The organism is Arthrobacter sp. LFS091, from assembly GCF_047977885.1.
Taxonomy (GTDB): Bacteria; Actinomycetota; Actinomycetes; order Actinomycetales; family Micrococcaceae; genus Arthrobacter.
Map to the genome: position 1 here is coordinate 1 of NZ_JBFPFP010000004.1, position 113,971 is coordinate 113,971.

Consider the following 113,971-nt stretch of genomic DNA (forward strand, 5'->3'; position numbering starts at 1 on the left):
CCGGCCGAACATGAAGGAGCGTCAACACCAAACAGGCGGAACGTGAGAGAGCGTCGGTCTGAAACAGGCGGAACATGAGAGAGCGTCCACCCGAAACGAAGGCCACGGGGCCTAAACACAAAAAAGGCCGGCAACCATAACGGTTGCCGGCCCTTTTCGAGCTGGATTGCTGACTGGATTTAGGCCAAAACCTCAATCGTGGCCAGGTTCTTTTTCCCACGCCGCAGCAGCAGGTACCGGCCGTGAAGCAGTTGGTCCTGGCCGATGACGGCGTCGGGATCCGAAACCTTGGCGTTGTTCACGTAGGCACCGCCTTCGCCCACGGTCCGACGGGCTGCGGACTTGCTGTCCGAGAGACCCGAGGCAACCAAGAGGTCGATGATCCCCAAACCGTCAGCGCCGATGGTTGCCGAGGGAAGCTCCGCAGTGGCGGCTTCCAGGGTGCGTTCGTCCAGAACCGTGAGGTCGCCGTTGCCAAAAAGCGCAGCCGAAGCGGCTATCACTTTCTCGGTCGCGTCTACACCGTGCACCAGCGAGGTGACTTCGTAGGCGAGCTTCTTCTGGCCTTCCCGGGCAAAGGGACGTTCCGCCACGGACTCCCCCAGCGCCTCAATCTCTGCCCGCGAAAGGAACGTGAACACCTTGAGCCGGTCCACGACGTCGGCATCCGCAGTGTTCAGCCAGAACTGGTAGAACGTGTACGGGCTGCACATTTCGGGATCGAGCCAGATGGCATTGCCCTCGCTCTTGCCGAACTTGGTGCCGTCCGAATTGGTGATGAGCGGCGTGCCCAGGGCATGCACGCTCTTGCCCTCCACCTTGCGGATGAGTTCCGTGCCGCTGGTGAGATTGCCCCACTGGTCCGAGCCGCCGGTCTGCAGGGCACAGCCGTAGTCGCGGAACAGCTGGAGGTAGTCCATGCCCTGCAGGATCTGGTAGCTGAATTCGGTGTAGCTGATGCCCTCGTCCGAGTTCAGTCGTGAGGCGACAGCGTCCTTGCGGAGCATGGTGCCCACACGGAAGTGCTTTCCAATTTCACGCAGGAAATCGATGGCGCTCAGCGGGGCGGTCCAATCAAGGTTATTGACCATCCGGGCCGGGTTTTCGCCCTCGAAGCTCAGGAAGCGGCGGACCTGGCCCTGAAGGTAGCCGACCCACTCTGCAACGGTGTCCTTGGTGTTCAAGGTGCGTTCCGCCGTCGGGCGGGGGTCACCGATCAGGCCGGTGGATCCGCCCACCAGGCCGAGCGGCTTGTGTCCGGCCAACTGAAGGCGACGCATCACCAGCAACTGCACGAGGTTGCCAAGGTGCAGTGACGGTGCGGTGGGGTCGAAGCCACAGTAATACGTGATCGGGTCCCCGGCGAGCAGCTTTTCCAGTTCCGTTTCATCAGTGGAAACGTGGACAAGGCCGCGCCATTGGAGCTCCTGCCAGACGTTGGCAAAGGCGGGATCGTTGTGCTGGGACTCGAGGTTGTTTACGTGTGACACGAGATCTAAGTTAGCAGGATTGCAGCCCGTGAATTTCCTAGCGCTCGATGCCGGCCGGTACCGGAGCAGCGGCGATGAGGCGCAGGCGCTGCGTGGCACGGGTCATGGCCACGTAGAGGTCCCCCACCTTGCCGTGTTCATGGTTCAGCATTGCAGCCGGTTCCAGGACTACAACACCGTCGAATTCCAGGCCCTTTGCTTCCTTGGGGCTGATCACGACGATGTCCTGCTCGTAGCTTCCGGCACCCGTGCCGATACGGCGTCCGTAGACTTCCCGCAAGGCAGCGGTGGCCTGGGGAAGCAGGGGCCCGTCGGCTATGACTGCCAGCAGACCGCCGTCGAGCGCTTCCACTTCCTCCGGCAGGACCTCAACCAGGCGCGGGACGATTCCGTCGGCCTCGACGTGATCGACAATGGGCGACCATTTGCCTTCGCGAACGGCTTTGGGGGCCGAGACCACAAGACCCGCCCGATTAGCCATCCGGACGGCAGCCTCGGCGATTTGCGACGGAGTGCGGTAGTTGACCGTGAGTTCTTCAAGCCTCCAGCGGTCACCGAACGACGGCGCCAGGGCACTTTGCCACGAATTGGCACCGGCCGCTGCGCTCGTCTGGGCGATGTCGCCCACGATGGTGAATGACTTGAGCGGGCAGCGCCGCACCAGGAGCCGCCACTGCATAGGTGAAAGCTCCTGGGCTTCGTCAACCACAATGTGGCCGAAGGCCCATGAACGGTCGCTGGTGGCACGCTCGGCTGCCGTGAGGCGGCCCTCGCGCTCCTGGTTCTGCTCGGCAAGCTCCTCTGCGGTCACCAGGACGTCCACGCCCATGGCTTCCATGTTGGCAAGGGTCTGCTTGGCGTTGGCAAGGTCGCGGGCACGATCTGCTTCCTGCTGGGCCAATCCCCTGCCGGCGGCTGGGTCCAATTCACCCAACAACTCGGCCGCTTCGTCCAGCAAAGGAACATCCGCTTCGGTCCACGGGGCGTCAACGGGCCGCTGCAGGAGTGCGCGCTGCTCCGGCGAAAGGTTCGGCGTGCAGGCCTCAAGGATGGCGGGCTTGCTGAACAGTTCGGAAATGAGTTTCTCCGGGGTCATCGGCATCCAGCAAAGATTCAAGGCGATACGGACGTCGCGTGCGGAGCGGACGTCTTCGGCAAGGTAGGCGCGGTCAGCGTTGTTGCCGATGTTCGATTCTTCGACGAGGTCCGTCAACTGCTCGGTGAGCTCGCGAAGGAGGATCTTGACGAATGTGAGCCTGGCTTCGTTGTGCGGCTTGCCCGTTGCCCGCGCCTTTTCCCGGGCGCGCCGTACCTGGCGGACCGTTAGGGTGAGTTTCCGCGAATCAACTTCCAGGATGCGGTCTTCGGCGGGGGTCCGCTGCCGGTTGGCAACAGCGTTGGCAACAACTTTGGCCATGTCCAGCTTGCCCTTGAGGGCAGCAACGTCCGCGTCTTCCTCGGGAACGGCGTTGATGCCCGGCATCAGGCGACCCAGGCTGGCCATGACCACGCCGGTTTCACCCAGCGAGGGCAGCACGCGTTCGATGTAGTGCATGAACGACGACGACGGCCCGACCAGGAGGACACCGGCGCTCTTGAGGCGATCCCGATGCGTATACAGCAGGTAGGCAGCACGGTGCAGGGCGACGGCAGTCTTGCCAGTACCCGGTCCGCCCTGAACCACAAGCGCTCCGGAAATGGAGGAACGGATGATCCTGTCCTGCTCCGACTGGATGGTACCTACGATGTCGGACATGCGGCCCGTGCGCTTGGAATTCAGCGCCGCCAGGAGGGCACCCTCACCTTGGAGGGACTCGTCGTCGGCCAGCAGACCAGCGTCCAGGACGTCGTCTTCGATCGCCTTGACGTCCCGGCCCTGCAGGATCAGGTGCCGACGACGGCGCACACCTTGGCGGTCGAAGGCGGTCGCCTGGTAGAAGTGGCCTGCCTCGGGAGCACGCCAGTCAACCATGAGCCGTTGAAGGTCGGCCGTGGACAGGCCGATGCGACCGATGTACTGGGCTTCTCCGGAGTCCAGATCCAGCCGGCCGAACACCAGGCGGTCGTCGACGGCGTCGAGCTGGGCCAGGCGGTCTTCGTACAGTGCCGCGAAGGCGTCACGTTCGGAAACGTTCTGCATGGTTCCCACTGCGCCGGTCTTGCGCACTTGCGCCAGCTGCTCGCGCTTTTCTGCGCGCAGCTCATCGAGCCGGGCGTATAGCCCAGCCACATATTCCTGCTCGTGGACCAAATCAGCGTCGTGCATCGAACCGTAACCCCTATCGCAAAAGACAGACCTGCCATTCTACAGCGATTTCGGTAAACGTGCGGGGTTGAAGTCACCTGGCGGATGACGTCAGGTAGCAGGCGTGCGGTTACGAGCCTTAGCTGCCTTGTAACGCGAGACCGTGGGATCATCCTCGATCCAGAAACGCCACGGATAGTCAGTGCTTCCTCCCGGCCCGGCAACCCCCACCCGCGGCCCGCTGGCCACCGCGGCCGTAGGGGTCCTGGGCAACCAGAGGCTGAACGGTTCCGCGAGCGCGTCACGTCCAGTGTCCGCCGTCGTAAGTCCCAACGCCGAAGCGAGCCTGGCAGGTCCGCTGGCCAGGTCTTTGTGAGCCTTGGACGCCGGCCTCCGGAGGGCTGCCAGCCCTTCTCCTTCCACAATTTCGCCTGCCCGCAGGAGCAGCGCGGAAGCAGCGCCGTCGGGACCGCAGACGATGTTGGCACAGTAATGCATGCCGTAGGTGAAGTAGACGTACAGAAACCCCGCAGGGCCGAACATGGGTGCGTTCCGTGGCGTGGGGCCGCCAAAGGTGTGCGATCCGGGATCCGGGTGTTCCGAATCCCGTGGGCCCATGTACGCCTCCACCTCCGTAAGCCTGACCGAAACAGGACCGGCTTCGGAGTGGTGCGTCAGGACGGCGCCGAGGATCAGCGGAGCGATGGCACGCGGATCTCCCGCGAGGAATTCGCGGACCTCGGCTGGCTCGAGAATGTAGTTCTCCACGGACTGGCTCATGCCCAGACCCTAGCAAAGTCGCCGCAACGGCCATGTCCGATTTCCGCTAGCAGTGGTCCAGTTCCGCTGGCAGGATGGAGCCATGGACTTCTGGCAGCGCTACAGGGCAATTGACGCCCGCGACATCCGGTTCGACGGTCAATTCTTTACTGCCGTCAGCTCCACCGGCATCTATTGCCGACCGTCGTGCCCCGCCCGGACGCCGAAGGCCGAAAACGTCACGTTCTATGAGACCTCGGCTGCAGCGCACGAGGCCGGCTACCGCGCGTGCAAACGCTGCCTCCCTGAAGCCGTCCCCGGAACACCTGCGTGGAACATCCGCTCGGACATCGCCGGCCGGGCAATGCGGTTGATCAACGACGGCGTCATCACGCGCGAGGGCGTGGACGGCCTTGCCCACCGTCTGGGCTACTCGGCACGGCAACTCAACCGCATCCTCAGCCAGGAACTGGGCGCCGGTCCACTCGCCCTGGCCCGGGCAAGCAGGGCCCAGACAGCCAGGACGCTGCTGGTTTCCACTGACATGCTGCTCGCGGATGTGGCCTTTGCGTCCGGCTTCAACAGCGTGCGGCAATTCAACGACACGATCGGCGAAGTATTCGCGATGACCCCGACGGCGTTGCGCGCCACCGGCGCAAAGTCCGTGCACCGCTGGCGTGCTGGGACGTCGCCGGGCGGAGCTCCCGCGGCACTGACGCTGAACCTGCCCTACAGGGAACCGTTCGATCCCGGGATTTTCGACTTTCTGGCCGTTCGTGCCATTCCAGGCATTGAATATGCCAGCACCTCCGGGGACGGAACCAGGACCTATGGACGTACCCTGCGCCTCCCTCGGAGTACCGCGTCGTTCTCGGTTTCCTACAAGCCGTCCTCACCCGTCAAGCCGTTGCAGCTCAACGCCAGCGCTGTAGACCTCCATGACCTCCCCACCCTGCTGAGCCGTGTCCGGAGGCTGTTCGACCTGGACTCTGATCCGCGGGCGATCGATGATGCCCTCGCAGCGGACCCGCGACTCGCGGCCAGCGTCACAACGATTCCCGGTATCCGGATGCCTGGAGCTGTCGACCCGGAGGAACTCCTGGTGAGGGCAATGATCGGTCAACAGATCACTGTGGCTGCCGCCCGCACCGCGCTGACCCAGCTCTCCGCGGCCGGCTCAACCATCGAAGGGGCCGGTCCGGGACTGGAGAGGCTGTTTCCGACGACGGCGGAACTCGCCGACAAGGGTCGGGTACTGCTTCGCGGGCCCCAGCGCCGGATCGACTCGATCATGGCCGCCAGTGAAGCCATGGCTACGGGGAAACTCGATTTTGGGTACGGCGACGACTTTGAAAGCCTTGAACGCAAATTGCTCCCGCTCCCCGGCGTGGGGCCATGGACGGTTGGGTATGTTGCCATGCGTGTGCTGGGCGCCCCTGACGTCTTCCTTGCCAACGACGCCGCGGTGCGGAACGGATTGAAAGTCCTGCCGACTCGCTCGGGGCTCAGCACCGATTTCAGCGAAGTCAGCCCGTGGCGCTCCTACGCGACCATGCATCTGTGGCGGGCCGCGGCCAAGCGCCCTGTTTCAGCCGCCGGGAAGTGAGAGAGCGTCAGCGGTTAGCGGGCGGGATGTGAGAGAGCGCCCGGCCCAAACGTCCGGGACGTGAGCGAGCGCCCGGCCCAAGCATCCGGGATGTGAGAGAGCGCCCGGCCCAAGCATCCGGGACGTGAGCGAGCGCCCGGGTTAGCGCGTGGCTGGCTGGGCCGCGGGCCAGGGCAGGAGCTCGGGCAGCTCTACACCGTCAGCGGCTGCGGTAGCGCGCAGACTTCCGAGGCTGGGTTCGCGGCCGGCGAGCCACGCGGCGATGTCCGTCAGCATTCCGGTGATGGCGATGGAAGTACTGCCACCGCCGATGCTGATTTGGGGAAGGCCCGTGGGTTGGAGTACCAGTTTGTACTCTCCCGGAACACGGGCCGCCAGGAACCCGATGAGGTGTTCGCAGAACGGCCGGCTCCACGTCTCTGGTCCGAAGCCCACGCCCAGGTCCGACGCATGGATGGTCAGTTCGCGCCACAGTGCCTGGCCGCCGTCGAACACTGTCCCGTCACGGTAGGTGATGGGAGCTTGCCAATCGTCGGGTTCCAAGGCATCGAACGACGCAACCGCGGACTCCACGGCCTTGGTGACTGACTCCGTGTGCTGGGCCAGGCTGTGTCCCGCCGCAAGTTCGATTGCCTTGTTACGGCCATCCATGCCGCCGTCGTACAGTTCGATCTTCTCGCCGCGCCGTGCGTAGTCGAGTTGGCGGGCCATCGCGTTGGCGATTCCGGTGATGTGCGCCAGCACGTGGCCGCGGGTCCAACCGGGGAGTTGGGATGGGCCAGCGACGGAGGCGTCGTCCAGTTTGGCGAGGAGGCGGGTGACGGTGCCGGCGGCTTTGTGAAGCTCTGCGGGCAACGCCCCAGGGGTGATCTGAGTCATAGCGCCATGCTAACGCACGCTTAAACACCTGTGGGACAGCACAGGATGTGCCATCCCACAGGAGTGTTCAGTGTCTAGCCTGCGTAAGAACGGGCTGCCTCCAGTTCCGCTTCCAGGGCCGCCAATTGGCGTTCGACGGCGGCTGGTGCCGTGCCGCCCTGGGAGTTGCGGCTGTTGAGCGAGCCTTCGGTGCTGAGCACGCTGCGAACCTCGGGAGTAAGGTGCTCTGAGATCGCCGCGTATTCCTCGTCCGTCAGGTCCCACAGCTCCACGCCACGGCTTTCGGCCTGCTTGACAGCAGCACCGGAGAGCTCGTGGGCTTCACGGAAGGGCACGCCCTGGCGGACCAGCCACTCTGCGATGTCCGTGGCCAGCGCAAAGCCCTGGGGAGCCAAGGATTCCATCCGCTCAGTGTTGAACTTCAGGGTCGCGATCATGCCGGACACGGCCGGGAGCAGCAGCTCCAGGGTGTCGGCAGCGTCGAACACAGGCTCCTTGTCCTCCTGAAGGTCACGGTTGTATGCAAGAGGCAAGCCCTTGAGCGTCGCCAGCAACCCGGTCAGGTTGCCGATGAGGCGGCCGGCCTTGCCACGTGCGAGCTCGGCAACGTCCGGGTTCTTCTTCTGCGGCATGATCGATGACCCGGTGGAGTACGAGTCGTGCAGCGTGACGAAGGAGAACTCCTTGGTGGCCCAGAAGATGACTTCCTCGGAGATCCGGGACAGGTCCACGCCGATCATGGAGCAGACCCAGGCGAACTCGGCGAAGACGTCGCGGGAAGCGGTGCCGTCGATCGAGTTGTGCACGGCCGAGAAGAACCCCAGGTCCGCGGCAACAGCCTCAGGGTCCAGGCCCAGCGACGAACCGGCCAACGCACCCGAACCGTACGGCGAAACACCGGCCCGCTTGTCCCAGTCCTGGAGGCGCTGCACATCGCGCAGCAAAGCCCAGGCGTGGGCCAGCAAGTGATGGCTCAGAAGGACCGGCTGGGCGTGCTGCAGGTGTGTGCGGCCAGGCATGGCGACACCGTGGTGGGCCTTCGCCTGCTCAACCAGTGCGTCAACCGTGGCCAGCACTCCCTGGGCAATAATGCGCGCGTGGTCCCGAAGGAACATGCGGCCAAGGGTAGCCACCTGGTCGTTCCTCGAACGGCCGGCGCGAAGCTTGCCGCCCAACTGGGTGCCGGCACGCTCGATCAGCCCACGCTCCAGTGAACCGTGCACGTCCTCGTCGCTCTCAGCGGGAAGGTAGGCGCCACTGGCGACGTCCTCGTCCAGCTGGGTGAGGGCAGCGAGCATGCCTTCAAGCTCAGCGTCATCCAGCAGTCCGGCCTTGGCGAGCACGCGTGCGTGCGCCTTGGAACCGGCGATATCGTAGCGGGCCAGCCGCCAGTCAAAGTGCGTGGACTTGCTCAGTGCGGCCAGCGCATCCGCAGGGCCGCCGGCGAACCGCCCACCCCACAGTGCGCCTTCGTTTGTTGCCGACGTCATTACTCGCCCGCAACCCGCAGGTCGCGGCCGGAAGCAACCTTGGAGGACATGCCCCACAGCTCGATGAAGCCGCGTGCCATGGACTGGTCGAAGGTGTCGCCGGTGTCGTAGGTGGCGAGGTCGAAGTCGTACAGCGACGTCTCGGAGCGGCGACCGTTAACGATTGCCTGGCCACCGTGCAGGACCATGCGGATGTCACCGGAAACGTACTTCTGGGTGTCCTCGATAAAGGCATCCAGGGAGCGCTTCAGCGGGGAGAACCACTGGCCGTCGTAGACCAGCTCTGCCCAGCGCTGGCCAACGGTGGCCTTGAAACGGGCCTGCTCGCGTTCGATGGTGATGTCTTCAAGGTGCTTGTGGGCGGTGATCAGCGCCATGGCACCCGGGGCTTCATAGATCTCGCGGGACTTGATGCCCACCAGGCGGTCCTCGACGACGTCGATGCGGCCAACGCCCTGGGCGCCTGCACGGCGGTTCAGTTCCTGGATGGCCTGCAGCGGGGTGACCTTCACGCCGTCGATCGCTACCGGCACTCCGGCCTGGAAGGAGATGATGACCTCATCCGGTGCCGGCGGGAATTCCGGGGTGGCGGTGTAGTCGTAAATGTCCTTGGTGGGTGCGTTCCAGATGTCCTCGAGGTAGCCGGTTTCGACGGCGCGTCCCCAGACGTTCTGGTCGATCGAGTACGGGTTCTTCTTGGTGGTCTCGATCGGCAGTCCCTTTTCCTCGGCGAAGGCGATGGCCTTGTCGCGGGTCAGGGCGAGGTCGCGAACCGGTGCGATGCACTTCAGGTCCGGGCCAAGGGTCTGGATGCCCACTTCGAAGCGGACCTGGTCGTTGCCCTTGCCGGTGCAGCCGTGGGCAACGGTGGTGGCGCCGAACTCGCGGGCAGCCTTCACGAGGTGCTTGACGATGACCGGACGCGAGATCGCCGAAACCAGCGGGTAGTGACCCTGGTAGAGGGCGTTCGCCTTCAGCGTGGGCATGGCGTACTCGTTGGCGAACTCGTCGCGGGCATCAGCGACGTAAGCCTCGACGGCGCCGCAACCGAGGGCGCGCTGGCGGATGGTCTCCAGGGACTCGCCGCCCTGTCCAACGTCGACGGCCACAGCGATGACCTCGGCGCCGGTGGCTTCACCGATCCAGCCAATGGCTACGGACGTATCAAGGCCACCGGAGTAGGCCAGAACAATGCGCTCAGTCACGAGAGTGCTCCTTTGTTGTTGCTTGGTTCATTCGAATCAATGCTGTGTGAATTAGATGCTGCTGAATCAATACTGTGTAAAGCAGTTAGTTGCCCGGGCCGGCTTCTTCGGCCATCCGCAGGAACCTGGCCGCCAGTTCCGCCCCGCCGTCGGGGTCCCGTGCGACCAGCAGCAAAGTGTCATCGCCTGCGATCGTACCCAATACGGACGGCATCACGGAGTGGTCGACGGCGAGTGCCAGGAAGTTCGCCGCGCCCGGAGGCGTGCGCAGGACGACGATGTTGCCGGACGCTTCCGCCGTCACCAGCAGTTCCCCGCAGAGCCTGGAGAGCCGTGCGTCCAGGATTTCCTGGGTGACCCCGCTCTTGGCATTGCGGTCGCCGCCTTCGCCCGGCACGGCGTAGACCAATGCGCCATCCTTTCCACGCACCCGCACGGCACCTAGTTCCACAAGGTCGCGGGACAGGGTGGCCTGGGTGACCTGGACGCCGTCGTCCGCCAACAGAGCTGCAAGCTCTGCCTGGGAACGCACGGACTCACCCGTCAGGATCGCGGTGATTCGCGCCTGGCGGGCAGTCTTGGTGGCTGGGCTTGCGCCCGGCACGGACGGATTGGTGGACACTAGAACGTGCTCTGCCCGGTGCCTTCAACCGGCGAAAGACCATCGACGAAGGCAAGCCCCGAGCGGTGCATCAGCCACGCCATGAGTGCCTTCTGGGCGTGCAGGCGGTTCTCGGCCTCGTCCCACACGATCGACTGCGGGCCATCGATGACGCCGGCTGAAATCTCGTAGCCGCGGTAAGCAGGAAGGCAGTGAAGAACGACGGCGTCCGGAGCGGCTTGCGCCATTGCAGCTTCATCCACGGAGTAGTCGCGGAACAGCTGCAACCGGGCTTCCTTTTCGGCTTCCTGGCCCATGGAAACCCACGTGTCCGTCGCCACGACGTCGGCGCCGTTGAGTGCTTTGGCGGCGTCACTGGTGATCAGGACGGAACCACCGGTCTCCGCGGCGCGCTCCTCGGCTGCTGCCACGATTTCCGGAGCCGGCAGGTAGCCTTCGGGGCCGGAGATGCGGACGTGCATACCGGCGGTCACTCCGGCCAGCAGGTAGGAGTTGGCCATGTTGTTGGCCGCGTCCCCCAGATAGGCCATGCTCAGTCCGGCCAGTTCGCCCTTGTGCTCCTTGACGGCCAGGAGGTCGGCCAGGAGCTGGCATGGGTGGTAGTCGTCGCAGAGTGCGTTGATGACGGGCACGCTGGAGTTCTCCGCCATTGCCACCAGGCCGGAATGGGCGCCGGTGCGCCACACGATGGTTGAGACCATGCGCTCCAGGACCTTCGCGGTGTCTTCCACGGATTCCTTGTGGCCAATCTGCGCTTCACCCGGGTTGATGATCAGGGCGTTGCCGCCCATGTCCGCAATGCCGGTGGCAAAGGAAACACGCGTGCGGGTGGAGGTCTTGTCAAAGATCACGGCAACGGTCTTGCGGCCGTTGCCCTCCGCGGCGAAGGGCTGCACGCTGTACGGCGCTGCCTTCATCCTGACGGCGAGGTCCAGGACCTCGGCCTGCTCGGCAGGGCTCAGGTCCGTGTCCTTGAGGAAGTGGCGGGTGGTTAACGTGCTCACTGTGCGTCCTTAGCGGTTTGGGCGGTAGCCGTGGCGATCAAGGCGGGCAAAGCTGACAGGAATCGGTCGGCCTGCCCGGTGGTCAGGATCAGGGGAGGTGCGAGGCGGATGGTCCGCGGTCCCGGACTGTTGATGATGAAGCCGGCATCCAAAGCTGCCGTCACCATAGCGGGTGCGATGTCGGCGTTCACATCGAAGCCGATCAGCAGGCCCTCGCCGCGGACATCGGTGACCGCTTCCACCGCCGCCAAGCCCTGACGCAGGTACTCCCCCACAGCCTGGACGTTTTCCAGGACACCCTGGCTTTCGATCGCGTGCAGCGTGGCAAGCGCGGCGGCCGTGGCCACCGGGTTCCCACCGAAAGTGGTGCCGTGCTGTCCGGCGGTGAGCAGGGCCGACGTCGCACTTCCGAATGTGATCAAGGCACCCACCGGGAAGCCGCCACCGAGGCCCTTGGCGAGCGTGACGGCGTCGGGCACGATGCCTGCATCCTCGCTGGCCAGCCACTTGCCGGTGCGGCCGATGCCGGTCTGGACCTCATCCAGGATGAGCAACGCCCCTGCGGCCGTGGTGGCCTCGCGGGCCGCCTGCAGGTAGTCGGGGCTGAGGGGCCGGACGCCCGCTTCGCCCTGAATGGGTTCCAGGAAAACGGCTGCGGTGGAATCGTCGACGGCGGCACGCAACGCCTCGATGTCATCGAACGGAATGTGGACCACGCCACCGGGCAGTGGTTCGAACGGGGCGCGGTACGCTTCCTTGGCCGTGAGCGCCAAAGCGCCCATGGTGCGTCCGTGGAAAGCACCTTCGAGTGCGATGATCTTGGTGCGCTTGCCGTCGGAGTTGTTCCGGCGGGCGAGCTTGAACGCGGCCTCGTTGGCCTCCGTGCCGGAGTTCGCGAAGAACACCTTGGAACCCGCGGGAGCGTTGGAGATCGCCAGGAGCTTCTCGGCGAGCGCGATCTGCGTGGGGCTCGTAAAGAAGTTGGACACATGGCCAAGAGTGGCGAGCTGGCTTGAAATGACCGACGTGACGAACGGGTGGGCGTGGCCCAGCGCGTTGACGGCGATCCCGCCGAGGAGGTCAAGGTATTCCTTGCCATCGGCGTCCCACACCAGGCAACCGGCGCCGCGGACCAGGACACGCTGCGGAGTGCCGAAGACGCCCATGAGCGAGGACGAGTAACGGGCAAGCCAGTCAGCTCCCGAGCTCTGGGTAACGAGGGTGGTTGCGGCAGCCTCCGCAGCGATGGGGGCCCCGCCCGTCCCCAGCCGCCCCCCGCCCTCGCCAGCTCGGACGGGGACCCCGGCGGCAGTGGGCCCATCGCGGTGCCCGACCACACCCGGCCCCCCATCGCTGCTGCGGCTTTCGGCGGAATGGCTCAGTTCGGTACTCATGCGTTCACTTCCTCGTCGGGTACTACCTGGGTGCCGATACCCGCGGTCGTAAAGGTTTCCAGCAGCATGGAGTGGGCCAGGCGGCCGTCCACGATGTGGGCGCGCTGCACGCCTTCGTCGATTGCTTTGAGGCAGGCGGCCATTTTAGGGATCATTCCGGACTCCAGGCGAGGCAGCATTTCACGGAGCTCGGTGGCGGTCAGCGAGGAGATCAGCGAGGACTTGTCCGGCCAGTTGGCGTAGAGGCCCTCGACGTCGGTCAGAATGACGAGCTTGGTGGCGCCCAGGGCAGAAGCAACGGCTGCGGCGGCGGTGTCCGCGTTGACGTTGAGCACCTGGCCGGTGGTAGAGCCGGTACCGTCTCCCGTGTCCAGGATTTCGGGAGCGACGGTCGAAATCACGGGGATGCGACCGGCGTCGAGAATGTCCTTAATACCTGCGGGATCAACGCCGACAACCTCGCCCACCAGGCCGAGGTCCACTTCCTCACCGTCAACAACAGTGCCGGTGCGCACGGCGCGCAACAGGCCGCCGTCCTCGCCGGACATGCCCACGGCGTACGGTCCGTGGGAGTTGATGAGGCCGACGAGTTCGCGGCCTACCTGGCCGGTGAGGACCATGCGGACTACGTCCATGGCCTCGGGCGTGGTGACCCGGAGGCCTCCCTTGAACTCGGATTCAATGCCAAGCCGGCTGAGCATGGAGTTGATTTGGGGGCCGCCGCCGTGAACCACCACGGGGTGGATGCCCACGTGGTGGAGGAACACGATGTCCTCAGCGAAGGCACGGCGCAGCTCGTCATTGACCATGGCGTTTCCGCCATACTTGATCACCATGGTGGTCCCGGCGAAGCGTTGGATCCACGGCAACGCCTCGATCAGTGTCCCGGCCTTGTCCTGGGCGTCGCTCATTGACGTGGTCTCCCGAGTGTGCGCAGTCATCGTTTTCCGCTCAGCTTGAGTAGGCGCTGTTCTCATGCACGTAATCGTGCGTGAGGTCATTGGTCCAGATTGTCGCCTCGGCGTCGCCGGCCTGCAGGTCGATTTCGACCAGCACTTCGCGCGGCTCAAGGTCCACCAGGTTGCGGTCCTCGCCGATGCTGCCGTTGCGGCAGATCTGGACGCCGTTCATGGCGACGTTGAGTTGATCAGCTTCGAACACGGCGTCCGTTGTTCCCACAGCGGAGAGGACACGGCCCCAGTTGGGGTCCTTGCCAAAGATGGCGGCCTTGAAAAGGTTGGACCGGGCAACGGACCGGCTGACGGTTTCGGCGTCCCGTTCGCTGGCAGCGTTGAAGGTGCGGATGGCGATGTCGTGGCTGGCGCCCTCGGCGTCGCCGATGAGCTTGCGGGCCAGTTCGGCGCAGACCCGAGTCACGGCTTCGCTCAACTGCTCGGTGGAAGGCAGGGCTTCGGAGGCCCCGGATGCCAGCAGCACCACAGTGTCGTTCGTGGACATACAGCCGTCCGAGTCGGCACGGTCAAAGGTGACGCGCGTTGCGTCGCGGAGGACGACGTCGAGCTCGTCAGCAGGCACCTCGGCGTCCGTAGTCAGGACCACCAGCATGGTGGCCAAGCCTGGTGCCAACATGCCGGCACCCTTGGCAATGCCACCCACGGTGAACTGCTTGCCTTCAGCATCGGTTCCCGTGAAAACCGCTTCCTTGGAAACGCTGTCCGTGGTCATGATGGCCGTGGCCGCAGCGGGACCGCCGTCCTCGCTGAGCTCTTTGGCGGCCGCTTCGACGCCCGGGAGGATTTTGTCCATGGGCAGTTGCTCGCCGATCAGGCCAGTAGAGCAAACCACGACGTCGGAAGCTGAGACTCCCAGCACGTCAGCCACTTTCTCCGCGGTTGCGTGGGTGTTCTGGAAACCCTGCGGTCCGGTGCAGGCGTTGGCACCCCCGGAGTTCAGAACGACGGCGTCCACACGGCCGTCGCTGACCACCTGGCGGGACCAGTGCACGGGAGCGGCCGCTACGCGGTTGGAGGTGAACACAGCAGCGGCTGCCTTCGACGGTCCGTCGTTGACGACCAGGGCGAGGTCCGGGTTGCCTGATGCCTTGATGCCGGCTGTGACGCCAGCGGCGCGGAATCCCTTGGGGGCGGTAATTGTCACGGTGCTACTCCCTGCAGGTTCAGGCCGGCGGTTTCATCCAGGCCGAGGGCAATGTTCATGGACTGCACGGCGCCGCCGGCGGTCCCCTTGGTGAGATTGTCGATAGCGCAGGTCACGATCACGCGGCCTGTGTGCTGGTCAAACGCCAGTTGCATGACGGCATGGTTGGAAGCCTGCACCGATTTGGTGGTGGGCCACTGGCCCTCTGGCAGCAGGTGGACGAACGGCTCGTCGTCGTAGGCATCTGCCCATGCCTGCCGGAGTTCGGCGTACGTCACGCCGTGCCCGGCCTTTGCGGTCGCCGTCGTGAGGATGCCCCTGCTCATCGGGGCGAGGGTGGGCGTGAAGGACACCGTGACCGGCTCGCCCGCGGCATTGGACAGGCCTTGTTCGATTTCCGGCGTGTGGCGATGACCGCCACCCACGCCATACGGGCTCATGGAACCCATGACTTCACTGCCAATGAGGTTGACTTTGGCTGCCTTGCCGGCGCCCGAGGTGCCTGACGCGGCGACAATGACGACGTCGTCCGTCAGGAGGAGATTTTTGGCAAACCCGGGCGTCAAGGCGAGCAGGGCCGACGTCGGGTAGCAGCCCGGGACTGCGATGCGGGTGGCGCCCTTGAGCGCCTCACGCTGCCCCGGCAGTTCCGGCAGGCCGTAAGGCCAAGTGCCCGCGTGGTCCGAGCCGTAGAACTTTTCCCACGCCGCGGCGTCCTGGAGGCGGTGGTCCGCGCCGGCGTCGATCACTACGGTGCCTTCAGGCAGCTGGGCGGCGATCTCTGCGGAAGCGCCATGGGGAAGGGCCAGGAACACCACATCGTGGCCGGACAGGTTTTCCACCGTGGTGTCTTCAAGGATCCGGCTGGCCAAACCATGGAGATGCGGCTGCAACTCCCCTAGTCTGGAACCGGCGTTGCTGTGCGCCGTGATCGCACCGATGGTGACGTTCGGATGGCCCGCGAGCAAGCGCAGCACTTCTCCCCCGGCGTAGCCGCTGGCACCGGAGACGGCAACAGAAATAGTCATGACTCCACTATACAGCAAGAATATTCATACTGTCCGATATTTATGCATGCCTAATGTGAGCTGTCACATTTGTTAGGACATTGCGCGTATGCTTAGTGGAGGGTGATCCAGACCGTGCAGTCCGAACGTCGGCTGCAGCGTTGCCCGTTAGTGATACGGGGCATATAAATGGCACCCACGTCCACCGCTGAGCGCCCCAAAGCACGCGCAATTCAGCCAAATCCCGTCGTTCAGAGCTACTCAGAGCTCCTCAAGAGCGTCAAGTCCGCAGGACTCCTTGAGCGCCGCAGCGGCTTCTATATCTGGGTTTTCGTAGCCCTGATACTGCTCATGGCCGGCACGTGGCTCGGCTTCGCCCTCATTGGCGAATCCTGGTACCAGCTCCTCATTGCCGCGGCCGTCGGGATTCTCTGCACGCAGTTGAGCTTCCTGGCCCACGAAGCCGGACACAAGCAGATCTTTGCCTCCCGCCGCGCCAACGATTGGTCGGCGCGTCTCCTGGCCACCGGCGTTGCGGGCATCAGCTACTCATGGTGGGAACAGAAACACGGCGCCCACCACAATCACCCCAACGTCATTTCCAAGGACCCCGACATCCGGAACAACGCATTGGTGTTCTACGAGGACGCCGCGGCCGAGCGCAAGGGCCGCCTGGCATTCCTCACGCGCCGGCAAGGCTGGTTCTTCTTCCCGCTGTTGACCTTGCTTGGCCTGAGCCTGCAGTTCGATTCCATCCGCTTTGTCTTCGGCAAGCAGAAGGTCCGGCACCGCTGGGTGGAAACCCCCATCCTCGTGGCACGCCTGACGGCGTTGCCGGTGCTGGCTTTCACCTTCCTGCCCATCGGAATGGCGTTCGCTTTCCTCGGCGTCCAGATCATGGTTTACGGCTTCTACATGGGCGCATCCTTCGCCCCCAACCATAAGGGCATGCCCGTGCTTCCCAAGGACAGCCGCGTGGACTTCCTTAACCGCCAGATCCTGACCTCCCGCAACATCTCCGGCGGTCGCTTCATGGACTTCCTCTTGGGCGGACTCAACCGGCAGGTAGAGCACCACTTGTTCCCGGACATGGCACGTCCGCACCTTCACAAGGCCGCCGGCATCGTGAAGGAATTCTGCGCCAAGCACTCGATCCCCTACACCGAAACCACGCTCATGCAGTCGTACGGGATCGTGGTCAGCTACCTCAACGAGGTGGGCCTCGCAGCAGGCCGCGGCTTCGACTGTCCCGTGGCTTCGACGCACGGACGCCGCTAGCCGTTCGACATGGGAGGCCCCAACCTCCCTAGGATGGATTCTGAAACCGGGCACCGGAAGGACCGCCCCGGAGTGAGGAGCCACCATGACGCACGCCATTGTCGCAAAGCAGCCCGGAGGACCTGAAGTCCTCGAATACGCCTCCGTGGAAGCACCAGCCCCCGGTCCCGGCCAGTTGCTGATCAAGGTCGCAGCTGCCGGGGTGAACTTCATCGAAACCTATCAGCGCAACGGAACCTACAAGGTTGACTACCCCTTCACCCCCGGCGCAGAAGCCGCCGGCACGGTGGAGGCGGTGGGTGAGGGCGTGGAGGACATTGCCGTTGGCGACCGTATTGCCACGGCTGAAGGGTCCCGCACCTACGCCGACTACACTCTCGTGGATGCAGCGAAAGCGCTTCCGGTTCCGGACGGCGTCGACGACCACACTGCAGCTGCCCTTCCGCTGCAAGGGATCACAGCGCATTACCTGATGAACTCCTCCTTCCGGGTGGAGCCGGGACACACCGTCCTGCTGCACGCCGGGGCCGGAGGCGTTGGCCTCCTGCTGACCCAGCTGTTGAAGGCCCGCGGGGCACGCGTGCTTACCACCGTCTCCTCCGACGAAAAGGCCGAGCTGTCCAGGCTGGCCGGAGCTGACGAGGTCCTCCGCTACGACAGTTTCGCCCACAAGGTCCGTGAACTGACCGACGGCGAAGGCGTCAACGTGGTGTACGACGGCGTCGGTAAAGACACCTTTGACGAATCCCTCAAAAGCCTGCGCATCCGGGGAGCCATGGTGCTCTTTGGTGCCGCTTCCGGGCCGGTGCCGCCATTCGATCCCCAGCGCCTGAACGCCGGAGGCTCCTTGACCTTGACCAGGCCAACCATGGCCCACTTCGTGCAGAATACACACGAGCGCCGGTGGCGCTCGGCCGAAATTTTCGACGCCGCCGCCAACGGAACGCTCTCGGTCAGGGTCGGCGCAACCTACCCCTTGGCCGAAGCTGCCCAGGCCCACCGTGACCTGGAAGGCCGCCGGACCACCGGCAAAGTCCTGCTTCTGCCGTAACTCCAAAGCCCGGCTCCCGAACAACTGGCGACCTACAGGCAAACAGTGGTGCAAGAAAATGTGACGAACAGGAAACGTCAGACACCTTTTGTTCACCTTTCTGCGCAAAGCTAGGCCTGTGAGCACAGAACATCCCGTGGGGGCCGGGCCGGCACCCGCCCTGACCACCTACCGCCCCCAGTTTCCGGGCGGCACCGCTGCGCCAGCCGAGCGCACGCTGGTGGACATCCTGGAAGAGACCACAGCGTCCTTCCCCGAGGCTTCGGCTTTGGATGACGGGCAAAAATCACTCAGCTACACCGAACTCCTCAGGGCGGTCAGGGCCTTCGCCGCACGATTGAACGCTGCGGGCCTGGGTCGTGGTGACAAGATCGGCATCCGCATCCCTTCCGGCACCAACGAGTTGTATATCGCCATCCTGGGAATCCTCATGGCCGGCGCCGCGTACGTTCCGGTTGATGCCGACGATCCCGAGGAACGGGCACGCCTGGTGTTCGGGGAAGCCAAGGTTGCCGCGGTGGTTGGGGCGGGACTTGATATCCGAGCCGCCGGTGCCGCACGCGAGCCTGTATCGGAACCTTCAAAACCGGGGCTGGATGACGACTCCTGGATCATCTTCACCTCGGGATCCACTGGTACGCCCAAGGGTGTTGCAGTTAAACATCGATCTTCCGCCGCCTTCGTTGACGCTGAAGCACGGATTTTCCTCCAAGCCGATCCCATCGGTCCCCAGGACAGAGTGCTGGCGGGCCTGTCGGTAGCCTTCGATGCTTCCTGCGAAGAGATGTGGCTCGCCTGGCGCCACGGTGCCTGCCTCGTCCCGGCTCCGCGGGCGTTGGTGCGGACCGGCATGGACCTGGGTCCCTGGCTGATCAACCACGGCATCACCGTGGTTTCCACGGTGCCCACCCTTGCTGCGTTGTGGCCGGCAGAGTCCCTCGAAAACGTCCGCCTCCTCATCTTCGGCGGCGAGGCATGCCCGCCGGAGCTGGCCGAACGGCTCGCCGTCGATGGCCGCGAAGTATGGAACACTTACGGACCCACCGAGGCCACCGTCGTCGCCTGCGCCGCACCGTTGGGCCGACCCGGCCCGGTTCGGATCGGGCTGCCGTTGGACGGCTGGGACCTCGCCGTCGTCGATTCTGATGGTGTCCCGGTCGCGGAAGGCGGGATCGGTGAACTGATCATCGGCGGCGTCGGGCTGGCACGCTATCTCGATCCCGCCAAGGATGCCGAGAAGTATGCACCCATGGCCACGCTGGCTTGGGACCGTGCCTACCGTTCCGGGGACCTCGTCCGCTTCGAACCGGAGGGCCTGATCTTCATAGGTCGCGCCGACGAACAGGTCAAGCTGGGTGGACGGCGCATCGAACTGGGCGAGGTGGACGCGGCGCTGCAGGCACTCCCGGGAGTTGCCGGCGCTGCCGCCGCAGTTCAGACCACTGCTGCCGGCAACCAAATCCTGGTGGGCTATCTCGCCCCCGTTGACGGCCACGAGCTAAATCTGGAGCAGGCCCGCCGCCTGCTGGGCGAAAGCCTTCCGGCAGCATTGATCCCCCTGCTCACCGTGGTGGATTCGCTGCCCACCAAGACCAGCGGAAAGGTGGACCGGCATGCCCTCCCCTGGCCGCTGGCGGGAACCAGCGCTGCTGAGGCCAACAACGCGCCCCTGAACCTACCCGACGACGCCCGTTGGGTGGTGGACCAGTGGGAGTCGGTGCTGGGCAGTCCCGTGAGCTCCCTCGACGCGGATTTCTTCGCCTACGGCGGCGGGTCCTTGGCCGCAGCCCAGCTCGTCTCTGCCCTCCGGGTCCGGTACCCCACCATCACTGTCGCTGACATCTACGCGACCCCGCGTGTCGGAGCCCTGATCGATGCCGCCCGGCAATCACTGCCCGACGGCGGTACGGCAGGTCCGCCTGTCGAGCGCACCGTGCGTCCCACAGCCTTGAAGTCGCAGATCTTCCAGGTCCTCATGGGCGTGCCCCTTCACATCCTGGTGGGAATGCGTTGGCTCACCTACCTGATGGCCGCGAACAGGTTACTGGCAGACTTTGCCGGATTCGCCGCAGCTCCTGTGGTGTCCTGGTGGTGGATCGCGGCATCCTGGCTGGTCTTCGTCAGCCCGCTGGGCCGTATGACCATTTCGGTAATAGCGGCACGCGTGCTGCTCGGCAAGATCGAGCCTGGCACCTACCCCAGGTCCGGCAAAACCCACCTTCGGTTGTGGCTCGCCGAACAAATACAAGACCTCTCCGGGGCCATCGGCCTCGCCAGCGCCCCATTTGTCCCCTACTACGCGCGCGCCCTGGGTGCCAGGATCGGCCGGGATGTGCACCTGCATTCCCTGCCCCCTGTCACAGGTTTGCTGTCATTGGGCAGCGGCGCCAACATCGAGCCGGAAGTCGATCTTTCCGGATGGTGGGTGGATGGCGACTCGGTGCACATCGGCCAGATACACGTGGGAGCCGGCGCCGTCGTCGGTGCACGAAGCACCCTCATGCCCGGCGCCACCATTGGTGCGGGCGCACACGTCGACGCCGGATCCGCAGTGCTGGGCAAAGTGAAGGCCGGGCACTTCGTGGCTGGATCCCCGGCCGAACGACGCGGCAAGGCAAAGCACGACTGGCCTGAGTCGTCGGGCCATCCTTCCGCTGTGGACCGGCTATGGTTCACAGCCTTTGCCAGCGCTTCGGCGCTTCTGGCCCTGATCCCGTACATCTCCGCCTTCGCTGCTGCGATGGTCTTTATGGCGTTCATCCAAGGCCACGATTCGTTGGAGACCGCACTCCCCCAGATAGCCCTGGCACTCCCACTGGCGGCGTTGGCGTGGTTCTTCGGGAACCTGGTCCTCATCCTCGTTGTTGCCCGGCTCCTTGGCCTCGGACTCAAAGAGGGGTATTACCGTGTCCGCAGCCGAATCGGCTGGCAGGTGTGGGCCACGGAACGTCTGCTGGACATGGCACGTGACCTCCTCTTCCCCGTCTATGCCAGCCTGTTCACGCCTGTTTGGCTGCGCTTGCTCGGAGCCAAGGTGGGCAAGAACGTGGAAGCCTCCACGGTGCTGCTGGTGCCCAGGATGACGACCATCGGCGACGGCGCGTTCCTGGCTGACGACACCATGGTGGCGTCCTACGAACTGGGCGGTGGTTGGATGAAAATCGCTCCGGCCAAGATCGGAAAGCGGTCATTCCTCGGTAACTCCGGCATGACGGCCGCCGGGCGGAATGTACCAAAGAATTCCCTCGTGGCCGTCCTGTCGGCCACCCCTGCCAAGGCGAAGTCGGGCACGTCGTGGCTGGGCAGTCCCCCGGTCAGGTTGCGCCGCACCGCCGTCGACGCCGACCAGACACGGACATTCCAGCCGCCCCTTAAGCTCAAAATCGCGCGTGCACTGTGGGAATTGTGCCGTTTGGTTCCTGTCATCCTGACTGTTGCCATCGCCGTCGGCGTCATGCTGGTCCTCGATTGGCTGGCCCGTGGATGGGGCTACTGGATCGCGGCGATCCTCGGCGGCGTCGTGATGTTGGCAGCCGGAGGCGTCGCAGCACTCAGCGCCATCGTCGCCAAGTGGGTCCTGGTGGGAACCATTCGCGCCGGCGAGCACCCCCTGTGGAGTTCGTTTATTTGGCGCAACGAGGTTGTGGATACGTTTATCGAAATGGTCAGTGCGCCGTGGTTCGCCAGGTCCGCTGCGGGCACGCCCGCCCTGGTGTGGTGGCTGCGCGGGCTCGGCGCCACGATCGGCCGCGGTACCTGGTGTGAAAGCTACTGGCTCCCCGAAGCCGACCTCGTGACACTTGGCGAGAACTCCACCGTCAACCGCGGCTGCGTGGTCCAGACACATCTGTTCCACGACCGCGTCATGAGCCTGGACACCGTGACGCTCGGGAACGGAGCCACCATGGGCCCCCACGGCGTCATCCTCCCTGCGGCCAGCATCGGCGACGGTGGAACCGTAGGTCCGGCGTCGTTGGTCATGCGTGGCGAAACTGTCCCAGCCGGGACGTACTGGATGGGCAACCCGGTGAGCCCATGGGTGGGTCCGTCTGCACAAGCGCCCCGTCTCAAGTAGATTGGGCAGATCATGACCGCACCCATCACCACCCCCATGACCGAAGCCGACCCCTACACCCTGGACCACGGCAGCACCAGCTACCGTGTGGACCGGTATGAGTTGGACCTCGACGTCAGGCTGGGCAGCAACAAGCTGATCGGCAAGGCGGTCCTGCGGTGCACGGCATTGGAACAGACAGCGCAGATAGTCCTGGACCTGGTGGGATTGCGGGCCACCAAGGTCCAGCTGGACGGCAAGAAACTCCAGAAATTCAGCCACAGGGCCCAGCACCTGGTCCTGGCCGCCCCGTCCGCGCTCAGGCCCGGCCAACAGTTCTCACTGGAGATCCGCTACGACGGCAATCCGCAACCGCGCCGTGGATTGTGGGGAGATGTTGGCTGGGAGGAATTGAACGACGGCGTACTGGTGGCCGGCCAGCCGAACGGCGCAGCATCCTGGTTCCCCTGCAACGACCACCCCCGCTACAAGTCGAGCTTCCTCATCTCGGTGACCACCGATGACAACTACCGTCCGGTATGCAATGGGCGGCTCGTATCGCACTCCCGGAAGTCCAGCAGGGAAACCTGGGTCTACGAGCAGTCCGAGCCGATGGCGACGTACCTGGCTACCGTGCAGATCGGCCGCTACACCAAGGTTCCCTTGCAGGCCGACGATACCCACCACCGGGTGCCCCAGTTCGTTGCCGTTACCCCCGAAATGGCAGCCGACGCCCTGCGGGGTCTGGAACGCCAGCCGGACATGATGCGGACTTTCGAGGATTGCTTCGGACCGTACCCATTCGCCGATTACACGTCCGTGGTCACCGAAGACGAGCTGGAAATCCCCTTGGAAGCCCAAACGGTCTCCATTTTCGGTCGCAACCATATGCGCGACGCCTGGGAATCCCAGCGGCTGATCGCCCACGAACTTTCCCACCAGTGGTTCGGGAACTCCCTCACCGTCGACAGCTGGAAAGACATCTGGCTGCACGAAGGCTTCGCTTGTTACGCCGAGTGGTTGTGGTCCGAGGAATCCGGGACCATGACTGTTGCAGCGCGGGCTACAGGGGCATGGAAGAGGCTCGACGCCGGGCCGCAGGACCTGCTGGTTGGCGACCCCGGCCCGGAGCTGATGTTCGATGACCGGGTCTACAAACGTGGGGCTTTGGCGGTTCACGCCATGCGAATGGCGGCCGGCGACGAGGCGTTCTTCGGTTTCCTCCATCATTGGACAGCCAAGAACCGGCATGGCTCAGTGTCCACGGAAGCCTTCATCGTAGCCGCGAACGCATTCATTCCGGGATTGGATGCCGCGGCCGTTCTCCGTCCGTGGCTGTACGAGGCAGCACTTCCCGCGCTGCCGCCACCGCGTTAGCCGATCGCCAAGGCGGCCACCAGTCCGTCCGGCAGCGCCCGGTCGCCGACAATGTCCAGGTCCTGCACACCGCGGCGCTCCAGCACATCCAACTCTGCCGGGTTGCGCCGCAGGCCTTCCCCAGTCATCTTCAGCCAAGCCTCTTTGCGCGCCCACAGCCGCGCGCGCTGACTATCTCGCTCCTGATCCGGGATGGTGGACAGGAAGCTTTTCTCGGTTGCGGTCAGCGCGACGTCGTCGAAGCCTTCGAAGGTTGCTTTGCCTGTCGATTCAAGATCCACTCCCAGCCGTAGTTCTTCGGGAGCATGGGCGACGCCGGCCAGCAGCACCCAGCCCGACGCCCGGGACGCGCTGAGCGCGATAGGTGCGGGGCCGCCGTCGAGCAGGAACCCGGGACGGCCGTGGTCCTGGCCTTGGCCGCACTGCGGGCAGTGATAGTTCGCCACGAGCTGCTGGGGTTCCACGTTGAGGAGCGTTGCAGCGAACAGCTGCAGCGAAATCCGGGCCGCAACGAATTCGTCCCGGTCCTTGGCGCTGGCAAACCTGGAGGCCCGACGCTTTGCCGGTTGTCCCGGGTCCGGTGCGTGCTCATCACAGGCCAGCTGGTCCTCGAGCCGGTGCACCTCGAAGACAAGGTTGTCGATCATACTTTTTCCCCGTCCATGATTGATTCCAGAAACAAGGGAAGCAACGGGTTGGTGCTCCCGCGAAGCCAGGCAATGCCAATGTCCCAGCTCGCGGACTCCAGATCGATCTTTACCAACTGCACGCCGTCGGGGATGATGGCCGAGGCGCTGGCGGGGATCACAGCAGGGCCCGCTCCGGCGGCTACGAGGGCCACGACCGTCAGAAGATCGGACGTTTCGTACACCGTGGTGGGGCTGCACCCCAAATCCATAAACAACTCGCTCGTTTGAGCGGCCAATCCCGGCCCGCGGGCGGGGACAAGGCGGACCAGGCCCTGGTCCTGGAGCCAAGCCCGCAGACCCTTTCGATCGGTCCCCGGAGCAGGCTCACCGGCAGGGATGGCGAGCGCCAGCTGATCCCGCCGGATCACCCGGGCGGCAATGTCCTGCGGCGCAGGCATGCGCACAAACCCCACGCTGAGCGTGCCGTCACGGAATGCGTCGAACTGCCTGGAGGAGGACATATCTTCGAGCTTGATGTCGATTCCGGGGTGCCGCGCACGGAAAGCCGCGACAGTCTGGGGCGCTACATCGATTGTCGACATCCCGAATCCGACATTGAGCACACCTTCAGCCCCCGCTGCCACCCGCTCCATGCGGCGGGCCAAGGCATCCGCCCGGCGCACCAGGTCGACCGCGTCGACGAGCAACGCCTCGCCGCCAGGCGTCAACGCTGCACCGTGGCGCCCCCGGGTGAACAGCGTGGTCCCTGCCTGCCGTTCCAGGACCTGGATCTGCTTGGTCAGGGCGGGCTGGGTTGTGGACAGCGCCTTGGCAGCGGCCCCGAAGTTTTGGTTCACGGCAACCGCGATAAACGACCGCAAAAGGCGTAGTTCCATTTCATAACACTATCGACAGGACCAGTCCCGCTCACATACTGCGATGCGGCACGCAGACACCCAACAAATCCATTCCAAAACAGAATGGATAAGGCCGAAGTTTTCATTAGACAGAATGGGTCATCGCAAGAAGCATGGGAGAGACAAACCCAAGGAGAACCCATGCCCGATAATTCACGGCCAACACTTCGCGCCTCGGCCGTTCAGTTCGAAGCAATCCCGGACCGTCCGGACCTCAACCTCGAGACCATTCGCCGGCTCGCCACCGCTGCAGCCATGGACGGATCGCAACTGGTCGTGTTCCCGGAAATGTGCTTGCTCGGCTACTGGCACCTCCGACGACACACGCCCCAACGCTTGCATCAACTTGCCGAGACGGAGGGCGGCCCCAGCATCCTCGCCGTCCAGAACCTCGCCCAAGAGCTGGGCGTAGGCATCGGCGTCGGATATCTCGAGGCAGACAGCGACGGAAGACTCTACAACTCATACGCGGTATGCCTCCCCGACGGAGCACGGCACACCCACCGGAAGATCCATGCCTTTGAACACGAGGCGATCGACAGCGGATCCCGGTTCACGGTCTTTGACACCCCCTGGGGCGTCAAAGCCGGAATCCTGATCTGCTGGGACAACAACCTGGTCGAAAACGTCCGGGCGACAGCACTACTGGGCGCGACAGTGCTCTTGGCCCCTCATCAAACCGGTGGCACCAACTCCCGGAGTCCCAGGGGAATGAAGCCCATTCCCAGCACCTTGTGGGAAAACCGTGCAGCAGATCCTGCAGCCATTGAAGCGGCCTTCCGTGGACCCCACGGGCGCGGGTGGCTCATGCGCTGGCTGCCTTCCCGCGCCCACGACAACGGCCTTTTCATCATCTTCAGCAACGGTGTCGGCCCGGATGATGACGAGATCCGCACGGGTAACGCCATGATCATCGACCCCTATGGGGCGATCATCGCAGAAACCTGGAGTGCAGGCGAAGCAATCGTTACGTCCGAGCTGGACCTCGGCCTGGTGCCTCTCTCAACCGGCCGGCGGTGGATACGGGGCCGCCGGCCGGAACTCTACGCCTCCCTCAGCCAGCCACAGGGCAATGAGCTCGACGCCCGAGCCGCGCGCTTCTCGCCCCACCCGGTCGAGCTCCCGTAGCTTCTCACTTCACCGAGGTCAGGTAATTCGCCAGGGTGGGCGTGATGCGGGTACCGGAGTTGGTGCTGCCACCGTTGGTGTGGATGGCGACAATGGTGTTGGAGTTGTTGTATACGGGTGCTCCACTCTGGCCGCCGAAGGTGTCCATCTTGTAGTAGACCTTTTCGGTTGCGGAACTGTCGATGGTGCCCGTCATGGACCACATGGTTCCAAATGCCTTGTCGCCCGGGTAGCCGCGCACTGTTGCGGTGGTTCCGTTCAGGCTGGCCGTCGTACCGGTGTAATTGAGCCACCCGGTGGTGTTGCCAATGGTGCAGTCGAGTTTAATGACGCCCCAGTCGGCGTTGGTGTTGGCTGAGTCGATCCAACGCTGGTCCGTGAGGAGTTGGGTAGCACCGCAGGTACCGTAAGGATCCGTCGATCCATTCCGGCCAGGGGCCACTTTGACGCCCCAGGAGTAATCCGCCGTGGAACCCGTGCCGCCCGTGTGGACACAGTGCCCGGCCGTCAGCACGGTGTCGTCGGAGATGAGGGAACCGGAACAGATGTAACCGCCATTGAATTCAATCTGCACGATGGAGCGGTTGGGTGCAGCCGTGGTGTTGGTGATACGGACCCGGCCATCAGCGCCGATGACTGAATCCGTGGAGGCGCCCCCATTCTTGGTGGGTGCGGCGATGGAATAACGGTCGGCCAACGGGGACGCGGCGGAGCCGGACGTCTGGGATTTATCCACGGTGTGGGACACGGGCTGGACCTCGGCGGACGCTGGTTGCGGCGTCGGCCCTGACGCCATGGCAGCTCCTCCAAGCGAGGACGTCAAAGCCATTACCGCAGCCCCGACAAGCACAGCAACGTTCTGCTTTTTCATGGGTACCTTTCAAGGGACGGCCCTTGGAGAGCCGTGCGAGGGATGTGATACACATGTTTCACATGTGCATGACAAAACTGTCATACATGTGTGAATAGTCTGTCAAGATGCTGGGAGTGGAATCTCGATAAAACGAAAATCCCCGGAACCGAGAAGGTTCCGGGGATTTAGCGTGCAAATGCGGGATCAGCGCTGGACAGCACCGAAGCGTTCAGCGGCGACTGCGACAGCCGAGGCCCGCGCTTCTGACGCTTCGTCGGCAGTCAGTGTGCGGTCGTTGGCACGGAAACGCAATCCGAAGGCCAGCGACTTCTTCCCCTCTTCGATGCCCGGACCCACGTAAACGTCGAACAAGGCGACATCCTCGAGGAGTTCACCTGCGCCTTCGCGCAGGGCAGCCAAAACCTGGTCTGCTGGTACATCCTGCGGAACCACCAGCGCAACGTCCTGCGTCGCAACAGGGAACCCGGAGATGTGCTTGGCAACAATCACGTCCGCAGCGGCTTCAAACAATGCCTCGACGTTGACTTCGATAGCCACAGATCGCGCAGGCATGTCGTGTGCTGCCAGGAGCTTCGGGTGGAGCTCTCCCGCGTAACCGACAACATCGCCGTTCCGCAGGGAAAGCTCAGCGGCACGCCCCGGGTGGAACGCCTGGTGGCTACCCTGGCTGACAACCAGTTCAACACCAAGAACGTCGGAAATGAGGCGGGCAACGTCCAAGGCGTCCGCCCAATCCCAGGCGCGGGGCTGGTGCGTCGCGGCAGCCGGCGAGTCGTGGCCGGTCAGGACGGCGGCGACGTGCAGCGGCTGGTGCGGGACGCCGTCGTACAACGCATCAAGCACCTCATCTGAAGGTTTGACGCCCAACGGCGGGATGGACTCCGTGCCAAGCTTGTCCCCCGGGAGGAAGACCGAACCTGCCTCGTACAGTGCCAGGTCGCGGAAACCGCGTGAGTGGTTGCGGCGTGCTACCTCAATGAGGCCGGGCAGGATGGATGTACGGAGGTAGCCGTTCTCCTCGCTGATCGGGTTTGCCAGCTTCAGCGCCGGACGTTCCGCGCCTTCCTCCGCAACACCGAAGGTGTCGTTGGCGGCTTTGGAAACGAACGGGTATGACAGCACCTCGGTGAGCCCTGCATCAGCCAAGGCCTGGACAACACGACGCTTCTGCTGCTGGCTGCGGGTCAAGCCACGGCCCGGAGGCGCTACCGGGAGGGTGGAGGGGATGTTGTCGTAGCCGACCAGCCGTGCGATTTCCTCAGAGAGGTCCTCCTTGGTTTCGAGGTCATTGCGCCAACTCGGAGCAGTCACCCGATAGCCGGCGGCAATCTTCTCCACCACGCCGCCCAGATCCTCAAGTGAAGTTGTGATCTGCTCGTCGGTGAAGTCGATACCGATCCGGGCAGCAGCGAACTCAGCAGGCAGCTCGATGGTGACAGGGTCAGGAGCGGTTCCGACGTCGGTCCCTGCCTCGTCTGCCGTACCGCCAGCCAGCTCTACCAAAAGGTCCACGACGCGCTGGGCGGCAATGTTGGCCACGTGCCAGTCCACCCCGCGCTCGAAGCGCTTGGACGCTTCGGACGGCAGCTTGTGGCGGCGACGCGACCGGGCAATTGATACCTCGTCGAAGTGTGCGGCTTCAACCAGGATGTTAGTGGTCGAGTCCGACACCTCAGTGTGGGCGCCACCCATCACGCCGGCAATGCCAATGGCGCCGGAGTCATCAGTGATCAGCAGGTCCTCGACGTCGAGCGTGCGCTCCTTGTCATCGAGGGTGGTGATCTTCTCCCCCGCAACAGCCCTGCGGACCACGATGTCGCCTGAGAGCTTATCGAGGTCGTAGCAGTGGTTGGGCTGGCCGAGTTCCAACATCACGTAGTTGGAAATATCCACCGGCAAGGAGATGCTGCGGACCCCGGCAAGGCGCAGGCGGGAAGACATCCACGGCGGGGTGGGACGCGAGGGGTCCACACCACGGACTGTCCTGGCCACGAAGCGATCGCAGCCCGGCTTGCCGTAGATCGGAGCGTCATCGTTGAGCTTGACGCCATAGCCGCCCTGAAGTGTCTCCGGAGCAGTGACCTTGGATGCGGGATCCACGAACGAGGTTCCCGTGGCGTGCGCGTACTCGCGGGCAACACCACGGATGGAGAACGCATAACCGCGGTCCGGGGTGACGTTGATTTCCGCTGCCTGGTCATAAAGGCCCAGCAGCTCCATGGCGTCCGTACCGATTTCGGGATCCAAGCCAATGCTGGACAGCACCAGGATGCCATCGTGGTCATCGCCAATGCCCAGTTCACGGACGGAAGCGATCATGCCGGCAGAGAGGTGGCCGTAGGTCTTGCGCGCGGAAATCTGGAAGTTCCCGGGCAGGACAGCACCGGGCAGGGTGACAACCACTTTGTCGCCCTCAACAAAGTTGTGCGCACCGCAGATGATGCCCTGCACGCCGGAAGGATCAATGCCCTTGCCGGTGAGGGTCTGCTCCTGTCCTTCGGGAACGACGCGGACCTGGCACCAGTTGATGGTCTTGCCGTTGGATTGCGGCTCCTTGACCAGGCTCAGGACCTGGCCTACGACGATCGGGCCGCTGAGTTCGTCCGTGGGACGGTGGACTGCTTCTTCTTCAAAGCCGACCTTGACCAGGTCAGCCATGACGTCTTCGGCCGTTGCATCGGCCGGGACCTGCGCGAATTCACGCAGCCAGGAAAGTGGGATACGCACTGTTAGATCTCCATCCCGAAGTGCTCGCTGAAACGTACGTCGCCTTCGATCATGTCGCGCATATCGCCGACCTCGTTGCGGAACATGAGCGTGCGCTCAATGCCCATACCGAAGGCAAAACCTGAATAGATGTCCGGATCGATGCCGGCCGCCCGGAGGACGTTGGGATTGACCATGCCGCAGCCACCCCATTCGATCCAACGTGGGCCGCCCTTTGCTCCGGGGTGCCAGATGTCCAACTCCGCGGACGGTTCCGTGAACGGGAAATAGTTGGGGCGCAGGCGGATGGACGCTTCGTCGCCGAACATCTGCCAGGCGAAGTGCTCCAACGTGCCGCGAAGGTCCGCCATGCTGAGGTCCTTGTCGATCGCAAGGCCCTCGAACTGGTGGAAGACAGGAGTGTGGGTAGCATCGAGTTCATCGGTGCGGAATACCTTGCCGGGGCACAGCACGTAGATGGGCACTTCGCGTTCCAGCATGGAGCGGACCTGCACCGGCGAGGTGTGGGTACGCATGAGCAGGTGCGCCTCGGGGGGTTCCACGAAGAACGTGTCCTGCATTTCGCGGGCGGGGTGGTCCGGTTTGAAGTTCAGGGCATCGAAGTTGAACCATTCCGACTCGACCTCGGGGCCTTCGGCGATTTCCCAACCCATGCCCACGAAGATGTCCGACACGCGATCCTGAAGCGTGGACAACGGGTGGCGTGCACCGGCACGGCGACGTCGCGGAGCGGCGGTGACATCCACAGTTTCCTCGACGAGGATCCGGGCATCGTTCTCTGCCTCCAGCACCTCGGTCCGGGCTGCGAGCGCCTGGTTGACCCGGCCGCGGGAGGACCCCATGAGCTTGCCTGCAGCAGCTTTGTGTTCCTTGGCCAAGCCGCCAATTTCACGGTTGGCTAGGCTCAGGGGCGACTTCTCGCCGGTGTGGGCGAGGCGGACAGCCTTGAGTTCTTCGAGGGAGGAAGCTGCCGCGATGGCTGCGAGCGCGTCCTCGACGGCGGCGGTGATGGCGGCTTCATCCAGCGGATTCGGGCTGGCAGCGCCTGGCAAAGTGTCAGTCATCTACTGTTCTTAGCTACGAGTAGGGAGCGGCCGGCAATGCTGGCCTGGAAAACGAAAAGGGCAGTGCTCGCCGCGGACGGCTGGCACTAACGTCCAGTCTAGTTGAACGTCATGGACCTGATTTAACGCCTGTCTCCCGTCCGGCCTCCGCAGGACCCACAGGTCTAGCATGGCTTCATGACTCCCGCGCAGCGCCTGAGGCAGATCGCAAATGTCATCAACCTGTCCACGCCGTTGGGACTTGGGGTGGCGGTGGCGTCGCGCTCCCGCCTGTCGCACGGTCCCCGCGGCCTGGTGATCGCTGCCGGGTACCGCTGGAAATTGCCCCATGCGGGAGCGTTCACCGTGGGGAATGTGATTCTTTACCGGGCACCCCATGGCCTGGCAGGCAGCAACGCCACCCTCCTGGGGCACGAGGAGCGGCACAGCACCCAGTATGCGTATTGCCTTGGCCTGCCCTTTTTCGCCTTCTACGGGATTGCCGCCGGGTGGTCACTGCTGCGCAGCGGAGACCCGGCGTCGATGAACTTCTTTGAGCGCCAGGCCGGCCTCGCCGCCGGCGGCTACGTTGACAACCACAAGCGTCGGCAGGGCGGACCAGCCGACCAACGAATCGAGGCTTGAGAATGAAGCGAACCATCACCGTCACCGGCACCGGCAGCGCCAAGGCCGCCCCCGACCTGGTCACGCTGACTCTCGGCGTGGAGACCCGCCGGGAGACTGCGGGAAAGGCATATGACGACGCCGGAAAGGCGGCTTCCGCTGTCGCTTCGGCTTTGCATGAAGCCGGCGTGGCCGGCGTTGACGTGCGAACGAGTGGCTTGAACCTCCGTGCCGACGTCGCATGGGTGGAAGGGCAGGGCCAAAAGGTGACCGCCTACGTCGCATCCACCACATTGCAGGTGGGCATCCGCACCCAGGCAGATGCCCCGGCTGCCATCGCTGCCGCAGTTGCCGCGGGTGGGGACGACATCAGAATCAACGGTATCGAGCAAGGCTTCGCGGATAGTGCTCCCATCAACGCAGAGGCACAGGAGGCGGCGTGGCAGGACGCCTTGGCCAGGGCGGAGCAGTACGCCGGTCTGGCAGGCGCGCGGCTTGGAGCCGTTCGATCCATTTCCCAACAACCAGTTCCAGGCTCCCCCATTCCCCTGGGCGGGCTGGTCAGGGCCTCCTTTTCCGCGGAAGCGCTCCCGGTGGAGGCCGGCGAATCGTCAGTCTCCGCTTCTGTCACGGTGGAGTGGGAACTCCTTTAATGGATTGCTCCTGCGGGCAGCTGTATGTCCGTTGTGGTTCCAAGCGCCGTGCGGACAACCGAGGTAACGCCTTCGGCCATCACTTCAAGGGGCATGGACGGAGTGGCAGAGGCAGGTGGCAATTGCTCCGGAAGGTAGGGGACGTGGATGAAGCCCCCGCGGACCCCGGGCCTGGTCGCCAGAGCGTGCATGAGCGCATAGAAGACGTGGTTGCAGACGTACGTGCCGGCTGATTGTGAGACTTCGCCCTTGATGCCGGCGATCTGGAGGTTCCGGAGTGCTGCTTTGATCGGCAGGCTGGAGAAGTAGGCAGCTGGTCCGCCCTTGACAACTTCCTGGTCTATGGGCCGTTGGCCGGCGTTGTCCGGAATCCTGGCGTCATCGCAATTGATGGCGACACGTTCCAGCGATACGCGCTCACGTCCGCCCGCCAGGCCCACGCAAACCACCACGTCAGGAACCAGGCGATCCATGGCGGCGTTCAGGGCGTCCGCCGACCCGCCAAAAACGCAAGGCAGTTCGAGTGCTTCCACCTCGTGGCCCTCGTTCCGGAGGATGTCCCTGGCGCGTTGCACGGCGAGCCATGACGGATTGACCGCGTCCTCGCCGAAGGGTTCGAAGCCAGTCAGGAGAATCATGGGGCAACCCTAGCAACCCCGCCATCCGCGTCTATGGCCTGCGCGCGGAAGCCTTGACATTTATTCGAACATACCTTCGAATAGAGACCATGAGATGGGACGCACAAGCACTTTCACCGGCACGTGGGTTGGCGTCCGATAACAGCGGCAACATGCCTTCCGGGCCTGCCCCGGCCATGGAGGCCCTGCTGCCGCTTGCCGGGCTTGTGCGTTCCGTCTCGACACCCGAATTCTCCGGAGTCACCTTCCATGAGGTCACCGCAAAGTCAGTGCTCAACAAGGTGCCTTCCGGTTCGGCCATGCCCTTTGAGTGGACGGTGAATCCCTATCGCGGCTGCAGCCACGCCTGCGTCTACTGCTTTGCCCGCAAGAGCCACACCTACCTGGAATTCGACGCCGGCCGGGACTTCGATTCGCAGGTGGTGGTTAAGATCAACGCTGCGGAGGTCCTGCGCAAGGAGTTGGCCAAGCCCTCCTGGCAGCGACACCAGGTTGCCCTCGGCACCAACACGGACCCCTACCAGAGGGCCGAAGGCCGGTATGCGCTCATGCCGGGAATCATCCGGGCACTGGCGGACTCCGGAACACCCTTCTCCATCCTGACCAAAGGCACATTGCTGGCCCGGGACATCCCCCTGCTCAAGCATGCGGCAACCCAGGTTCCCGTGGACCTCGGCATCTCGCTTGCCATGACCAACGAAGACCTCGCAGAGCTCATTGAGCCCGGGACACCCTCCCCCCGTGCGCGGTTGAAGCTCATAGCCCGACTCCGTGATGCCGGCCTGGGATGCGGGGTCATGGCAATGCCCATTCTGCCGTGGCTCACGGATTCCGATGCAGCCCTCGATGCCTTGTTCACCGAACTGGCCAATGCGGGTGCCACGGGAGTCAGCGCGGGGGCCCTGTACCTCAAACCCGGGACCAGGGAATGGTATATGAACTGGCTCGCCGCCCAGCATCCGGAATTAGTGGGCAAATACCGGCGACTGTACGGCCAGGGTTCCTATGCATCGAAGGAATACCGGAGCTGGTTGGCGGGCAGGATCAGTTTCTTCAAGGCCAAGCACGGCTTCACTGGAAGCTCCGGTTTCAGCCACCGCAATGCCCGCCCCACCGATGGTTCAGGAGCCCCTTCGGAGGCCAAAGCTGCCGCACCCTTGCCGGGACAAGAGCCGCTGTTCTGAGGCGCCCTGCGGGGCTGTGCACAGGTCGCCGGGGAGCTTACTCGTCGGCAGCCACCCGATCAAGCAGCGCCTGGACAATCGGCAGGTCCGCCGGAATCCATGCAAGTCCGAGAACGTCGTCAAGGCCGTCCAACGACATCCAGCGCAGTTCGTCGTGATCTTCCAGTGGGCGGGGCTCCCCTGCGGTCAGCTCCGCGAACCATACCCGCATGGATGCACGCTCGTTTAGGGTCCACCCGGCGCTCTTTCCGGATTCAAGCTCCTGGCCCAAACGAACCTCAACCCCCAGCTCTTCGGCGAGTTCCCGGTGCAGTGCGGCCTCTGCCGTTTCGCCCGTTTCCACCTTGCCACCGGGGAACTCCCACATCCCTGCGAACTGGGGAGGGGCTGTGCGGCGTGCAGCGAGAAGACGGGTGGGTGCTTCCAGGGAGTCCACGACAGCGGCGCCAACAACGTTAATGAGTCCAGTCACCGGAACAGTCTATGGCCGTTGCGTCCATGGGCATCGTCACATGCTGACGACACCTCGCCCGAGCGCGACTAAACTTGTTATCGGATTTTCTCCGCGTTTCCCGGCCGATCAGGCACCCCTCAAGAAGCAGGCTTATGACTACCACCGTGTCCCCGTCCGCCACAGCGAAAGCTACCAAGCGCCACCTTGGCATGGCCATCCTGGCCCTGGCAATGGGCGGGTTTGCCATCGGTACCACCGAGTTCGCCATGATGGGCCTCCTGAAGGAAATCGAGGAAGGGCTGCATATCAGCACCCCTGAGGCAGGCAGCCTCATCTCCGCCTACGCTCTGGGCGTCGTCATCGGCGCGCCGATCTTTGCAGCCTTCGGCGCGAAACTTCCCAAGAAGCACCTTGCCTTGGGCCTCATGCTTTTCCTGTCCGTGGCAAACCTGACCTCCTTTATCGCCCCGGACTACGGTTTCATGCTGCTCTCCCGTTTCGCCTCCGGGCTCCCCCACGGCGCGTTCTTCGGAGTGGCAGCTGTTATCGCGGCGGGCCTGGTAGCTCCCACGAAGCGCGGCTGGGCGATTTCCATGGTGATGGCCGGCCTGACGGTGTCCAACGTCATCGGCGTGCCGTTAGCCACCTGGGTGGGTCAAACTTTCGGTTGGCGGCTGCTGTTCATCATTGTCGGCGCCATCGGACTTCTCACCGTTGTCATGGTGTGGAAGTTCGTCCCGTTCGAAGCCGCCCACCCGGACGCCAGCATCCGGCGTGAGCTGGGAGCCCTCAAACGCCTTCAGGTGTGGCTGGCGCTGTTGATCGGCATCATCGGCTTCGGCGGCTTCTTTGCCGTCTACACCTACATCGCCCACACGATGACGTCCGTGGCCGGTATACCCGAGAGCCTTATCCCCGCCGTCGTGGCCCTTTATGGCCTCGGCATGGTGGCCGGCAACATCATTGGCGGACGAATCGCGGACAAGTCCGTCATGGGGACCATCTACTGGGTCATGCCCGGAATCGCCGTGGCCCTGGTGGTTTACGCTATCGCGGCGCACTGGGCATGGGCAGCCTTCATCATGGCCTTCGTCGTTGGCGGCGTGGGATCCATGCTCACCCCCGCCCTGCAGACACGCCTCCTGGATGCCGCTCCGGGCGCAGCTTCCCTTGCCTCCTCCTTGAACCACTCGGCCCTGAACATTGCCAACGCCCTGGGCGCTTTCCTCGGGGGCACAGTCATCGCGTGGGGTTGGGGTTATGTCGCTCCGGCACTCGTGGGTGCGGTCCTGGCCATCCTGGGCCTCGGCGTTGCTGTTGTGAGCGGCCTGCTGGAACGCAGGAAGCCGCTGGCAAGCTGACAGCCGCTGGCCAGCGGGTACAGCGCGCAGCCAGCCAACGAATGACCCCTAAACGACGAATGGCTCCGCCGGTGCGGAGCCATTCGTCGTTTAAGCTCTAGGCCTGCTGCGCCTGAACCCGCTCGATGTCCGGTTCGAGGTAGATGACCCGAGCGATCGGAACGGCCGCGCGGATCCGCTGCTCGGCGTCGTCGATGCCCTTGGCGATCTCCTGGCCAGTCTGGGAGGCACCCATGGAAATCTTGGCGGCCACCAGCAACTCCTCCGGCCCCAGGTGCATGGTCTTGAGGTGGATGATGCGGGTTCCGCCAGCCTCCAGGGCTTCGGTGATCCGCTGCACGTCCTCCTTGGTTGCAGACTCGCCCAAAAGAAGGGACTTGGTCTCCATGGCCAGCACGATGGCGATGGCTACCAGCAGCAAACCAATCATGGCTGTGCCGAAGGCGTCCCAGATACCGTCACCGGTAACCAGGGTCATGCTGACGCCAAAGAGGGCGAACACCAAGCCGAGCAGGGCACCGAAGTCCTCCAGGAGGATCACAGGCAGTTCAGGCTGTTTGGCGTTTCGGACGAACTTCACCCAGGTCTGCTTGCCGCGGATGTGGTTCGACTCGATGATGGCGGTCCGGAAGGAGAACCCCTCGGCGATGATGGCACCTACGAGGACGGCCAGCGGAACCCACCAGAAGTCGCCTTCGATGCCGTGCGGGTGCTGGAACTTCTCAAAAGCCTCGTAGAGGGCAAACAGGCCACCGACACTGAAGAGAACGATCGAGACGATGAAGGCGTAGATGTATCGCTCACGTCCGTAGCCGAACGGGTGTTCCGGGCTCGCAGCACGTTTGGCACGCTTGCCGCCCACCAGGAGCAGGAGCTGGTTGCCGGAGTCGGCAACGGAGTGTATTGCCTCCGCGAGCATTGACGATGACGCCGTCAGGAAGAACGCAATGAACTTCAATACAGCGATAGTCAGATTGGCGGCGAGAGCCGCCACGATCGCTTTGGTACCGCCACCTGCAGCCACGAAAGCTTCACCTCTTCGGGTTCGGGAAATGTTTGGAAAGGGTCAAGAAGAATCGTCATTGCCTGCCCCTGCAAGCATTACCGTACCCGGCGACGGGCTAATTATGCATTCCCCACCCTGACGCCCTGCTGGGAGCGTGCGCTGGCGTAAAGGCAGACGGTGGCCGCCGTACCAAGATTGAGGCTCTCCGCGGCCCCATAGACGGGCACAGCGACGCGATGATCAGCAAGGGCCAGTTCCGCGTCGGACAAGCCCTGGGCTTCGTTCCCGAACAACCACGCCGTCGGCCCCTCAAGGGCATACTCGGACGCTACGGTATCGTTGCCGAGCCTCCGCGCCGCGTTTTCGTCCTGGAGTTTATCCAGGTTGACGGTCCCATAGCCGTCCGCGGCCAGGACACCGATGCCCAACTCGCGGCACCGTGCGACCAGCTCCTCAACGTCCACCCCCAGAACCACGGGCAGATGGAACAACGAACCTGCGGTGGAACGCACTGCTTTGGGATTGTAGATGTCCACACTGGATTCGGTCAGGACCACGGCGTCCGCGCCGGCAGCATCAGCGGCACGCAGGACCGTACCGGCATTTCCGGGGTCACGTACCTGGCACATCACGGCAATGAGGCGGGGACCGGCGTCGAGAACTGACTCCAGGCTGACGTCGAGAAAACTGCAGACGGCCACAATCCCCTGCGGCTTGACGGTGTCCGCCATCGCTGCCAGGACTTCATCACTGGCGAGCCGGAGCTGGGTGCCCTGTGCGAGGTCGGCAAGTTCGGGAAGCCGCTCCAGGCACGCTTCACTGGCGAAAACTTCATGAACGACGGCGGCGCCACCTGCCGCTGTCCGGTCACGGTGCAGGCTTAGCGCCTCCCGTACGGCCTGCGGCCCCTCAGCCAGGAAGCGCCCGCGCTTTAAACGCGCCGGGCGCCCGGCAAGCTTGGCGACATCCCTCACCCGATCAGCTCGGGGGTTGGTCATCGAAAAGTCTTGCGGGCGCCCGGTTTCGTTCATATAAGAACTTTAGTGGCTGTTGCGACTAGTTCTTGATCTGCTGGCGGGCTTCGCCGCCGGCCGGCTCAAAGCCAGCAGCCTTTGCAGCCTCAACCGTGGAGAACCAGTATTCGGCAGCAGTGGTGTTGTACCAGGTGGAACCCGGCACGTGGTACTTCTTGGACTCGGCGTTGCCCTTGATGGCGTAGCCTTCCGGAGCTTCGTCGCCATCAGCAGCAACTGCGCCGTCGATGGCCGGCTTCTCGGAGACAACAGCCTTGACAGCCGTGGCCGTAGCGGCAGCCGGAGCAACCTTTGCAGCCTTGGGGGCAGCTTCGGCCTTTGCAGCCGGAGCAGACGTGTCAGCCGGCAGGGCAGCCTTGGCAACGTTCACCAGTGCAGCGAAAGCGTTGGCGTCGGAAACGGCCAGTTCGGCCAGCATGCGGCGGTCAACCTCAACCTCAGCGGCCTTCAGGCCCTGGATCAGACGGTTGTAGGTGAGGCCGTTGGCGCGGGATGCAGCGTTGATGCGCTGGATCCAGAGGCGACGGAAGTCACCCTTCTTCTTGCGGCGGTCACCGTAGCTGTACACAAACGAGTGCAGCAGCTGCTCTTTTGCCTTACGGTACAAGCGCGAACGCTGACCGCGGTAACCCTTGGCGCGTTCGAGGACAACCCGGCGCTTCTTGTGGGCGTTTACCGCCCGCTTCACACGTGCCACGTGCGTACTCCTTCAGAAATCTTTATCCCAAGCTGCTACTGCCGGAAGTCCGGCGGGCCTGAGAAGGCTTTTGGTGTAGTCGGTTCCTGCCGGTTGGCGGGACCCAGAGAACTTGGAACTTAGACGCCGAGCATCTTCTTGATGACCTTGGCATCGCCCTTGAAGACGATCTTGTCGCCGGCAAGGCGACGGGTCAACGTGGAGGACTTGTGCTCCAGGTAGTGGCGGCGGTTGGCCTGCTGACGCTTCAGCTTGCCGGTACCGGTCAGCTTGAAGCGCTTCTTAGCACCGCTGTGGGTCTTCATCTTCGGCATGGGAACCGATCTCCTTACGTATCCACGGACGAGTCCGCGATTCTTTCGCGCAGCCGGCCTACAGGGGCCAGCGTGCTGGTTGCTTGCCGATGGAGGACAGGCCTCCGCGGCGTTGAACTAGTTGGTCTTGCGTGCAGCAGGCTTCGGCGTGGCCTTGGGGGCCGCTGGCCGAGCTGCCGGCTTGGGAGCTGCCGGCTTGGCGACAGGCTTCGGAGCCGCAGGAACTGCCGGCTTCGGAGCTGCTGCGGGTACAGCCGGCTTCGGAGCTGCCGGAGCAGGTGCCGATTCCGTCTTGGCCGGTGCGGCCTTGGCTGCCGGGGCCTTCTCGGCCACAGCTTCCTTGGCTGCCGGAGCCTTTTCGGCCACGGCTTCCTTGGCTGCCGGCGCGGGAGCTTCCTGGGCTACGGGAGCTTCCTCAACAACGGGAGCTTCTTCAACAACCGCGGGCTCGCTGGCTGCCGCGGCTTCTTCAGCTGCGGGAGCCTCGACCTCGGGAGCTTCAACAGTTTCCTGCGTGGGCTCTGCTTCGCTTACCTGGAAGCCCTCGGGCAGAAGGTCAGCCAGGCTCTGCGTGAGCGGCGCCTGCTCCCCCGTGGTGTCCACGCGGCCTGCAGCCTTGGCCTCGTTCTGGGCCTTGGCTTCTGCACGCTGCGTAGCCCGGCGGGCTTCAGCCTTGGCTTCTGCCTTGTTCTTCAGCGGTCCGATCACCATGACCATGTTGCGGCCATCGATGCGCGGGCTGGACTCAATGATGCCAACCTCGGCAACATCTTCCGCGAAGCGCTGCAGCAGGCGGATGCCCATTTCGGGACGCTGCTGCTCACGGCCACGGAACTGGATCATGGCCTTGACCTTGTCGCCAGCGCCGAGGAAGCGAAGTGCGTGTCCGCGCTTGGTCTCGTAGTCGTGCTTGTCGATCTTGAGTCGGAAGCGGATTTCCTTCAGAACCGTGTTGGTCTGGTTCTTGCGCGCTTCACGTGCCTTGACGGCGGCCTCGTACTTGTACTTGCCGAAGTCCATCAGCTTGCAAACAGGGGGCTTGGCCTGCGGCGCAACTTCAACGAGATCGAGATCGGATTCGGCAGCAAGACGCAGGGCGTCCTCAATGCGGACAATTCCTACCTGTTCGCCGGCAGGGCCGACCAACCGCACCTCGGGGACGCGGATACGCTCATTGATTCTTGGCTCGCTAATGTTAAAGCTCCTGTGGTTGTGGTGATGTCACCGGCAAATAGAGAAGGCCCCCAATTGCTGGCGCAATCGAAGGCCTCGAAGATCGGGGGCACTCCCCTAAGGGAAGTACACACTTCAGGGTTCACACCCTCAAAGTGTCCGACCAGGTACCCGGCAACCTCTTGTCCTTTTACGGAATCCTGTCCCCTGGGGGAAACGGCTGACGCGGGTGGGAGAGATCTCCGCTTGCTAACTGAAAGACAATTCTACAGAAACATCCCGCCAAGCGCACATTGCGGGCGGCGGGATCGTTTGACTGCAAATAACGACTTCCAGTCGGTCTGTGACAAGCTTACCAGTATGAGCACTGAAGACAGCAATTCCCGCAACTCCTTTGGCGAAGACGCCGCCCCGGCCGCTGACGCCGGCGTCTCCCAGCAGATCCGCGACATCGCGGAAGTACCTGCCGTGGAGGTCATCACCACCGGCGCCGTCCACCTGATGAGTGCGGCTGCCGTAAAAGTCGGCCTCGCCGACGACCCCAATGCCGAGGACCTCAAGGACCTGGATGAGGCCCGCAAACTGATCACGGCCCTCGCCGGACTGGTATCCGCCGCCGCCCCGGAAATCGGCTCCCAGCACGCAGGACCCTTGCGCGACGGCCTTCGCTCGCTGCAACTGGCCTTCCGAGAGGCTTCACTTATCCCCGATGCCCCGGGCAAGGGCCCGGGCGAGAAGTTCACCGGACCGGTGAACTAGCCCCAACAGCCTCAAGAACCGACGACGGCGACCCCACCACATCCGGTGGGGTCGCCGTCGTCGTTTGAATCCTTATACGCGGGCGGATCTCCGACGCATCGACATCAGGGCCAGGCCGGCAAGGCACAGGACGACTCCCGCAGCACCGATGGCCGCGAAACCGGCCGACGGGCCGACGTTATCGATGAAGATGCCTGCCAGCGGCGCGCCGAGGGCAACACCGGCGGTGAGCGCAGAACCGTACCAGCCCATGGCCTCGCCACGGCGTTCCTCATCCACGAGGTCGGCCACCTTCTCCGACGATGCCGACAACACAGGAGCGCAGAGCAGTCCCGGAAGAATCGACAGGAAGGCGAGGGTCCACGTGTCGTGGGCGAAACCCATCGGAATGGTCAACGCGGCCATGCCCAACAGCAACAGCATCGGCGAAATCTGCCGCTTCATGGACCCGTAGATGAGCCCACCAACAACGGACGCTGCGCACCAGAAGAAGAACACGATGCCGATTTGGTTCTGGTGGCCACCCCTTTCCAGCAGGCCCACGATGCTCACATCCGAACCGCTAAGGACCATGCCCGATCCGGCCGCCACCGCAAAGAGCGCTGCAACCGAAACCGTAAACCAGCTGAAGTTCCGCGCCACCTTGCTGCGGATCGCCGCCGTACGGGACGTGGCGGGCGCCATCTCCGAGGCGGCCTCCTGGACGTGGGCCGGAGCCGACGCCACCATGGCAGCCTCGGCGGCTGCCAGGTCTGCTGCAGCCCGGTCGGCAGTCTCTTTGGGCGTACAGGCGACATCGCTGCGTGTTGGCGGGTTGAACCACATGAGGAAAAGCCCCGCGACCGAAACCGAGATCCCCACGGCGGTCAGGCCCACCGCCGAAAATCCGGCCGTGGCCACGACGGCGCCAACGGCCGGGCCGATCATGAAGACCAGTTCCGTCGCGATGGAATCCAAGGCAAAGGCCGAACGGCGCTGCTCACCGTCCACCATGACACCCAACGACTGGCGGACCACGCTGAAAATGGGCAGAGTGAAGAGGCCACCAACAAAAACCAAAGGCAGCAGCCACTCATAGGACACGTGCGGAACGATCGTCCAGATGACCGTTTCGGAAACAACGGAAGGAATCAGAGCCCGCCGCAGACCCACGGTATCCACCCGGCGACCACGCCAGGGTGCGCCCACGGCAATGCCGATCGTCATGACAGCGGCAGCAGCACCCGCCGCGGCATATCCCTGCCCCAGGGTCAGGACAATGTGCAACGTCAGGAGCACGCCGGCCGCCGAATGCGGGATACGGGCAATCATGCCCACCACCAACAGGCGCCGGACTGGGCGGATGGACAGCATCTCTTTGTAGAGAGCGAAATTCACTGGCAAATCCTCTTGTTCCCCCGGGGCAGCCCGGAGGGACCGGTACTGCCGTTAGTGCCGCCCAGGCTCCTGTGCTGCACGCTGCAATTTCACTTCAATGGAGTCAACACTTTCGGCAAAGGTTTCCATCCGTGCCCACGCTTCATGCAAGCCACCAACAAGCGCCTGGACGTCCGCGGCACCGAGTCCGTCCTCGAGGTAGAGCACCACCTGGAGTTCCGGGCCAGGACCTCCGCCGGCGACCGTGCTGCCATCCGCCGTCAGCGTGGACACACCGCCGCCGGGCCGTGTCTCAAGTCGGCGCACGGCCGGAAATTCCAGGGCCGCTGAAGCGAGAGCAGACTCCAGTTGATCATCAAGGTATGACGGCGTCCAGTCCCGCTGCTGGGCCAAAGCCCACATAGCCGGCCGCCGCACAACGAACGTGTACTCGGAACCGGGATCCAGCACCAACAGTTGGGCATCTTCCGAAACTGCGGACAGGGCCGCCCGCGCCGCATAGACAGCCACCGGACGGGCTTCAGAATGCCACGCCTCCAAAGCCGCCGCAGACGTGAAGACGGGCATCGCTGTTCTACCATCACGGGCCTTGAGTGTGATCAATGCCATATCGGCCTGCTTGTCCGCATGCAGGCCGTCGACGCCGTCCGCTTCCTCGGCGAGTTGCGCGACAACCGGGACAAAGACCCTGGCAGTGGCAAGAGCTTCCACGACGCCGGCCTCAGTCCCGGTACCAGCGATGAGTGCAGCGATGGCCGAGGCGTAGCCGGGATCAGCCGTACCGTCGTCGTCCTCGAAGTTGTGGATCCTGGCGTCGTCCCCGCTGAGGCTCCGACCAGCCCACGGGCGTCCCGCCGAATCAGTTGCTCCCCCGGCACCCTTCAAAGCGGCGGCGATGTGTCCTGGGAGCTGACGCCCTCCGTGGCCTTGTTCTTCGTGCTGGTGTCCAGCCTCGTGCGGCATCAGCGTCGACCGGCGACGTCCAGGGCCTCAGGCAACGTAAAGGCACCGGCATACAGGGCTTTGCCCACGATTGCGCCTTCGACGCCCAGCGGCACGAGTTCCCGCAGGACCCGGAGATCTTCGAGGCTTGAGATGCCGCCCGAGGCCACCACAGGCTTGCCCGTCTTCTCGACCATCTGGCGCAGCAACTCCACATTGGGACCCTGCAGCGTTCCGTCCTTGGTGACATCGGTGACCACGTAACGGGCGCACCCGGCGTCCTCGAGGCGTGCAAGGACCTCCCAGAGGTCGCCGCCTTCCTTGGTCCAGCCACGACCAGCCAGGGTGGTGCCGCGGACATCAAGTCCGACGGCGATTTGGTCGCCGAAGCGCTCAATGGCCCGACGGGTCCAGTCCGGGTTCTCCAGCGCGGCGGTGCCGAGGTTTACCCGTGCCACGCCCAGTTCCAGCGCCCGCTCCAACGACTCGTCATCCCGCAGGCCGCCGGACAACTCCACTTTGACGTTGAGCTGCGAGACGACCTCACTGATGAGCGCGGCGTTGTTCCCCCGGCCGAAGGCTGCGTCCAGGTCCACCATGTGCACCCACTCGGCGCCTGCGTCCTGCCAGTTCAAGGCAGCTTCGAGCGGTGTTCCATAGCTGGTTTCCGAACCCGCTTCACCCTGCAGGAGGCGAACCGCCTGGCCATCGACGATATCGACGGCGGGAAGGAGTTCCAGAACGGACTGGGTGGAGGTGGTCATGAGTGTCCTTGAAATCGTGGGGGCGCGGATTAGTTACCGGGCAGCGTCAGGAGGTAGGCGGCCAGCAGGGACATCCCTGCCAGCACGTAGAAAGAAACTGAAACCCAAGTGGGCTTCTTTTGCTGATGGAAGGAAATTCCGCCCCCCACCAGCACGCCGGCGAGGCCCATGAGGACAACCGACCACATCTAGGCGGCACCGCTTTCAGGGGTTTCCGCTGTTGACGCAGGCCTGCGCAGGCCATCCACCCAGTTGCGGAGGAGCCGGGCTCCGGCGTCACCGGACTTTTCGGGGTGGAATTGGGTAGCGCAGAGGGGCCCGTTCTCCACGGCGGCGATGAAGCGCGCGCCGTGCTCGGACCACGTCACCATGGGAGGCGCCATGCGAGGCTGGACGACGTCGAAGTTCCATTCCTGGACGCCGTAGGAGTGCACGAAGTAGAAGCGCTCCTGCTCGACTCCGGCGAAGAGCTTGGAGCCCTCCGGGACATCCACGGTGTTCCACCCCATGTGCGGCACAACGGCTGCGGGGAGCAACTCCACCTTGCCGGGCCATTCGGCCATGCCTTCGGACTCCGTACCGTGTTCGACACCTGCCTCGAAGAGGACCTGCAGTCCAACGCAGATAGCGAGCACGGGCCTGCCACCGGCCACCCGGCGGCCGATCATGCGGATGGCGTCGACGGCCTTGAGTTCCTTCATGACAGTCTCGTAAGCACCGACGCCGGGAACAACCAGGCCGTCGGCGTTGAGAACGTCCTCGGGCTTGGCACTCAACAACACGTGGGCACCGGCACGTTCCAGCGCGCGGACCGCCGAACGGACGTTGCCGGAGCCGTAGTCCAGCACCGTTACGGTGGGCTTGCCTTCCGGTGAGGACGGCTTGATGACGGCCACGGTATCGGTAACCGCACCGTCCTTGAGGACCTGGCTGCTCATAGCGCTCCCTTTGTTGAGGGGATTCCCTCGACCCTCGGGTCTGATTCAACTGCGGCACGAAGGGCCCGTGCGAACGCCTTGAACTGGGCTTCCACGATGTGGTGCGGGTCGCGCCCCGCGAGCACCCGCATGTGCAGGCAGATACCCGCGTGCAGGGTAATGGCTTCAAAAACGTGACGGGTCAGCGAGCCCGTGAAGTGTCCGCCAATGAGGTGGTATTCCTGGCCCGCAGGCTCACCGCCATGCACCAGGTAGGGCCGTCCCGAAACATCAACCACCGCGTGAGCGAGGGCTTCGTCCAAGGGAACGGTTGCCTCACCGAAGCGACGGATCCCGGCCTTGTTTCCCAGGGCAGTCCTCAGGACCTCGCCGAAGGTAATGGCTACATCCTCCACGGTGTGGTGGGCGTCGATGTGGGTATCACCCGTGGCCTTGACAGTCATGTCGATCAGGGAGTGCTTGCACAATGCCGTCAACATGTGGTCATAGAAGGGAACCGAGGTACTGATGTCCGAGACACCGGAGCCGTCCAGGTTGATCTCCACCAAAACGGAGGATTCGCTGGTGGTGCGCTCCATGCGCGCGGTGCGGGCAGCGGACGGCGTGGCGCCGGTTTCGCTCATTGGGACGTCCTTCTACACAAAAGTCGGATGGGGTCTATTGACAAGTTTAGGCGGGCCGTGATGCTTGGCTGTCCAAAAGGCCTTCCAGGGCAACAAGGAAGGCCGTGGTTTCCGGTTCGGTACCGGCTGTGACCCGCAAGTGGCCCGGGATCCCGACGTCGCGGATCAGCACTCCTGCATCGAGCAACCCCTGCCATACGGCGTGCGGGTCCTCCAGACCGCCGAAGAAAACATAATTGGAGTCCGATGCGGCAGGCTTGAGCCCCATCCGCAGCAACTCGGTGACAATGCGGTCGCGCTGGACTTTGATGTCCTCGACATCGGCCATCAGCGCTTCCCTGTGGCTCAGCGCAGCGAGGGCGGTTGCCTGGGTAATCGCCGAGAGGTGGTACGGAAGCCGGACCAGCCTGATCGCGTCCGTAACCTCCGGGGCAGCGGCCATGTAACCCAGCCGGGCGCCGGCCAAGGCAAAAGCCTTGCTCATGGTGCGCGAGACGATCAGCCGTTCCCGTCCTGGCAGCAGAGTCAGGGCGCTGGGCGTGCTGTCGTGCGCAAACTCGTGGTAGGCCTCGTCAACGATTACGATCGCCTGGCTCGCTTCGCCGGCTTCGTAGACCGCCTCAACGACGTCCAGCCCGAGCCCCGTCCCGGTGGGGTTGTTGGGAGAACACAGGAAAACGATGTTGGCGCCGGTCTCCCGGACCTGGTCAGCGGCCGATTGCGCGTCCAGTCCGTAGTCGTCGGCCCGGACTCCCCGGACATATTCCGTGTCCGTGCCGCTGGCGAGAAGCGGGTACATGGAATACGTGGGAGGAAAACCCAACGCCTTGCGACCAGGACCACCAAATGCCTGGAGTATCTGCTGGAGGACCTCGTTCGATCCATTGGCCGCCCAGATGTTGTCACGGGAAAGACCATGACCCAAGTACTCGGCCAGCGATTCGCGGAGCTCTGTGAACTCGCGGTCGGGGTAGCGGTTCAAACCAGTGGCAGCAGCGGCGACGGCCTCCGTAATGGCGGCCTGCACATCGGCCGGGACGCCATGGGTGTTCTCGTTGACGTTCAGCAAAATGGGGACATCAAGCTGCGGTGCGCCGTAGGGGCTCAGTCCACGCAGGTTGGTCCGGAGGGGAAGTCGGTCAAGTCGCTCAAGCTGCTCACTCACCCAGTCAGTTTAAGGGGCCGCTGCGTCCGCCAACTAACTGTGACGCCGGGCCACTCCCGTTTCGCACAGGGTCCGGCACTTAGTTGGCGGGCACGAAGAGCTGCTGACCGGGCTGGATGCGGCCGCCACGAAGGTCATTGAGCTGGATGATTTCCGTGATGACATCCCGGGGATCCCGCTCAGGAGCTGCCGCGCCTGCAATACCCCACAGGGACTGGCCCGGCTGGACAGTGACTGTAACGGCGACTGGTGGTCGAAGCTGAGACTGCGAGTCGGAGGCCTTTGCGGGCGCGGTGATGAAACCGGCAAGGCTCAGCAGCGCAGCCACCAGCAACATAGCGGGGATGCCGAAGAACACAATCCGCCCCCGACGGGTCAGGCGCAGGCGAGAGGGAGCCTGGGTGGTGCGGAAATCAGCGAACGTAGTGATTGCGGACATGAGCTGAGCCCTTCTGAGCTATTGCCAATGAGCCGGATGCCCGGCGCCTGGCTGCCAATTCTTGGTGTTCTCCTGTGCCGGCCCTTGCTTGTTCGAACACTTTCTTCGAACATCGGGGCTCAGCGTCAGGTTTATAGAACACATATTCGAACCTTGCTATGACATTTTTAGCACTTATCAACGAACGGTGTCGAGACTCGCTAGAACAAATGTTTGATAAACGCCGGTGGCTGCCCTACGTTTGAGTGAAGAAACAGCACTGTTTCAGTGGAACAGGAGGGTCTGACATTTTTGCGGGCCCGACATCCCCGGACACACACCGGGGACGGAATGGAAAGGCATTGGCGAACATGGCAGCGAAAGCCACGGGCGGCGCGGTACCCCTGCGGAGCCAACAGCCTCAAAAGAGCCCCAAGAGCCTGACCGTCCGTCAGAAGAAGATCCTGGAGACCATCCAGAGGTCCGTGAATGACAACGGATACCCGCCCAGCATGCGTGAGATCGGTGACACTGTCGGCCTTGCCAGCCTCTCCAGCGTCACCCACCAGCTGTCCCAATTGGAAAAGCTCGGGTACCTCCGCCGCGATCCGAAGCGTCCCCGGGCCATGGAAGTCCTGATGCCCTTGACCCTGGACGGCGGTCCTATCCCCGGCGTCGAAGCACCCACGGCGCTTCGCAGCACGGGCGGACTCGCTGTGACGGAACTGGCCAGCGCCAGCGATACAGCGATGGTTCCGCTGGTGGGCCGCATCGCCGCCGGTGGTCCCATCCTGGCCGACCAGACCGTGGAGGACGTACTCCCCCTCCCGCGGCAACTCGTAGGGCATGGCGAGCTGTTCATGCTCAAGGTCGCCGGAGATTCCATGATTGACGCGGCCATCTGCGACGGGGACTGGGTAGTGGTGCGACGCCAGAACGACGCCATCAACGGAGACATCGTCGCCGCACTCCTGGACGACGAAGCAACCGTGAAAACCTTCCGGCAGCGCGACGGACATACGTGGCTGCTCCCCCAGAACACCCAGTACGAGCCCATCCTTGGCGACCAAGCCACCATCATGGGCAAAGTCGTCTCTGTGCTGCGCTCCCTCTAGCCCTCACTCGGGTCCTGAGGAGCCCCTAGGAGCCCTTTGCCGACCCCAGCCGCTCCAGGACACCTCGGACTACTTTGCGGTCGGTTGTGGCCCAGAATGGCGGCAGGGCAGCCCGAAGAAACCCGCCGTAGCGTTCTGTGGAGAGCCTGGAATCAAGTACGGCCACCACACCCTTGTCACCGGTTGATCGGATCAGGCGTCCAGCTCCCTGGGCCAACCGAATGGCCGCGTGGGTGGCCGACACGGCCATGAAGCCGTTTCCGCCGGACTGCGCGACCGCCCGTGAACGGGCGGTCATCAGGGGGTCGTCCGGACGTGGGAAGGGAATGCGGTCTATGACCACCAGTCGGCAGGAGCCGCCCGGAACGTCCACCCCCTGCCACAGGGACATGGTGCCGAACAGGCAAGTATCCGGCTCATCAGCGAACTGCTTGACCAGCGCAGCCATGGTGGACTCACCCTGGCAAAGGATGCCGACGTCAAGGCGGAGCCGCATGGCATCGGCCGCTTCCTCGGCTGCCCTCCGTGAGGAGAACAGGCAGAGCGCTCCCCCACCCGAGGCCCTGATGAGGTCTTCCAACTCGTCAAGGGCTTCCGGCGATGTACCCCGACCAGGCTTGGGCAGGTGCTTGGCCACATAGAGCACACCCTGCTTGGGGTAGTCGAATGGCGACCCCACATCGATGCCCGTCCAGCTCGGGGCGCCGTCACCGATAAGGCCCAAGCCACCGGCGGCCGGTTCAAAAGCCGCGCCTATGGCCAGCGTGGCGGAGGTGAGGACCACCGTGTGGCCGGCAAAAAGCCCTTCACGCAAACAGCCTGCGACGCTTAACGGCGCAATGTTAATGAGGGCGGGTGCTGTTTCATCAGGCTGGGAGTAGCCCTGCTGGGGGTCGAAGTTGCTGTTTCGCGAGAACCACACCACTTCCCTGTTCTCCTTGGCGGCGAGCAAACGTTCGCACAATTCCAGGATGAGCATGAGCCGTGATCGCGCCAGTTGCCGACCGCCGTCGACCGCGTTTGAAGAGTCCGTCTTCGAATCCGAGAGTGCCGCGCGTGTGGCGTCGCGCAACTGGTCAAGGCAGTCGAGCTGTTCATCGTTGAGTCCGTTGGGCAACAAGCCATTGGGCACGCCTGCGATGGCCATATCCAGCCGGTCGGCCGCAGCGTTGAGGGCATCCACAGTAATGGCCGTGTGCTTGCGCGCACTGGACGCTGCAGCATGGACCATGGCCACGGACAACTGACCGGACACGGCTCCGGTCACGCGATCCTGAAGTTCGTGGGCCTCATCGACCACCACGACGTCGTACTCGGGGAGCACGGCCAGGCCCTCAAACGCACTCACGGCCAACATCGCGTGATTCGTGACGACGACATCCGCTTCCGCTGCGCGGGACCTTGCGAGTTCACTGAAGCATTCCTCGGCCATGGGGCATTTTTGCGCCCCGAGGCACTCCATGGATGTGACCGAAACCTGCCGCCATGCACGGTCGGTGACCCCCGGCATGAGTTCGTCGCGATCGCCGGTGGACGTCTTCCCGGCCCACTCACGAAGCCGGACCACTTCCTTGCCGAGCTGCGATTGCGGCCCGCCCATGGACGCAGCAAAGTGCGGAACGCTGGTGTCCTCGCCCAGTGAGAACAGTTGTCCCTCGGAGGGCTCCTCGCTGGGGAAACCCCCCTCAAGTTTCTGCAGGCAGACGTAGTTTGCCCGCCCCTTCACCAACGCCACATTGACGGGGCGCTTAAGAGCGGGGTTGATGCTTTCCAGCAGCCGGGGAAGGTCCCGGCCTACGATCTGGGTCTGCAGTGCCAAGGTGGCGGTGGACACGAGAGTTGGTTTATTGCTGTCCATCGAATGCGCGATCAACGGAATCAGGTACGCCAACGACTTACCTGTTCCGGTCCCCGCCTGGACCAGCAGATGCTCCCCGGTCTCGATTGCCCGGGCAACGTGTTTGGCCATCTCGTGCTGGCCGGCACGGCTTTGTCCGCCCATGCCGGCAACAGCCCGGTCCAACAATTCGAGGGTGGCCTGTTCGCCCACCGACTCGACGGCGTCCGCCGCCACCTTCTCAACCATTGCTGACGAATGACTCCAGTTCGGCTGCCAGTCCTTCGCGGACCATGACAACCACGCGCGTCCCGGATTCCTCGTGGTCAAGGCTCAGGATTTCCGAGTCGGAGCTGTGCAGCTTGCTGATCATGTCTCCGCGGTCGTAGGGAATCAACAGCTCAAGGCGTACCCCCGGCCGCGGAATGGACCGGCTGATATCCTCCAGCAGTTCCGCGATGCCCTCGCCCGTGCGGGTTGAAACCACCGCATGGCGGGGCTCCTTTTGCTTCAGTCGCTCAACGACGAAGGGATCGGCGACATCGACCTTGTTCAGGACAATGATTTCCGGGACCTTACGGGCATCGACTTCCGTGAACACGGACCGCACTGCGGCGATCTGTCCCTCGGGATCCGGGTGCGAAGCGTCGACGACATGCAGGATCAAGTCCGCATCCGCAACTTCCTCCAGCGTGGACCTGAAGGCTTCGATCAGCTGGGTAGGCAGCGAACGGACAAACCCCACGGTATCGGCAAGCGTGTACCCGATGCCGTCCGGGGTCTGGGCCTTGCGGACTGTGGGATCCAAGGTGGCGAACAAAGCGTTCTCCACCAGGACACCCGCGTCCGTCAGGCGGTTGAGCAGCGAGGACTTGCCTGCGTTGGTGTACCCGGCAATAGCGACGGACGGAACGGCATTGCGACGGCGGTTGGCACGTTTGGTCTCGCGCGCCGGCTTCATCGCGGCGATTTCACGCCGCAGCTTGGCCATGCGCGTGCGGATTCGACGGCGGTCCAGTTCGATCTTGGTTTCACCAGGACCACGCGAACCCATACCGGCTCCGGCTCCACCCACCTGGCCACCTGCCTGGCGGGACATGGAGTCGCCCCAACCACGAAGACGCGGCAGGAGGTATTCAAGCTGGGCCAGCTCAACCTGGGCCTTGCCCTCGCGGCTCTTGGCGTGCTGGGCGAAGATGTCGAGGATCAGTGTGGTGCGGTCCACCACCTTGACCTTGACGATGTCTTCGAGTCCACGTCGCTGCGAAGGTGCCAGTTCGGTGTCGACCACCACGGTGTCGGCACCCGTGGCTGCCACGATGTCCTTCAGCTCCTGGGCCTTACCTGATCCCAGGAAAGTCCCGGGGTCCGGCTTGGTACGGCGCTGGACCAAGCCATCCAGAACCTCCGAGCCGGCGGTCTCGGCCAAAGCAGCCAGCTCGCGCAGCGAGTTCTCTGCGTCTGCGAGCGTTCCCTCAGTCCACAGGCCGGCAAGGACGACGCGCTCAAGGCGCAACTGCCGGTATTCGACCTCGGTGACGTCTTCGAGTTCCGTGGAAAGCCCGGCCGTGCGACGCAGGGCCCGGCGTTCAGCCAGATCTTCCTGGTCGCCGTCGTAAATGCTGTGTTCCTGGTCCAGCGTCGAGATCGCCTGCGCCTTGCCGAACACACTGCCGGCCTCGTTGTCATTGGATGCCTGCGCAGGTACATCCTTGGAAAGAATCCGGTCGATGACGGCCTGGATTTGTTCAGGACTCATGTCCTGGGCGTCGGAATCGGATCCGGAGTGCTTCTGGGTGGTCATGGTCTCCTTAGACTGTTCGGCTATTCCAGAATAGTGCTGTTTGCTTGCTGATGGGGCGCTATTCGCGCTGGGCTGACGGGCTTGGGCCAAAGGGGCCTCCTGTGTGCTGCGCGGCCGTGCCTCCAAGGCAGGGAAGGCCGCTGCGATTCAAACGAAATAGGGTCCGCGCGGAGGTCCGGGGCAACCAAGGAATTTGACATCCGTTCTTCCTGGCAGCCGTCGTCAACGGTTACGCCAAGGCACTGGATGGTGTGATCTTCTTCAGTGTCAGTCAGCTGCGCCGTGCATTGGCTGACTTTGCCAGGTGGGACCTGCCGGGCGGAAAGGCCGTGCGCTTGGCTCGGGGCCAAGCGCACCTGCATCGCGGGCGGTGCCGTGTTTCGGCAGACTACTCAAAGATCAAGAACATGACTTCCACTTTAGCAGCCGCTGTCAACCCATCAGCGGGATGCGGCAGTTTCCCATGTCGCCGTCGGCCCACTAATCTGGCAAATTATGGAGTCTGCACACTATTTCACTGCCCAGCCAGCTGGACCCTTCACCCGCAAACTACTCACGGTGGAGCTAGCCGGCGCTACCCGCCACCTGCAGACCTCCTCGGGTATCTTCAGCCCCGACGGCGTGGACAAGGGCACTGCGATCCTCTTCTCGGAAGTTCCGCCCCCGGCACCGCAGGGCAACCTTCTGGATGTCGGTTGCGGATGGGGCCCCATAGCCCTGACCCTCGGATTGAAGGCTCCCCATGCACGGGTTTACGCCGTGGACGTCAATGAGCGATGCGTGACCCTGACCAACGAGAATGCTGCGGCGCTTGGCCTGGACAACGTAACGGCCAGCCTTCCCGACCAAGTGGATCCCGACCTGGAGTTCGACACCATTTGGTCGAACCCGCCCATCCGGATCGGCAAGGCGGAACTTCACACGCTGCTCTTGACCTGGCTCCCGCGCCTGGCACCGGGGGGCAACGCCTGGTTGGTGGTCCAGAAAAACCTGGGGTCGGACTCGCTCCAACGCTGGCTGGCCGAAGAACTAGACAGCACCTTCACGGTGTCCCGTGAAAGCACGTCCAAGTCCTTCAGGATCATCAGGGTCAGGAAAGCGTCCCAGTAGCTACGATCACGGCGGGACCGCTGAGCTCAACGTGCTCACGGCCGCCGGCACCCGGGAAGAACTTCACACCCACGACGCCGCCCGGTACCTTAACGTGCCAGTCGTTCGGGGCCGTACTGCCGGCCCAGTGACGGATGGCCACGGCTGCGGCGCAAGCGCCCGTGCCGCATGACTGCGTCTCCCCCACGCCACGTTCGTGGACACGCATGGTGATGGTTCCCACACCGTCTTCAACCAGCGGTTCGGCGGGAACGACGAATTCGACATTGGTTCCGTTGGCAGGTTTGGGATCCACGACAGGAGGCTTGAACAGCTGCGTGGCCGTCAGCTCGCTGAGCTCCGCCAGTGCGACCACTGTGTGGGGGTTTCCCATACTGACTGAGAGGCCCGGCCGGGCAACTTCGAGGCCGTCCGCGCTGACCAGGGCATCCATGGCTTTGCTGGTGGCTTCTTTGGGGAAAATGAATTCCCAAGGCCCCATGTCCACGGCATAACCCGTGGCGGTGCGCACTACCTTCTTGACGCCGCCACGGGTGCCAATGGTCAAAGTCTCGCCCGGACCCAGTTCCACCAGCTTTTCGGCGATGAGGAAATGGACGAAGACCCGAACTCCGTTGCCGCACATCTCCGACAGGGAACCGTCACCGTTGCGGTAGTCCATGAACCACTCAGCGGCAGGGTCCTGTTCAAGCAGGGCGCGGCCTTCGGGAAGGAACCTCGAGGGCACCGCACGGATCAGGCCATCTCCCCCAACGCCGAGGTGCCGGTCGCATAGCTGGGCGACCTGCTCCGGGGTGATCTCGTGGGCGTCGCCTGGGTCCGCAATGAGGACGAAGTCATTACCCGTTCCGTGGCCCTTGGAAAACGCCAGCCCGGACAGATTGGCAGCGGTTACGGAAGCGCCGGCAGCAGCGGGCTGCTCAGCGGAAAGGGAAGCGGTTTCGTCCATGGCACTAGGCTACCTGCCACGGCTCGCCGGTCCGAAATTCGTCAGGCCGCAGCTGCTGCCTTGGCCACGAGCCCGGGGTCTTGCCAGTCCAACCACGTGATCCGCGGATCCGCCCGGAACCACGTCAACTGACGCCGGGCGAACTGGCGCGTAGCAACGATGGTCTCTTCAGCGGCAGCGGGGACGTCAGCCCCGCCGTCGAGCACTTTGAGGAATTGGGCGTATCCCAAGGCCCGGGAGGCTGTCTTGCCGTTCCTCAAACCGGCGGCATCGAGGCGCTCCACTTCATCCTGAAGCCCGGCTGCAACCATCCGATGCACCCTTTGGGCGAGTCTTTCCCGGAGGACCTCACGGTCCACCGACAGGCCAATTTGTACAGCGGGCTGGAAATACTCACGCTGAGGCATGAAGGAGCTGAACGGACGGCCCGTTATCCGGTGGACCTCAAGTGCCCGGATCACGCGGCGGGCATCCCCTAACCGCGCTGCAGACACGGGATCGACCGCTTCCAGCCTGGTCCTCAGCGGCGCCAACCCATGTGCTTCGCATTCCTGCTCGAGTTCCTGCCGAACCGATGGATCGGTCCCCGGGAACTCCAGTACGTCCAGCGCCGCCCGGACGTAGAGCCCGGAACCTCCCACGAGGATGGCACGCTTGCCACGGGAATGGATCTCCTGGATGGCGGCGCGACACTCCGCCTGGAAGTCCGCGACACTGGCCTCCTCGGTGACATCCATGGTGTCAAGAAGGTGATGGGGAACGCCTTTGCGTTCTTCCACGGTGATCTTGGCCGTTCCGATGTCCATACCGCGGTAGAACTGCAGGGCATCCGCGTTGATCACTTCACCGTCCAAAGCCAGGGCAAGATCGACCCCGAGATCCGATTTGCCGGATCCGGTCGGTCCAACCACGGCAATGACGGGAGGCTGCGGTTCAGGGTGGGAGAACGACACGTCGCGCTGCCCGCCCTAGGAGCGGCGTACGGGCAGCGATGGCATGCCCAGGGACACGCCACCCTTTGCGGAGAGTGAGCCGGGTGCAGGAACACCGCAGGAATCTGCCTGTGCCCGGTCCCATGCGTCGCCCGCACGGGATCTCCGCAGCACGTAGTCCTCCGTGGTGGCAGGATCCGCCACAAGGTGGAATGCCGCGGCTTCGGTGATGGTCACCGTGACAAAATCACCCGGACGAGGCGTTTCAGCCCCCGCTGGGACGGAGAAGTGAACCAACCGCTGGTCCTTGGATCGGCCAGACAGCCGATGCGTTTCCTCGGCCTTGCGACCGGACTGGGCGGTCACCAGAACTTCCACCTGCCGGCCACGTTGGTTTGCATTCTCCTCGGCGGCGATGCGGTCCTGCAGGGCGGTGAGGCGCTCGAACCGTTCCTGGACAACGGCCTTGGGGAGCTGGTCCGGCAAATCGGCAGCAGGTGTGCCGGGACGCTTGGAGTATTGGAAGGTGAAGGCCGAGGAAAAGCGTGACTTTTCCACGACATCAAGCGTTGCCTGGAAGTCTTCTTCAGTCTCACCGGGGAAGCCAACAATAATGTCGGTGGTGATCGCGGCGTTGGGGATGCGCTCCCGGACCTTGTCCAGGATTCCCAGGAACTTGCTGGAGCGGTAGGAACGGCGCATGTCCTTAAGGACCTTGTCCGAGCCCGACTGCAGCGGCATGTGCAGCTGGGGCATGACATTGTGCGTCTCGGCCATGGCGTCAATGACGTCGTCGGTGAACGCAGCCGGGTGCGGACTCGTGAAACGCACGCGCTCCAGTCCTTCGATGTCCCCGCAGGCCCTGAGCAATTTGGAGAACGCCTGCCGGTCCCCGAACTCCACCCCGTATGAGTTCACGTTCTGCCCAAGCAACGTCACCTCGACTGCGCCATCATCCACCAGGGCCTGGATCTCTGCCAGGATCTCCCCGGGACGGCGGTCCCTTTCCTTGCCCCTCAGCGAGGGAACGATGCAGAACGTACAGGTGTTGTTGCAGCCGACAGAAATGGACACCCAGCCGGAGTACACCGAGTCCCTCTTGGTGGGGAGCGTTGACGGGAACACATCCAGCGATTCGAGGATCTCAAGCTGTGCCTCGTTGTTGTGACGAGCACGGTTCAGGAGGGCCGGAAGGGCACCAACGTTGTGGGTGCCGAAAACGGCGTCCACCCATGGCGCCTTCTTCACGATGGTCTCGCGGTCTTTCTGGGCCAGGCAGCCACCAACGGCAATCTGCATTCCGGGGTGCGCTTCCTTGACCTGCCGCAGCTGGCCCAGGTTGCCGTAGAGCTTGTTATCCGCATTTTCCCGAACAGCGCAGGTGTTGAAAACCACGACGTCGGCGATGTCACCGTCAGCCGGTACGTAGCCCGCGTCCTCGAGGAGTCCGGCCATCCGCTCGGAATCGTGGACATTCATCTGGCAGCCAAAGGTCCGGACCTGGTAAGTCCGGGGCGCGGCCGAAGGATTGGCGGAAGCTGCTGGGGAAGGAATGGTCAAACTCACTACTCAAGGGTACCGGCTTCTGCCAGCACCTCACCGACGATCCTGAAGGCCAAGGAGGGCGCGTAGCCCTTGCGTGCGAGCATCGAGGCAAGACGACGTGTGTACTTGTCCCGCTCCGCGCGATCGGCCAAGTCAATGCCAGGCCGCAGCTTGCGTTGAACGAGCTCACGCGCTGCCAGTTCCTCGTCCTGATCGCTGAGCTGGGAGAGCGCCTCTTCTGCGTCTTCCAGCTCAATGCCTTTGTCTGAAAGTTCGCGGCGAAGTGCGCCCTTGGCGAGCTTCTTGCTTTGCGACCGGCTACGGACCCACATCCTGGCGAACTCGGCGTCGTCGATCAGCTGAACCTCTTCGAACCGGTCCAGGACAGCCTCGGCCACGTCTTCAGGGACATTCCGCTCGGCCAGTTTCCGGGACAGCTGCAGCCGGCTCCGCGGCGCCATCGTCAATTGCCTCAGGACGATGGCACGCGCCACGGACTCGGGATCTGGTTCAGGATCAGCCGCAACTGAAGAGTCCGGGTCCGGACCTTTCCTAGCCGTCAACGGCCTTCAGCTTCGGCGAGTCTTCCTCAGGCTTGACACCTACGCCGAGCTTTTCCTTGATCAGACGCTCCAGCTCCTGAGCCAGTTCAGGGTTATCGCGCAGGAATCGACGCGAGTTCTCCATGCCCTGGCCAAGCTGGTCACCGTCATAGGTGAACCATGAGCCGGACTTCTTGATGATGCCGTGCTCGACACCCATGTCGATGATCCCGCCCTCGCGGGAAATGCCCTGCCCGTAGATGATGTCGAACTCGGCGATCTTGAACGGCGGAGCCATCTTGTTCTTGACGATCTTTGCCTTGGTGCGGTTACCCACGGAATCCGCACCTTCCTTCAGGGTTTGGATGCGCCGGACATCGATGCGCACGGAAGCGTAGAACTTCAGCGCCTTACCACCGGTGGTGGTTTCCGGGGAGCCGAAGAAGACACCGATCTTTTCACGCAACTGGTTGATGAAAATGGCGGTGGTCTTGGTCTGGCTCAAGCGGCCGGTGATCTTACGCAGGGCCTGGCTCATGAGGCGAGCCTGGAGGCCAACGTGGGAGTCACCCATTTCGCCTTCAATTTCGGCGCGCGGAACCAAAGCTGCAACGGAGTCGATGACGATGATGTCCAGCGAGCCGGAGCCCACCAGCATGTCCATGATTTCCAGGGCCTGCTCGCCGGTGTCCGGCTGCGAGACCAGGAGCGCGTCGGTGTCCACGCCCAGCTTTGCTGCGTAGTCTGGGTCGAGCGCGTGCTCGGCATCGATGAAGGCCGCAATACCGCCGGCGCGCTGCGCGTTGGCTACCGCGTGGAGGGCAACGGTGGTCTTACCCGAGGATTCCGGGCCATAGATCTCCACGACACGCCCGCGCGGCAGTCCGCCAATGCCCAGGGCTACGTCCAAGGCAATAGACCCGGTAGGAATGACCTCGATGGGCGCACGGGTGTCGTCACCCAGGCGCATGATAGAGCCTTTGCCGAACTGCTTGTCGATCTGGGCAAGCGCTGCTTCGAGCGCCTTCTCACGATCCGGGGCTGCCGCCATGGTTCACACCTCTGATGCTTTCTCGCTGTGGAGTGGCCCGAAGGGCCGCTTTCCTGTCATGACCGACGCTATTACGGTGCCCGGACATTTTTACAAGCCGACCCCTGCTATGTGGATAAACGGGACCGCTGGATGCCGTGGAATGCGTCTTTCAGGATCAATTTTCCTCTTCCGTGAGCATATCCCCATCCGAACAGATATTCGAACAATGGGTCGGCGTGTCACGCCGCGGAGACCTCAACGTACTTAGCTGGAGGCCGGCTTGATGTCCTTGCCCAACCTGCGTTCGAGGGGGACATCCTGGACGTCGCACAGGGCCAACCACACTTCGCGGGGCTGGTACCCGGCCGCCAGGGCCTCCACCGCAGTGCGTCCACCGACGCCGGCAAGCACCAGGGAGCTGGCCAGAACCCGGGAGTAGCCGGCCCCGAATTCGTCGTCCATCAATCGCCAAAAGTCACTTGCCCTCACGGATAGAGTCTCTCATGCCGCCGGACTCTAGAATGGTTGCCATGAGCAATCCTCTCCAGAGCGCGCCCGACACGGTCCCTGCAGGCGACGCCGTGGACGACGCCCTCCAGCAGGTGGAACACCAGCTGAGCCTGCTCTGGCGCCGCGCCCGTTCAATCTCCCACCAATTGTCCCGACAGGTCCATCCGGACATGGAGCCGGCTGCCTACGGACTCCTTACCGTCATACGGAGGGAAGGTCCCATCCGGCTCACCGAGCTCGCTACGTGCATCGGGGTGGGCAAGCCCTCTGTCAGCCGCCAAATCGCCTTCCTGGAAAGCATTGGCCTCGTATACAAGGAAGCCGATCCGCAGGACGGCCGCGCCCAGTCCATCCGACTGACGGAGAAGGGCGAAGAGAAGATGCACCAGGTCCAGGACGCGCGCCGGCAGGTGTTCCGGGAACGGCTCGGTGAGTGGCCGCTGGAGGACGTCCAGACACTGGCGGACTACATGGGCCGACTCAACGCCATCTACGGCGATGGCGTATTGAGGGATGTCACTCTCAAGGAAAACACTCCGGACGACCCAGCCTAGGTTGCGCCGGGGCCAGCGCTCCCCCATCAAGGAACCAAGCGCCCACAAGCACCGAATACAGCAAGGAAGGGCCCCCAGCCGACGGCTGGGGACCCTTCCTTCATTCCTGTGTAACGGTTACCGGGCTCCGGAGAGCATTCCCTGCGGGAAGTCGTCCGTGAGGTCCAGGTCGCGACCGTAACGCTGTGAAAATTCCTGCGGAACGGTGTCCGGCACGGACACGCCTTCAGCGACGGCTACGCGGTCGCTGACTTCGCGGAGCATGTGGGACAACGGAACATCCAGGGCTGTGCAGATCGAGGACAGGAGCTCGGAAGAAGCCTCCTTCTGGCCGCGTTCAACTTCACTCAAGTAACCGAGTGAGACACGGGCGCTGTGCGAAACCTCGCGGAGGGTACGGCCCTGACGCTGGCGGACATCGCGCAGTACATCACCGATCTCGTGGCGTAGTACAACCATTTTGCGCTCCTTCTGTTCGCTCTGTGTCTGATCAGCCAAGCCCACATCCTTCCAGCGGACAACGCCGTTCACGGATACGGGCTGCTTTACCATCTGTATCGCCTTGCTCCCTCGTTCATCCGGTTCGCTGGCTGGCGGACCGGGTTGGTTTCTACATCCTAGGCGCCCCGGCTCTTCCGAAGCGACACAATGACACAACTATTGGCAATCTGTTTTTGTTCCCGGCTACTTTACGAACGGTAACCAACGTCACTTAGCGCGGCAAGGAGACGCACCATTGCGGCCTCGCAGGCCTGCTCCCGGATGGCCTGCCGATCACCGGAAAACCGGTACTCGAACGCGGAAACCGACGTTGGCGTTGCCACACCTATAAAGACTGTTCCCACTGCTTTGCCGTCATGGGGCTCCGGTCCGGCTACTCCGGTGGTGGAAATCCCGACGTCGGACCCGCAGGCGCGTCGCGCGCCGTCGGCCATTGCCTCGGCGACACCGCCGTCGACGGACCCAACGGCAGCAAGCAAGTGGGCCGGGACCCCCAGGACATCGGCTTTGACTGAATTCTGGTAGGCCACCACGCCGCCCTGGAGCATCCCGGATGCTCCAGGCGTGTTGGCGAGGGTGGCAGCTACCAAACCGGCCGTGAGCGACTCGGCCGTAGCCACCGTCAGGTGCCGTTCGATTGCCGCCGCAACTGCCGCCGTCGCGGTTTGGGCGCCGCCGGACCCTGAGGCGTGAGTACTCACGCGCGGCGTCCGGCTGCCCGAAGCCGCATGGCCTGGACAACGTATTCGACGCCGGTCCACAGCGTGATGGCCAGGGCCACCATCATGACCCAGAAAGCAACGTCTCCCAGCCACGGCGCGATCGCCTTCAGCGGCAGGACGTACAGGAAAATGGCTACGGTCTGGATGACTGTCTTGAGTTTGCCGCCCCGGGAGGCAGGCATCACTCCGTAGCGGATCACAACGAATCGCAGGGCGGTGATGCCCCACTCCCGGACAAGGATCAGGATGGTGACCCACCAGGGCAGCTCCCCCAGTATGGACAGCAGCACCAGCGCGGAACCGATGAGGAGCTTGTCGGCTATGGGGTCGGCAATCTTGCCGAAGTTGGTAATGAGGCCCCGTGCCCTGGCGATGTCGCCGTCGAGCTTGTCCGTGTAGATGGCGACTGCGAAAGCAACCACCGCGGCCCAGCGCCAAATCCCGTTGTTGCCGTTGTCGGCCACAAGGAACCAGACGAAGAACGGCACCAGGACAATGCGGAGCATCGTGAGGATGTTGGGCAGGTTCCAGATGTCGGAGCTGCTGGACGTCGCGTTATCACCCTCGGCTGTAGTCACCCCTCTAGGCTACCGTCTCCGGCACCGTCGCCCGGAGCGTTACCGTCCCGTGAGGGACCAGGCGTCTTCGCCGCCTTCTTCGTCATCGGGACCGTCAGCACCGTCGTAGTACTCAATGGCCTGCGTCCGGTTGTCCAGGTCCGCCTGGACAAGGTCCTCCGCATAACCGCCGACGGCGATGTTCGAGTTCGCGTTGTCGCTCAGCGCCGCAGTGTGGGCATCGGGCGCAGCCGGTGACTCCTGCCCCTTCATCGCTGCCAGGACGGCGGCGAGGTCGTCGGGTTTGACCAGGACATCGCGGGCCTTCGAACCCTCTGAAGGGCCCACGACGCCGCGGGACTCCAGGAGGTCCATGAGGCGACCGGCTTTGGCGAAGCCCACCCGAAGCTTGCGCTGCAGCATGGAGGTCGAACCGAACTGCGTAGTCACCACAAGCTCGGTGGCCTGCAGCAGCACGTCGAGGTCGTCTCCGATGTCGTCGTCAATCTGCTTCTTCGGGGCCTCTGCGGCAACGTCGTCACGGTAGACGGCCTGCAATTGGCCCTTGACGTGCTCCACTACCTTATGGATCTCGGATTCGGTCACCCAAGCACCCTGGACGCGCATCGCCTTGGAGGCACCCATCGGCAGGAACAGCGCGTCACCTTGGCCGATGAGCTTCTCCGCGCCCGGCTGGTCCAGGACCACGCGGGAGTCCGTCACGGAGGACGTTGCGAACGCCATTCGGGATGGGACGTTTGCCTTGATCAGGCCGGTGACGACGTCCACTGACGGGCGCTGGGTAGCCAGGACCAGGTGGATACCGGCGGCACGGGCCAGCTGGGTGATCCTGACAATCGAGTCTTCAACATCACGTGGGGCCACCATCATGAGGTCGGCAAGCTCATCGACGATCACCAACAGGTACGGGTACGGCTTGATGACCCGCTTGGAGTCGACCGGGGGCACTACTTTGCCGGCCCGCACAGCCTTGTTGAAATCGTCAATGTGCTTGTAGCCGTAATTGGCGAGGTCGTCGTAGCGTGCGTCCATCTCCCGGACCACCCACTGCAACGCTTCCGCAGCCTTCTTGGGATTGGTGATGATGGGCGTGATCAGGTGCGGGACGCCCTCATAGGCCGTGAGTTCCACGCGCTTGGGGTCAACCATGACCATGCGCACTTCATCCGGCGTGGCCCGCATGAGGATGGAGGTGATCATCGAGTTCACGAAGCTGGACTTACCGGCACCGGTGGCACCGGCGACGAGCAAGTGCGGCATCTTTGCCAGGTTGGCCACCACGTAGCCGCCCTCGACGTCCTTGCCGACGCCCATGACCATGGGGTGGTCCGTGCGCCGCGCGTTCTGGCTCCGCAGCACGTCGCCCAAGGAGACGGTTTCGCGGTCCGTGTTGGGAATTTCGATGCCGATGGCTGACTTGCCCGGAATCGGGCTCAGGATCCGCACGTCGCTGGACGCCACGGCATAGGAAATGTTCTTCGACAGGGCGGTGACCCGCTCCACTTTGGTTCCTGGAGACAGCTCGATTTCATAGCGCGTCACGGTCGGACCGCGGCTGAAGCCTGTCACCGACGCATCGACGTTGAACTGCGTGAGGGTGTCAGTCAGGGCAGCGACGACGGCGTCGTTGGCTTCCGTGCGCTCCTTCGGGATGGAACCCGGGGTCAAGTAGTCCGAAGCCGGAAGCGTGTAAGTAACATCGCCCGCCAAGGACAACTGCTCCGTGCGCTGGGGAATGGGTGTTTGCGGAAGCGGTGCGCCTGCCGGTTTCGCGGGTACCTGGGCGATTGCAGGTGCAGGCGCCGTCATCTCCGGGGTCAGGACGGGAATGGCTTCGGTGGGGTTATCGATACCCGGCGTTGCGCCCGCGAGTCCCTGGGCGGCCTTGATTTTCCCGACGGCGATCTCGGCCTGGGTCGGACGCCGCACGCCCGGCGGTACGCGAGGTTCGGACGGACCCGGAGTTTCGTCGTCGTCCACTATGGCGTGCTCAAAGGCCTCGTCCCCGACGTAACCTTCCAGGCCGGCGTCGGTTTCCTCGTCCCTGCCGAAGAGGCGCACCCGCTTCTTCTTCCGCGGCTTGGGTGCTTCATTCTCGTACAGATAGCTGCGGTCGTGGTCGTCCTTGCCGGAACCGTCCATCAGGTCGACGCCCATGAGGTGGTTGTAGGCCCCGCGGATCCGGGACGGGATGGCACCGAACGGCGTCGCCGTCACGATCAGCACCGAGACGAAGGCCAGCAGGCTGTAAAGGAGCACAGGGATAGCTGGATGGATGGCGGCGAAGGGAGCGGCGGCCAGGAAGCCGAGCATGCCGCCCGCCCTGCGCAGGCCGTCGAAGCCGTCCGCCACGGAAGGCAAGCCACCAATAACGTGGGCCAGCGCCGATCCTGCGACGGTCATGATCATGAAGCCGATGCCCACGCGGTTGTTGCCGCGGCCGTCCTGTGGCTTCCGGAACAGGCGGAAGGCGCAGATGAAGAGCATGAACGGCAGGACCAGGGACATCCAGCCGAACGTTCCGTTCACCACGCTGTAGACGATGTCGGGCAGCCAACCGGTGAGTCCCCACCAGGCGAAAGTGGCAATCGCTATGCCCAACACCAGGTTGAACAATGCGGCACCGTCGCGACGGTCCTCGGGATCGAGGTCGCTGACGTCGTGGCCGATACGCCGGACACCGGCACCCACCACGTGTCCAATGCCCTGCCACGCGCCTGCCAGCAGCCGCAACGGGAGCGGAGCCTGGGGCTCGACGGCGGCAGCTTGCTTGGTGCGCGCAGTGCTGCCCCGGCCGCTTTTGGCCGCCGTTGCACCGCTTTTGGGGGCAGCCGCGCCTCGGCCTGTGCCGCCGGATTTACTGCTGGAGCTGCCTCGTGGCGTGGAGGTAGTACGGGTCGCCATAAGTGCCACGCTACCCCAAGGGGGCCTGAAATCCGCGGATTTCAGGCCCCCTTGGGCATGCATGTTGCTGGCTCTCGAAGCTTAAGCTTCCAGGACCACCGGGATGATCATGGGCCGGCGGCGAAGCTTACGGTTGACCCAGGTGCCGATAATCCTCCGCACCACTTGCTGCAACTGGTGGTTGGTGTGATCGGCGTTGTTCAACACGGCATCTTCCAGCGCGGCATTGATCTTGGGAATGATCTCGTCAAAGACGGAATCATCCTCGGCCACGCCGCGGGCATGGATCTCCGGACCCGAAACTATCTTGCCCGTGGTGCGGTTGATCACCGTGATGATGGAAATGAACCCCTCATCGCCCAGGATGCGTCGGTCCTTCAAATCAGCGTCGGTGATTTCGCCGACGCTGGAGCCGTCAACGTAGACGAACCCGACCTCCACCTGGCCAACGACGTCCGCCTTGTGGTCCTTGAGGTCGATGACGGTTCCGTTATCGCTCAGGATGATGCCTTCTGAGGGCACTCCGGACTCCAAGGCGATGTTGCCGTTGGCGATCAAGTGGCGGGTCTCGCCGTGCACCGGCATGGCATTGAGCGGCTCGAGGATGTTGTAGCAGTACAGCAGTTCGCCGGCGGCGGCGTGCCCCGAGACGTGGACCTTTGCCGTGCCCTTGTGGATGACGTCGGCCCCGAGCTTGAGGAGGCCGTTGATGATGCGGAAGACGGCGTTCTCGTTTCCCGGGATGAGGCTCGATGCCAGAATAACGGTGTCACCCTTGCCGACGATCACGCGGTGATCACCGTTGGCCATGCGGGAAAGTGCCGCCATGGGCTCACCCTGTGAACCTGTGGACATCAGGACCACGCGGTCATCGGGCATGTTATCGATGTTCTTGATGTCCACCAGGATGTTGTCCGGCACATCAAGGTACCCAAGCTTCGCGGCGATGGCCATGTTGCGGACCATGGACCTGCCAACGAACGCCACCTTGCGGCCATGCTTGGCCGCAGCATCGAGGACCTGCTGCACGCGGTGGACATGCGAGGAGAAGGAAGCCACGATGATGCGCTTCTTGGCCTGGCCGAACAGACGGTCAAGGGTGGGGCCGATTTCCTTCTCGGCCGTCGTGAACCCAGGAACGTCCGCGTTGGTGGAATCGGCCATGAACAGATCCACGCCTTCTTCGCCCAGGCGCGCGAAGTGCCTGAGGTCAGTGATGCGGCCGTCCAGCGGTAACTGGTCCATTTTGAAGTCACCGGTGTGGAGGACGTTGCCGCCCGCGGTTCGGATGAAAACTGCAAGGGCATCCGGGATGGAGTGGTTGACGGCCACGAATTCACACTCGAAGGGACCGAACTGCTCCACCTGGCCCTCGGTGACGGTGAGGGTGTACGGCTTGATCCGGTGTTCCTGGAGCTTCGCTTCCACCAGGGCAAGCGTCAGCTGGGAACCGATCAGCGGGATGTCTGCTTTAAGGCGCAGCAGATAGGGAACGGCACCAATGTGGTCCTCGTGTCCGTGGGTCAGCACGACACCCACGACGTCCTGGAGCCGGTCCTCAATGTAAGAGAAATCGGGCAGGATCAAATCGACGCCGGGCTGGGTCTCCTCGGGGAAGAGCACGCCGCAGTCAACGACCAGCAGCTTGCCGTCGATTTCGAAGACGGCCATGTTGCGGCCGATCTCTCCCAGTCCACCGAGCGGAACAATCCGCAGCGTGCCCTTGGGCAATTTCGGCGGAGTAACCAGTCCGGGAAGGGCGGTTTGGGTCATATTTTGCTACTTTCCGGCGGAACCGTCCTGGACGTCGAAGTCCATTCCGGCTTCCGCCAAATCCCCGCGGATGATGTCGATCTCGGCCGCGTCCGGCTCCACGAGGGGCAAACGGACAACCGAGTTGGGCAGGACTCCCTGCCACTTGAGAATCTGCTTGGCGGCTACTGCGCCTTGGACCCGCGTCATGGTTCCACGAACCACGGGTTCCAGTTCAAAGTTGATGGCCCTTGCCGTGGCGAGGTCGTTGGCATTGACGGCGTCGATCAATTCGCGGAAGCGGCGCGTGGCCACATGCGTGGTGACACCCACCAGCCCAACGGCGCCGAGCGCCATCCACTGCAGGGTCAGTCCGTCGTCGCCCGAGTAGAAGACCAGGTCTGTTTCTGCCATGACGCGCGTCGCTGCAGCAAAATCGGCCTTGGCGTCCTTGACGGCCACGATGTTCTGGTGCTTCGCGAGGCCGATCATGGTCTCGGGGGCGATCGCGATGGAGGAGCGGCCCGGGATGTCATAGAGCATGACGGGCAGGTCCGTGGAGGAGGCAATCGTCTCGAAGTGGGCGCGGACGCCCGCCTGGCTGGGCTTGTTGTAGTAAGGGGTGACGATCAGCAGGCCGTCAACGCCTACCTCTGCTGCACGCTGTGAAAGGTGCACGGAGTGGGCGGTGTCGTTGGTGCCGGTCCCGGCAATGATGGCTGCCTTGCCACCGACGGCTTCTTTGACGGCACGGAACATGCCAAGGTTTTCATCGTCGGTGAGGGTGGAGGTCTCGCCAGTGGTGCCGGTGACGACGAGGCCGTCGCAACCGTCCTGGACGAGCTTCTCTGCCAGCGCCGCGGCTTGGTCGTAGTCAACCTTGCCGTCCTCGGTGAACGGGGTGACCATGGCGGTCAGCAGGGTACCAAGGGCGGGATTGTGGGCGCGCAAGTCAGACATAAGAAAAACGTTACCCTGTCAGCGGCTTGTTACAAGAATGGGTTCCGCGTGATGGTCCTCATGCGCCAGGGCCAGACCTGTAGCCATGCAAGCTGGAGCGGGCCGGGAGCCCAGGTGCAGTCCCAGGCGCAATTCCTCGCCGGATACGTACAGGGCTGACACTGCGTAGACGTCGGCCCCTGACTCTGCGGCAACCGCGGCGTGGGACGGTTGGGCGGCGTCGGCGCATACGGCAAGAGCCACCCGCCACCCGTCTACTTCCAGGATTTCGGGGCCGTTCCCGGCGACGAACAGCTCATGCTCCGCGCCATGCAGATGGGTCTTGAAGGCCGGTCGCAGGGAGTCATCCGGCCCGATGATGAGTGATGCCAACCGTGGAGTGCCGTCAGCTTCCCGCCAGCCTGCACCGATCACTGCCGTGGTCCCGGTATGGGCACAGGCGTCCCGAAGCGGCTGGAGCCTTGTATCGCCGTCAGTCAGCCAGGCCGAAGGCTCACCCGCATGCTCCGGGGCATCGAATGAGTCCAACTCATAGCCCGTCAAGGAGAGCTCTGGAAACAGCACCAGCCGTGCGCCGTCAGCGTGGGCCTTTTCGATAAGCTCCACGTGGGCGGCGACGTTCCGGGCGACAGCCGCTCCCCCACTGCCCGTTCCCAGCGCTTCGTACTGAACGACGGCGGCCAGCAGCGTTGCTGACGCTGGCGCAGGCCCGGCGGGTCGCGGCATGGTCGATGGGGACGGTGATTGGGGGTGCGCTTGGGTCACCGGGCCATCCTATTCCGGCGAACAGCCGCACCGGCAGCCTAGGCGGACCGGCAACGTCAGGCGGATCCGGGCGTCCGGGCCGGCTGCTCCGAACAATACTGCGCCACAGCCCGCTCCTTGAGTTGCTCCGCCCAGGCCACCAGCCTCTGGGAGGCCCGCACGTACTCGAAGAGTTCAATGGGCGTGAGCGAATCAAGATCCGTATCCGCCAGCCGGCGGGCGAGCTCAGCTCCCGGCATCTGCTCGGCCAGGACCGTCCCTTCGCTCCGCCACTGGGTGTCCTCCGGTGGTTCGCCGGTGACAAGCTGCCTGAACAGGAAGTCGACCACACCGGGGCTCATTGCCTTCATGGGTCCACACAGGCGGTCCTGCGGCTTTGGAACATCGTTCATGCCGTAATGCTATTCGAACATATATTCGAAGACAAGGGCCGCTCTTCGCCAGCTGCTCCGTGCCGGGTTGCCGCCCAGCAGCCTATGAGACGATCGCTGCATGACTTCGCACGGGACGGCGCCACGACAGGAGGCCCACGGGGCCAGCCCGGCGTCCGCCCGGCTCCAGGGGATCGATGCCGCCCGGGGTACGGCATTGCTGGGGATGATGTCCACCCATCTGATCCCGACGTACGGTCCTTCTCCCCAGTGGGACCCGACTTTCGTGGGATTGGTCTTTTCAGGTCGGTCCTCGGCCCTTTTCGCTGTGCTGGCCGGCGTCGGATTGGCCCTCAGCACGGGCAAGCAGCAGCCGCCCAGCGGCGCTGGGCTGTGGTCGGCGAGAGGCGGAGTGGCCATGCGCGCCTTGGTGATTGCCGTCGTCGGATTCGTCCTGGGTGGGCTTGATGTCAACATCGCGGTGATCCTGGTCCACTACGCTGTCTTGTTCCTCTGCGTCCTGCCGTTCCTGGGCCTGCGCCTGAAAGCCCTCTGCTTCCTGGCGTTGGGCTGGATCCTGGCCTCGCCGGTCCTGGCGTACCTGGTCCGCCCCCTGCTGCTGGACACGACCCCTCCCCTCCAGTTGGGCCACAACCCAAAGGTTGAGGACCTGGAGACACCGGGACGGCTTCTGGCCGATCTCTTCTTTACCGGCTACTACCCCGTTTTCCAGTGGATGTCGTACCTGCTGCTGGGGCTTGCCATAGGCCGCATGGCGCTCACGACGGCGAAGGTACAGGTCCTGCTGTTGGCCGGCGGAAGCGCTGTAGTCGTCCTTGCGAAAGCGGTGGGCTTCCTGGCCATGGAATCGTGGGGTGGAAGGTCCGCCTTGGAGGCGCTCCCCGGTACCCGCGGGTACCCGTTGGAGAGCATGCTGCAGGTCAACCTGACGGGCCTTCAGCAAGTGGATTCGTGGTGGTGGCTGGCCACCGCCTCCCCGCACGCGGGCACCACCTTGGACCTCCTGCACACCGGGGGCACGGCTGCCGCTGTCGTGGGATTGTTCCTGCTGCTGGGCACAGTGGCTGAGCGGGCAAAGGTCAACGTCCTGGTCCTGCTCAGCGGTCCGGGAGCCATGACGTTGAGCCTCTACTCAGCGCATGTGTGGGTGGTCTCCGGATTCACCGACAGGCCACTGCCGGCCGGCTGGACCCCTGAAGGGATGTACTGGACCCAGGCGATCACCGCGATCATCATCGGCAGCTGCTTCGCCCTGCTCCGACGGCGGGGGCCACTTGAGTGGGTGGCCCACCAAGCGTCCAGGCTGGGCAGCTACCGTCCGGCGGCAGTCGGCTGAGAACGGAAGAGCTTCACCGCGTCCCGCATGGACGCGCGGGCCCGCTTGCGGTCACCGGAGGCGTCGTAGGCGCAGCTCAACCGGAACCAGGAGCGCCAATCTTCCGGGGCGGCCTCGGCTTCCGCCCGGTACTTTTCGAACTCTGCGTCCGCTGCCGACCGGACAATCCTGCCGCCGGGCGTTCGGGGAAGCGTGTCCTCCGGCAACCCGCCTTCGGCTTCCAGGACCTTGGCCATCTGCTCAGTGCGGGCACCAAAAAGCAGTTCCCGGATGAGCGCCCACGCACCCACCACGGGCAGGACCAGATAGGCGGCTCCTATGCCCTTGGCCACCAGGTTGGGATCGCCAAGCAGGAGGAAGGAGCGTTGGACGGACACCACCAGGTACAGCACCAGCAACAAGGTGATGGCACCTACCCAGATCTTGGTGCGGTTCTTCTTCAGTGCTGTCCAGAAATTTCCCATGTCCTAGAGCCCCAGATCCAGGTAGCCGTCCAAGCCGACCGTGAGGCCGGGGTTGGCTGCCACCTTCCGCAGTCCAAGAAGGACGCCGGGCATGAAAGAGGCCCGGTCGAAGGAATCGTGGCGCAACGTTAGCTGTTCGCCGGGACCGCCAAAGAGGACCTCCTGGTGGGCAACAAGGCCGCGAAGGCGGACACTGTGCACCCGTACCCCGTCCACGTCGCAGCCACGCGCACCGTCCAATGCCGTCTCGGTGGCGTCCGGGCTGGCCGGCACGCCTGCTTCCTGGCGGGCTTCGGCGATCAGCTGGGCCGTGCGCACAGCCGTGCCGGAAGGAGCATCCACCTTGTTGGGGTGGTGCAACTCAATGATTTCAACAGATTCGAAGTACTGCGAGGCCTTGGCAGCAAAGGCGGATGCCAGCACCGAGCCAAGGGCGAAGTTTGGGGCAATCAGCACGCCTGTTTCCGGTTTCGACTCCAGCAGTCCGCGGAGGGATTCCAACCTGTCTGCGTTCCAGCCTGTGGTGCCCACGACGGCGTGGATGCCGTGCTCGACGGCGAACCGGACGTTGGTCTCGGTGATGTCCGGGACGGTGAGATCAACAACATACTGCGCACCGGCGTCGAGCAGTTTGTCCAGGGAATCGCCGCGGCCCAAAGCGGCCACCAGCTTCATGTCTTCGGCTGCTTCAACAGCCTTAACGGCTTCAATTCCCATACGCCCGTTGGCGCCCAGCACTGCAACAGCAAGTTGTTCGGTCATGCGTTTAACCCTACCGCCGGGCCGGGCACGGGCGGGAACCGTTACCTTGCGCCTACTCCCCTGCGCCGACCCATTCCACAGTGCCATCACTGAAGAACTGCTCTTTCCAAATGGGAACCTGCTCCTTGACCCGGTCCACCAGTTCCGAGCAGACGGCGAACGCCTGGCCCCGGTGGGCAGCCGCAACTGCACACACCAACGCGGGATCACCGATCTCCAGCATGCCGATCCGGTGCGCGGCCCAGATGCGCACGGGTTGATTGGCTTCGCCGGAGTGCTCCGCGACCAACTGAGCCACCACGTCCGACATGACCTGGTGGGCCGTGGGGTGCGCGCTGTAGCTCAGTCGATCAACAGCTTTGCCGCCGTCGTGGTTACGCACGACGCCGCTGAAACTGACCACCGCACCCGCAGTTTCCGATTCCACTGCCCTGATGGCTTGGTCCACGGAAATCGGCTCGGCGCTGAGGACAGCGCTGACAACCTCGAAGTCTGTTTCAGTGCCCATGGTTTCCTTCCAACTGCTCACAGAGATGCCCGATCACGGGGTCCAGGACCGCCAGCCCATCCATGACCCCTTTGGGGGAACCGGGAAGATTGATGATGAACGATTTTCCCGCCGCACCCGCATGGCCCCGGCTCAGCATGGCCATGGGCGTCTTCGCAGCACCTGCGCGCCGGATGCCTTCCATGATGCCCGGTATTTCGCGGTCAAGGAGTGGCAGCGTCATCTCCGGCGTGCGGTCGTCCGGGCTGAGGCCCGTGCCGCCGCTGGTGATGACAACTGCCGGTTCCTGCGTCAGCAGGGCACGCAGGGCAGCACCTACAGGTTCACCGTCCGGCACCACCATGGTGGGAAAAGTGTCGAATCCGTGCTCGTTCAGCCAGTCCAGGATGATCGGCCCGGTCTCGTCCGTGTAGATTCCTGCGGCGGCACGGGTGGACGCGATCACGACGCCGGCCTTCCGCGGTCCGTGCGCGTTGGGCTCGCAGGCGCTCATGCTCCGGCCTCCCCGTGCCGTGGTTCGGAGGAGACGTCCCAGTCGCCGCTCTTTCCGCCACTCTTCGCGAGGACCCGGATATCGTCCAGGACGGCATGTTTGTCGACGGCCTTGATCATGTCGTAGACGCTGAGCGCCGCAACCGACGCGGCGGTCAGGGCTTCCATTTCGACCCCGGTGACGCCCCTTGTCTTGACCGTTGCCAGGACTTCCACCGATTCCGCGCCCAGCTCAAAGTCCACGGTGACCTTGGAGATCGGCAAGGGATGGCACAGCGGAATCAGTTCGGGGGTCTTCTTTGCCGCCATGATGCCCGCTACCCTCGCCACGGCGAGCGCGTCGCCCTTGGGAAGTTCGCCGGCGCCCAACAAGGCGAGGACTTCGGCGGTGCTGCGGACAGTGGCCGTGGCGGTGGCCTCACGCGTGGTGACGGCTTTCCCGGAGACGTCCACCATCTGCGCGGTGCCGTCCTGCCTGAGATGCGTCAGGCCCGCGGGGCCGTCTGGGTTATCGGGAGTGTGGTTCACAGCATCCATACTTCCACTTCGTCACCCTTGGCGAGTTCCGTGACGTGGGCGGGGATCTGGACCAGGGCATTGGCACGGGCCAGTGCGTGGACAAGGTGGGAGCCTGCCCCGCCTTCCATGCGCACTGTGCCATCGGGGTCCACGCTTCCGCGCCGGACCTGGTGTTTACCGTCGGGCGAGGTCAGTGGTTCGGCGAGGCGGGCCGTCTGCACGGGCCGGGGCGCAGGTGTTCCCTGGACCTGGGAAAGTGCGGGCCTGAGGAACATCTCGAAGGACACGAGGCAGCTGACGGGGTTTCCGGGGAAGCCCAGGAAGGGTGTCCCCTCGAAGGTTCCCAGGCCTTGTGGACCGCCCGGCTGCATAGCGACCGGCAGGAAATCCACTGGCTGGCCGGACATCGCTTGGCGGACTACCTCGTAGGCGCCTTTGCTCACGCCACCGGTGGTGACGATGATGTCCACCGGGTTCCGGGGATCCTGGGTGTAGCGGTGGAGGACTGACAGGAGGGTTTCGGGGTTGTCGTCGGAGATGCCCGTCCGCGTCACGTCCATGCCGGCTTGGCGCATGGAGGCTTCAAGGAGCGTTCCGTTGGAATCGTAGATCTTGCCGGGTGCCAGTTCCTGCCCGGGTTCCACCACTTCGTCGCCAGTGGTGACCAACAGCGCGCGGAATGGTTCACGGACCTCCACGGTGTCCAGGCCCAGGGCTGCAAGCAAGCCAAGTTGGGCGGGGCCCAGGAGCGTCCCGGCCGCCAGTGCCAAGCCGCCTGCTTCGATGTCGCTGCCACTGTTACGCACATAGGTTCCGTGAGCCACCGGCGGGAGCCGGACGGTAGCGTCTTCGGCGGCTGGCTCGGGAAAGACGTTCGGCGTTGCCTTTTCAATGGGCACGACGGCGTCGGCCCCTTCCGGGATCATGGCCCCGGTCATGATGGGGGCGGCGAAGCCGGCCTTCAATGGCGCTGGCGAGGCACCTGCCGGGACGGGCGCCGCGACCCGGAGCTCCGCACCGCCGTCGGGAATCCCTGCTGAATGAACGGCGAATCCGTCCATTTGGGAGTTGGGGAACGGCGGCAGTGAGAGGGGTGCGTAGACGTCACCGGCGAGCGCTTGCCCCAGTGCTTGGAGCAAGGGCAGGCGGAGGTTGCCCTTGGCAGCCCTCGCAGTGGTCAGCAGTTCCACTACGGCCTGCCGATGGGCTGCAACAGATCGGGGCACGGACATCCTCCTGTGTGGCTACTTTGACGTGCGGGAATTACCCGGACGTACCCAGACTAGGTCCTCAGGCCACCTTGACGCTGATTGTGTGGTAGCCGGTGGCACCATCCGGAGCTACGGGAGCCTTGTCTTCTGTCTGGGGTTCACCGGTGGAATCCGTGGCCCGCACCTGGACTTCGTAGTCGCCGGCTGTGAGGTCGATGCCGAGCTGCCACTGGTACCAGGTGTCGGTGGAGATACCGTTTCCCAGGGTGGCTTGTTGCCACGGACCCCGGTTAACGCGCAGCTCCACCCGTTTGACGCCCCGATGCTGGGCCCAAGCCACTCCGCCGAACTGCACCTTGCCTGCCTTAACTGTCCGGCCGTTGCGGGGTACGTCGATTCGCGATTGGGTTTTGATGGGTCCGTGGTCACTCCAGCCGCGGGGGGTCCAATACCCGATGTCGTCAGCGAACCGGGTGACTTTCAGTTCGGTCAGCCATTTGGTGGCGGACACATATCCGTAGAGTCCGGGCACGATCATGCGTACGGGGAAGCCGTGCTCCAGCGGCAATGGTTCACCGTTCATGCCAATGGCCAGCAGTGCATCCCTGCCGTCCGTGAGTGCCTCCAGGGGCGTACCGGCAGTCCAGCCGTCGTTGCTGGTGGACAGCACCATGTCCGCGCCGGCTTTGGGACCCGCCATGGCGAGGAGTTCGCGGACCGGCCAGCCCAGCCAGAGTGCGTTGCCGATGAGGTCTCCGCCGACGTTGTTGGACACGCAGGCGATGGTGATGTGCCGCTCCGTCATGGGCTTGGTGAGGAGGGTCGCGAAATCCAGTTCGATTTCCCGCTCCACCATTCCAGTGACCTTCAACTTCCACGAGGGTGGGTCGATGGCAGGAACCGTCAGGGCGGTGTCAATCCTGTAGAAGTCGGCATTGGGCGTCACCAGGGGGCTGATCCCGTCCACGGCCAGTGCCGCGCCGTTGGGGATGGCTTGGCGGGGTGTCGTGGGCTGTGGGAGCTTCAAAGTACTGCGGAAACCAGATGCGGCCGCTGTGGCACGCGTCAGGACAGCGGTCACCGTTCCGGCCACGACGGCCGCGATGGACGTCCCGGCGAGCGCGTTGAGGAAGCTGCGCCGGGCCAAGGGCGCGGGATCCGCCTCGTCCTGCCCGGGTGTCCCCCGCGAGGGGGCCCAGGTGGTCAATCTACGGATCAGGGTGCGCAACAGCAGCATGGTGACCACAGCCGCGACGATGGGCGCGAGGGCAGCCTGCGGTCCTGCTTGCGCGCGGGTAACGACGGCGGTCAGCCCCGCCGCGCCTGCCAGCCCTGCCAGTGCCAGGCCCCATCCGGTCCTGCGGTGCTCCAGGACTCCGGCCAGAGCGGCAAGGATCCCGGCGACCAGTCCGATGGAGGCGATGAGCACGATCTTGTCGGCCGTGCCGAACAATTCCACGGCCATGTCCTTGACGCCCGGTGGCACGGCATCGATGACAGCGCCACCCAGGGCGGTCACTGGAGAGACCAGGGGGCTTGCCAGGCCCGCAGTGAGTTCCCCCGCTGCTATCCCGGCTGCCCCTGCGGCCACACCGGCCGCCGCAGCCCACAGGCGGGGGCGCATACGGCCTCGTCGCGGCAGGGACGTTACGGGATCCGGTGGGTCCACGTGCGGGCTGGGTTTGTTCATGCTGCTGGGCATGCCCATCATGCGCCTCCTGGGCGATTGTCAACTGAAGTAAGGGTGGAGGCCGACGGGCTACCATCGCGGGTGGATCCGACGGGGAGTGACAGCGCAAAGCGGCAGCCGCCGTCGAGGTTGGTGACGCCCACCGTTCCTCCGTGGGCCTTGACGATTCCGGCCACCATGCTCAGGCCAATGCCGGCACCGCTGTAGCTCCCCTGCAACTCCGCGGTGGTTCCGCGCGCCGGGTTCTTCTGCCAGCCGGTTTCAAACAGGTGGGGAAGGTCGGCATCGGGGATACCGCCGCACTGGTCCTGTACTGCGACCACGGCATTCCCGTTGTCCCGCCCGACGCTCACATGCACGTCGCTGTCCGGACGGCTGTAGATGATGGCGTTCAAAAGGATGTTCCGTATGGCCCGCGCCAGGCTTGGCCCGTCGGCGACGGCCATGCACTCACGGTCCCCACCGCCGTCGAGCTTGATGCCCCGCTTCGCTGCCAACGGGGCCAGGTCCGAGAGGGCATCGCTGACGAGGTCGTAGAGGTCCAGTGGTTCGGCGCGAAGCTGCAGGCTGCCCGCCTGGATCTTGGACAATTCCAGGAGGTCATTGACCATGGCCGTCATTTGTTCGGTTTGCCCGATGATCTTCCGGTAGTAGCCGGGGACATCGGCCGCCATGCCGTCCTCCAAGGCTTCGGTCATTGCGCGCATGCTGGCCAGCGGTGTGCGGAGGTCGTGCGAAATCCAGGACACGAGTTCGCGCCTGGCCGTTTCGATGGCGGCCTCGCGTTCCCTGGACTCGGCAAGGCTACGGCTGCTTGCTTCCAGTTCCTGCGCAAGTTCGGCGAGCTCGGAGGTCACGGCGGGAGCCCTCCCCCGGCGGGCCTCCATGGTGTTGTCCAGGGTTTCGCCCCGCCCCAGCCGGCGGGCCGCATCCACCAACCGTGCCGCGTTACGGGACACCCCCGCGCCGAGCATCAGGGAGAGTGCAACGGCAACAGCCGAGGCGGTGGCAAGGATGTACCACATCACCTCAAGGTCCCTGGCGGAAATGAACATGGCGTTGAAGGCGCTGACCATCCCGGCCACCAGTACAGCTACGGTTGCCAGCACCACCAGGAAGATCTGAGTGAGCACCGAGGCGCGGCGGAGCAACCGGAGGAGCACCAATGTGGTGGCACCGATGAGGACGGCCCACAACAGGACCCAGGCGAGGATGGTCCACAGTTCACTGCCTCCCATGCCCACCTCCTGTGTCATCGAAACGGTAACCAACGCCCCAGACCGTCTTGATTAGTTCGGGCGTGGTGGGATTTCCTTCGATCTTTTCCCGCAAGCGCCGGACATGCACCGTGACGGTGGAGAGGTCTCCGAAGTCCCAACCCCAGACGGCTTTGATCAGTTCCTCGCGGCTGAACACCTGGTTTGGCCTGCGCATCAGGAACGCCAGGAGGTCGAATTCACGGACCGTCAGCGCCAACGGGTTGCCGTTGTGGGTGACCGTCCTGGACGCGGGATCGAGTTCGAGTCCCGCGGCCTCCACCGATGGTTCCGGGGCAAACTCCTTGACGCTGCGGCGGAGGACCGACTTGACCCGAAGAACCAGTTCCCTGGGCGAAAAGGGCTTGGTGACGTAGTCGTCCGCGCCCATCTCCAAGCCGAGGATCCGGTCATCTTCGGTTCCCAGGGCCGTGACCATGATGACGGGTACGCTCATGGTCTGGCGCAGCCGCCTGCAGACCTCAACACCGTCCAGTCCGGGCAGCATGCGGTCCAGGATCACCAGGTCCGGCTGCCGGGACGCAGCAACCTTGAGAGCCGTGAAGCCATCCGCAGCCATGTCCACCTGGAAGCCTGCCTTCAGCAGGTAGTCGCGGACAACATCGGCGATGGTCTGTTCGTCCTCTACCAGGAGGACCCGGCGGTTTCCCGGGTCCATTGCTGATGCCGTATTTGTGGTCACGCTTTCAGCATAGGTTTGCCGGCGGCACCCGGCACCCGATCGTGGCGTCGGCGGGGGAAGCGTATTGAATCCGTAAGAACTCTGTGACTGTAACTGGTGTCACTGATCCGGCCGGGGTGGCGTAGCCTGAATTCATGACTGTTCAGCTGGGCATGCCGGTGCCCCCGTCGGGTGCCGCCACAGGCAGCACGGAAAGTGGCGTGGGGGTTCCGCCGCTGCGTCCCGCGGGCACGCCCGCAGGGTTGTGGGACCGTTACGGGCGGCGCGCCACGGACATGCGCCTGTCACTGACGGACAAGTGCAACCTGCGCTGTACCTACTGCATGCCCGCCGAGGGCCTGGAGTGGTTGTCCAAGCAGGCCGTAATGACCAAGGATGAAATCATCCGTATTGTGCGCGTCGGGGTCACGGCCCTGGGTGTGCGGGAACTCCGCCTTACCGGCGGTGAGCCCTTGGTGCGCGCCGACCTGGTGGACATTATCTCCGGCATTCGAAGCAATCATCCCGACCTCCCCATCTCCATGACCACCAACGGCGTCGGACTGGACAAGAAAGCCGCAGCGTTGAAGGCCGCAGGGCTCACCCGGATCAACGTCTCGCTGGATTCCCTTCACGAAGAAACGTTCACCAAGCTCACCCGCCGTCCATTCCTGGATCGCGTCCTGGCCGGCGTCGATGCTGCCTGGGCGGCCGGCCTGGGCCCCGTGAAACTGAACGCCGTGCTGATGCGCGGCATCAACGACGCCGAATCGCCGGACCTCCTGGCCTGGGCGTTGGGCCGCGGTTACGAACTTCGCTTCATCGAGCAGATGCCCTTGGATGCCGATCACGGCTGGACCCGGCGCAACATGATCACGGCTGCCGAGATCCGCACGCTGCTGTCACGCGACTACGTCCTGGACCACGACCCCCGTGAACGGGACGGCGCCCCCGCGGAACGCTTTGAAGTACGACGCCGGGATACGGCTTCCGGTCTTGCCACCGGTCCGGTCCTCGGTACCGTGGGCATCATCGCCTCGGTCACGGAGCCGTTCTGCTCCGACTGCCGGCGGACGCGCATCACCGCCGAAGGCAAGATCATGAGCTGTCTCTTCTCCCGCGAGGAGTTCGACCTCCTGGGCCTCCTTCGTGGAGGAGCCACCGACGAGGAACTTGCGCAACGGTGGCAGGACGCCATGTGGGTCAAGCCCAAGGCGCACGGAATGGACCACACCGGTCTCGGCGCAGCGGACTTCGTCCAGCCGGACCGCAGCATGAGTGCAATCGGAGGCTGAAACCTTGCTTGTCCGCTACTTCGCTGCCGCACGCTCGGCCGCAGGAGTCGAAGAAGAAGTCCACCACCTGCCGGAAGGCACCAGCCTGGAGGCGCTGCTGGAAGCCGCCCTCGCCGTCGAACGTCCCGTGCCCCCGGACGGCACGCCGACCCTCGCGCGCATCGTTGCACGCAGCAGCTTCCTCCGCAACGAAGTGGCTGTGCGCGACCGTTCGGCCCCGCTGAGCCCGCACGACGTCATCGACGTCCTGCCGCCTTTTGCCGGGGGCTAGGCGCCGGGCGTTGACACCCTGCGGAAGACGCTTTTCAGCAACGGACTGAAGCCCGATGTTCCCTCGAGCCTCAGATCGGCTGTGTGCACCAGTACCCCGTCCTCGACGCGGAACGTGTGCCTGGCCACGCCGTCGGCCGTGCGCCGGTCCAGCGTCAGAATGCCTGCGTTCCACGAACCCCTGACGGGACTGGACGGCGGCCGGCCCATGCTGTCCACGTAGTACCAAAGCGTTTCACCGTGTTCGCGGTCCACAGTGAACATGCCATGCCCTTCGAAGTGTGTCCCATCCGCTTCACGGTGCCGGTAACTCTGCACGACGGCGTAGCCGCTGGCGGCCCTGCTGAACACCACCTCGGCCTCGGCAGTCCGCGCACTCCCCCACGGTGATGGGGCGATCTCCGTGACTCCACGCCAATGGCCAAGGAAATCCTGCAGCATCTCCGCGGCGTGGCCGCGTGGGGGCAGTTCCATCACATCTCCAACGTCAACAGGGCAGCATCATCACTGTGTGATCATGCTGCCCTGCCGGGAGTGTGCGAGTCCAGAGTCGGGATCTGTCTTGAGTCAGAGACCGAACGTTTCGGTTTCCTCAAACGGACCCACAACCGTGATGGTGCGCGGAGCTGCTGCGAGTTCGCGGGCGAGCTCCTGGACGTCGTCCACGGTGACGGCCTGGATCCGCGCCAGGGTCTCGTCGATGTCCTGGAACTCTCCGGAGACCAATTCCGCCCGGCCCAGCCGGGACATCCGCGAACCTGTGTCCTCGAGGGCCAACACGATGCCACCGCTGAGCTGGCCCACGGCCTTCCTGAGCTCTTCTTCGGTAATGCCTTCCTTGGCGAGCTTGTCCAGCTCCACGCCCAGGAGTTCCAGCACCTGGCGGACCTTGGACGGGGTGCACCCGGCATACATGCCAAAGTACCCAGCGTCCGCGTAAGCGGCGGTGAATGAGTACGTGGAGTACACCAGGCCCCGCTTCTCGCGGATCTCCTGGAAGAGCCTGGAGGACATGCCACCACCCAGGACTGCGTTAAGCACGCTCATGACGAAGCGGCGATCATCGGTGGCGACGATCGTGGGGCAACCCATGATGATGTTCGCCTGCTCCACGGGACGCTTCACGACGTGGAGGCCGGCGGTGCCTGTAATGACGGCACGCTCCGTCCCACGGCGTTCCACGGGCGCTGCACCGGAATCCAGCTGCCAACCGGCAGCTTTCAACGCATCAAGGACAAGTTCACAGACGACGTCGTGGTCCAGGCCGCCCGCTGCGGTGATGACCAGTTCCTCGGGGCGGTAGTAGCGCTGGTAGTGCTCCCACACCGAGTCCCTTGCCACAGCCTTGATCGCATCCGGTGTTCCGCCGATCGGCCGGGCCAGCGGGTGGCTGCCGAGCACTGCTGCCACGAATTTCTCGTGCGCCACATCGGTGGGGTCGTCGCTGTCCATGGCGATTTCCTCGAGGATGACGTCGCGTTCCTGCTCCAGTTCGGCAGGGTCAAGGACAGCGCCGGTGATCATATCGGCAATGACATCAATGGCCATGGGAAGATCCGTATCGAGGACCCGTGCGAAGTAGCAGGTGCTTTCCTTGGCGGTGGCTGCGTTGGATTCGCCGCCTACCTCGTCGAACGCAGACGCTATCTCCAGCGCTGTGCGCCTCTTGGTGCCCTTGAACAGCAGGTGTTCAAGGAAGTGTGTGGAACCATGCTGGCCGTCCGCTTCGTCGCGCGAACCCACTGCCACCCAGAAACCTATGGTGGCCGAACGCTGCCCGGGCATCGCCTCGGTCAGGACGCGCACGCCGCCGGGAAGCACGGAGCGCCGCACGACGGAACCGCCCTGTGCACCATGGATCAGTTCGCCGCCGGGAAGGGTTTGCTCCAGCGGCAAGGGTACGACAGTCATTAAGGCCTTTCAGGGTTAAGGCCGGAAGGGCCGGTGGAGCTTTTTCAAGCCCACCGGCCCCGCCGGGTGTACTGCTTACAGACTACTCTGCAGACTCTTCAACGACCTCGGCCGGAGCGTCCTCGGAAGCTGCGCCTTCTTCGTCGGCAACAACCGGCGAGAGGGAGAGCTTTCCACGGTCGTCGATCTTGGTGATCTCGACCTGTACCTTCTGGCCCACGGAGACGACGTCATCAACGTTATCCACGCGCTTGCCGTTGGCCAGCTTGCGGAGCTCGGAGATGTGCAGCAGGCCGTCCTTGCCCGGCGTCAGGGAGACGAAGGCGCCGAAGGTGGTGGTCTTGACGACCGTACCCAGGTAGCGCTCACCGATTTCCGGAACCTGCGGGTTGGCGATGGCGTTGATGGCGGAACGTGCTGCGTCGGCAGACGGGCCGTTGGTGGCGCCAATGTAGACCGTGCCGTCATCTTCGATGGAGATGTCCGCGCCCGTGTCTTCCTGGATCTGGTTGATCATCTTGCCCTTGGGGCCGATGACCTCGCCGATCTTGTCCACGGGGATCTTGACGGCGATGACGCGCGGTGCGAACTCGGAGAGCTCATCCGGGGTGTCGATCGCTGCGTTGATGACCTCGAGGATGTGGAGGCGGGCTTCGCGGGCCTGCTTCAGTGCTGCTGCCAGCACGGAAGCGGGGATGCCGTCGAGCTTGGTGTCCAGCTGGATGGCCGTGACGAACTCGGACGTACCGGCAACCTTGAAGTCCATGTCGCCGAAAGCGTCTTCGGCGCCGAGGATGTCAGTCAGTGCTGCGTAACGGGTCTGGCCGTCAACCTGGTCGGAAACCAGGCCCATGGCGATACCGGCAACAGCTGCCTTCAGCGGCACACCGGCGTTGAGCATGGAGAGCGTCGAGGCACACACCGAACCCATGGACGTCGAACCGTTGGAACCGAGGGCCTCGGATACCTGGCGGATGGCGTACGGGAATTCTTCACGGCTGGGCAGAACCGGAACCAGGGCGCGCTCTGCGAGGGCACCGTGGCCGATTTCGCGGCGCTTCGGGGATCCGACGCGGCCGGTCTCACCGGTGGAGTACGGCGGGAAGTTGTAGTTGTGCATGTAGCGCTTGCGCGTTACCGGCGACAACGAGTCGATCTGCTGCTCCATCTTGAGCATGTTCAGCGTGGTGACACCCATGATCTGGGTCTCGCCGCGCTCGAAGATGGCCGAACCGTGAACGCGGGGCAGAACCTCTACCTCTGCGGTCAGCTGGCGGATGTCCGTCAGGCCACGGCCGTCGATGCGGACCTGGTCCTTGAGGATGCGCTGGCGCACGACGTGCTTGGTGACCGAGCGGAACGCTGCTGAGAGTTCCTTCTCGCGGCCCTCGAACTCGCCCGCAAGTGAGCCCAGGACTTCGTCCTTGAGTTCGTCGGAAGCGGCGTCGCGCTCCTGCTTGTCAGCGATCTGGAAGACCTTGGCCAGCTTGTCAGCGGCAGCGGCTTCAACAGCTGCGTAGACGTCGTCCTGGTAGTCAAGGAAGACCGGGAACTCGACGGTCGGCTTGGCGGCGCGTGCCGCCAGGTCTGCCTGTGCTTCGCAGAGTGCCTTGATGAACGGCTTGGCAGCCTCGAGGCCCTCGGAAACAACCTCTTCGGTAGGAGCTGTTGCGCCCTGTTCCTTGATGAGGTTCCAGGAGTTGTCGGTGGCTTCGGCTTCCACCATCATGATGGCGACGTCGTCACCGGCAATGCGGCCGGCAACAACCATGTTGAAGACGGCGTTCTCAAGCTGGGAGTGCTTGGGGAAAGCGACCCACTGCGAACCGTGTTCGTCGGCGATGAGGGCGACGCGGACGCCACCGATCGGGCCGGAGAACGGGAGGCCGGAAAGCTGCGTGGACATCGAGGACGCGTTGATGGCGACGACGTCGTAGAGCTCGTCCGGGTTGATCGCCAGGACAGTAACGACGATCTGGACTTCGTTGCGCAGGCCCTTGACGAACGCGGGGCGCAGCGGACGGTCCATGAGGCGGCAGGCCAGGATGGCTTCCGTGGACGGGCGGCCTTCGCGGCGGAAGAACGATCCCGGGATACGGCCGGCTGCGTACATGCGCTCTTCAACGTCAACCGTCAGGGGGAAGAAGTCGAAACCTTCGCGCGGCTGCTTGCCGGCGGTGGTTGCGGAGAGCAGTGCGGTGTCTTCGTCGATGTAGACCATCGAGGCACCGGCTGCCTGCTTGGCAAGGCGGCCGGTTTCGAAGCGAATGACGCGCTTGCCAAAACGGCCGTTGTCGATAATGGCTTCGGAGAACTGGATTTCGGGACCCTCCATAGAGAGTCACCTCCGTTTCTGTTAGCGGAAGTCCGCCGCATCAACCCAGGCCTCTTCTTTTTTCCTGGCCTGTACGACACCCGGTCATCGATCGAGATCCACGGGCCTCATCACCACAGATGAGCTTCCCGGGAATCACTACCGAGGACCGCGAATGCGCGATGCGGTTGATTCCTGTTTTTAGTTGTTGGTGAAGAAGGCGGCCCGTTCCGGAAAGGAGCGGGCCGCCCCTAAAGGGAGACTAGCGGCGCAGGCCGAGGCGCTCGATGAGCGAACGGTAGCGGGCGATGTCAGTGTTCTTCAGGTAGGAAAGCATGCGCTTGCGACGACCAACCATGGCCAGCAAACCGCGCTGGGTGTGGAAGTCGTGCTTGTGCTCCTTCATGTGCTCAGTCAGATCCTTGATCCGCTGGGTCAGAACTGCAACCTGGACCTCGGGCGAACCGGTGTCGCCTTCAGAGGTTGCGTATTCCTTGATGATGGACTGCTTTACAGCGGCGTCAAGTGCCACGTGAACTCCTAGAGTTGTGCCGTGCGTCCCGGTGCAGCGCCTCGCTGACGGGTTGCCTTTGGTGCGTTGCCGCACACAAAAACAGGTCCAGCTGCCACGGACTGCGGCCGGATCCATTCACCAGTTTACCGGCAGGTCAGCAGTGTTGTCGAAATTCGCCTAGCGCCGGGTCAGCAGCTCGTGCGCCTGGGCTACGTCCAGGCACATTTGCTCCACCAGGGCCTCAGGTCCACGGTAGGCAACCATGCCGCGCAGGCGCTGCGTGAATTCGACAGCAACGGTCTGCCCGTAGAGGTCGAAGTCCTCCACTTTTTCCTCGGGACGATCGATCACGTGGGCCTCCACCTGGCGGCTCACGCCGTCGAAGGTGGGGTTGGAACCAACGGAAATAGCGGCAGGCCACCGTGTCCCGGACTGGTCGATCAACCAACCCGCGTAGATGCCGTCCGCGGGAACGTACCCTGTGGAATCGTGGGCAAGGTTGGCTGTGGGGAAACCGAGATCCCGTCCGCGGGCAGCGCCGTGCACTACCTCGCCGCGCATGCGGTGCGGGCGGCCAAGCACAGCGGCGGCGGTCACGACGTCGCCTTCGGACAGGGCTTCCCGCACCCAAGTGGAGGAACAGCGGCGGTCAGCATCGCCGTCGTCGTGTACCGGAGAGCCTCCGGCTCCGTACTCGTTGACCACCTGCACGCCGAACCCAAGCTCCTCGCCCAGTTGCTGCATGGTGACCACATCCCCCACGTTCCCGGCACCAAAGCGGAGGTCGTGGCCTACGACGACGTGCGCGGCGTGAAGTCCGTCAAGGATGACATCGCGGACGAACTCGACCGGTGTCATCGCCGCCAGGTCCAGGGTGTACTTCATGACCAGCACGGCATCGACGCCGGTGTCCCCGAGGGCGTCGAGCTTGTCCTGGAGGCCCATGATCAGCTCGGGAGCGGAATCGGGCCTGTGGACCTGGGCCGGATGCGGATCAAAAGTCACTGCAACCGACGGAATGTTGTGCCGCTTGGCGGTGCCCGTCAGCTGCGACAGGACATGCTGGTGCCCGCGATGGACGCCGTCAAAGTTCCCAATGGTAACGACAGTAGGTCCGAAGTCCTTGGGGACTTCGGTGGGATCGTTCCAGATGTGGACCATCAACCTCGCCTTTTACTGCAGATGTTCGGTGCGCCCGGCAACCTCCCGGCGCCGGAACATTCTAAGGTTACCCGCAAGGGCGGTTGGCTCAGGACGGGCGGCGCTTGTTCAGCCACAGGAGGCCAAGGATGGGCAGGACAAGCGGGACGAAACCGTAACCGCGGCCGAACAGCGACCACACGGTATCGTGCGGGAACGCCACGGGGTCGAAGAGGCTGATGGCGCCCACCACCAGCACGCCGATGAGCTCCGTCAGCACGGCGGCCACTGAGACCTTGAACCACGTGCGGCCCGGCTTGGCCAGCGAGATGGTCGCCACAATATAGACGACGGCGGCAAAGGCCGAGAGGATATGCGCCAGCGGTGCTTCGGCGAACTTCGTAGCGATCTGATAGCCGGCACGCGCGGTCGCGGAGAGGGCGAAAACGGCGTACACCGCGATCAGGAGGCGGCCAGGACCGGTGTTCCGGGTATCCTTCTTCGGCTGCGGGGTTGCCGGATTGGTCTCAGTTCCAGTCACGATGGGTTCTTCTTTCAAGGTCAGTACCAAATCTGGTTCATGCGTGCGCCCATGACGAGGACCGTGACGCCTACCGCAGCGAGGACGAAGTTGCTCCAGCGGGTGCGTTCGAGGATGGCCCAGTACACCGCACCCAGCGGGATCATGAGCGCCGTGATCAGGTAGCCCCAGAATTCCCAGGCTTCCCCGGCAATCTGCTCGCCCAGGGCAACCCGGATGATTGAACCCACCAGGTACACCACCAGGACCAGTTCAACGGCGAGTACCGAGTAGATGGTGGGATCATTCGGGGCCTTTTTCATCAGCCCGGCCACCACGCACATGATGGTCGAAACCAGTCCGATAATCAGGAGGGCATAGAAATATCCGTCCATGGCTACTTCGCCTCCCCCGACCCGGTTCCCGGGGCGAACACCAACACGGGCTTGGCAAAGCTCCCGGTGTCAGCCAGCAACGCCACCAATTCCCCCGATGGTGCGAAGGCAGCTGCGGGATTTTCTGCCGTGGCAGCCTCCTCGGTGCCTGCTCCCGGCCCCGCGGCGATGCGGCGGCCGAACGAGATCTCCGTTGTTTCGTCCTCGCTGAGCTCGCGGTTTGGCATCAAGGAGCGGGCAGCGAGGGACATGTCCAGCACCTTGAGCTCTTCGGCCAGTTCCTCCAGGGTCCTTGCCTGCTCGAGCGTATACGGCCCCACCTGCGTCCGACGCAGGGCCGTGAGGTGGCCGCCGACGCCCAAACCGTTTCCAAGGTCGCGGGCCAGGGCCCGGATGTATGTCCCGGAAGAACACTCCACGGTGACGTCCACGTCAACTACCCTGCCGCCGTCGAGCCTGTTGATCGCGTGCACCTCGAAGCGGTGGATCGTCACGGGGCGCGCTGCGAGGTTCACTTCCTCCCCGGAGCGGACCCGGGCGTAGGAGCGTTCGCCGTTGACCTTGATGGCACTCACGCTGCTGGGCACCTGCTGGATAGGGCCCGTGAGCGCGGCAACCCCGGCCGCGATGGCGTCATCGGTGACGTCCACGGCACTCCGGGCCTCCGTGATGTCGCCCTCGGCGTCGTCCGTGATGGTGGTCTCGCCGAGCCTGATGGTGGCGGTGTAAGTCTTGGAGGTGCCCACGATGTACGTCAGCAGGCGCGTCGCCTTATTGATGCCAAGCACCAGGACGCCGGTGGCCATGGGATCGAGCGTCCCCGCATGCCCCACTTTCCGGGTACCAGCCAGCCGCCGCATCCGGCCAACCACATCGTGGCTGGTCCATCCCTGCGGTTTGTCAACGATTACCAGTCCAGAAAGCACGCTTACCAGTATATGGGTGGCTAGGATGGCTCCCATGCCTGAGCTTGCCTTGCACGTCCGTGACGTCCCCGTGAACCAGATCCGCGAAATCACCGAGGCCGCGTGGGCCACCCCCGGGGCGATCGTCCTGAGCATCGGCGAACCGGGGTTTGCGCTGCCACGGCACGTCCTCGACGCCGGCATTGCTTGCCTGGACCGGGATGAGACCAACTACACACCCAACGCGGGGATGCCCGCTCTCCGGGAAGCGTTCGCCGCCCGCTTCCGCGAACAGCAGGGCGTAGGGATCGGTGCTGAACGGGTTTATGTGGTGGACGGCGCCCAGCAAGGCCTGCACTTCGCCATGAGCCTTCTCCTCTCCCCCGGCGACGAGATCCTCATCCCGAACCCCGGCTACCCCACGTTTGCCATGACCAGCCGGCTGCTTCACGCCGTGCCCGTACAGTATCCGCTGTATCCCAAGAACGACTTCCAGCCGCATATCGAGGACATCGAAGCACTCATCACGCCGCGGACCCGTGTCCTCGTGCTGAATTCGCCGTCCAACCCGTTGGGGGCGGTCATCAGTGAAGAAGCCACCCGGGAATTGGTGGAACTGGCCGTCCGGCACGACCTCTGGATCATCTCGGACGAATGCTACGAAGCCTTCACCTTCGATGTCCCGCACGTCAGCCCAGCGCGCTTCGACAGCAACGTCCCAGGGGAAGCCCGCGTGTTCACCTCGTTGACGCTGTCCAAGACGTACGGACTGACAGGCCTGCGCATCGGGGCGTTGATCTGCCCTCCTGGGATTGAGCAGAAGATGAACAACGTCATGGAATCGATCGTCTCCTGCGTCGCGTCACCCTCGCAGTACGCTGCGCTGGCCGCATTGACCGGGCCCCAGGACTACGTTTACCAGGCCCGCGATCATTACCGGAACAACCGCGACGCGGCCTCGGCCGTGCTGGAAGCCAAGGGTATTCCGTTCCTCGGGGCACAGGGCGCGTTCTATCTCTGGGCCGACGTCTCGCACGTAAGCGGCGGGGACGTCCGCACGTGGGTGCGCAAGTTCCTGGCGGAATCGGGAGTCTCGTTCGCGCCGGGCACGGCGTTCGGGTCGATCGGCGAGGGCTGGATCAGGATCGCCCTTTGTGGCGGTCACCAAGACCTGCTCGACGGCGTCAATCGCCTTCCAGCGAAGGTTTAGCTGCCGCCGGACCTAGTACGACGTCCGGCGCGTATGGTGCTTCCAGGCCTCGAACGGGTCCTCCGCCGCTGCCAACTGGGCGTGCTCCACGGGGAGAAGTTCCGGCCTGCTGCCGGCGAAGTACTCATAGAACACTGCGTCGTCGAAGCCGGCCCGCGCCGCGCCGTGCCTGTCCGCGGCAAAGTAGACGCGTCCGATCCTGGCCCAAAGCGTCGCCGACAGGCACAACGGACAAGGCTCACAGCTTGCGTAGAGAACGGAACCGGTGAGGTCGAACTTCCTCAGCTCGGCAGCCGCACGACGAATGGCCACCACTTCCGCGTGCGCCGTGGGATCGTGGTCGCGTGTAACCCGGTTGACCCCCTCATGGACAGTTCCGTCCGCGGTGACCACGACGGCGCCGAAAGGACCGCCGCCGTTGGAAACGTTTTGGACCGCCAAGCGAATGGCCCGGTTCAAATATTCATCCCGCTGCTGAGCATCGTGCGCCGACATGCTCCGATCCTAACCAGTTTGTAAACAGATAATGCCCCTAAGAGCGTCTCTTAGAGGCATTATCTGAACAAAAACTTTGAGGTCTTAGCGATTGGCGTCTTCGTCGAGTTCGTCGTCGCCGGAGAGGTCGATGTCCTCTTCGTCGAAGTCGTCTTCGTCGATGTCAGCCGGAGTGTCGCTCTTGTACGGGTCGGCATCGCCAGCCGGCTTGGCACCGGCAGCCAAAGCAGCTACCTCGGCGTCGCGGCGCTTGGCCTCGCGCAGCAGTTCCTCAAGGTTCGAGGCATTGACCGGAATCTGGTCCGCGACGAACTCAAGAGTCGGGGTCAGCCGGACGGTGATGTTGCGGCCAACTTCCTGGCGCAGCACCCCCTTGGCCTTCTCCAGCGCCTTGGCGGCGTCGGTGTGGGCCACTTCATCGCCAAAGACGGTGTAATAGATGGTTGCGTGCTGAAGGTCGTTGGTGACGCGGGCGTCGGTGACCGTAATGGACTCGACGCGCGGATCCTTGACCCGGCGACCGAGGGCCTCAGCGACGACGACCTTTATCCGCTGTGCCAATTTGGCGGCGCGTGCGGGATCAGCCATGACTTCCTCCTGGAAAGTAGAAACGGGTACGGAACGGGTCCGCCGGGGCTACCCGACGGACCCGCTCCACATGGAACCTAGACGCGCGGCTTTTCGCGCATCTCGAAGGTCTCGATGATGTCGCCTTCGCTGATGTCGTTGAAGGAACCAAGACCGATACCACACTCGAAGTCGGTGCGGACTTCGGTGGCGTCATCCTTGAAGCGCTTGAGCGTCTCAACGGTGAGGTTGTCACCGATGACCTTGCCGTCGCGGCTGACACGTGCCTTGGAGTTACGGCGGATGATGCCCGTGCGGACGATCGAACCTGCGATGTTGCCGAACTTGGAGGAACGGAAGACTTCGCGGACCTCGGCGGTACCGAGCTGGACTTCCTCGTACTCCGGCTTGAGCATGCCCTTGAGAGCCATCTCAATGTCATCGATTGCTGCGTAGATGACCGAGTAGAAGCGCATGTCCACGCCTTCACGGTCAGCAAGTTCAGCAACGCGCTCCGCTGGCTTGACGTTGAAGCCGATGATGATGGCGTTGTCCACCGTGGCCAGGTTGACGTCGTTCTGCGTGATGGCACCCACACCGCGGTGGATGACACGGAGCTGAACGTCGTCGTCTCCGACGTCGATCTTGAGCAAGGCGTCTTCGAGGGCTTCCACGGCACCGGACACGTCACCCTTGAGGATGAGGTTGAGGGTGTCGATCTTGCCTTCGGCAACGGCTTGGTCGAAGTCTTCCAGGCTGATGCGCTTGCGACGCTTGGCCAGTGCAGCGTTGCGGTCGGCAGCTTCACGCTTTTCGGCGATCTGGCGGGCCGTACGCTCGTCAGGGGTCACCAGGAAGGTGTCACCTGCACGCGGCACGTTGGACAGGCCAAGGACCTGGACCGGACGGGACGGCAGTGCGACATCGAGTGCCTCGCCGTTCTCGTCGAACATGGCGCGGACGCGGCCGTGAGCCGTTCCGGCCACGATCGTGTCACCCACGGCCAAGGTACCGGACTGGACCAGGACGGTAGCAACAGCACCGCGGCCCTTGTCCAGGTTCGCTTCGATGGCAATGCCTCGAGCGTCCTTGTCCGGGTTGGCTCGCAGGTCCAGGGCAGCATCGGCCGTGAGCAGGACAGCGTCGATCAGTTCGTCGATGTTGAGGTTCTGGCGGGCAGAGACCTCAACGAACATGGTGTCGCCACCGTATTCCTCGGGAACCAGGCCGTACTCGGTCAGCTGGCCCTTGACCTTGTCAGGGTTGGCGCCTTCCTTGTCGATCTTGTTCACTGCGACGACGATCGGCACGTTGGCTGCCTGTGCGTGGTTGAGTGCTTCCACTGTCTGCGGCATGACGCCGTCATCAGCTGCGACAACCAGGATCGCGATGTCAGTGACCTTGGCACCACGTGCACGCATGGCCGTGAAGGCCTCGTGACCGGGGGTGTCAATGAAGGTGATGTCGCGGGCGTTGCCCTCGTGGACGTGGCTGATCTGGTAAGCACCGATGTGCTGGGTGATTCCACCGTGCTCGCCGGCCACAACGTTGGAGTTGCGGATGGCGTCAAGCAGGCGGGTCTTACCGTGGTCAACGTGACCCATGACGGTGACAACCGGTGCGCGGGGCTCAAGGACGTCGTCGCCTTCGGCGTCGAGTTCGTCCTGGATGTTGATGTCGAACTGGTCGAGGAGCTCGCGCTCTTCGTCTTCCGGCGAAACAACCTGGAGCTTGTAGCCAAGTTCGGCGCCAAGCAGGCCAAAGGTGTCTTCGTCGAGGGACTGCGTAGCCGTAGCCATTTCACCGAGGTGGAACAGAACGGTGACCAGCGACGCGGGGTTCGCATCGATCTTCTCGGCGAAGTCCGTGATGGACGAGCCACGACGCAAGCGGATGATGGTCTCGCCATCGCCGCGGGGTACCGATACGCCACCCAGCGACGGAGCACTCATCTGCTCCAGTTCCTGGCGCTTTGCCCGCTTCGACTTGCGCTGCTTGCCACGACCGGCGCCGCCCTTGCCGAAGGCACCCTGGGTACCACCGCGACCGCGGCCACCCTTGCCAAAGCCACCGCCGGCGGGAGCTCCGCCACCGGTGCCTGCACCTGGTGCGCCACCGGGACGACCCGGTCCGCCACCAGGACGGCCTGCGCCACCGGGACGGCCAGCGCCACCCGGAGCCGGACGCTCAGTGCGGTTGGGCATCATGCCCGGAGTAGGACGGTTTCCGCCACCGGGACCACCGGCGGGACGCGGAGCGCCCGGACGGGGTGCACCCGGACGCGGGGCGCCCGGACGGGGACCACCCGTACCTGCTGCGGGACGGGGACCACCGGCACCAGCTGCGGGACGGGGACCACCGGGACGTTCGCCGTCGTTGCGACGCTCGCCACGGGGCATGCCCTGCGACGGAGCAAACGGGTTGTTACCCGGACGCGGCGGACGGTCTCCATCGCCACCACGGCCACGGGGCATGCCCTGGGACGTAGCAAACGGGTTGTTGCCCGGGCGGGGACCGCCGGGACGAGGAGCCTGGCCGCCTTGGCGTGCCGGAGCCGGGGTCTCTGCCTTGGGAGCAGGACGGGCACCGGGCTTGGCCGAAACCGGGTTGGAAGCAGCAGGCGCTGCCGGGGCTGCCGGAGCAGGTGCCGCGGGAGCCGGAGCGGCCGGTGCCGGGGTTGCTGACGACGGGGTTGCCGACGATGGAGCTGAAGGCGCCGGGGCTGGAGCCTTCGGTGCTGCCGGGCCCGGTGCCGGAGCAGCCGGGCGGGATGCTGCCGGACGGGTTGCCGCGGGAGCGGCTGCGGGGGCGGCGGACTTTGCAGCGCCGGCACCCGGGTAGGCGTCGCGAAGCTTCTTCACGACGGGGGCCTCAATGGTGGAAGAGGCGGAGCGAACGAATTCGCCCAATTCCTGCAGTTTTGTCACTGCATCTTTGGAAGTAATACCGAGCTCTTTGGCGAGCTCATGTACGCGGACCTTGGCCACATTTCTCCTGTCTCGGTCCGCACCGAGCCAGGCACGAACCGTCTACTTCTTTATGCGGGCCTCAGCCGTTTGCACGGCGGAAAGGCCCATTGCAGAGCGCAACAAAGTTGTCATCGTTACGCACTCATCGCTGGGAACTCATCGGGTTTCCATCAGTTTTCTGACCCGCTTTCAGGTTTGGACGGTTTGCCAGTGGAAGCGTGGGCCTCCACGAGTGGCGCGCCCGGCATCAGGTAGCGTTCGACGGCGGTTGTCTCGGTAGCGCCCGCAAGGGCCCTTCCGAAGGCGCGCCGCTTGATCGCCAATGCCAAGCACTTTTCGCTGGGGTGCAGCCACGCACCCCTGCCGGCCATCCGGCGTCGTTCGTCCACCACGACGGTGGACGAACTGGCGCCTTGGGCGACCAGCCGGACAAGCTCGGACCGGGAGCCTTGCTTCCGGCATCCGATACACGTGCGAACAGGCCCATGGCCGTGCTCAAGCAGTTCAGCCACGATGTGTCCAACCTGCCTTACGCTACTGGCACCCGACGGGCCCCGGTCCTGCGAATGCAGCTGAGGCACGCCAAGGCGCGCGGATACCGGACGTAAGCCCGGTTCCATCTAGTCTAGCCCCCGGCTCCGGACTCCCGAAACCGGGCACACCGCCAGCGCGGCGTTAAGCCGACCCCGACTGGGACGCTATTCGGCCTTGGCCGGTGCTGCGTCGGAGACGATGTCGATCCGCCAACCAGTCAGCTTGGCTGCAAGGCGTGCGTTCTGGCCTTCCTTGCCGATCGCCAGGGAAAGCTGGTAATCCGGTACCACTACGCGCGCCGAGCGGGTCGACTCGTCGGTGATAGTGACGGAATTCACTCGCGACGGCGACAGCGAGTTGGCAATGAACGTCGCGGGGTCGTCGCTGAAGTCGACGATGTCGATCTTTTCGTCGTTCAGTTCGGTCATGACAGCACGGACACGCGAACCCATTTCACCGATGCAGGCACCCTTGGCATTGACGCCGGGGATGTTTGCCTTGACGGCAATCTTGGTACGGTGGCCGGCTTCGCGGGCAAGCGCGACGATCTCCACGGAGTGGTCCGCGATCTCCGGAACTTCCATTTCGAAGAGTTTACGGACCAGGCCCGGGTGCGAACGGGACAGCGTGATGGACGGGCCCTTGGCGCCACGGTGGACGTCCACCACGAAGGCACGCAGGCGGCTGCCGTGCAGGTACTTCTCACCGGGAACCTGCTCGGGCGGCGGCAGCAGGGCCTCAACAGCTCCAAGGTTGACCTGGATCATGTGGGGGTTGTTTCCCTGCTGGATCATGCCGGCGACAAGTTCGCCTTCACGGCCCTTGAATTCGCCCAGCACGTTGTCATCCTCGACGTCGCGAAGGCGCTGCAGGATGATCTGCCGTGCCGTGCTCGCGGCGATACGGCCGAAACCGGCAGGGGTGTCTTCGAACTCGCCGATCGGCTCGCCGTCGTCGTCGATTTCCGTGGCCCAGATGGTGACGTGGCCGCTCTTGCGATCCAGCTCAGCGCGGGCCTTTTCAAAAGCGCCGGGCGTCTTGTGGTACGCCACCAGCAAAGCCTGCTCGATGGTGGGAATCAGGAGATCCAGCGGGATTTCACGCTCACGCTCCAGGAGTCTCAGTGCGCTCATGTCAATATCCATTAGGCCTCCTCGGAAGGTCCATTGTGTTCGTCTTCCAGCGCAGCCTCGTGGAGGTGGCTGAATTCAATCTCGACTTTTCCTTGGCGGATCCTGTCGAAAGGAATAGTGATGGGGTCGCCCTGCTTGGGCTTCATGCCCTTCTTGACCTCGTGCTCCGGGATCAGCGTCACGGCGTCATCGCCCACTGATGCGATCCGGCCCAGGAGGTTGTCGCCCTGGATGACGTTGATCCTGACCATGCGGCCCCGGGCGCGGTGCCAATGCCGCGGTTCCGTCAGGGGACGTCCAACCCCGGGCGAGGAGACCTCGAGGTCATACGGGCGGCCGTCGTCCTGGGGATCGTTGTCCAGAATATCGGACAGTCCGCGCGAGACGTCGGCTATGGCGTCAAGACTGACGCCTCCGGTTTCCTCCTGCGGCAGGTCCACGACGACGTGGACCGTCCGGTGTGAGCCGGCCACGTGGATGGAAACATCCTCGAGGTAGAGCCTGCTGGCAAGGACGGCCGGTTCGAGCAGCGCTTTAAGCCTGCTCTCTTCCGGGTTGTGGATGGTGGCCGTTGAGTTCGATTCAGAACGGTCCGGTGAAGTCGTGGCTTCCGAGTCACTCACGTTGCCCGCCGCCTCCCGATAGATGTTGTTGTGACTACTAGCCTAACGATTTTCGCGGGAACTTGCGTGCACGGACTTCGCCGCCCACATGACACCATGGTCTGTTGTGGACGAGCAGAGAACCAAAAAGCGACGAGTACCAGCATGGGGCCGGCTCGTGCTCGTTTCCGTGGTGGCCCTGCTGGTAGTTGGCACCGGCATGGTGCTTATTCCGCGTGATTCCGGGACTCCCCCACCACGTTCCTTCTCCGAAAATGCCCGCCTTGCGGCGTTGGAAGACACCCTGCTGCTCCGTGATTCGGCCGTTGCGCTGGCTGACGCCCCTGGGCCGGATGCCGGAAAACCTGGCGCCGACGACGCTGTGACTTTGCTGACAACCCATGCCCGCGCCCTGCTGGACCCCGCCGGCCGGCTCCCCACGTCCCCGGCCGCTGCGTCACCAACCGCCACTGCTTCGTCCCCGAAAGCGACGCCGTCCGCATTCGTCACGGAGCTGTCCCGGAGCGGACAGCAGCGCCTCACCGACGCCCGCGGGTCCGACGGCGGCATGGCACGCCTGCTCGCCGCCGTCGGATCCGCCCAGCTGCTGTCCGCCGAGAAGCTGGCCGCCGCGTGGAAACTGCCTGCCCCAACACTGCCCACCACCAGCAGGGTTCCCGCCACTGCGCCGGCCGCCGGATCCTGCCCTTCGGCCAGCCCGAGCCCGGACGCGGATGCCGCAACCACCGACACTGCCTTGGCGTCGTTGGTCCGCGCCCAGCACGAGGCGGTCTATGTCTACCAGGTAGCGGTCAAAAAGCTCGGCGCTTCCAGCGTCCCTGCAGCTGCCCGTGACCTCGAAGTGCACGAGGTGCTGCTCCGGCAGGCCGAGGACCTGACCGGCGTGAACTGCGGGGATGTCCCGGCAGGCGAGGCGGGGTACAGGCTCCCGGCGAAGTTCGCCAAAGACCCTGCCGCCGCATTGGCGGACCTCGAAGCGTCATCCTTGCCGCGGTTCGGCGACCTCGTGGCGTTGTCCACCGGTGGGACCCGTGATTGGGCCATCGATGGCCTGCTTGCCGCTGGCCGGCGCAGTTCCGCCTGGGGCGCCGCTTTGCCGGCACTCCCGGGCTTTGAGCTCGACGCCGGTGACTTGCCTGCCCTTCCGACGCCCAGCGACACCGCCTCCCCCACCGCAAGCATCAGATAGGGCAGGCTAGCCATGCTGGCCAAGCCCGGGCTGCGGTGCTTGGCTTAATCCATGGCTTCCACAGAAACTGCGACCACGCATGAAAACGAACCCCACCGGGACGACCTGGCGCACCGCCTGAACTGGCTTCGGGCCGGAGTCCTGGGCGCCAACGACGGCATCGTCTCCGTCGCGGCGATCGTGGTGGGCGTGGCGGGAGCCACCACCAACTCCGGGAGCATCCTCGCCGCGGGCATGGCCGGCCTGGTGGGCGGTGCCATCTCCATGGCGTTGGGCGAGTACGTCTCCGTGAGCAGCCAGAGCGACACCCAGCGGGCCTTGATCGAAAAGGAACGTCGCGAGCTTGCCGAGGAACCCGAGGAAGAGCTCAACGAGCTGACGGCTATCTATGAGTCAAAAGGCCTCAGCCCCGAGACTGCCCGGACAGTGGCAGAAGAACTGACGGAGCACGACGCACTGGCCGCACACCTTTCTGCCGAGCTCAACATCCACGAAGACGACATCGTCAGCCCGTGGAATGCAGCATTGGCCTCGGCGGTTGCCTTCACGCTGGGCGCGGTACTGCCCATGCTGGCCATCCTGCTTCCACCACCCGAAATGCGGGTGCCGCTCACCTTTGCGGCGGTCTTGCTGGCCCTGGCGATTACCGGCGCAGTGGGGGCCTGGATCGGCGGCGCTCCCCGGTTCCGTGCCGCAGCACGGGTGGTTGTTGGCGGCGCACTTGCCTTGGCGGCAACGTTCTCCATTGGAACGCTCTTGGGTGCCAGCGGCGTTTTCTAGATAGCTGGCGCGGCAGCGGCGTTAGGCTGATCGCGTGACCCTTCACGCGATGATTCCGATGCCAGGCGACCTCCACGCCCGGTATAACCGTGACTCTGCGGGCCGGGACTGGTTGGCCAGCCTCCCCGGCCTCATTTCCGATGCACTGGACCGTTGGGAGCTCGCAGTAGACCTCGCTCCTGGCGCCGAGCCTTGGAACGGCCACGGAGCCTTGGTGGTGCCCGTGGTGCGGCACGGTCAGCCCGCAGCATTGAAGATCGCGTTTCCCCATGACGAAGCCCGGGTGGAGCGCCACGCACTCACGCTGTGGGGAGGCCGCGGCGCGGTCCGGCTCCTTGCCGCAGATGCGCCGAGTTGCTCCATGCTGCTGGAACGGCTGGACGCTGCCCGCTGGCTCCAGGACGCACCGCTGGCGGAAGCACGGGATGTATGGGGAACCATCATGCGTGAACTGTCCATCGCGCCGGACGACAGGCCTGAATGGCGGGATTTGGACCATATTGCCGCCACGGCTGAACGGTGGAGCGACGAACTGCCAGCTGAATGGGAACGGCTGGACCGCCCGTTCCCCAGGTGGCTGCTGGAGGCTGCACTGGAGGTGTGCCAAACACGGGGTGCCGTGGGCCGTCGCGCCGGAAAAGACGTCCTGGTCCACACAGACCTGCATTTCATGAACATCCTGGCCACCCTGGATGCAAACGAGGCCGGACGCGACGCCTACCTGGCCATCGATCCGCAGCCCCAGATCGGTGAGGCCGAATTCGCCGTCGCACCCATCCTGTGGAACCGCATTGGCGACCTTTCACGGACTGACCCGGAGGCTGCGTTGCGCGACCGCTGCCACGAATTCAGCCTCGCCGCCCGGCTCGATCCCGAGGCCGCCCGGCAATGGAGTATCGCCCGTGAGGTGGAGAATGCTTTGTGGTACGCCGGAAAACCCGCGCACGGCGGGGACCTGGCCCGTTCCCTCTGGGTTGCCAGCACCTTGGCCGGCCGGACATTGGATGGCCTTCCGGCCGCGCACGACCTTCCCGGTCCAGGGGAATCGGCTTAGGCAGAAGCTAGCCCGCGAAGTTGTCGTTCCAAACGTCCATACCAAGCTTGATGATGAGGGCGGCCACAACAACCAGGAAGACCACGCGTACAAAGCCGCTCCCCTTGGCTACCGCCGTACGGGCGCCCAAGTAGCCGCCGGCCATATTCGCAAGGCCGAGGACAAGCCCTACGCCCCAGAGCAGGGATCCATGCGGTAGGAAGAAGATCAAGGCTCCGGCATTGGTGGCCATGTTGACGATCTTTGCCTTGGCACTGGCTTCGAGGAAGGCATAGCCCATGGCCGAGACCAGGGCGATGATCAGGAACGACCCCGTGCCAGGGCCGATCAAACCATCGTAGAAGCCGATCACCCCGCCGATCAGGCAGGCAACGACGTAGTGCTTGTGGCCATCGTGGCGGAGCGCTGTAAGCTCCCCTGCGCTGGGACGCAGGGCGGTGAAAATTGCGACGGCGATCAGGGCAGCCACAATGATGGGCTTGAAAACACTGGCTGGAAGCGACGCCGCCAGGATCGCCCCGCCAAAACTCCCGGCCAAGGCGATGACAGCCATGGGTACCGCCGTTTTCAGGTCAGGACGCACCCGGCGATAGTACGTGACCGCACTGGTGGTGGTCCCGAAGATGGAACCCATTTTGTTGGTCGCCAAGGCCTGGACAGGCGTGATGCCGGGCACCAGCAGCAGGGCGGGGAGCTGGATCAGTCCCCCGCCCCCAACCACTGCGTCCACCCAGCCGGCCGCGAAACCAGCCACCACAACCAGGATGAGGGTGGTGAGCTGGATCGATTCGAAGCCGGAGATCACCGGTTTCGTACGGCGTTGACCACGTAATCCACGGCTTTGTCCACCGGGACGTTCTCGGCTTCGCCGCTCCGGCGGTCCTTGACTTCCACGACACCGTCCACGAGTCCGCGGCCAACGGCGAGGATGGTGGGTACGCCTACGAGTTCGGCGTCGCCGAACTTGACGCCGGGAGAGACCTTCGGGCGGTCATCGAGGATGACGTCCAGGCCGGCGGCCTCCAGCTCAGCGGAAAGCTTCTCGGCGGCCTCGAAAATCTCGTCACCACGGCCAACAGCGACCACGTGGACGTCGGCGGGAGCAACGGAACGTGGCCAGACAAGGCCGCGGTCGTCATGGTTCGCTTCGGCCAGGGCTGCCACGGCGCGTGTAACACCGACACCGTAGGAGCCCATGGTGACTACTACCTGCTTGCCGTTCTGGTCCAGCACCTTAAGGTCCAAGGCAGCGGCGTACTTGCGGCCGAGCTGGAAGATGTGTCCCATTTCGATGCCGCGCGCCGTTTCCAGCGGGCCGGATCCGTCAGGAGCGGGATCGCCGGCACGCACTTCGGTGCTTTCGATGACGCCGTCCCAGGTGAAGTCGCGTCCGGCGACCAGCCCAAAGACGTGCTTGCCCTCGGCGTTGGCACCGGTGACCCAGCTCGTACCCGAAACAACGCGGGGGTCCACCAGGAAGAGGACCTTGGACGATCCCTCGAGCCCCAGGACGGGCTCATCAAGTGACAGGCCTGGGCCAATGTAACCCTTGACCAGCCACGGCAGCTTCTTGAGGTCGTCCTCGTTGGCGGCCTCGAGCCCGATTTCGCCGGCGATCGGCAGGAACGCGCCGATGTTCGCTTCAACGCGCTTGAGGTCGACTGCACGGTCGCCGGGTACGCCGATCACCACGATCTGGCGTTCACCGGTGGGCAGCGTCACGGCGAGGACCACGTTCTTGAGCGTGTCAGCGGCAGCCCATGTGCCGCCGTCGGACTCGCTGCGGGGTGCCAGCTGGTTGGCTGCGTCCACCAAAGTATCGATAGTGGGAGTGTTGGGCGTGTCCAGGACCCGGGCAGCGGGTGCGTTGGTGAAGTCGATGTCGTCCGGAACTACGGTGGTGACAGCTTCGACGTTGGCGTAGTACCCACCTGCCGAACGCACGAAGGTGTCCTCGCCAATCTCGGTGGGGAAGAGGAACTCTTCACTCTTCGAGCCGCCCATGGCACCGGCGGTCGCGGCAACGGGAATGACTTCCAGTCCGAGACGGGCAAAGATCTTCAGGTACGCGGCGCGGTGGGCAGCGTAGCTGGCATCCAAGCCGGCGTCGTCGACGTCGAAGGAGTAGGAATCCTTCATGATGAACTCGCGGCCGCGGAGGAGGCCTGCCCGGGGACGGGCTTCGTCGCGGTACTTGTTCTGGATCTGGTAGAGGCTCAACGGCAGGTCTTTGTACGAGGAGTACAGGTCCTTGACCAGAAGGGTGAACATTTCCTCATGCGTCGGCGCAAGGAGGTAGTCCGCACCCTTGCGGTCCTGGAGCCGGAACAGGCCCTCGCCGTACTCGGTCCAACGGTTCGTGGCCTCGTAGGGTTCACGCGGCAGCAGCGCCGGGAAATGGACTTCCTGGGCTCCGATCGCGGACATTTCCTGGCGGATGATCTCCTCGACCTTGCGCAGGACGCTCAGGCCAAGCGGAAGCCACGTGTAGATACCGGGTGCCGCGCGGCGAATGTAGCCGGCACGCACCAACAGCTTGTGGCTGGCGACCTCGGCGTCGACGGGATCTTCACGCAGGGTGCGCAGGAACAACTGGGAAAGGCGAAGGACCACGGGTACGTATCCGTTTCTATGGCAGATGTGGCAAAAACAACTGCCTACCAATCTACCGGCTCAGCGGGCCGCGCCCGGAACAAGCGGGGCTGTCACCCCGGCGGACACAGAAGAGCCACGCCGTCGCGTGGTGGAAGCCCCTGGCCGCGGTGGGCTGGTCATCCTGCGATGGCGTGGCTCAGCGGCCGGTGGCCGCAGACTCTGTCCTGGGACTAGTTCCCCGTTCCCTCCAGCGGAGCGGGACTGCCTGCGGCTGGGACGTATTGGTCATTGCCGAACACACGGATGATGCGGGCGCACAGGGCACCCTTCAAGGTCATTGTCACGATTCCCCCTCAATCACCCGTACCCCAACGACACGGCTTGGGAAGAACCTATGTGATAGCCGACACATTTTCAAGGACTTGAGTCCCTTGACCTTTCGTTTCACCCCTTGACCCAGCGAGCGGACAGTTCTATTTTAATTTCATCAATTGATGAATTATTAGCATTGCCGGAGGCCACCATGTCCCCTGCTCCAGCGGCCATCGAGGCCACGGAACTGCACGTCTCCAGAGGGCGGACACACATTCTCCGCGGCCTGGACTTCACGGTCGGTCCCGGCCGGATTACCGGACTCCTGGGTCCCTCCGGCAGCGGCAAGACGACACTCATGCGTGCCATCATGGGCGTCCAGCGGGTTACCCGCGGAACCGTCACCGTCATGGGCATCCCTGCGGGCAGCGCCTCGCTAAGGCACGACGTCGGATATGTCACCCAGGGCGCCAGCGTGTACGGGGACCTCAGCGTCGAAGCGAACGTCAGGTACTTCGGAGCCATGCACGGCGCGACGGCGGCTGACGTCACCGAGGCGATTGACGCCGTCGGACTCGCCCCGCTGGCACGGCAGAAAGCCGCCGACCTTTCCGGCGGACAATTCAGCAGGGTTTCGCTGGCCTGCGCGCTGGTGGCCCACCCTAAACTGCTCATCCTGGACGAACCAACCGTTGGCCTGGACCCGGTACTCCGCGCCGAACTATGGGAGCGCTTTGCGGCGATGGCCGCGTCGGGCACGACGCTGCTGGTGTCCAGCCACGTCATGGAAGAAGCGTCCCACTGCTCCTCGCTCCTGCTGCTGCGTGAAGGGCTCCTGCTGGCACAACTCACTCCGGCGGAGCTCGCGCTTCGGGGAGGCAGCGATGACCTGGAGCGGGCGTTCCTGACCATCATCAAGGCCGCCGACCGCGGCCAGGCAGCAAGCGAGGTGGCATCATGAACGTCCGCATGACCATCGCCACAACCCGGCGCGTCCTTGAGCAACTGCGACACGACCACCGCAGCGTTGCACTGATCCTGGTGGTCCCCGCCCTGTTGCTGGCAGCGGTCTATTTCCTGTATGAAAACGAGACGCTTCCACCCGGATTCCCGCGGACCTTCGACCGTGTTGGCCTCATGATGCTGGCCATCTTTCCCTTCGTGGTGATGTTCCTGGTCACCTCCATCACCATGCTGCGCGAACGGACTTCAGGTACCCTGGAGCGGCTCCTGACGACACCCATCCACAAAGCCGACCTGCTGTTCGGATATGCACTGGCCTTCTCCATCATGGCCTCCCTGCAATCCCTGGTGGCCACGGCCGTTGCGTACTGGGTCTTTGGCCTCGACATCAAGGGAAGCCCCGGCTTCGTAGTGATGATCGCCGTCATCAACGCCGTCCTGGGTGTCGCCTTGGGGCTGCTGTGTTCCGCGTTTGCCCGCACCGAGTTCCAGGCCGTGCAGTTCATGCCCGTCGTGGTGGTGCCGCAGATCCTGCTGTGCGGCCTCTTCGTGGCCCGGGACGACATGAACCAGGTCCTCGAGGCCATCTCAGGCGTCCTGCCACTGACGTTCTCCGTGGATGCACTTAAGGAAATCGCGGGAAACGCCGACGCCACAGCGGCACTGTGGCAAGACACATTGATCATGGGCGGAATCGTGGTGGGCGTCCTTGTCCTGGCATCGCTGACCCTGCGGAGGCAGAGCCGGTGAGCCTCCCCCAAGTGCGGCGGGGCCGCCGAAACGCCGGCGACCATTCACGCGAAGCCATCCTCGCAGCAGCCCGCCACCTCTTTGCTGAACGCGGCTTCGAGGGGACAAGCCTCCGCCAAGTCGCCAGGGACGCGGGCGTGGACCCGGCCATGGTCCACCATTTCTTCCGCGGCAAGGACGAACTCTTTGCTGCGAGCGTTGAACTGCCCGCAGATCCTGCGGAAGTGTTGGCCGGCGTCGAAGACCTGGACCCGGCGGCGCGGGCGGAGGCGATCGTCCGTGCTGTACTTCGCCTGTGGGAAGGTCCGGCGCAGCACGGCCTGGTGGCTTTTGTCCGGGGAACCATCGGCTCCAAAGCCAAGACGGCGCTGATGCGGGAAATGGTGAACCGCACCATCCTCTCCAGGATCATGGCCGGCGTTCCCGGAACCGCCGAGGAGGTCCGGATGCGGGGCAACCTGGTGGCGACCCAAGTGGTGGGATTGATGCTGGTCCGTTACGTGATCCGGCTTGAGCCCCTGGCTTCCGCCGGCCGGGACGAAGTTGTCCGGCTGACTGCGCCGAACATCCAGCGCTACCTCACTGGGGACCTTGACGCCTCCGGCTGAGCAGCGGATAGGCCTAGAAAAGAACAGTCGCGAACGTGCCCACTTGCTCGAAGCCCACCCGCTCGTAGGTGGCACGGGCTTTGGCGTTGTAGTCGTTCACGTACAGGCTGGTCACCGGAGCGAAGGTGCGGGAAAGATTAACGACGGCGGCCATGTACCCGGCGCTCTGGCCGCGCCCACGCAGTTCCGGATTCATCCACACACCCTGGACCTGGGTAACGTCCGGGGTCACGGCACCCAGCTCGGCCTTGAAGACCACCGTGCCCGTGGCATCAATGTGCACCAGCGAATGGCCCTGTCGGATGAGCCCCGCAACCCGCCTGCTGTAGAACTCCTGGCCGCCCAGGAAGGGCGAATAGCCAACTTCTTCCTCGAACATCGCCGCGCAGGCAGGCAGGATGCGATCGAAGTCTTCCATCCTGCCGAAAGTCAGCGAAGGATTGGGGCTTGTGGTCGGTTTGCCGGAAATTGTCAGGAGCGGCTGCTGGGAGCGGACTTCATGGGCGGAGTGCCCCAATTGCTCGAAACGGGAGTACAGCGCGAGCACTGTGTCGGCCGGGCCAAAGATGGACGCGTAACGTCGACCCGTCTGGTGGGCAGCGTTGGCTACGTACCCAGCCAGTCCGGGATCGAGTTGCACGGGGACCAGGTTTGCTCCCGCCCAACAGGCCCCCAGGAGGGTCGTATCGTCGAACACTCCGAAGATACTGGCACCGCCGCTGGTGGGCGCCGCCGTACCCGTACTGTCCAAGTGCGAGAGTATGAAGACGTTGGCTACAACGTCTTCGCTTGCAAGCTCGCGAAGGGCCAGGGTGTCGGCACTGCCGAGCACCCTGACTCCCAAGCCGGTCCCGTTACGAGACGCTAACCACGGGGCTACCCTTGACAGCATCTTCGCCATCGGCCTCCCCCATCTCTTCGGCGATGCGCATGGCCTCTTCGATCAGTGTCTCAACAATTTGGCTCTCAGGCACAGTCTTGATGACCTCGCCCTTGACGAAAATCTGGCCCTTGCCGTTACCGGAAGCCACACCAAGGTCCGCTTCGCGTGCCTCGCCGGGTCCGTTGACGACGCAGCCCATGACGGCGACGCGCAGCGGGATCTCCATGCCCTCAAGGCCGGCGGTGACCTGTTCGGCCAGTGTGTAGACGTCAACCTGGGCGCGGCCACACGATGGGCAGGACACGATCTCGAGCTTGCGGGGGCGCAGGTTCAAGGACTGCAGGATCTGGTTTCCAACCTTGATCTCTTCCACCGGCGGGGCAGACAGGGAGACCCGGATGGTGTCGCCGATACCGCGCGACAGGAGCGCACCGAAGGCCGTGGCCGACTTGATGGTGCCTTGGAAGGCAGGTCCGGCCTCGGTCACACCGAGGTGCAGGGGCCAGTCGCCCTTCTCGGCGAGCATCTCGTAGGCGGCCACCATGATGACGGGGTCGTTGTGCTTGACCGAGATCTTGAAGTCGTGGAATCCGTGCTCTTCGAAGAGGGAGGCTTCCCAGACAGCGGACTCAACAAGGGCTTCCGGGGTGGCCTTGCCGTACTTCTTCAGGATGCCGGGCTCGAGGGAGCCTGCGTTGACGCCGATCCGGATGGACGTGCCGTGATCGCGGGCAGCCGCAGCGATTTCCTTGACCTGGTCATCGAACTTACGGATATTTCCGGGGTTTACACGGACCGCTGCGCAGCCGGCCTCAATGGCCGCAAAGACGTACTTCGGCTGGAAGTGGATGTCGGCGATCACCGGGATCTGCGACTTGCGGGCAATGATGGGCAACGCTTCGGCATCATCGGCGGACGGGCAGGCGACGCGGACAATGTCACAGCCTGATGCTGTGAGCTCCGCGATTTGCTGCAGCGTGGCGTTGATGTCCGTGGTGGGCGTGGTGGTCATCGACTGAACGCTGATGGGCGAATCAGAACCAACGCCCACTGAACCAACTTTGATCTGCCGCGTCTTACGTCGCGGGGCAAGAACGGGTGGTGGGGCTGCTGGCATTCCCAGGCTGACCGAGGTCACGTGGACTCCTTGGGTTGGGGTGGGGCGATGTAGTGGAGGACGGCCGTGTCAGGACGTGTGAGAGGCAAGGACACCGATGACCGGGGACCATTCCGTGGTTCGGATTCCGGCGATAACGCCGGCTGCAGCGAACGGATCCTCCTTGAGGAGGTCGTTGAGCTGGGTTTCATCCGCAGACTTGAAGATCAACAGTGCACCAGCGCCGTCACCGTACGGGCCGCTGGCAAGCAACGTGCTTTCCTCGGCCAGTCCGCCGAGCCAGGCACGGTGCGCCGGCCGGGTTTCATCGCGAAGGGCTTCGGAATCGGCGGCGTATACGTACTCAACAGCGAAAACAGTCATGGAGCTAGCCTATCCCGCCTGCCCCGCCGAGAATATTCACAGCTCAGCCAAAGATGTTCACGGGCTTGACGATGTCTGCGTAGATCAAGAGCGCACCCATGGCCATGAGCAACGCGGCCACAACGTAGGTAGCAGGCAGCAGTTTGGCGATGTCGAAGGCCCCGGGGTCCGGTTTTCCCCTCAACCTGGCCACTTGGCGGCGTGCGCCCTCGTACAGGGCGCCAGCAACGTGGCCGCCGTCCAAGGGCAGGAGCGGTATCAGGTTGAAGATCGCCAGCGCAAAGTTGAGCCCGGCCAACAAGCCCACCAAGGTTCCAATACGCGCCTGCATGGGCACCTGTTCCATGGCGGCGACTTCGCCGGCCACCCGGCCGACGCCCACTACGCTGATGGGACCGTTGGGGTCCCGGGGTTCCTCACTGAAGGCCGCTTTCGCGACGCCCACCACCCTGGCGGGCAGGTTGAAGATCACACCGGCGATCTGCTTGATGTTCTCCCCTGCCATGGGAAGGACAGCCGACGCCGGTTGGGGTACCAGCGCGCTCTGGGCGCCAATTCCCAGGAATCCGACTTCCTGGTATTTCAGGACACCGTTGGCGTCCTGCTCCGCGCGTCCGTCCGGTCCGACCACTGGCCGGGAGGAGAGTACCGGCGTCACAGTGGTCTCCACCGACGTGCCGTTGCGCTGCACGGTTATGGGGACATCCTTGCCCGCAGATGCCCGGATCCAGCTGGTCAGCTCGTCCCAGCTGGTCACTTCCTTGCCGTCGAAGGAGGTGATGGTGTCATTCGGCTGGAGCCCGGCAGCTGCGGCAGGGGTGAGCTTGCAGTCCGCGGAATCAGGGTCCACGGTCTGGCCCGCAGCGACTTGGCACTTGGAAACGTCGGCGATTGTGGTGGTTGATTGGGCCACGCCGAATCCCATCAGCAGCACCGCCAGCAGGATCAGGCCGATGATCATGTTCATGGCGGGACCGCCGAGCATGATGATGATCTTCTTCCAGACCGGCAACTTGTAGAACACGCGCTTCTCGTCGCCCGGACCCACTTCCTCGTGCGCCATCGAACGCGCTTCGGTGGCCAGTGTCTGGAACATTCCTGTACTGGAAGGGCGGACGGCGCCGTCGTCCTTGTTGGGCGGGTACATGCCGATCATGGCCACATAACCACCCAGCGGCAGGGCCTTGAAGCCGTACTCCGTTTCGCCCTTTTTCCGGGACCACAATGTGGGCCCGAAGCCGATCATGTACTTGGTGACTCGGACCTTGAAGAGCTTCGCGGGCACCAGGTGGCCTACCTCGTGCAACGCGATGGAGACCGCTACGCCAATGGCGACGAAGACGACTCCGAGAATGAAGAGAAGGACGGGACTCATACCGGTGGGACTGCTTCCATAAGGGTTTGTAGGCTACAGGGCGCTGCTGCTGGCTAAACGATCGTGGGTTCGGGCGCGTGCCCACTTCTCAGCATCCAGCACGGACTCCACCGTAAGCTCCGAGGAGCCTGAATGTTCGCTGAGGACGGACTCCACCGTGTCCACGATGTCGGTGAACCTGATGCGCCCGGCATGGAAAGCTGCGACCGCTTCTTCATTGGCAGCGTTGAACACGGCCGGGAACGTACTGCCCTGCTTCGCGGCGTCCTTGGCGAGATCCACGGCGGGGAAAGCCACGGTATCAAGTGGCTCGAACGTCCAACTGGTGGCTTGGCTCCAATCGCAGGCCTGAGCGGCGCGCGGAACACGGTCAGGCCACCCCAACCCCAAGGCGATGGGCAACCTCATATCCGGCGGCGACGCCTGGGCGATGATGGAGCCGTCCACGAACTGGACCATCGAGTGAACCACCGATTGGGGGTGGACCACCACGTCAATCCTGTCCAGCGGAACATCGAAGAGCAGGTGGGCCTCGATCACTTCCAAACCCTTGTTGACCAGGCTGGCCGAATTGGTGGTGACCATCAGGCCCATGTCCCAGGTGGGGTGGGCAAGGGCCTCCTGCGGTGTGACGTCATGAAGCTGTTCACGCGTGCGGCCACGGAACGGGCCACCCGAAGCGGTGAGGATCAGCTTTTCGACTTCCGGCTCAGTGCCTGAGCGCAAGCACTGCGCTATGGCCGAATGCTCGGAGTCCACGGGGACGATCTGGCCAGGGCGGGCTGCAGCCTTGACCAGCGCGCCGCCGACGATCAGTGATTCCTTGTTGGCCAGGGCCAGCGTTGCTCCCGTGCCGAGCGCGGCCAACGTCGGGGCCAACCCTATGGAGCCTGTGATGCCGTTCAGGACAACGTCGCACGCAATGGCTGCGATCCGGGTGGAGGCATCCGGGCCGACGAAGATTTCCGGAGTGAATCCTCCGATGCCTTCGGAGGCGGCAGCGGCATCGATCATCTGCCGTAGCGTCGCAGGGTCCCCGTGGGCGATCCCCACCGCTTGGGCACGCGTATGGACGGCCTGCTGCGCAATGAGTCCAAGGTTTCCGCCGCCCGCACTGAGCGCCACCACCTCGAAGCGGTGAGGCGCGCCATCGACGACGTCTAGCGCCTGTGTGCCGATGGAACCGGTGGACCCGAGGATGACGATCTTGCGCGGCTGCATTCCTTAAGTATCCCAGCCACCGGGGAAGGCAGCGACCGGACCTGGAGCTTTGTGGAGAACCGCCGGCCGGGCGTACCGTGGAACCGTGGAGTGGCTGTCCTGGCTTGATGCCTGGGATTACGAGTTCGCGCGGCAGGTGCTGCAGCGTGGCACGGCCGGGCTGTACTTCGTTGCTTTTCTCTCCACGCTGAATCAATTTCCTGCCCTTCTGGGCGAGCATGGATTGCTTCCCGTGCCGGAGTTCATGGAAGTGGCCCGCCGCCTGGCACGGCCCACCCTCTTTCGGTGGCGCTACTCGGACGGCCTCCTCCGGATCGTCTGCGTGGCGGGCATGGCCGTTGCGGCCCTGCTGGTTTTGGGGCTCCCCCAGGCCGGGCCGCCGTGGCTCCCGCTGCTGGCATTCCTCGTCCTGTGGCTGCTCTACATGTCGATTGTCAACGTCGGCCAGACGTTCTACGGTTTCGGCTGGGAGATCCTGCTCCTCGAGGCCGGGTTCATCGTGGCTTTCCTGGGTTCGGACCAGACACCGCCGCCCACCCCTGTCCTGGTCATGATCATCTGGCTGGTCTTCCGGCTTGAGTTCGGCGCCGGGATGATCAAGATCCGCGGGGGTCGTGAATGGCGGGACATGACCGCGATGTTCTACCACCATGAGACCCAACCGATGCCTGGCCCGCTCAGCAGGCAGGCACACCTGATGCCGCGGCCCCTCCACAGGCTCGAGGTGCTGGGCAACCATTTTGCGCAGCTCGTGGTCCCGTTCTTCCTGTTCGCTCCGCAGCCCCTGGCCAGCGTTGCGGCGGGCATCATCATCGTGACCCAGCTCTGGCTGGTGGCGAGCGGGAATTTCGCGTGGCTGAACTGGGTGGCGATCGTCTTGGCCTTCGCCGCCGTGAGCGATCCTGTGGCACACTCCGTCTTTCCGTCCATCCCGCTGGAGTGGCACCCAGGTGCCGAAACCCCGTTGTGGTGGCTCGCCGTCGTCGTGCTTGTTACGGCGCTGCTGCTGGTGCTGAGCTACCGCCCACTGCTCAACTTGTTCTCCCGCCACCAACTGATGAATGCCAGCTTCAACCGCTGGCGGCTGGTCAACGCCTATGGCGCGTTCGGGACGGTCACGAAGCAGCGGATCGAGATCGTGGTGGAAGGCACCATGGCTGAGGAGCCGGACGCACCTGACGAGAACTGGCTGGAGTACGGTTTCAAGGGCAAGCCCGGGGAACTCCGGCGGCTCCCGCGGCAATGGGCCCCGTACCACCTTCGCTTGGACTGGCTCATGTGGTTCCTGCCGCTGCGGACCGTCCATGAGGACTGGTTCTACGCTTTCCTGGACAGGCTACTGGAGGCCGACAAGCCCACCCTCAACCTGCTTCGACGGGATCCGTTCGACGGCGGCCGCCCGCGGTGGGTCCGGGCGCGAAGCTACCTTTACCGCTTCGCCAGTCGCGCGGAGTTCCGCGAAACCGGGGACCGTTGGGTGCGGGTGCTGCTGTATGAGGCCATCCCGCCACTGCAGCTGAACCCACGACGACGGGACCTAGCGTAGCGCTGTTGCGCGCGGCGGCGCAGTGGACTCGCGAACAACGAGGTGGGTTGCCAGTTCCACCCTTCTGGAGTCGATTTCTTCCCCCTGCATTTGGCGGAGGATGAAGTTCAAGGCTGATCGGCCTATTTCCTGCAGCGGCTGGCTCACCGACGTCAAGGGTGGGATGGACTCCTCCGCCTGGTAGGTCCCATCGAAGCCCACCAGGCTCATCTCCTCCGGAATCCGCACGTCCTGACGCCGCGCCTCAGCCAAGACGCCCAAAGCGATACTGTCGCTGCCGGCGAAGATCGCGGTGGGCGGATCCTCCAAAGCCAGCAGCGCCTTGAAGGCGGCGGCACCGTTCTCCGGCCGGAACTTCCCGGCCGAGACATACTCGTGTTCCACAGTGATGCCTTCGGCCATGAGGGCAGCCATGTAGCCATGGAGGCGGGCCTGACTGCACTCGGCGGTGTCGGGACCGCCGATGAACGCGATCCGGCGGTGCCCGAGTTCGAGGAGGTGCATGGCGGCTGCTTTGCCGCCTGCCCAGTTGCTGGCGCCCACGCTGAACAGGTTCGACGGTGGCGGGTTGAGGGGGTCGATCACCACGATCGGGATCTGGCGGCGTTGGAATGCTTCGAGCTGCGTTGCCCCGAAGGCCGAGGTGACCACGATCATTCCGCTGCGTCCTTCGTCAATCATGCGCTGCGCCCGCTCCTCGGGCCCCAGGGACGGCGGAGCCTGCAGGCCCGTCACCGAGAGCACCACTTCCATGCCGGAGACGTTGGCCTGCTCCATGACGCCGTTGAGGATCTCCATGTTGTAGGCGGAATTCAACGAGTCGAAGACTGCTTCCACTGTTCGTTGCACGGGTTTGCCTTTGCGTTGGAGCGGCGTCTTATAGCCAGTCCGCTGGAGCGCCTCCAGGACCCGCGTGCGGGTTCCCTGGGCCACGTCGGCCCGTCCGTTTACCACTTTGGAGACCGTGGGGACCGACACTCCAACCTCTTGGGCCACAGCGGAAAGCGTCATTTTTGACGGTTGGTCTTCGGGGGCCATAAAAGTCTGCTTTCGAAAAGTTTCGGTGTTGCTTTAGTGTGCAGCAGCATCGGCCTCGGCGTCAATCGTGAAGCTATGGCGGGAAAGATTCTTGACGGACACCCTTGACGGTGACATAGCTCACGGCTAAATTTGGTGGGCACTTTCGAAAGAACTTCCGAAACATTTCGAAAAGCTTTCAGGGTAACTGGCGATCGAAGTTGATCCCTCCCCGCAGAGTGCGGCTTTTTATACGAGCAGCCGGGCCATCAGCGTCGAGCCCGTAGGACGAATGGAAACAGCACATGAATAATCTGAAGTTGCGCACCGCCGGAATGGCGGTCTCGGCAGCCGTCTTGTCGATCTCGCTCGCAGCCTGCGGCTCCTCAGGCCCCGCCGGAACGGGAGCTTCCGCGGGTTCTGCCACCATGTGGGGCCTGACGGGCGGTGACCAACCGGTCTTCCAGGCCTCCGTGGACTCCTGGAACAAGGCGCACCCCGATTCCTCCATCAAGCTCGACTTCTTCGCCAACGATGCCTACAAGACCAAGGTCCGTACGGCCGTAGGCGCGGGACAGGGCCCCACACTGGTGTATGGCTGGGGAGGCGGTGTCCTTAAGTCCTACGTCGACGCCGGCCAGGTGGATGACCTGACAGGATTCCTCAAAGAGAACCCCGACGTCCAGAGCCGCTATCTCCCGTCGATCCTGGAAAGTGGCGTCATCGATGGCAAGACCTACGCGCTGCCCAACAACAAAGTGCAGCCGGTGGTCCTCTATTACAACAAGGAAGTCTTCGACAAGATCGGCGCCGAAGCGCCCAAGACCTGGGATGAACTCATGGCCCTGGTGCCCAAGTTCAAAGCCGCGGGCGTAGCTCCGTTCTCGCTGGGCGGGCAGTCGAAATGGCCGGACCTCATGTGGCTCGAATACCTCGTGGACCGTATCGGTGGACCCGAAGTCTTCGCCAAGATCGCAGCCAACAAGCCTGATGCATGGTCCGACCCTGCCGTCATTGAAGCGTTGACCAGGATCCAGGAACTGGTGGATGCCGGTGGCTTCATCAACGGCTTCTCCTCCATTGCAGCTGACAGCAACGCCGACCAGGCCCTTCTTTACACCGGCAAGGCAGCCCTGATCCTGCAGGGCAGCTGGATCTACCAGGGCATGAAGAAAGACGCCGCCGATTTCGTCAAGAGCGGCAAGCTCGGTTACACCCCCTTCCCCACCATCGACGGCGGTAAGGGAAACCCGGCAAACGTCGTGGGAAACCCTTCCAACTTCTGGTCGGTTTCCTCAAAGGCAACCGAGGAACAAAAGAAGACAGCGCTGAGCTACGTCAAGGACGGAATGTTCAATGACGACAACGTCAAGGCCCTGATCGACTCCGGCGCCGTTCCTGTGGTCACGGGCATCGAAGACAAGCTTGCTGCGTCGCCGGACAAGGACTTCCTGACGTACGTCTACGGCATGGCCAAGGACGCCCCTGATTTCACGCTGTCCTGGGACCAGGCACTCAGCCCGGCGCAGGGCGATGCGATGCTGGCGAACCTTGACCAGATTTTCCTGAAGAAGATCACGCCCGAGCAGTTCGCCTCAGCCATGAACGCGACGATCGGGAAGTAATCCGGTGTCAACCACTACTGCTGCTACCCGGGAGCAGACCTCCCGGCGGACCCTCGAAAAGGGTCCGTCGGGGTGGCTGGCAGTCCCGGCCCTCGCTTTCTTCACGCTGTTCGCGATTCTTCCCCTCCTGGGCGTCCTTTTCCTGAGCTTCACCCGCTGGGACGGGCTTGGCGAAATCAAGCTCGACGGACTCTCCAGCTGGCAAACAGTCCTGAGCGACCCTGTTACAGGAAATGCCCTGCTGGTGACGGCCAAGATCATGTTCTTCTCGTTCGTCGTCCAGGCCCCCATCAGCCTCCTGCTGGGCGTCTTCACCGCTGCCAGCCAGAAGTACCGCGCCGCGTTGGCAGTGCTCTACTTTGTGCCGCTCCTCCTTTCCTCCGCGGCTGTCGCCATCGCCTTCAAAGCGCTCCTGGATCCGAACTTCGGCCTGGGCCCTGGCTTGGGCCTGCCGTTCCTGGCCCAGGACTGGCTGGGCAACTCGGACCTGGTGCTGTTCGTGGTGGTCTTCGTGATCGCCTGGCAATTCGTGCCGTTCCACACCCTGATCTACCAAGGCGGCGTCAGGCAGATACCCACGTCGCTGTACGAAGCGGCGCAGATCGATGGTGCCGGGAGGGTCCAGCAGTTCTTCAACATCACCCTCCCCCAGTTGAAGTACACGATCATCACCTCGTCCACCCTGATGGTGGTTGGTTCCCTGGCTTACTTCGACCTGGTCTTCGTCCTCACTGCCGGCGGCCCGGGCTATTCCACCCGGTTGCTTCCGCTGCACATGTACCTCACCGGCTTCAAAGCCAATGACATGGGAGCGGCGAGCGCCCTGGGAGTGATCCTCGTGGTCATCGGCCTGGCGTTGGCGCTGTTCCTCCAACGACTCGGCGGCAAGAACCGCAATGCCAGCCAATTGGAAGGTGCGTAATGGCTTCCACCACACAGCTCCCCACGTCACCGGCAGCACCGCCGAAGCCGGCCGCTACCCGCCGTCGGACTCCACAGACCGGCAGGTCGCGGCCCAACATCCTGGGCGGACTGGGCGGCTGGGCCTGGCTGGCCATGATCATTGTGCCGGTCTACTACGTGGTCATCACCAGCTTGAAGAACCAAGCAGGCTTCTTTACGTCCAACCCGATGCTGCCGCCCTCCGAACCGACCCTGGACAATTACAAACTGGTACTGGAAAACGACTTCGCCAAGTACTTCGCCAACAGCCTGATCGTCACGCTGGGCAGTGTTATTCCGGCTCTGTTGGTTTCCTTCATGGCGGCGTACGCAATCGTCCGGGGCAGGGGTAAATTCCTCGGCCTGACCAACAACATCTTCCTGCTGGGCCTGGCCATCCCGCTTCACGCCACGATCATCCCCATCTATTGGATGATCACCAAAGCCCACATGTACGACACTTTGTTGGCCTTGATCCTGCCGTCCATTGCCTTCGCGATTCCGATCTCCGTGCTGATCCTTTCCAACTTCCTGCGGGACGTACCCAACGAGTTGTTCGAGTCGATGCGCCTGGATGGCTGCTCTGACTGGGCCATGCTGTGGCGGCTCGCTTTGCCGATGACCAAGCCCGCCGTCATCACCGTCGGGATTTACAACGCGCTCAACGTATGGAATGGATTCCTGTTTCCGCTGATCCTCACGCAGAGCCCTGATACCCGGGTCCTGCCCCTGTCGCTGTGGACGTTCCAGGGCGAGTTCAGCGTCAACATTCCTGCGGTACTCGCATCCGTCGTCCTCGCTACCCTGCCGTTGCTTGTGGTCTATGTGGTGGCACGCCGCCAACTGCTCAGCGGCCTGACCGCAGGCTTCAGCAAGTGACTGGCGTCTGCCAGCAGAAAGGATCCCGTCATGACTGAAACGAAACCACTGCGGGTGGGCATGGTCGGCTATGCATTCATGGGTGCAGCGCACTCCCACGCCTGGCGTACGGCACCGCGGTTCTTCGACTTGCCCCTGGTCCCTGAACTCACGGCAGTGGCCGGCAGGAATGCCGACGGCGTCCGCGTAGCCGCCCACAAATACGGTTGGAACAGCGTGGAGACCGATTGGCGCCGGCTGATCGAACGGGACGACATCGACCTCATCGATATCTGCACACCGGGCAACACCCACGCCGAGATCGCCATCGCCGCCCTTGAGGCCGGCAAGCACGTCCTCTGCGAAAAGCCCCTTGCCAACACCGTGGAAGAGGCCGAGAAGATGACCGCCGTGGCCCAGGCCGCAGCCGAGCGGGGCGTGCTGTCCATGTGCGGCTTCAGCTACCGCCGGACCCCTGCACTGGCCCTGGCAAAGCGGATGGTGGATGACGGGCGCCTGGGCGACATCCGGCATGTGCGAGCGCAGTATCTGCAGGATTGGCTCAGCGACGCGGACGCGCCGTTGACCTGGCGGCTGGACAAGTCAAAGTCGGGGTCCGGTTCGCTGGGGGACATCGGTGCGCACAGCATCGACGCCGCCCAGTGGATCACCGGCCTGAATGTCACCGGCGTCTCTGCGCTCCTGGAAACGTTCGTGAAAGAACGGCCCGTGGGCGGAGACTTCGTGGGTCTTGGCGGCCGTGGCGGTTCCGACAGCCCGCGTGGTCCGGTCACCGTGGACGACGCAGCGCTGTTCACCGCCCGTTTCGAGTCAAAGCACGACGGCGGTGCTGCCGCCGGCCCTATCGGCATCTTCGAGGCCACCCGGTTCGCTTTGGGACGCAAGAACGCAATGCGCCTGGAGCTCAACGGCACCAAGGGTTCGGTGGCCTTCGATTTCGAGGACATGAACTCCCTGCACTTCTACGATGCTGCCCTGGAACCCGATGCGGGTTTCCGGAAGATCATGGTCACCGAGCCCTCCCATCCCTACACCGCCAACTGGTGGCCAACCGGCCACGGTCTGGGTTACGAGCACGGGTTTACACACCAGGTAGTGGACCTCGTGACGGCCATCGGCGCGGGCGAGCAGCCGTCGCCGTCGTTCGCTGATGCTTTGCAGGTACAAAAGGTGCTTGCCGCAGTCGAGGCGAGCGCGGACAACTCAAGCCGCTGGCAGAACGTCTGAAAGGAACATGATGAACCGACCCATCACCCTCTTCACCGGACAGTGGGCCGACCTGCCTTTCGAGGACGTGGCGAGGCTGGCTGGAGAGTGGGGCTTTGACGGTTTGGAGATCGCTTGTTGGGGCGACCATCTGGATCCACAGCGCATTGTCGAGGATGATGCCTACCTGCAGGCAAAACTGGACGTCCTGGATAAGCACCACCTCACCGTGCACGCCATCGCCAACCACCTGGCCGGACAAGCAGTGTGCGACGACCCCATCGACGAGCGGCACAGGGACATCC

General features: G+C 63.9%; 109 protein-coding genes (1 of these 109 cut by a window edge). 30 read left to right on the forward strand and 79 right to left on the reverse strand.

The window, feature by feature from the left end; genetic code table 11:
* Positions 1–179: 179 nt before the first annotated feature.
* The 3 genes from tyrS to ACNQOP_RS08230 all read right to left on the reverse strand — a co-directional run bounded on the left by tyrS (position 180) and on the right by ACNQOP_RS08230 (position 4,515).
* On the reverse strand, positions 180–1,490 hold the full coding sequence (gene tyrS, locus ACNQOP_RS08220) for a tyrosine--tRNA ligase (protein ID WP_416404089.1): 1,311 nt from the start codon (positions 1,488–1,490) through the stop codon (positions 180–182).
* A 37-nt stretch (positions 1,491–1,527) separates the two neighbouring features.
* Positions 1,528–3,756, reverse strand: a complete 2,229-nt coding sequence (locus ACNQOP_RS08225; RefSeq protein WP_416404090.1) for an ATP-binding domain-containing protein — start codon at positions 3,754–3,756, stop codon at positions 1,528–1,530.
* Between the two features lie 90 nt (positions 3,757–3,846).
* Positions 3,847–4,515, reverse strand: a complete 669-nt coding sequence (locus tag ACNQOP_RS08230) for a DNA-3-methyladenine glycosylase (RefSeq protein ID WP_416404091.1) — start codon at positions 4,513–4,515, stop codon at positions 3,847–3,849.
* A gap of 82 nt (positions 4,516–4,597) precedes the next feature.
* On the opposite strand from ACNQOP_RS08230, the gene ACNQOP_RS08235 reads away from it, so the two are divergent.
* Entirely contained in the window at positions 4,598–6,100 is a 1,503-nt protein-coding gene (locus ACNQOP_RS08235; protein WP_416404092.1) for a DNA-3-methyladenine glycosylase 2 family protein, read from the forward strand.
* Between the two features lie 141 nt (positions 6,101–6,241).
* On the opposite strand, the gene ACNQOP_RS08240 is transcribed toward ACNQOP_RS08235, so the two are convergent.
* From ACNQOP_RS08240 to argC, 9 genes are all read right to left on the reverse strand, one after another.
* Entirely contained in the window at positions 6,242–6,979 is a 738-nt protein-coding gene (locus ACNQOP_RS08240; RefSeq protein WP_284987813.1) for a maleylpyruvate isomerase family mycothiol-dependent enzyme, read from the reverse strand.
* Between the two features lie 74 nt (positions 6,980–7,053).
* A complete protein-coding gene (argH, locus tag ACNQOP_RS08245; protein WP_416404094.1) occupies positions 7,054–8,469 on the reverse strand; it encodes an argininosuccinate lyase in 1,416 nt (471 codons plus the stop codon).
* Positions 8,469–9,674, reverse strand: a complete 1,206-nt coding sequence (locus ACNQOP_RS08250) for an argininosuccinate synthase (protein WP_235521874.1) — start codon at positions 9,672–9,674, stop codon at positions 8,469–8,471. The genes argH and ACNQOP_RS08250 overlap by 1 nt, the downstream gene beginning before the upstream one ends.
* Positions 9,675–9,759: 85 nt before the next feature.
* Positions 9,760–10,296, reverse strand: coding sequence for an arginine repressor (locus ACNQOP_RS08255; RefSeq protein ID WP_235521873.1), 537 nt, complete (start codon positions 10,294–10,296; stop codon positions 9,760–9,762).
* On the reverse strand, positions 10,296–11,300 hold the full coding sequence (gene argF / locus ACNQOP_RS08260) for an ornithine carbamoyltransferase (RefSeq protein WP_416404095.1): 1,005 nt from the start codon (positions 11,298–11,300) through the stop codon (positions 10,296–10,298). The genes ACNQOP_RS08255 and argF overlap by 1 nt, the downstream gene beginning before the upstream one ends.
* Positions 11,297–12,694 (reverse strand): acetylornithine transaminase, encoded by a 1,398-nt coding sequence (locus tag ACNQOP_RS08265; protein WP_416404097.1) that lies wholly within the window; start codon positions 12,692–12,694, stop codon positions 11,297–11,299. The genes argF and ACNQOP_RS08265 overlap by 4 nt, the downstream gene beginning before the upstream one ends.
* Positions 12,691–13,635 (reverse strand): acetylglutamate kinase, encoded by a 945-nt coding sequence (gene argB / locus ACNQOP_RS08270; protein ID WP_235521870.1) that lies wholly within the window; start codon positions 13,633–13,635, stop codon positions 12,691–12,693. The genes ACNQOP_RS08265 and argB overlap by 4 nt, the downstream gene beginning before the upstream one ends.
* Before the next feature lie 10 nt (positions 13,636–13,645).
* A complete protein-coding gene (argJ, locus tag ACNQOP_RS08275; protein ID WP_257371076.1) occupies positions 13,646–14,812 on the reverse strand; it encodes a bifunctional glutamate N-acetyltransferase/amino-acid acetyltransferase ArgJ in 1,167 nt (388 codons plus the stop codon).
* Entirely contained in the window at positions 14,809–15,840 is a 1,032-nt protein-coding gene (gene argC, locus ACNQOP_RS08280; protein ID WP_416404098.1) for an N-acetyl-gamma-glutamyl-phosphate reductase, read from the reverse strand. Before argC ends, argJ begins: the two co-directional genes overlap by 4 nt.
* A 168-nt stretch (positions 15,841–16,008) precedes the next feature.
* Here argC and ACNQOP_RS08285 point away from each other — a divergent pair, with 168 nt between their 5' ends.
* From ACNQOP_RS08285 to ACNQOP_RS08300, 4 genes are all read left to right on the forward strand, one after another.
* On the forward strand, positions 16,009–17,097 hold the full coding sequence (locus ACNQOP_RS08285) for a fatty acid desaturase family protein (RefSeq protein WP_235521867.1): 1,089 nt from the start codon (positions 16,009–16,011) through the stop codon (positions 17,095–17,097).
* Positions 17,098–17,182: 85 nt separating this feature from the next.
* Positions 17,183–18,148: a quinone oxidoreductase family protein gene (locus ACNQOP_RS08290; RefSeq protein ID WP_416404100.1), complete on the forward strand. Its 966-nt coding sequence runs from the start codon at positions 17,183–17,185 to the stop codon at positions 18,146–18,148.
* 118 nt (positions 18,149–18,266) lie between these two features.
* Positions 18,267–22,223, forward strand: a complete 3,957-nt coding sequence (locus ACNQOP_RS08295) for a Pls/PosA family non-ribosomal peptide synthetase (RefSeq protein ID WP_416404101.1) — start codon at positions 18,267–18,269, stop codon at positions 22,221–22,223.
* A gap of 12 nt (positions 22,224–22,235) precedes the next feature.
* Positions 22,236–23,579 carry a M1 family metallopeptidase gene (locus ACNQOP_RS08300; RefSeq protein ID WP_257371080.1) on the forward strand — a complete coding sequence of 448 codons (1,344 nt, stop codon included), beginning with the start codon at positions 22,236–22,238 and terminating at the stop codon, positions 23,577–23,579.
* Here ACNQOP_RS08300 and ACNQOP_RS08305 read toward each other — a convergent pair.
* A complete protein-coding gene (locus tag ACNQOP_RS08305; RefSeq protein ID WP_416404102.1) occupies positions 23,576–24,226 on the reverse strand; it encodes a 4'-phosphopantetheinyl transferase family protein in 651 nt (216 codons plus the stop codon). The genes ACNQOP_RS08300 and ACNQOP_RS08305 overlap by 4 nt on opposite strands.
* Positions 24,223–25,104: a LysR substrate-binding domain-containing protein gene (locus ACNQOP_RS08310; RefSeq protein WP_416404103.1), complete on the reverse strand. Its 882-nt coding sequence runs from the start codon at positions 25,102–25,104 to the stop codon at positions 24,223–24,225. Before ACNQOP_RS08310 ends, ACNQOP_RS08305 begins: the two co-directional genes overlap by 4 nt.
* 162 nt (positions 25,105–25,266) lie before the next feature.
* Between ACNQOP_RS08310 and ACNQOP_RS08315 the strand changes: the two genes are divergently transcribed.
* Entirely contained in the window at positions 25,267–26,253 is a 987-nt protein-coding gene (locus ACNQOP_RS08315; protein ID WP_284987806.1) for a nitrilase family protein, read from the forward strand.
* Between the two features lie 4 nt (positions 26,254–26,257).
* Here the strand turns inward: ACNQOP_RS08315 and ACNQOP_RS08320 are convergent, their stop codons facing one another.
* The 3 genes from ACNQOP_RS08320 to pheS all read right to left on the reverse strand — a co-directional run bounded on the left by ACNQOP_RS08320 (position 26,258) and on the right by pheS (position 30,918).
* On the reverse strand, positions 26,258–27,124 hold the full coding sequence (locus ACNQOP_RS08320; RefSeq protein WP_416404104.1) for a trypsin-like serine peptidase: 867 nt from the start codon (positions 27,122–27,124) through the stop codon (positions 26,258–26,260).
* Positions 27,125–27,310: 186 nt separating this feature from the next.
* Positions 27,311–29,854: a phenylalanine--tRNA ligase subunit beta gene (gene pheT, locus ACNQOP_RS08325; protein WP_416404105.1), complete on the reverse strand. Its 2,544-nt coding sequence runs from the start codon at positions 29,852–29,854 to the stop codon at positions 27,311–27,313.
* Positions 29,855–29,856: 2 nt separating this feature from the next.
* On the reverse strand, positions 29,857–30,918 hold the full coding sequence (gene pheS / locus ACNQOP_RS08330) for a phenylalanine--tRNA ligase subunit alpha (protein WP_416404107.1): 1,062 nt from the start codon (positions 30,916–30,918) through the stop codon (positions 29,857–29,859).
* A 177-nt stretch (positions 30,919–31,095) separates the two neighbouring features.
* On the opposite strand from pheS, the gene ACNQOP_RS08335 reads away from it, so the two are divergent.
* Together ACNQOP_RS08335 and ACNQOP_RS08340 are read left to right on the forward strand one after the other, a co-directional pair.
* Entirely contained in the window at positions 31,096–31,542 is a 447-nt protein-coding gene (locus ACNQOP_RS08335) for a hypothetical protein (RefSeq protein WP_257371086.1), read from the forward strand.
* A 2-nt stretch (positions 31,543–31,544) separates the two neighbouring features.
* A complete protein-coding gene (locus ACNQOP_RS08340; protein WP_416404108.1) occupies positions 31,545–32,174 on the forward strand; it encodes an SIMPL domain-containing protein in 630 nt (209 codons plus the stop codon).
* On the opposite strand, the gene pcp is transcribed toward ACNQOP_RS08340, so the two are convergent.
* Entirely contained in the window at positions 32,171–32,812 is a 642-nt protein-coding gene (gene pcp / locus ACNQOP_RS08345; protein WP_416404109.1) for a pyroglutamyl-peptidase I, read from the reverse strand. The two genes, ACNQOP_RS08340 and pcp, sit on opposite strands and share 4 nt — an antisense overlap.
* 89 nt (positions 32,813–32,901) lie before the next feature.
* Between pcp and ACNQOP_RS08350 the strand changes: the two genes are divergently transcribed.
* Positions 32,902–33,996, forward strand: coding sequence for an Rv2578c family radical SAM protein (locus ACNQOP_RS08350; protein ID WP_416404110.1), 1,095 nt, complete (start codon positions 32,902–32,904; stop codon positions 33,994–33,996).
* A gap of 37 nt (positions 33,997–34,033) precedes the next feature.
* Here ACNQOP_RS08350 and ACNQOP_RS08355 read toward each other — a convergent pair whose 3' ends face one another.
* On the reverse strand, positions 34,034–34,468 hold the full coding sequence (locus ACNQOP_RS08355) for a (deoxy)nucleoside triphosphate pyrophosphohydrolase (RefSeq protein ID WP_416404111.1): 435 nt from the start codon (positions 34,466–34,468) through the stop codon (positions 34,034–34,036).
* Positions 34,469–34,602: 134 nt separating this feature from the next.
* Here ACNQOP_RS08355 and ACNQOP_RS08360 point away from each other — a divergent pair, with 134 nt between their 5' ends.
* Positions 34,603–35,811 (forward strand): MFS transporter, encoded by a 1,209-nt coding sequence (locus ACNQOP_RS08360; protein WP_257371091.1) that lies wholly within the window; start codon positions 34,603–34,605, stop codon positions 35,809–35,811.
* A 97-nt stretch (positions 35,812–35,908) separates the two neighbouring features.
* Here the strand turns inward: ACNQOP_RS08360 and ACNQOP_RS08365 are convergent, their stop codons facing one another.
* The 5 genes from ACNQOP_RS08365 to infC all read right to left on the reverse strand — a co-directional run bounded on the left by ACNQOP_RS08365 (position 35,909) and on the right by infC (position 40,014).
* Complete coding sequence (locus tag ACNQOP_RS08365) at positions 35,909–36,835, reverse strand: cation diffusion facilitator family transporter (protein ID WP_416404112.1); 927 nt, start codon at positions 36,833–36,835, stop codon at positions 35,909–35,911.
* A 101-nt stretch (positions 36,836–36,936) separates the two neighbouring features.
* The gene (locus tag ACNQOP_RS08370; protein ID WP_416404114.1) at positions 36,937–37,848 is read right to left on the reverse strand and encodes a TrmH family RNA methyltransferase; all 912 of its coding nucleotides are present in this window, start codon (positions 37,846–37,848) and stop codon (positions 36,937–36,939) included.
* A gap of 25 nt (positions 37,849–37,873) precedes the next feature.
* Entirely contained in the window at positions 37,874–38,548 is a 675-nt protein-coding gene (gene rplT, locus ACNQOP_RS08375) for a 50S ribosomal protein L20 (RefSeq protein ID WP_026547339.1), read from the reverse strand.
* 119 nt (positions 38,549–38,667) lie between these two features.
* Complete coding sequence (rpmI, locus tag ACNQOP_RS08380) at positions 38,668–38,862, reverse strand: 50S ribosomal protein L35 (protein ID WP_059387794.1); 195 nt, start codon at positions 38,860–38,862, stop codon at positions 38,668–38,670.
* A 117-nt stretch (positions 38,863–38,979) separates the two neighbouring features.
* Entirely contained in the window at positions 38,980–40,014 is a 1,035-nt protein-coding gene (gene infC / locus ACNQOP_RS08385; RefSeq protein ID WP_416404117.1) for a translation initiation factor IF-3, read from the reverse strand.
* Positions 40,015–40,395: 381 nt separating this feature from the next.
* On the opposite strand from infC, the gene ACNQOP_RS08390 reads away from it, so the two are divergent.
* Entirely contained in the window at positions 40,396–40,794 is a 399-nt protein-coding gene (locus ACNQOP_RS08390; RefSeq protein WP_257371094.1) for a DUF1844 domain-containing protein, read from the forward strand.
* A gap of 72 nt (positions 40,795–40,866) precedes the next feature.
* On the opposite strand, the gene ACNQOP_RS08395 is transcribed toward ACNQOP_RS08390, so the two are convergent.
* From ACNQOP_RS08395 to ACNQOP_RS08430, 8 genes are all read right to left on the reverse strand, one after another.
* Positions 40,867–42,171 (reverse strand): MFS transporter, encoded by a 1,305-nt coding sequence (locus ACNQOP_RS08395; protein ID WP_257371095.1) that lies wholly within the window; start codon positions 42,169–42,171, stop codon positions 40,867–40,869.
* Between the two features lie 51 nt (positions 42,172–42,222).
* A complete protein-coding gene (locus tag ACNQOP_RS08400) occupies positions 42,223–43,134 on the reverse strand; it encodes an SseB family protein (protein ID WP_416404119.1) in 912 nt (303 codons plus the stop codon).
* Entirely contained in the window at positions 43,134–43,877 is a 744-nt protein-coding gene (priA, locus tag ACNQOP_RS08405) for a bifunctional 1-(5-phosphoribosyl)-5-((5-phosphoribosylamino)methylideneamino)imidazole-4-carboxamide isomerase/phosphoribosylanthranilate isomerase PriA (RefSeq protein WP_235521845.1), read from the reverse strand. The genes ACNQOP_RS08400 and priA overlap by 1 nt, the downstream gene beginning before the upstream one ends.
* 29 nt (positions 43,878–43,906) lie before the next feature.
* On the reverse strand, positions 43,907–44,065 hold the full coding sequence (locus ACNQOP_RS08410; RefSeq protein WP_235521844.1) for a hypothetical protein: 159 nt from the start codon (positions 44,063–44,065) through the stop codon (positions 43,907–43,909).
* On the reverse strand, positions 44,066–44,815 hold the full coding sequence (hisH, locus tag ACNQOP_RS08415; RefSeq protein WP_257371098.1) for an imidazole glycerol phosphate synthase subunit HisH: 750 nt from the start codon (positions 44,813–44,815) through the stop codon (positions 44,066–44,068). It lies immediately after the preceding gene.
* The gene (gene hisB, locus ACNQOP_RS08420) at positions 44,812–45,438 is read right to left on the reverse strand and encodes an imidazoleglycerol-phosphate dehydratase HisB (RefSeq protein WP_235521842.1); all 627 of its coding nucleotides are present in this window, start codon (positions 45,436–45,438) and stop codon (positions 44,812–44,814) included. The genes hisH and hisB overlap by 4 nt, the downstream gene beginning before the upstream one ends.
* Positions 45,439–45,484: 46 nt before the next feature.
* A complete protein-coding gene (locus ACNQOP_RS08425) occupies positions 45,485–46,603 on the reverse strand; it encodes a histidinol-phosphate transaminase (RefSeq protein WP_416404120.1) in 1,119 nt (372 codons plus the stop codon).
* A gap of 79 nt (positions 46,604–46,682) precedes the next feature.
* On the reverse strand, positions 46,683–47,042 hold the full coding sequence (locus ACNQOP_RS08430; RefSeq protein ID WP_416404122.1) for a LysM peptidoglycan-binding domain-containing protein: 360 nt from the start codon (positions 47,040–47,042) through the stop codon (positions 46,683–46,685).
* Between the two features lie 350 nt (positions 47,043–47,392).
* Here ACNQOP_RS08430 and lexA point away from each other — a divergent pair, with 350 nt between their 5' ends.
* Positions 47,393–48,136 (forward strand): transcriptional repressor LexA, encoded by a 744-nt coding sequence (gene lexA, locus ACNQOP_RS08435; protein WP_257371102.1) that lies wholly within the window; start codon positions 47,393–47,395, stop codon positions 48,134–48,136.
* A 25-nt stretch (positions 48,137–48,161) separates the two neighbouring features.
* On the opposite strand, the gene ACNQOP_RS08440 is transcribed toward lexA, so the two are convergent.
* Both ACNQOP_RS08440 and hflX read right to left on the reverse strand, forming a co-directional pair.
* Positions 48,162–50,222 (reverse strand): ATP-dependent DNA helicase, encoded by a 2,061-nt coding sequence (locus ACNQOP_RS08440; protein ID WP_416404124.1) that lies wholly within the window; start codon positions 50,220–50,222, stop codon positions 48,162–48,164.
* On the reverse strand, positions 50,215–51,777 hold the full coding sequence (hflX, locus tag ACNQOP_RS08445; RefSeq protein ID WP_416404125.1) for a GTPase HflX: 1,563 nt from the start codon (positions 51,775–51,777) through the stop codon (positions 50,215–50,217). Before hflX ends, ACNQOP_RS08440 begins: the two co-directional genes overlap by 8 nt.
* A gap of 495 nt (positions 51,778–52,272) precedes the next feature.
* Here hflX and ACNQOP_RS08450 point away from each other — a divergent pair, with 495 nt between their 5' ends.
* Entirely contained in the window at positions 52,273–52,887 is a 615-nt protein-coding gene (locus ACNQOP_RS08450; RefSeq protein ID WP_416404127.1) for a class I SAM-dependent methyltransferase, read from the forward strand.
* On the opposite strand, the gene dapF is transcribed toward ACNQOP_RS08450, so the two are convergent.
* The 6 genes from dapF to ACNQOP_RS08480 all read right to left on the reverse strand — a co-directional run bounded on the left by dapF (position 52,868) and on the right by ACNQOP_RS08480 (position 58,377).
* Positions 52,868–53,836 (reverse strand): diaminopimelate epimerase, encoded by a 969-nt coding sequence (gene dapF / locus ACNQOP_RS08455; protein ID WP_416404129.1) that lies wholly within the window; start codon positions 53,834–53,836, stop codon positions 52,868–52,870. The genes ACNQOP_RS08450 and dapF overlap by 20 nt on opposite strands.
* Positions 53,837–53,877: 41 nt before the next feature.
* The gene (miaA, locus tag ACNQOP_RS08460) at positions 53,878–54,789 is read right to left on the reverse strand and encodes a tRNA (adenosine(37)-N6)-dimethylallyltransferase MiaA (RefSeq protein ID WP_349471722.1); all 912 of its coding nucleotides are present in this window, start codon (positions 54,787–54,789) and stop codon (positions 53,878–53,880) included.
* 15 nt (positions 54,790–54,804) lie between these two features.
* Complete coding sequence (miaB, locus tag ACNQOP_RS08465) at positions 54,805–56,334, reverse strand: tRNA (N6-isopentenyl adenosine(37)-C2)-methylthiotransferase MiaB (RefSeq protein WP_349471721.1); 1,530 nt, start codon at positions 56,332–56,334, stop codon at positions 54,805–54,807.
* On the reverse strand, positions 56,334–56,807 hold the full coding sequence (locus tag ACNQOP_RS08470) for a regulatory protein RecX (protein ID WP_374111551.1): 474 nt from the start codon (positions 56,805–56,807) through the stop codon (positions 56,334–56,336). The genes miaB and ACNQOP_RS08470 overlap by 1 nt, the downstream gene beginning before the upstream one ends.
* Before the next feature lie 58 nt (positions 56,808–56,865).
* On the reverse strand, positions 56,866–57,906 hold the full coding sequence (gene recA, locus ACNQOP_RS08475; RefSeq protein ID WP_235521831.1) for a recombinase RecA: 1,041 nt from the start codon (positions 57,904–57,906) through the stop codon (positions 56,866–56,868).
* A 246-nt stretch (positions 57,907–58,152) separates the two neighbouring features.
* A complete protein-coding gene (locus ACNQOP_RS08480; RefSeq protein ID WP_416404132.1) occupies positions 58,153–58,377 on the reverse strand; it encodes a DUF3046 domain-containing protein in 225 nt (74 codons plus the stop codon).
* A gap of 41 nt (positions 58,378–58,418) precedes the next feature.
* Here ACNQOP_RS08480 and ACNQOP_RS08485 point away from each other — a divergent pair, with 41 nt between their 5' ends.
* Complete coding sequence (locus tag ACNQOP_RS08485; RefSeq protein ID WP_416404134.1) at positions 58,419–58,952, forward strand: MarR family winged helix-turn-helix transcriptional regulator; 534 nt, start codon at positions 58,419–58,421, stop codon at positions 58,950–58,952.
* Positions 58,953–59,069: 117 nt separating this feature from the next.
* Here ACNQOP_RS08485 and ACNQOP_RS08490 read toward each other — a convergent pair whose 3' ends face one another.
* The 8 genes from ACNQOP_RS08490 to ACNQOP_RS08525 form a co-directional block, all read right to left on the reverse strand.
* Complete coding sequence (locus ACNQOP_RS08490) at positions 59,070–59,504, reverse strand: helix-turn-helix domain-containing protein (protein ID WP_211711854.1); 435 nt, start codon at positions 59,502–59,504, stop codon at positions 59,070–59,072.
* Between the two features lie 137 nt (positions 59,505–59,641).
* Positions 59,642–60,154, reverse strand: coding sequence for a CinA family protein (locus tag ACNQOP_RS08495; protein ID WP_284987787.1), 513 nt, complete (start codon positions 60,152–60,154; stop codon positions 59,642–59,644).
* The gene (gene pgsA, locus ACNQOP_RS08500) at positions 60,151–60,753 is read right to left on the reverse strand and encodes a CDP-diacylglycerol--glycerol-3-phosphate 3-phosphatidyltransferase (protein ID WP_235521828.1); all 603 of its coding nucleotides are present in this window, start codon (positions 60,751–60,753) and stop codon (positions 60,151–60,153) included. The genes ACNQOP_RS08495 and pgsA overlap by 4 nt, the downstream gene beginning before the upstream one ends.
* Positions 60,754–60,792: 39 nt before the next feature.
* Positions 60,793–63,657: a DNA translocase FtsK gene (locus ACNQOP_RS08505; protein ID WP_416404137.1), complete on the reverse strand. Its 2,865-nt coding sequence runs from the start codon at positions 63,655–63,657 to the stop codon at positions 60,793–60,795.
* 81 nt (positions 63,658–63,738) lie between these two features.
* Complete coding sequence (locus ACNQOP_RS08510; RefSeq protein WP_257371112.1) at positions 63,739–65,430, reverse strand: ribonuclease J; 1,692 nt, start codon at positions 65,428–65,430, stop codon at positions 63,739–63,741.
* Between the two features lie 6 nt (positions 65,431–65,436).
* Positions 65,437–66,369, reverse strand: a complete 933-nt coding sequence (gene dapA / locus ACNQOP_RS08515) for a 4-hydroxy-tetrahydrodipicolinate synthase (protein ID WP_235521825.1) — start codon at positions 66,367–66,369, stop codon at positions 65,437–65,439.
* 18 nt (positions 66,370–66,387) lie between these two features.
* On the reverse strand, positions 66,388–67,134 hold the full coding sequence (locus tag ACNQOP_RS08520) for a carbon-nitrogen hydrolase family protein (protein WP_416404139.1): 747 nt from the start codon (positions 67,132–67,134) through the stop codon (positions 66,388–66,390).
* Positions 67,135–67,190: 56 nt separating this feature from the next.
* Complete coding sequence (locus tag ACNQOP_RS08525) at positions 67,191–67,526, reverse strand: hypothetical protein (RefSeq protein WP_235521822.1); 336 nt, start codon at positions 67,524–67,526, stop codon at positions 67,191–67,193.
* A gap of 100 nt (positions 67,527–67,626) precedes the next feature.
* On the opposite strand from ACNQOP_RS08525, the gene ACNQOP_RS08530 reads away from it, so the two are divergent.
* The gene (locus ACNQOP_RS08530; protein ID WP_416404141.1) at positions 67,627–68,862 is read left to right on the forward strand and encodes a heparan-alpha-glucosaminide N-acetyltransferase domain-containing protein; all 1,236 of its coding nucleotides are present in this window, start codon (positions 67,627–67,629) and stop codon (positions 68,860–68,862) included.
* On the opposite strand, the gene ACNQOP_RS08535 is transcribed toward ACNQOP_RS08530, so the two are convergent.
* The 9 genes from ACNQOP_RS08535 to ACNQOP_RS08575 form a co-directional block, all read right to left on the reverse strand.
* Positions 68,838–69,326 carry a hypothetical protein gene (locus tag ACNQOP_RS08535; protein WP_235521820.1) on the reverse strand — a complete coding sequence of 163 codons (489 nt, stop codon included), beginning with the start codon at positions 69,324–69,326 and terminating at the stop codon, positions 68,838–68,840. The two genes, ACNQOP_RS08530 and ACNQOP_RS08535, sit on opposite strands and share 25 nt — an antisense overlap.
* A gap of 3 nt (positions 69,327–69,329) precedes the next feature.
* Positions 69,330–70,088 carry a 4-hydroxy-tetrahydrodipicolinate reductase gene (gene dapB / locus ACNQOP_RS08540; RefSeq protein ID WP_257371117.1) on the reverse strand — a complete coding sequence of 253 codons (759 nt, stop codon included), beginning with the start codon at positions 70,086–70,088 and terminating at the stop codon, positions 69,330–69,332.
* A 52-nt stretch (positions 70,089–70,140) separates the two neighbouring features.
* Complete coding sequence (locus ACNQOP_RS08545) at positions 70,141–70,596, reverse strand: molybdenum cofactor biosynthesis protein MoaE (RefSeq protein ID WP_257371118.1); 456 nt, start codon at positions 70,594–70,596, stop codon at positions 70,141–70,143.
* Entirely contained in the window at positions 70,586–71,089 is a 504-nt protein-coding gene (locus ACNQOP_RS08550; protein WP_416404144.1) for a MogA/MoaB family molybdenum cofactor biosynthesis protein, read from the reverse strand. The genes ACNQOP_RS08545 and ACNQOP_RS08550 overlap by 11 nt, the downstream gene beginning before the upstream one ends.
* Positions 71,086–71,625 carry a cyclic pyranopterin monophosphate synthase MoaC gene (gene moaC / locus ACNQOP_RS08555; protein ID WP_235521816.1) on the reverse strand — a complete coding sequence of 180 codons (540 nt, stop codon included), beginning with the start codon at positions 71,623–71,625 and terminating at the stop codon, positions 71,086–71,088. Before moaC ends, ACNQOP_RS08550 begins: the two co-directional genes overlap by 4 nt.
* A complete protein-coding gene (gene glp, locus ACNQOP_RS08560) occupies positions 71,613–72,839 on the reverse strand; it encodes a gephyrin-like molybdotransferase Glp (protein WP_416404147.1) in 1,227 nt (408 codons plus the stop codon). The genes moaC and glp overlap by 13 nt, the downstream gene beginning before the upstream one ends.
* Positions 72,840–72,897: 58 nt before the next feature.
* Positions 72,898–74,442, reverse strand: a complete 1,545-nt coding sequence (locus ACNQOP_RS08565; RefSeq protein ID WP_416404391.1) for a molybdopterin-dependent oxidoreductase — start codon at positions 74,440–74,442, stop codon at positions 72,898–72,900.
* A gap of 83 nt (positions 74,443–74,525) precedes the next feature.
* Positions 74,526–75,746: a sensor histidine kinase gene (locus ACNQOP_RS08570; protein WP_416404149.1), complete on the reverse strand. Its 1,221-nt coding sequence runs from the start codon at positions 75,744–75,746 to the stop codon at positions 74,526–74,528.
* Positions 75,733–76,467, reverse strand: a complete 735-nt coding sequence (locus tag ACNQOP_RS08575) for a response regulator transcription factor (protein WP_416404151.1) — start codon at positions 76,465–76,467, stop codon at positions 75,733–75,735. The genes ACNQOP_RS08570 and ACNQOP_RS08575 overlap by 14 nt, the downstream gene beginning before the upstream one ends.
* 134 nt (positions 76,468–76,601) lie before the next feature.
* Here ACNQOP_RS08575 and moaA point away from each other — a divergent pair, with 134 nt between their 5' ends.
* Positions 76,602–77,741, forward strand: coding sequence for a GTP 3',8-cyclase MoaA (moaA, locus tag ACNQOP_RS08580; RefSeq protein WP_416404153.1), 1,140 nt, complete (start codon positions 76,602–76,604; stop codon positions 77,739–77,741).
* Between the two features lie 4 nt (positions 77,742–77,745).
* Complete coding sequence (locus ACNQOP_RS08585; RefSeq protein ID WP_257371125.1) at positions 77,746–78,012, forward strand: MoaD/ThiS family protein; 267 nt, start codon at positions 77,746–77,748, stop codon at positions 78,010–78,012.
* On the opposite strand, the gene ACNQOP_RS08590 is transcribed toward ACNQOP_RS08585, so the two are convergent.
* The 8 genes from ACNQOP_RS08590 to truB form a co-directional block, all read right to left on the reverse strand.
* Positions 78,009–78,485, reverse strand: a complete 477-nt coding sequence (locus ACNQOP_RS08590; RefSeq protein WP_416404155.1) for a DUF1579 family protein — start codon at positions 78,483–78,485, stop codon at positions 78,009–78,011. The genes ACNQOP_RS08585 and ACNQOP_RS08590 overlap by 4 nt on opposite strands.
* 93 nt (positions 78,486–78,578) lie before the next feature.
* A complete protein-coding gene (locus tag ACNQOP_RS08595) occupies positions 78,579–79,922 on the reverse strand; it encodes a M16 family metallopeptidase (protein ID WP_416404157.1) in 1,344 nt (447 codons plus the stop codon).
* 82 nt (positions 79,923–80,004) lie between these two features.
* Entirely contained in the window at positions 80,005–82,257 is a 2,253-nt protein-coding gene (locus ACNQOP_RS08600) for a polyribonucleotide nucleotidyltransferase (protein WP_257371128.1), read from the reverse strand.
* A 241-nt stretch (positions 82,258–82,498) separates the two neighbouring features.
* The gene (gene rpsO / locus ACNQOP_RS08605; protein ID WP_144652206.1) at positions 82,499–82,768 is read right to left on the reverse strand and encodes a 30S ribosomal protein S15; all 270 of its coding nucleotides are present in this window, start codon (positions 82,766–82,768) and stop codon (positions 82,499–82,501) included.
* Positions 82,769–82,927: 159 nt separating this feature from the next.
* The gene (locus tag ACNQOP_RS08610; RefSeq protein ID WP_235521807.1) at positions 82,928–83,911 is read right to left on the reverse strand and encodes a bifunctional riboflavin kinase/FAD synthetase; all 984 of its coding nucleotides are present in this window, start codon (positions 83,909–83,911) and stop codon (positions 82,928–82,930) included.
* Between the two features lie 88 nt (positions 83,912–83,999).
* On the reverse strand, positions 84,000–84,449 hold the full coding sequence (locus ACNQOP_RS08615) for a hypothetical protein (RefSeq protein WP_306673144.1): 450 nt from the start codon (positions 84,447–84,449) through the stop codon (positions 84,000–84,002).
* A 2-nt stretch (positions 84,450–84,451) separates the two neighbouring features.
* Positions 84,452–84,805, reverse strand: a complete 354-nt coding sequence (locus ACNQOP_RS08620; RefSeq protein WP_257371130.1) for a hypothetical protein — start codon at positions 84,803–84,805, stop codon at positions 84,452–84,454.
* 2 nt (positions 84,806–84,807) lie between these two features.
* On the reverse strand, positions 84,808–85,731 hold the full coding sequence (gene truB / locus ACNQOP_RS08625; RefSeq protein WP_416404160.1) for a tRNA pseudouridine(55) synthase TruB: 924 nt from the start codon (positions 85,729–85,731) through the stop codon (positions 84,808–84,810).
* 34 nt (positions 85,732–85,765) lie between these two features.
* Here truB and ACNQOP_RS08630 point away from each other — a divergent pair, with 34 nt between their 5' ends.
* On the forward strand, positions 85,766–86,920 hold the full coding sequence (locus ACNQOP_RS08630) for a pyridoxal phosphate-dependent aminotransferase (RefSeq protein ID WP_416404162.1): 1,155 nt from the start codon (positions 85,766–85,768) through the stop codon (positions 86,918–86,920).
* Between the two features lie 12 nt (positions 86,921–86,932).
* Here the strand turns inward: ACNQOP_RS08630 and ACNQOP_RS08635 are convergent, their stop codons facing one another.
* The 6 genes from ACNQOP_RS08635 to rimP form a co-directional block, all read right to left on the reverse strand.
* Complete coding sequence (locus ACNQOP_RS08635) at positions 86,933–87,415, reverse strand: nucleoside deaminase (protein ID WP_416404163.1); 483 nt, start codon at positions 87,413–87,415, stop codon at positions 86,933–86,935.
* An 84-nt stretch (positions 87,416–87,499) separates the two neighbouring features.
* Positions 87,500–88,003 carry a 30S ribosome-binding factor RbfA gene (gene rbfA / locus ACNQOP_RS08640; protein WP_284987769.1) on the reverse strand — a complete coding sequence of 168 codons (504 nt, stop codon included), beginning with the start codon at positions 88,001–88,003 and terminating at the stop codon, positions 87,500–87,502.
* A 77-nt stretch (positions 88,004–88,080) separates the two neighbouring features.
* Positions 88,081–90,969 carry a translation initiation factor IF-2 gene (infB, locus tag ACNQOP_RS08645; RefSeq protein ID WP_416404166.1) on the reverse strand — a complete coding sequence of 963 codons (2,889 nt, stop codon included), beginning with the start codon at positions 90,967–90,969 and terminating at the stop codon, positions 88,081–88,083.
* A gap of 152 nt (positions 90,970–91,121) precedes the next feature.
* Complete coding sequence (locus ACNQOP_RS08650) at positions 91,122–91,463, reverse strand: YlxR family protein (protein WP_309991415.1); 342 nt, start codon at positions 91,461–91,463, stop codon at positions 91,122–91,124.
* A gap of 186 nt (positions 91,464–91,649) precedes the next feature.
* Positions 91,650–92,630, reverse strand: coding sequence for a transcription termination factor NusA (nusA, locus tag ACNQOP_RS08655; protein ID WP_257371139.1), 981 nt, complete (start codon positions 92,628–92,630; stop codon positions 91,650–91,652).
* A complete protein-coding gene (rimP, locus tag ACNQOP_RS08660; RefSeq protein ID WP_416404167.1) occupies positions 92,630–93,241 on the reverse strand; it encodes a ribosome maturation factor RimP in 612 nt (203 codons plus the stop codon). The genes nusA and rimP overlap by 1 nt, the downstream gene beginning before the upstream one ends.
* 157 nt (positions 93,242–93,398) lie before the next feature.
* Between rimP and ACNQOP_RS08665 the strand changes: the two genes are divergently transcribed.
* Genes ACNQOP_RS08665 through ACNQOP_RS08675 form a run of 3 tightly spaced genes read left to right on the forward strand, consistent with a single transcriptional unit; the run spans position 93,399 to position 96,264 of the window.
* Positions 93,399–94,430 carry a DUF4439 domain-containing protein gene (locus tag ACNQOP_RS08665; protein WP_416404169.1) on the forward strand — a complete coding sequence of 344 codons (1,032 nt, stop codon included), beginning with the start codon at positions 93,399–93,401 and terminating at the stop codon, positions 94,428–94,430.
* Positions 94,431–94,481: 51 nt separating this feature from the next.
* Complete coding sequence (locus ACNQOP_RS08670; RefSeq protein WP_257371142.1) at positions 94,482–95,210, forward strand: VIT1/CCC1 transporter family protein; 729 nt, start codon at positions 94,482–94,484, stop codon at positions 95,208–95,210.
* Positions 95,211–95,244: 34 nt separating this feature from the next.
* Positions 95,245–96,264, forward strand: a complete 1,020-nt coding sequence (locus ACNQOP_RS08675) for an aminoglycoside phosphotransferase family protein (protein WP_284987767.1) — start codon at positions 95,245–95,247, stop codon at positions 96,262–96,264.
* A gap of 7 nt (positions 96,265–96,271) precedes the next feature.
* Here the strand turns inward: ACNQOP_RS08675 and ACNQOP_RS08680 are convergent, their stop codons facing one another.
* Both ACNQOP_RS08680 and ACNQOP_RS08685 read right to left on the reverse strand, forming a co-directional pair.
* Complete coding sequence (locus ACNQOP_RS08680; RefSeq protein WP_416404171.1) at positions 96,272–97,069, reverse strand: sulfite exporter TauE/SafE family protein; 798 nt, start codon at positions 97,067–97,069, stop codon at positions 96,272–96,274.
* Positions 97,066–98,877: a proline--tRNA ligase gene (locus tag ACNQOP_RS08685; protein ID WP_416404173.1), complete on the reverse strand. Its 1,812-nt coding sequence runs from the start codon at positions 98,875–98,877 to the stop codon at positions 97,066–97,068. Before ACNQOP_RS08685 ends, ACNQOP_RS08680 begins: the two co-directional genes overlap by 4 nt.
* A 505-nt stretch (positions 98,878–99,382) precedes the next feature.
* Between ACNQOP_RS08685 and ACNQOP_RS08690 the strand changes: the two genes are divergently transcribed.
* Genes ACNQOP_RS08690 through ACNQOP_RS08700 form a run of 3 tightly spaced genes read left to right on the forward strand, consistent with a single transcriptional unit; the run spans position 99,383 to position 101,492 of the window.
* A complete protein-coding gene (locus tag ACNQOP_RS08690) occupies positions 99,383–100,132 on the forward strand; it encodes an ABC transporter ATP-binding protein (protein WP_416404175.1) in 750 nt (249 codons plus the stop codon).
* Positions 100,133–100,140: 8 nt separating this feature from the next.
* Positions 100,141–100,884, forward strand: coding sequence for an ABC transporter permease (locus tag ACNQOP_RS08695; protein WP_257371168.1), 744 nt, complete (start codon positions 100,141–100,143; stop codon positions 100,882–100,884).
* Positions 100,881–101,492 carry a TetR family transcriptional regulator gene (locus tag ACNQOP_RS08700; RefSeq protein ID WP_257371145.1) on the forward strand — a complete coding sequence of 204 codons (612 nt, stop codon included), beginning with the start codon at positions 100,881–100,883 and terminating at the stop codon, positions 101,490–101,492. The genes ACNQOP_RS08695 and ACNQOP_RS08700 overlap by 4 nt, the downstream gene beginning before the upstream one ends.
* 13 nt (positions 101,493–101,505) lie before the next feature.
* On the opposite strand, the gene ACNQOP_RS08705 is transcribed toward ACNQOP_RS08700, so the two are convergent.
* The 5 genes from ACNQOP_RS08705 to dxr are packed head-to-tail and all read right to left on the reverse strand — an operon-like array spanning position 101,506 to position 106,451.
* Positions 101,506–102,384, reverse strand: coding sequence for a GNAT family N-acetyltransferase (locus ACNQOP_RS08705; protein WP_416404392.1), 879 nt, complete (start codon positions 102,382–102,384; stop codon positions 101,506–101,508).
* Complete coding sequence (ispG, locus tag ACNQOP_RS08710) at positions 102,347–103,513, reverse strand: flavodoxin-dependent (E)-4-hydroxy-3-methylbut-2-enyl-diphosphate synthase (protein WP_235521789.1); 1,167 nt, start codon at positions 103,511–103,513, stop codon at positions 102,347–102,349. The genes ACNQOP_RS08705 and ispG overlap by 38 nt, the downstream gene beginning before the upstream one ends.
* 48 nt (positions 103,514–103,561) lie before the next feature.
* Positions 103,562–103,855, reverse strand: a complete 294-nt coding sequence (locus ACNQOP_RS08715; protein ID WP_257371146.1) for a YciI family protein — start codon at positions 103,853–103,855, stop codon at positions 103,562–103,564.
* Between the two features lie 43 nt (positions 103,856–103,898).
* A complete protein-coding gene (locus tag ACNQOP_RS08720; protein WP_416404178.1) occupies positions 103,899–105,230 on the reverse strand; it encodes a M50 family metallopeptidase in 1,332 nt (443 codons plus the stop codon).
* 33 nt (positions 105,231–105,263) lie between these two features.
* Positions 105,264–106,451, reverse strand: coding sequence for a 1-deoxy-D-xylulose-5-phosphate reductoisomerase (gene dxr, locus ACNQOP_RS08725; RefSeq protein ID WP_416404180.1), 1,188 nt, complete (start codon positions 106,449–106,451; stop codon positions 105,264–105,266).
* A gap of 85 nt (positions 106,452–106,536) precedes the next feature.
* Here dxr and ACNQOP_RS08730 point away from each other — a divergent pair, with 85 nt between their 5' ends.
* Positions 106,537–107,997 carry a lipase maturation factor family protein gene (locus ACNQOP_RS08730; RefSeq protein ID WP_416404181.1) on the forward strand — a complete coding sequence of 487 codons (1,461 nt, stop codon included), beginning with the start codon at positions 106,537–106,539 and terminating at the stop codon, positions 107,995–107,997.
* On the opposite strand, the gene ACNQOP_RS08735 is transcribed toward ACNQOP_RS08730, so the two are convergent.
* Positions 107,989–109,035 carry a LacI family DNA-binding transcriptional regulator gene (locus ACNQOP_RS08735; RefSeq protein WP_284987761.1) on the reverse strand — a complete coding sequence of 349 codons (1,047 nt, stop codon included), beginning with the start codon at positions 109,033–109,035 and terminating at the stop codon, positions 107,989–107,991. The genes ACNQOP_RS08730 and ACNQOP_RS08735 overlap by 9 nt on opposite strands.
* 284 nt (positions 109,036–109,319) lie before the next feature.
* Between ACNQOP_RS08735 and ACNQOP_RS08740 the strand changes: the two genes are divergently transcribed.
* The 5 genes in view from ACNQOP_RS08740 to ACNQOP_RS08760 are tightly spaced (at most 30 nt apart) and all read left to right on the forward strand, a layout consistent with a single transcriptional unit that may run on beyond the window.
* Positions 109,320–110,639: an ABC transporter substrate-binding protein gene (locus ACNQOP_RS08740; protein WP_416404183.1), complete on the forward strand. Its 1,320-nt coding sequence runs from the start codon at positions 109,320–109,322 to the stop codon at positions 110,637–110,639.
* 4 nt (positions 110,640–110,643) lie between these two features.
* Complete coding sequence (locus ACNQOP_RS08745; RefSeq protein ID WP_416404185.1) at positions 110,644–111,561, forward strand: carbohydrate ABC transporter permease; 918 nt, start codon at positions 110,644–110,646, stop codon at positions 111,559–111,561.
* Positions 111,561–112,460: a carbohydrate ABC transporter permease gene (locus ACNQOP_RS08750; RefSeq protein WP_416404186.1), complete on the forward strand. Its 900-nt coding sequence runs from the start codon at positions 111,561–111,563 to the stop codon at positions 112,458–112,460. The genes ACNQOP_RS08745 and ACNQOP_RS08750 overlap by 1 nt, the downstream gene beginning before the upstream one ends.
* A 30-nt stretch (positions 112,461–112,490) precedes the next feature.
* The gene (locus tag ACNQOP_RS08755) at positions 112,491–113,687 is read left to right on the forward strand and encodes a Gfo/Idh/MocA family protein (protein ID WP_257371154.1); all 1,197 of its coding nucleotides are present in this window, start codon (positions 112,491–112,493) and stop codon (positions 113,685–113,687) included.
* A 10-nt stretch (positions 113,688–113,697) separates the two neighbouring features.
* Positions 113,698–113,971: the 5' portion of a sugar phosphate isomerase/epimerase family protein gene (locus ACNQOP_RS08760; protein ID WP_416404393.1), read on the forward strand. 731 nt of this gene lie beyond the right edge of the window; the window shows 274 of its 1,005 coding nt (coding positions 1–274); the start codon lies at positions 113,698–113,700; its stop codon lies off the right edge, out of view.

Bases quoted from the DNA above. Each gene is read 5' to 3' on its own strand.
- priA (WP_235521845.1), bottom strand. From the start codon at position 43,877: ATGACCACCTCCACCCAGTCCGTTCTGGAACTCCTTCCCGCCGTCGAT.
- ACNQOP_RS08390 (WP_257371094.1), top strand. From the start codon at position 40,396: ATGAGCACTGAAGACAGCAATTCCCGCAACTCCTTTGGCGAAGACGCC.
- ACNQOP_RS08370 (WP_416404114.1), bottom strand. From the start codon at position 37,848: ATGAACGAAACCGGGCGCCCGCAAGACTTTTCGATGACCAACCCCCGA.
- ACNQOP_RS08595 (WP_416404157.1), bottom strand. From the start codon at position 79,922: ATGACTGTCGTACCCTTGCCGCTGGAGCAAACCCTTCCCGGCGGCGAA.
- ACNQOP_RS08315 (WP_284987806.1), top strand. From the start codon at position 25,267: ATGCCCGATAATTCACGGCCAACACTTCGCGCCTCGGCCGTTCAGTTC.
- hisB (WP_235521842.1), bottom strand. From the start codon at position 45,438: ATGAGCGAAACCGGCGCCACGCCGTCCGCTGCCCGCACCGCGCGCATG.
- ACNQOP_RS08740 (WP_416404183.1), top strand. From the start codon at position 109,320: ATGAATAATCTGAAGTTGCGCACCGCCGGAATGGCGGTCTCGGCAGCC.
- ACNQOP_RS08400 (WP_416404119.1), bottom strand. From the start codon at position 43,134: ATGCCGCACGAGGCTGGACACCAGCACGAAGAACAAGGCCACGGAGGG.
- ACNQOP_RS08230 (WP_416404091.1), bottom strand. From the start codon at position 4,515: ATGAGCCAGTCCGTGGAGAACTACATTCTCGAGCCAGCCGAGGTCCGC.
- moaA (WP_416404153.1), top strand. From the start codon at position 76,602: ATGACTGTTCAGCTGGGCATGCCGGTGCCCCCGTCGGGTGCCGCCACA.
- ACNQOP_RS08510 (WP_257371112.1), bottom strand. From the start codon at position 65,430: ATGACCCAAACCGCCCTTCCCGGACTGGTTACTCCGCCGAAATTGCCC.
- ACNQOP_RS08750 (WP_416404186.1), top strand. From the start codon at position 111,561: ATGGCTTCCACCACACAGCTCCCCACGTCACCGGCAGCACCGCCGAAG.
- ACNQOP_RS08410 (WP_235521844.1), bottom strand. From the start codon at position 44,065: ATGTGGTCGGTTGTCCTCATGGGCCTCGCCGGCGTGCTGGTGGGGGGC.
- ACNQOP_RS08705 (WP_416404392.1), bottom strand. From the start codon at position 102,384: ATGCTGTCAAGGGTAGCCCCGTGGTTAGCGTCTCGTAACGGGACCGGC.
- ACNQOP_RS08550 (WP_416404144.1), bottom strand. From the start codon at position 71,089: ATGAGCGCCTGCGAGCCCAACGCGCACGGACCGCGGAAGGCCGGCGTC.
- argC (WP_416404098.1), bottom strand. From the start codon at position 15,840: ATGACTATTTCTGTTGCCGTCTCCGGTGCCAGCGGCTACGCCGGGGGA.
- ACNQOP_RS08360 (WP_257371091.1), top strand. From the start codon at position 34,603: ATGACTACCACCGTGTCCCCGTCCGCCACAGCGAAAGCTACCAAGCGC.
- ACNQOP_RS08695 (WP_257371168.1), top strand. From the start codon at position 100,141: ATGACCATCGCCACAACCCGGCGCGTCCTTGAGCAACTGCGACACGAC.
- ACNQOP_RS08570 (WP_416404149.1), bottom strand. From the start codon at position 75,746: ATGGGAGGCAGTGAACTGTGGACCATCCTCGCCTGGGTCCTGTTGTGG.
- ACNQOP_RS08350 (WP_416404110.1), top strand. From the start codon at position 32,902: ATGAGATGGGACGCACAAGCACTTTCACCGGCACGTGGGTTGGCGTCC.
- recA (WP_235521831.1), bottom strand. From the start codon at position 57,906: ATGGCGGCAGCCCCGGATCGTGAGAAGGCGCTCGAAGCAGCGCTTGCC.
- nusA (WP_257371139.1), bottom strand. From the start codon at position 92,630: ATGGATATTGACATGAGCGCACTGAGACTCCTGGAGCGTGAGCGTGAA.
- ACNQOP_RS08340 (WP_416404108.1), top strand. From the start codon at position 31,545: ATGAAGCGAACCATCACCGTCACCGGCACCGGCAGCGCCAAGGCCGCC.
- ACNQOP_RS08620 (WP_257371130.1), bottom strand. From the start codon at position 84,805: ATGGACGGATATTTCTATGCCCTCCTGATTATCGGACTGGTTTCGACC.
- ACNQOP_RS08670 (WP_257371142.1), top strand. From the start codon at position 94,482: ATGGCTTCCACAGAAACTGCGACCACGCATGAAAACGAACCCCACCGG.
- ACNQOP_RS08755 (WP_257371154.1), top strand. From the start codon at position 112,491: ATGACTGAAACGAAACCACTGCGGGTGGGCATGGTCGGCTATGCATTC.
- dapF (WP_416404129.1), bottom strand. From the start codon at position 53,836: ATGGACGAAACCGCTTCCCTTTCCGCTGAGCAGCCCGCTGCTGCCGGC.
- ACNQOP_RS08265 (WP_416404097.1), bottom strand. From the start codon at position 12,694: ATGAGTACCGAACTGAGCCATTCCGCCGAAAGCCGCAGCAGCGATGGG.
- ACNQOP_RS08485 (WP_416404134.1), top strand. From the start codon at position 58,419: ATGAGCAATCCTCTCCAGAGCGCGCCCGACACGGTCCCTGCAGGCGAC.
- dapB (WP_257371117.1), bottom strand. From the start codon at position 70,088: ATGACCGAACAACTTGCTGTTGCAGTGCTGGGCGCCAACGGGCGTATG.
- ACNQOP_RS08285 (WP_235521867.1), top strand. From the start codon at position 16,009: ATGGCACCCACGTCCACCGCTGAGCGCCCCAAAGCACGCGCAATTCAG.
- dxr (WP_416404180.1), bottom strand. From the start codon at position 106,451: ATGCAGCCGCGCAAGATCGTCATCCTCGGGTCCACCGGTTCCATCGGC.
- ACNQOP_RS08690 (WP_416404175.1), top strand. From the start codon at position 99,383: ATGTCCCCTGCTCCAGCGGCCATCGAGGCCACGGAACTGCACGTCTCC.
- pcp (WP_416404109.1), bottom strand. From the start codon at position 32,812: ATGATTCTCCTGACTGGCTTCGAACCCTTCGGCGAGGACGCGGTCAAT.
- ACNQOP_RS08735 (WP_284987761.1), bottom strand. From the start codon at position 109,035: ATGGCCCCCGAAGACCAACCGTCAAAAATGACGCTTTCCGCTGTGGCC.
- argH (WP_416404094.1), bottom strand. From the start codon at position 8,469: ATGACGTCGGCAACAAACGAAGGCGCACTGTGGGGTGGGCGGTTCGCC.
- ACNQOP_RS08430 (WP_416404122.1), bottom strand. From the start codon at position 47,042: ATGTCCGCAATCACTACGTTCGCTGATTTCCGCACCACCCAGGCTCCC.
- ACNQOP_RS08320 (WP_416404104.1), bottom strand. From the start codon at position 27,124: ATGAAAAAGCAGAACGTTGCTGTGCTTGTCGGGGCTGCGGTAATGGCT.
- ACNQOP_RS08715 (WP_257371146.1), bottom strand. From the start codon at position 103,855: ATGACTGTTTTCGCTGTTGAGTACGTATACGCCGCCGATTCCGAAGCC.
- ACNQOP_RS08530 (WP_416404141.1), top strand. From the start codon at position 67,627: ATGACTTCGCACGGGACGGCGCCACGACAGGAGGCCCACGGGGCCAGC.
- ACNQOP_RS08335 (WP_257371086.1), top strand. From the start codon at position 31,096: ATGACTCCCGCGCAGCGCCTGAGGCAGATCGCAAATGTCATCAACCTG.
- ACNQOP_RS08240 (WP_284987813.1), bottom strand. From the start codon at position 6,979: ATGACTCAGATCACCCCTGGGGCGTTGCCCGCAGAGCTTCACAAAGCC.
- hisH (WP_257371098.1), bottom strand. From the start codon at position 44,815: ATGAGCAGCCAGGTCCTCAAGGACGGTGCGGTTACCGATACCGTGGCC.
- ACNQOP_RS08630 (WP_416404162.1), top strand. From the start codon at position 85,766: ATGCCTGAGCTTGCCTTGCACGTCCGTGACGTCCCCGTGAACCAGATC.
- ACNQOP_RS08600 (WP_257371128.1), bottom strand. From the start codon at position 82,257: ATGGAGGGTCCCGAAATCCAGTTCTCCGAAGCCATTATCGACAACGGC.
- ACNQOP_RS08505 (WP_416404137.1), bottom strand. From the start codon at position 63,657: ATGGCGACCCGTACTACCTCCACGCCACGAGGCAGCTCCAGCAGTAAA.
- moaC (WP_235521816.1), bottom strand. From the start codon at position 71,625: ATGGATGCTGTGAACCACACTCCCGATAACCCAGACGGCCCCGCGGGC.
- ACNQOP_RS08590 (WP_416404155.1), bottom strand. From the start codon at position 78,485: ATGGAACTGCCCCCACGCGGCCACGCCGCGGAGATGCTGCAGGATTTC.
- ACNQOP_RS08235 (WP_416404092.1), top strand. From the start codon at position 4,598: ATGGACTTCTGGCAGCGCTACAGGGCAATTGACGCCCGCGACATCCGG.
- ACNQOP_RS08290 (WP_416404100.1), top strand. From the start codon at position 17,183: ATGACGCACGCCATTGTCGCAAAGCAGCCCGGAGGACCTGAAGTCCTC.
- dapA (WP_235521825.1), bottom strand. From the start codon at position 66,369: ATGTCTGACTTGCGCGCCCACAATCCCGCCCTTGGTACCCTGCTGACC.
- ACNQOP_RS08490 (WP_211711854.1), bottom strand. From the start codon at position 59,504: ATGGTAAAGCAGCCCGTATCCGTGAACGGCGTTGTCCGCTGGAAGGAT.
- ACNQOP_RS08525 (WP_235521822.1), bottom strand. From the start codon at position 67,526: ATGAACGATGTTCCAAAGCCGCAGGACCGCCTGTGTGGACCCATGAAG.
- pheS (WP_416404107.1), bottom strand. From the start codon at position 30,918: ATGACTGACACTTTGCCAGGCGCTGCCAGCCCGAATCCGCTGGATGAA.
- ACNQOP_RS08535 (WP_235521820.1), bottom strand. From the start codon at position 69,326: ATGGGAAATTTCTGGACAGCACTGAAGAAGAACCGCACCAAGATCTGG.
- rbfA (WP_284987769.1), bottom strand. From the start codon at position 88,003: ATGGCTGATCCCGCACGCGCCGCCAAATTGGCACAGCGGATAAAGGTC.
- ACNQOP_RS08450 (WP_416404127.1), top strand. From the start codon at position 52,273: ATGGAGTCTGCACACTATTTCACTGCCCAGCCAGCTGGACCCTTCACC.
- ACNQOP_RS08565 (WP_416404391.1), bottom strand. From the start codon at position 74,442: ATGCGCCCCCGCCTGTGGGCTGCGGCGGCCGGTGTGGCCGCAGGGGCA.
- rpmI (WP_059387794.1), bottom strand. From the start codon at position 38,862: ATGCCGAAGATGAAGACCCACAGCGGTGCTAAGAAGCGCTTCAAGCTG.
- ACNQOP_RS08310 (WP_416404103.1), bottom strand. From the start codon at position 25,104: ATGGAACTACGCCTTTTGCGGTCGTTTATCGCGGTTGCCGTGAACCAA.
- hflX (WP_416404125.1), bottom strand. From the start codon at position 51,777: ATGACCACCCAGAAGCACTCCGGATCCGATTCCGACGCCCAGGACATG.
- argB (WP_235521870.1), bottom strand. From the start codon at position 13,635: ATGACTGCGCACACTCGGGAGACCACGTCAATGAGCGACGCCCAGGAC.
- ACNQOP_RS08305 (WP_416404102.1), bottom strand. From the start codon at position 24,226: ATGATCGACAACCTTGTCTTCGAGGTGCACCGGCTCGAGGACCAGCTG.
- ACNQOP_RS08635 (WP_416404163.1), bottom strand. From the start codon at position 87,415: ATGTCGGCGCACGATGCTCAGCAGCGGGATGAATATTTGAACCGGGCC.
- ACNQOP_RS08300 (WP_257371080.1), top strand. From the start codon at position 22,236: ATGACCGCACCCATCACCACCCCCATGACCGAAGCCGACCCCTACACC.
- ACNQOP_RS08720 (WP_416404178.1), bottom strand. From the start codon at position 105,230: ATGAGTCCCGTCCTTCTCTTCATTCTCGGAGTCGTCTTCGTCGCCATT.
- ACNQOP_RS08545 (WP_257371118.1), bottom strand. From the start codon at position 70,596: ATGGGCACTGAAACAGACTTCGAGGTTGTCAGCGCTGTCCTCAGCGCC.
- lexA (WP_257371102.1), top strand. From the start codon at position 47,393: ATGGCAGCGAAAGCCACGGGCGGCGCGGTACCCCTGCGGAGCCAACAG.
- glp (WP_416404147.1), bottom strand. From the start codon at position 72,839: ATGTCCGTGCCCCGATCTGTTGCAGCCCATCGGCAGGCCGTAGTGGAA.
- ACNQOP_RS08440 (WP_416404124.1), bottom strand. From the start codon at position 50,222: ATGGTTGAGAAGGTGGCGGCGGACGCCGTCGAGTCGGTGGGCGAACAG.
- ACNQOP_RS08610 (WP_235521807.1), bottom strand. From the start codon at position 83,911: ATGGTCCACATCTGGAACGATCCCACCGAAGTCCCCAAGGACTTCGGA.
- ACNQOP_RS08225 (WP_416404090.1), bottom strand. From the start codon at position 3,756: ATGCACGACGCTGATTTGGTCCACGAGCAGGAATATGTGGCTGGGCTA.